Source organism: Paenibacillus sp. GYB004, from assembly GCF_036577605.1.
In the GTDB taxonomy this organism is placed as follows: domain Bacteria; phylum Bacillota; class Bacilli; order Paenibacillales; family NBRC-103111; genus Paenibacillus_AB; species Paenibacillus_AB oceani.
Genome location: NZ_JARBDB010000012.1, coordinates 1 through 115,343 on the forward strand (window position 1 = coordinate 1; position 115,343 = coordinate 115,343).

76 protein-coding genes, 1 pseudogene and 1 riboswitch are annotated in these 115,343 nt (G+C 55.5%); of the genes and pseudogenes, 25 read left to right on the forward strand and 52 right to left on the reverse strand.

The window, feature by feature from the left end; all coding sequences use genetic code 11:
• The 4 genes from PV433_RS07915 to PV433_RS07930 form a co-directional block, all read right to left on the reverse strand.
• A partial coding sequence (locus PV433_RS07915; RefSeq protein WP_442951491.1) for an IS66 family transposase occupies positions 1-334 on the reverse strand: 334 nt, incomplete at its 3' end.
• Between the two features lie 109 nt (positions 335-443).
• On the reverse strand, positions 444-1,481 hold the full coding sequence (locus PV433_RS07920) for a transposase (protein ID WP_332071650.1): 1,038 nt from the start codon (positions 1,479-1,481) through the stop codon (positions 444-446).
• A 145-nt stretch (positions 1,482-1,626) separates the two neighbouring features.
• Positions 1,627-2,082 carry a chemotaxis protein CheX gene (locus PV433_RS07925; RefSeq protein ID WP_190929027.1) on the reverse strand — a complete coding sequence of 152 codons (456 nt, stop codon included), beginning with the start codon at positions 2,080-2,082 and terminating at the stop codon, positions 1,627-1,629.
• A 259-nt stretch (positions 2,083-2,341) separates the two neighbouring features.
• Positions 2,342-2,944 carry a YitT family protein gene (locus PV433_RS07930; RefSeq protein ID WP_332071651.1) on the reverse strand — a complete coding sequence of 201 codons (603 nt, stop codon included), beginning with the start codon at positions 2,942-2,944 and terminating at the stop codon, positions 2,342-2,344.
• A 264-nt stretch (positions 2,945-3,208) separates the two neighbouring features.
• Between PV433_RS07930 and PV433_RS07935 the strand changes: the two genes are divergently transcribed.
• From PV433_RS07935 to PV433_RS07965, 7 genes are all read left to right on the forward strand, one after another.
• Positions 3,209-3,904 carry a response regulator transcription factor gene (locus PV433_RS07935; protein WP_332071652.1) on the forward strand — a complete coding sequence of 232 codons (696 nt, stop codon included), beginning with the start codon at positions 3,209-3,211 and terminating at the stop codon, positions 3,902-3,904.
• Positions 3,894-5,450 (forward strand): sensor histidine kinase, encoded by a 1,557-nt coding sequence (locus tag PV433_RS07940; protein ID WP_332071653.1) that lies wholly within the window; start codon positions 3,894-3,896, stop codon positions 5,448-5,450. The genes PV433_RS07935 and PV433_RS07940 overlap by 11 nt, the downstream gene beginning before the upstream one ends.
• Before the next feature lie 243 nt (positions 5,451-5,693).
• Positions 5,694-6,083, forward strand: a complete 390-nt coding sequence (locus PV433_RS07945) for a VOC family protein (protein ID WP_190929023.1) — start codon at positions 5,694-5,696, stop codon at positions 6,081-6,083.
• Positions 6,084-6,115: 32 nt separating this feature from the next.
• The gene (locus tag PV433_RS07950; RefSeq protein ID WP_332071654.1) at positions 6,116-7,018 is read left to right on the forward strand and encodes a LysR family transcriptional regulator; all 903 of its coding nucleotides are present in this window, start codon (positions 6,116-6,118) and stop codon (positions 7,016-7,018) included.
• Between the two features lie 187 nt (positions 7,019-7,205).
• Positions 7,206-8,012, forward strand: coding sequence for a histidinol-phosphatase (locus tag PV433_RS07955; protein WP_332071655.1), 807 nt, complete (start codon positions 7,206-7,208; stop codon positions 8,010-8,012).
• A 369-nt stretch (positions 8,013-8,381) separates the two neighbouring features.
• A complete protein-coding gene (locus PV433_RS07960) occupies positions 8,382-9,188 on the forward strand; it encodes a metallophosphoesterase family protein (protein WP_332071656.1) in 807 nt (268 codons plus the stop codon).
• Positions 9,189-9,336: 148 nt separating this feature from the next.
• Positions 9,337-11,172 (forward strand): FAD-dependent oxidoreductase, encoded by a 1,836-nt coding sequence (locus tag PV433_RS07965; RefSeq protein ID WP_332071657.1) that lies wholly within the window; start codon positions 9,337-9,339, stop codon positions 11,170-11,172.
• A gap of 147 nt (positions 11,173-11,319) precedes the next feature.
• Here PV433_RS07965 and PV433_RS07970 read toward each other — a convergent pair whose 3' ends face one another.
• Positions 11,320-11,871, reverse strand: coding sequence for a hypothetical protein (locus PV433_RS07970; protein ID WP_332071658.1), 552 nt, complete (start codon positions 11,869-11,871; stop codon positions 11,320-11,322).
• A gap of 190 nt (positions 11,872-12,061) precedes the next feature.
• The gene (locus tag PV433_RS07975; RefSeq protein ID WP_332071659.1) at positions 12,062-13,039 is read right to left on the reverse strand and encodes a carbon-nitrogen hydrolase family protein; all 978 of its coding nucleotides are present in this window, start codon (positions 13,037-13,039) and stop codon (positions 12,062-12,064) included.
• Between the two features lie 262 nt (positions 13,040-13,301).
• On the opposite strand from PV433_RS07975, the gene pdxR reads away from it, so the two are divergent.
• Entirely contained in the window at positions 13,302-14,738 is a 1,437-nt protein-coding gene (pdxR, locus tag PV433_RS07980) for a MocR-like pyridoxine biosynthesis transcription factor PdxR (RefSeq protein WP_332071660.1), read from the forward strand.
• A gap of 91 nt (positions 14,739-14,829) precedes the next feature.
• Here the strand turns inward: pdxR and cyoD are convergent, their stop codons facing one another.
• The 4 genes from cyoD to cyoA all read right to left on the reverse strand — a co-directional run bounded on the left by cyoD (position 14,830) and on the right by cyoA (position 18,766).
• A complete protein-coding gene (gene cyoD, locus PV433_RS07985) occupies positions 14,830-15,168 on the reverse strand; it encodes a cytochrome o ubiquinol oxidase subunit IV (RefSeq protein ID WP_332071661.1) in 339 nt (112 codons plus the stop codon).
• Between the two features lies 1 nt (position 15,169).
• Positions 15,170-15,781, reverse strand: a complete 612-nt coding sequence (gene cyoC, locus PV433_RS07990) for a cytochrome o ubiquinol oxidase subunit III (protein WP_332071762.1) — start codon at positions 15,779-15,781, stop codon at positions 15,170-15,172.
• A gap of 4 nt (positions 15,782-15,785) precedes the next feature.
• Positions 15,786-17,774: a cbb3-type cytochrome c oxidase subunit I gene (locus PV433_RS07995; RefSeq protein ID WP_332071662.1), complete on the reverse strand. Its 1,989-nt coding sequence runs from the start codon at positions 17,772-17,774 to the stop codon at positions 15,786-15,788.
• 65 nt (positions 17,775-17,839) lie between these two features.
• On the reverse strand, positions 17,840-18,766 hold the full coding sequence (gene cyoA / locus PV433_RS08000; RefSeq protein ID WP_442951489.1) for a ubiquinol oxidase subunit II: 927 nt from the start codon (positions 18,764-18,766) through the stop codon (positions 17,840-17,842).
• Positions 18,767-19,074: 308 nt separating this feature from the next.
• On the opposite strand from cyoA, the gene PV433_RS08005 reads away from it, so the two are divergent.
• Positions 19,075-19,401, forward strand: coding sequence for a YnfA family protein (locus tag PV433_RS08005; RefSeq protein ID WP_332071663.1), 327 nt, complete (start codon positions 19,075-19,077; stop codon positions 19,399-19,401).
• Between the two features lie 248 nt (positions 19,402-19,649).
• Here the strand turns inward: PV433_RS08005 and PV433_RS08010 are convergent, their stop codons facing one another.
• The 4 genes from PV433_RS08010 to PV433_RS08025 form a co-directional block, all read right to left on the reverse strand.
• The gene (locus tag PV433_RS08010) at positions 19,650-20,426 is read right to left on the reverse strand and encodes a DUF3891 family protein (RefSeq protein WP_332071664.1); all 777 of its coding nucleotides are present in this window, start codon (positions 20,424-20,426) and stop codon (positions 19,650-19,652) included.
• A gap of 26 nt (positions 20,427-20,452) precedes the next feature.
• On the reverse strand, positions 20,453-21,745 hold the full coding sequence (locus tag PV433_RS08015) for an ABC transporter substrate-binding protein (RefSeq protein ID WP_332071665.1): 1,293 nt from the start codon (positions 21,743-21,745) through the stop codon (positions 20,453-20,455).
• Between the two features lie 262 nt (positions 21,746-22,007).
• Positions 22,008-23,375 carry a hypothetical protein gene (locus tag PV433_RS08020; RefSeq protein ID WP_332071666.1) on the reverse strand — a complete coding sequence of 456 codons (1,368 nt, stop codon included), beginning with the start codon at positions 23,373-23,375 and terminating at the stop codon, positions 22,008-22,010.
• A gap of 352 nt (positions 23,376-23,727) precedes the next feature.
• Positions 23,728-24,720, reverse strand: coding sequence for a zinc-dependent alcohol dehydrogenase (locus PV433_RS08025; protein ID WP_332071667.1), 993 nt, complete (start codon positions 24,718-24,720; stop codon positions 23,728-23,730).
• 266 nt (positions 24,721-24,986) lie between these two features.
• Between PV433_RS08025 and PV433_RS08030 the strand changes: the two genes are divergently transcribed.
• The 4 genes from PV433_RS08030 to PV433_RS08040 all read left to right on the forward strand — a co-directional run bounded on the left by PV433_RS08030 (position 24,987) and on the right by PV433_RS08040 (position 28,706).
• Positions 24,987-26,420: an extracellular solute-binding protein gene (locus tag PV433_RS08030; RefSeq protein ID WP_332071668.1), complete on the forward strand. Its 1,434-nt coding sequence runs from the start codon at positions 24,987-24,989 to the stop codon at positions 26,418-26,420.
• A gap of 154 nt (positions 26,421-26,574) precedes the next feature.
• On the forward strand, positions 26,575-27,618 hold the full coding sequence (locus PV433_RS08035) for a Gfo/Idh/MocA family protein (RefSeq protein ID WP_332071669.1): 1,044 nt from the start codon (positions 26,575-26,577) through the stop codon (positions 27,616-27,618).
• A 213-nt stretch (positions 27,619-27,831) separates the two neighbouring features.
• The gene (locus tag PV433_RS34045) at positions 27,832-28,113 is read left to right on the forward strand and encodes an aminoglycoside 6-adenylyltransferase (protein ID WP_442951490.1); all 282 of its coding nucleotides are present in this window, start codon (positions 27,832-27,834) and stop codon (positions 28,111-28,113) included.
• A 53-nt stretch (positions 28,114-28,166) separates the two neighbouring features.
• A complete protein-coding gene (locus PV433_RS08040; RefSeq protein WP_332071670.1) occupies positions 28,167-28,706 on the forward strand; it encodes an alpha/beta fold hydrolase in 540 nt (179 codons plus the stop codon).
• Positions 28,707-29,224: 518 nt separating this feature from the next.
• Here the strand turns inward: PV433_RS08040 and PV433_RS08045 are convergent.
• From PV433_RS08045 to PV433_RS08055, 3 genes are all read right to left on the reverse strand, one after another.
• On the reverse strand, positions 29,225-30,109 hold the full coding sequence (locus PV433_RS08045) for a carbohydrate ABC transporter permease (RefSeq protein WP_332071671.1): 885 nt from the start codon (positions 30,107-30,109) through the stop codon (positions 29,225-29,227).
• Between the two features lie 29 nt (positions 30,110-30,138).
• On the reverse strand, positions 30,139-30,996 hold the full coding sequence (locus PV433_RS08050) for an ABC transporter permease (RefSeq protein WP_332071764.1): 858 nt from the start codon (positions 30,994-30,996) through the stop codon (positions 30,139-30,141).
• 139 nt (positions 30,997-31,135) lie between these two features.
• Positions 31,136-32,821, reverse strand: coding sequence for an extracellular solute-binding protein (locus PV433_RS08055; protein WP_332071672.1), 1,686 nt, complete (start codon positions 32,819-32,821; stop codon positions 31,136-31,138).
• Between the two features lie 315 nt (positions 32,822-33,136).
• Between PV433_RS08055 and PV433_RS08060 the strand changes: the two genes are divergently transcribed.
• Positions 33,137-35,377: an AraC family transcriptional regulator gene (locus tag PV433_RS08060; protein ID WP_332071673.1), complete on the forward strand. Its 2,241-nt coding sequence runs from the start codon at positions 33,137-33,139 to the stop codon at positions 35,375-35,377.
• 94 nt (positions 35,378-35,471) lie between these two features.
• Here PV433_RS08060 and PV433_RS08065 read toward each other — a convergent pair whose 3' ends face one another.
• From PV433_RS08065 to PV433_RS08110, 10 genes are all read right to left on the reverse strand, one after another.
• Complete coding sequence (locus PV433_RS08065; RefSeq protein WP_332071674.1) at positions 35,472-40,274, reverse strand: fibronectin type III domain-containing protein; 4,803 nt, start codon at positions 40,272-40,274, stop codon at positions 35,472-35,474.
• A 177-nt stretch (positions 40,275-40,451) separates the two neighbouring features.
• Positions 40,452-41,558, reverse strand: coding sequence for a response regulator (locus tag PV433_RS08070; RefSeq protein WP_332071675.1), 1,107 nt, complete (start codon positions 41,556-41,558; stop codon positions 40,452-40,454).
• Positions 41,533-44,682, reverse strand: coding sequence for an ATP-binding protein (locus PV433_RS08075; protein ID WP_332071676.1), 3,150 nt, complete (start codon positions 44,680-44,682; stop codon positions 41,533-41,535). The genes PV433_RS08070 and PV433_RS08075 overlap by 26 nt, the downstream gene beginning before the upstream one ends.
• Before the next feature lie 202 nt (positions 44,683-44,884).
• Positions 44,885-45,721, reverse strand: a complete 837-nt coding sequence (locus PV433_RS08080) for a YitT family protein (protein WP_223836696.1) — start codon at positions 45,719-45,721, stop codon at positions 44,885-44,887.
• Positions 45,722-45,927: 206 nt separating this feature from the next.
• A complete protein-coding gene (locus PV433_RS08085; protein WP_332071677.1) occupies positions 45,928-46,272 on the reverse strand; it encodes a hypothetical protein in 345 nt (114 codons plus the stop codon).
• A 286-nt stretch (positions 46,273-46,558) separates the two neighbouring features.
• Positions 46,559-47,620, reverse strand: a complete 1,062-nt coding sequence (locus PV433_RS08090) for a Gfo/Idh/MocA family protein (protein WP_332071678.1) — start codon at positions 47,618-47,620, stop codon at positions 46,559-46,561.
• A 249-nt stretch (positions 47,621-47,869) separates the two neighbouring features.
• Positions 47,870-48,763: a YitT family protein gene (locus PV433_RS08095; protein ID WP_332071679.1), complete on the reverse strand. Its 894-nt coding sequence runs from the start codon at positions 48,761-48,763 to the stop codon at positions 47,870-47,872.
• A gap of 5 nt (positions 48,764-48,768) precedes the next feature.
• Positions 48,769-50,013, reverse strand: coding sequence for a cation:proton antiporter (locus PV433_RS08100; protein WP_332071680.1), 1,245 nt, complete (start codon positions 50,011-50,013; stop codon positions 48,769-48,771).
• Positions 50,014-50,015: 2 nt separating this feature from the next.
• Positions 50,016-50,513: a cation:proton antiporter regulatory subunit gene (locus PV433_RS08105; protein WP_332071681.1), complete on the reverse strand. Its 498-nt coding sequence runs from the start codon at positions 50,511-50,513 to the stop codon at positions 50,016-50,018.
• A gap of 284 nt (positions 50,514-50,797) precedes the next feature.
• Entirely contained in the window at positions 50,798-51,148 is a 351-nt protein-coding gene (locus PV433_RS08110) for a hypothetical protein (protein ID WP_332071682.1), read from the reverse strand.
• A gap of 463 nt (positions 51,149-51,611) precedes the next feature.
• On the opposite strand from PV433_RS08110, the gene PV433_RS08115 reads away from it, so the two are divergent.
• From PV433_RS08115 to PV433_RS08130, 4 genes are all read left to right on the forward strand, one after another.
• Positions 51,612-52,901, forward strand: coding sequence for an ABC transporter substrate-binding protein (locus tag PV433_RS08115; RefSeq protein WP_332071683.1), 1,290 nt, complete (start codon positions 51,612-51,614; stop codon positions 52,899-52,901).
• A 276-nt stretch (positions 52,902-53,177) separates the two neighbouring features.
• The gene (locus PV433_RS08120) at positions 53,178-53,726 is read left to right on the forward strand and encodes an RNA polymerase sigma factor (RefSeq protein ID WP_317891215.1); all 549 of its coding nucleotides are present in this window, start codon (positions 53,178-53,180) and stop codon (positions 53,724-53,726) included.
• A 24-nt stretch (positions 53,727-53,750) separates the two neighbouring features.
• Positions 53,751-55,262, forward strand: coding sequence for an ABC transporter substrate-binding protein (locus tag PV433_RS08125; RefSeq protein ID WP_332071684.1), 1,512 nt, complete (start codon positions 53,751-53,753; stop codon positions 55,260-55,262).
• A gap of 23 nt (positions 55,263-55,285) precedes the next feature.
• Complete coding sequence (locus tag PV433_RS08130) at positions 55,286-56,692, forward strand: extracellular solute-binding protein (RefSeq protein ID WP_332071685.1); 1,407 nt, start codon at positions 55,286-55,288, stop codon at positions 56,690-56,692.
• A 590-nt stretch (positions 56,693-57,282) separates the two neighbouring features.
• Here PV433_RS08130 and PV433_RS08135 read toward each other — a convergent pair.
• Positions 57,283-60,390: a heparinase II/III domain-containing protein gene (locus tag PV433_RS08135; RefSeq protein ID WP_332071686.1), complete on the reverse strand. Its 3,108-nt coding sequence runs from the start codon at positions 60,388-60,390 to the stop codon at positions 57,283-57,285.
• 221 nt (positions 60,391-60,611) lie between these two features.
• Between PV433_RS08135 and PV433_RS08140 the strand changes: the two genes are divergently transcribed.
• Positions 60,612-61,481 (forward strand): metallophosphoesterase, encoded by an 870-nt coding sequence (locus PV433_RS08140; RefSeq protein WP_332071687.1) that lies wholly within the window; start codon positions 60,612-60,614, stop codon positions 61,479-61,481.
• Positions 61,482-61,582: 101 nt separating this feature from the next.
• Here PV433_RS08140 and PV433_RS08145 read toward each other — a convergent pair whose 3' ends face one another.
• The 11 genes and pseudogenes from PV433_RS08145 to PV433_RS08195 all read right to left on the reverse strand — a co-directional run bounded on the left by PV433_RS08145 (position 61,583) and on the right by PV433_RS08195 (position 93,203).
• Positions 61,583-62,641 (reverse strand): LacI family DNA-binding transcriptional regulator, encoded by a 1,059-nt coding sequence (locus PV433_RS08145; protein ID WP_332071688.1) that lies wholly within the window; start codon positions 62,639-62,641, stop codon positions 61,583-61,585.
• Between the two features lie 67 nt (positions 62,642-62,708).
• A pseudogene (locus PV433_RS08150) lies at positions 62,709-62,876 on the reverse strand (response regulator transcription factor); the annotation flags it as partial.
• A 266-nt stretch (positions 62,877-63,142) separates the two neighbouring features.
• Positions 63,143-63,505: a hypothetical protein gene (locus tag PV433_RS08155; protein ID WP_332071689.1), complete on the reverse strand. Its 363-nt coding sequence runs from the start codon at positions 63,503-63,505 to the stop codon at positions 63,143-63,145.
• A gap of 69 nt (positions 63,506-63,574) precedes the next feature.
• Positions 63,575-65,701, reverse strand: a complete 2,127-nt coding sequence (locus PV433_RS08160) for a hypothetical protein (protein WP_332071690.1) — start codon at positions 65,699-65,701, stop codon at positions 63,575-63,577.
• 247 nt (positions 65,702-65,948) lie between these two features.
• Positions 65,949-66,644: a S1 family peptidase gene (locus PV433_RS08165; RefSeq protein WP_332071691.1), complete on the reverse strand. Its 696-nt coding sequence runs from the start codon at positions 66,642-66,644 to the stop codon at positions 65,949-65,951.
• A gap of 31 nt (positions 66,645-66,675) precedes the next feature.
• Positions 66,676-75,897, reverse strand: a complete 9,222-nt coding sequence (locus PV433_RS08170; RefSeq protein WP_332071692.1) for a chitobiase/beta-hexosaminidase C-terminal domain-containing protein — start codon at positions 75,895-75,897, stop codon at positions 66,676-66,678.
• A gap of 96 nt (positions 75,898-75,993) precedes the next feature.
• The gene (locus tag PV433_RS08175) at positions 75,994-83,682 is read right to left on the reverse strand and encodes an S-layer homology domain-containing protein (protein ID WP_332071693.1); all 7,689 of its coding nucleotides are present in this window, start codon (positions 83,680-83,682) and stop codon (positions 75,994-75,996) included.
• A 47-nt stretch (positions 83,683-83,729) separates the two neighbouring features.
• On the reverse strand, positions 83,730-89,138 hold the full coding sequence (locus PV433_RS08180) for a hypothetical protein (RefSeq protein WP_332071694.1): 5,409 nt from the start codon (positions 89,136-89,138) through the stop codon (positions 83,730-83,732).
• 870 nt (positions 89,139-90,008) lie between these two features.
• The gene (gene sdhB / locus PV433_RS08185) at positions 90,009-90,761 is read right to left on the reverse strand and encodes a succinate dehydrogenase iron-sulfur subunit (RefSeq protein WP_332071695.1); all 753 of its coding nucleotides are present in this window, start codon (positions 90,759-90,761) and stop codon (positions 90,009-90,011) included.
• Positions 90,762-90,763: 2 nt separating this feature from the next.
• Positions 90,764-92,521, reverse strand: coding sequence for a succinate dehydrogenase flavoprotein subunit (gene sdhA, locus PV433_RS08190; protein WP_190928975.1), 1,758 nt, complete (start codon positions 92,519-92,521; stop codon positions 90,764-90,766).
• A gap of 16 nt (positions 92,522-92,537) precedes the next feature.
• The gene (locus tag PV433_RS08195; RefSeq protein WP_332071696.1) at positions 92,538-93,203 is read right to left on the reverse strand and encodes a succinate dehydrogenase cytochrome b558 subunit; all 666 of its coding nucleotides are present in this window, start codon (positions 93,201-93,203) and stop codon (positions 92,538-92,540) included.
• Between the two features lie 493 nt (positions 93,204-93,696).
• On the opposite strand from PV433_RS08195, the gene PV433_RS08200 reads away from it, so the two are divergent.
• The gene (locus PV433_RS08200; RefSeq protein ID WP_332071765.1) at positions 93,697-94,599 is read left to right on the forward strand and encodes a LysR family transcriptional regulator; all 903 of its coding nucleotides are present in this window, start codon (positions 93,697-93,699) and stop codon (positions 94,597-94,599) included.
• Between the two features lie 86 nt (positions 94,600-94,685).
• Here PV433_RS08200 and PV433_RS08205 read toward each other — a convergent pair whose 3' ends face one another.
• Together PV433_RS08205 and PV433_RS08210 are read right to left on the reverse strand one after the other, a co-directional pair.
• Positions 94,686-95,351, reverse strand: a complete 666-nt coding sequence (locus PV433_RS08205; protein WP_332071697.1) for a potassium channel family protein — start codon at positions 95,349-95,351, stop codon at positions 94,686-94,688.
• Between the two features lie 14 nt (positions 95,352-95,365).
• Positions 95,366-96,706, reverse strand: a complete 1,341-nt coding sequence (locus tag PV433_RS08210) for a TrkH family potassium uptake protein (protein WP_332071698.1) — start codon at positions 96,704-96,706, stop codon at positions 95,366-95,368.
• A 90-nt stretch (positions 96,707-96,796) separates the two neighbouring features.
• Positions 96,797-96,991: riboswitch (cyclic di-AMP (ydaO/yuaA leader) on the reverse strand.
• Between the two features lie 329 nt (positions 96,992-97,320).
• On the opposite strand from PV433_RS08210, the gene PV433_RS08215 reads away from it, so the two are divergent.
• On the forward strand, positions 97,321-98,982 hold the full coding sequence (locus PV433_RS08215; RefSeq protein WP_332071699.1) for a CPBP family intramembrane glutamic endopeptidase: 1,662 nt from the start codon (positions 97,321-97,323) through the stop codon (positions 98,980-98,982).
• Positions 98,983-99,102: 120 nt separating this feature from the next.
• On the opposite strand, the gene uvrC is transcribed toward PV433_RS08215, so the two are convergent.
• Both uvrC and trxA read right to left on the reverse strand, forming a co-directional pair.
• Positions 99,103-100,998 carry an excinuclease ABC subunit UvrC gene (gene uvrC, locus PV433_RS08220; protein ID WP_332071700.1) on the reverse strand — a complete coding sequence of 632 codons (1,896 nt, stop codon included), beginning with the start codon at positions 100,996-100,998 and terminating at the stop codon, positions 99,103-99,105.
• 168 nt (positions 100,999-101,166) lie between these two features.
• Positions 101,167-101,484, reverse strand: coding sequence for a thioredoxin (gene trxA, locus PV433_RS08225; RefSeq protein ID WP_190928970.1), 318 nt, complete (start codon positions 101,482-101,484; stop codon positions 101,167-101,169).
• Positions 101,485-101,867: 383 nt separating this feature from the next.
• On the opposite strand from trxA, the gene PV433_RS08230 reads away from it, so the two are divergent.
• Positions 101,868-101,999, forward strand: coding sequence for a YqzM family protein (locus PV433_RS08230; RefSeq protein WP_190928969.1), 132 nt, complete (start codon positions 101,868-101,870; stop codon positions 101,997-101,999).
• Between the two features lie 102 nt (positions 102,000-102,101).
• Here PV433_RS08230 and dnaI read toward each other — a convergent pair whose 3' ends face one another.
• Together dnaI and PV433_RS08240 are read right to left on the reverse strand one after the other, a co-directional pair.
• The gene (gene dnaI / locus PV433_RS08235) at positions 102,102-103,061 is read right to left on the reverse strand and encodes a primosomal protein DnaI (RefSeq protein WP_332071701.1); all 960 of its coding nucleotides are present in this window, start codon (positions 103,059-103,061) and stop codon (positions 102,102-102,104) included.
• A 46-nt stretch (positions 103,062-103,107) separates the two neighbouring features.
• Positions 103,108-104,607 (reverse strand): DnaD domain protein, encoded by a 1,500-nt coding sequence (locus tag PV433_RS08240; protein WP_332071702.1) that lies wholly within the window; start codon positions 104,605-104,607, stop codon positions 103,108-103,110.
• Between the two features lie 150 nt (positions 104,608-104,757).
• On the opposite strand from PV433_RS08240, the gene PV433_RS08245 reads away from it, so the two are divergent.
• Complete coding sequence (locus tag PV433_RS08245) at positions 104,758-104,904, forward strand: hypothetical protein (RefSeq protein ID WP_332071703.1); 147 nt, start codon at positions 104,758-104,760, stop codon at positions 104,902-104,904.
• Positions 104,905-105,106: 202 nt separating this feature from the next.
• Here PV433_RS08245 and PV433_RS08250 read toward each other — a convergent pair whose 3' ends face one another.
• From PV433_RS08250 to PV433_RS08270, 5 genes are all read right to left on the reverse strand, one after another.
• Positions 105,107-105,991, reverse strand: coding sequence for an alpha/beta fold hydrolase (locus tag PV433_RS08250; protein WP_332071704.1), 885 nt, complete (start codon positions 105,989-105,991; stop codon positions 105,107-105,109).
• A 111-nt stretch (positions 105,992-106,102) separates the two neighbouring features.
• The gene (locus PV433_RS08255; protein WP_332071705.1) at positions 106,103-108,055 is read right to left on the reverse strand and encodes an alpha/beta hydrolase family protein; all 1,953 of its coding nucleotides are present in this window, start codon (positions 108,053-108,055) and stop codon (positions 106,103-106,105) included.
• A 72-nt stretch (positions 108,056-108,127) separates the two neighbouring features.
• Positions 108,128-109,474, reverse strand: a complete 1,347-nt coding sequence (locus PV433_RS08260) for an extracellular solute-binding protein (RefSeq protein WP_332071706.1) — start codon at positions 109,472-109,474, stop codon at positions 108,128-108,130.
• Positions 109,475-109,689: 215 nt separating this feature from the next.
• Positions 109,690-110,727: a LacI family DNA-binding transcriptional regulator gene (locus PV433_RS08265; protein WP_332071707.1), complete on the reverse strand. Its 1,038-nt coding sequence runs from the start codon at positions 110,725-110,727 to the stop codon at positions 109,690-109,692.
• A 98-nt stretch (positions 110,728-110,825) separates the two neighbouring features.
• Complete coding sequence (locus PV433_RS08270) at positions 110,826-111,116, reverse strand: YuiB family protein (RefSeq protein WP_190928962.1); 291 nt, start codon at positions 111,114-111,116, stop codon at positions 110,826-110,828.
• Positions 111,117-111,365: 249 nt separating this feature from the next.
• Here PV433_RS08270 and hemQ point away from each other — a divergent pair, with 249 nt between their 5' ends.
• Positions 111,366-112,112 carry a hydrogen peroxide-dependent heme synthase gene (gene hemQ / locus PV433_RS08275; protein WP_332071708.1) on the forward strand — a complete coding sequence of 249 codons (747 nt, stop codon included), beginning with the start codon at positions 111,366-111,368 and terminating at the stop codon, positions 112,110-112,112.
• A 600-nt stretch (positions 112,113-112,712) separates the two neighbouring features.
• On the opposite strand, the gene PV433_RS08280 is transcribed toward hemQ, so the two are convergent.
• Together PV433_RS08280 and PV433_RS08285 are read right to left on the reverse strand one after the other, a co-directional pair.
• Entirely contained in the window at positions 112,713-112,898 is a 186-nt protein-coding gene (locus tag PV433_RS08280; RefSeq protein ID WP_190928960.1) for a sporulation histidine kinase inhibitor Sda, read from the reverse strand.
• Positions 112,895-113,122 carry a hypothetical protein gene (locus tag PV433_RS08285; RefSeq protein WP_332071709.1) on the reverse strand — a complete coding sequence of 76 codons (228 nt, stop codon included), beginning with the start codon at positions 113,120-113,122 and terminating at the stop codon, positions 112,895-112,897. The genes PV433_RS08280 and PV433_RS08285 overlap by 4 nt, the downstream gene beginning before the upstream one ends.
• A 344-nt stretch (positions 113,123-113,466) precedes the next feature.
• Here PV433_RS08285 and PV433_RS08290 point away from each other — a divergent pair, with 344 nt between their 5' ends.
• Positions 113,467-115,305 carry an LTA synthase family protein gene (locus PV433_RS08290; protein ID WP_332071766.1) on the forward strand — a complete coding sequence of 613 codons (1,839 nt, stop codon included), beginning with the start codon at positions 113,467-113,469 and terminating at the stop codon, positions 115,303-115,305.
• Positions 115,306-115,343: the final 38 nt, after the last annotated feature.

A 115,343-nucleotide genomic window follows, 5' to 3' on the forward strand; every position in this document is an offset into this window, starting at 1 on the left:
GAACTCGTTCTTCCCGAAAAGTTTGGTAGCTGACGCTTTGAAGACGTTCTAGGAGGTCTTTCTGACGGAGGGCGTCATCAACGAACACGACAAACTCGCCGGAGCGAATAATGTATTCGTTCCAGCTCCTTAATCCTGTCATTCGTCGGTGACGAGTTTTCGTCTTTCTGAAAAATCGTTCATGATCGTTGTTGGTGCGAGGAAGGTGTGGGTGGTCATAGCAGGTAAAGAGCCCTTTCCAAAAGCCCTTTGTGTAGCTCATGAAGTTTTTCACCATAGGCTGGTCAGACTCTTTGGTGTACGTTTGCTCTACCCAGTTCAAGAGCCATTCCATTTGAAACTGTACGGACTCACTGGTTTGGTCGAGTGCGGGGCTCAAGATGTTCGCCACGTGATGTAAAGGTTGTGACCAGCGCTTGATTTCTTCGTAGAGCTCGCGGAATTCATTCAGTTGGCTGAATATTCTGAATACGTTTTGGAGGAGCGAGGGCCCCTTTTTTATCCAGGCAGGTTTGTAAGGATGCCTGAATGACCTCGGCGGTTTCGTAGATCCGAATACCGGGCAAGTCTAATGGAGGATTACCATCTTCCAGGAGTACAGAACGGATGGCTGCCAAGTAATCCCTCACGACTTCGGACTCTTCAGTAGCGCTCTTGTCGAGTTTTCTTTCGATCTCCCGGATTCCCCGCAGACTCTTCTTTATGCCGGTCTTGAGCTTACGATCTAGATCCACAATAGGTTTAGCGATGTCCTTTAAGTAGTGGTACTGGCAGTATTGATACGGGACTTCGGGAAGTAACGATTCCATGGCCAGACGGATGGACTGCTGGCCATCCGAAACAATTCCGATGATGGGGAAGCCGAGATCGATGACCGGTTGGATGAGCTCTTTGAGTTCTTCTGCACTGCTGCTCTTTACGCTTTTAGCAACTAGAATGATGCCGCTGAAGACCTCACGGACAACATACAGCGTCTCGTTTCCTTTTTCGGGTTGCACACCGTCCATGGAGATCATAATTCCGCCATGCGTAGCTACCACTTGCTTCAGTTCTTCCTTCACATGATCCGTGACGCTAGAACGCAGCAACGTTAAATACCTCTCATACAAACGTTGGGAGTTTCGTTCAGATGTGGCAACACCTCGGTCTGTAAGCTCTTCGGTGATCTCGGCAATGGTCATGTGGTGCTTGAAACGAAGTTGACCAACAAGGACGAGAACGTCAAAACCATAAGAGGTATGTTTCATCGCGAGCGAATCTGCTTCTGCGGACTTGTAATAAGTGTTCTGATATTCGCAACTCGCATTGGAACAAGCATAAGCCATGCTCCAAGCCTGAATCACTCCGTGAAGAGTGGAGATGTTCTTCTTCCAAGCTGTATGACTTCTCTTCAGCTTCGCACCGCAATGGAGGCATTGCTCAAATTCTGGTCTGAAGTAAATTTTATCTTTTGGCATGATACGATTTTTCGGTAGTGGCATAGAGAAAGAACCTCCGTCAAAGTGGGTAGCTAATAACTTCGACAGAGGTTTGCGGAAAACCTTGTTAGTTAATTGGTCAGTCGTAGAAAAAAAAGGATGCCAGCTCGTGGCACCCTCCATTGCTTATGTATACCTATAAGTCCGTTTAAGAAATAAACACCTTAATATCCAACTGCCCGATCTGATCCATCATGAGCGGAATCGTCAACGCCTTGGTCGGCGTAAAATCAAGACCGGCCTCGGTAATCAGCTTCGGCGGAGTAATATCGACGCGCACTCCCTGGTTGTACAAAATCGTGCTCGCGTTGCCGCTGATCATATTGCCGAGTTCGGAAATCGCGCTTTGCGACATCTCGTCCATCTGCGTGACCAGATAACCGCCCATCATCGCCGATACGAGCTTCAAGGCGACTTCCTCGTGCAGGCCGAATACGATATCGCCTTCCATCTGCCCGCTCATGCCGATTTGGATCCAAATATGGTTTTCAACGAATTTAACATCCTTAATCCCGAGTTGTCCGGTCGTCGGACGCACGTTAATCAGTTGCTCCAACACGATTCTCGCTGATTCCAAAAACGGATTAATATACTCGGCCTTCATTACACGGAGTCCCCTTTTCGACAAAATTCTCGGATTTTCTCATCCGCCGGCTGCGCTTACAAAACCGTCCCAACGAACGGCGGCTCGTCCCGGAAACAACCTAAAAGGACTTTTTCCCCATTATACTCCAGTTTTTCGGGCCTGTATATAGCTGGAGACAGATCGCTCAAATCCCAAGTCCAGCAAAGGTTTTTGTAGAAAAAACTCGAAAAGTGGCATCCTTCCATTTCGCCGGCAAACCCTAAAATTCCTTAGCCGCTCATTTGTAAAACAAATGGATACTTCGTCCTAAAGGCTTACGTCCGGAGTACCGGTGCGTCGCAGCGAACACTATGACGATAGTCGCAAACGAAAACAGCGTACGGGTTACCCCAATGACGCTTATGCCCGCCAGCAAAATAACCGCGTCGAGGATGAAAATGAATAAAGCAGCGGGTACTCCGGTACGGTCCGATGCGATTTGCCCCAGCAGGTCGGTTCCTCCCGAATTCGTCCGGTACGCCAGCATCGTCCCGACCCCCGCTCCGATCAGCCACCCTCCGAGGACGGCGTGCACCGGCATGCCCAGCCGAAACCAGTTGCTCGCCGGCGAGAACAAATCGATAAAAAACGAGGACACCAGCAGCCCGTGCACACTGCTCATAAATAAAGCACGATCATAAAAAAACACGCCGACAAATACAGGCGCGCTAACAAGAAGAACGGTGATGCCGGGAAGCAGGCCAAAATGGTAGTTTAAAAGAAGCCCGATTCCGATCATCCCCCCGTCGATGAGCCGATACGGTGCCAAAAAGGCATTCACTCCAAACGCCAAAGCGGCGCTGCCAATCAGAACGGCGGCGATTCTAAGCAGCGGCTGCACGCGTGTTCCTCCTTCCTACATCCTGAACATCCTGTCCTCCTCTAATGTATGGGGTTAAGAATTAATTAAGAACTGGGGGCGATCTTTCTTAAGAAATGGGATTTATAATGAGCTTCATGACGGAATTCAGCGTTTTCCGCCAGTTGTGGTATTCTTGTATCGCAAGGACCGGGCCAGCTTTTCGGACTGCTTAAGGAACAAGCCCGTCTGAGGCCGTATACAAGCGCGCCGCGCGCGACGATATGGAATGGGAGTCGATTGGTTATGGCGCAAGAGACGATACTGCTCGTGGACGACGAGCAAGAGATATTGGACCTGCTCGAAATTTATTTGAAAAACGAAGGCTTCGTGCTGGTAAGGGCATCCAACGGGGAAGAAGCGCTGGAGGTGCTGAAGCAGAAGGAAGTCGATCTGATCATCCTGGATATCATGATGCCTCGGATGGACGGCATTCAAGCCTGCATGAAGATTCGCGAAGAGAAACATATGCCGATCATCATGCTGTCCGCCAAAAGCCAGGACATGGACAAAATCATGGGTCTGAGCACCGGGGCCGACGATTATATGACGAAGCCGTTCAACCCGTTGGAGCTCGTAGCCCGGGTCAAATCCCAGCTCCGCCGCTACAAACGGCTTAATGTCGCCGTCCCGAGGCTGGAGGAGGAGATCGAGATCGACGATCTGATCATCAATACGGCTACGCACGAAGTGAAGGTGGAAGGCCGCGAGGTGAAGCTGACCCCCCGCGAATTCGCCATCCTCGAACTGCTCGCCCGCAACCGCGGCATCGTGTTCAGCATCCAGAAAATTTACGAGTCGGTCTGGAACGAGATGTTCTACGAATCCGACAATACCGTCATGGTGCATATCCGTAAAATACGGGAGAAGCTGGAGACGACGCCGCGCCAGCCGAAGTATATCAAGACGGTATGGGGGGTCGGCTACAAAATTGAAAAATAGGTCGCTGTTTAATCCCATACACTGGTTTTCGGTACTGCTCGGCTTTGTCCGCGACATCTACCTGTTCGTCCGGCGGCACTTTGAATCCAGCATCCGGCTGCAGCTTATTCTAACCTTCGTTTTCTGCCTGCTGGCCGCCCTGCTCGTACGCAGCCTGACCGTGCCGCTGTTCGCCAACGCCAACCAGTACCCGGTAATCGACTATACGAACGGCGTTCATGAGATCGACAACCGGGCGCGGTCGATTCTGGACCGGATCGGCCACGAATACGAGGAGGCCCGGCAAGCAGCCAGCCGCAGTGCCGGTTCTTCTGCCGTCCCCCCAGCGGCTGCTCCCGAGAAGAAGGTTACCGCCATCATTAACGACTACAGCCAGTCCTACCCGAACCTGAAAATACTCGTTCTCGACCTGGACGGCCTCGTCCTGTTCAAATCGCCGAGCGCTACCGAAAACCGGGTCGATCTGCACGGGATTATCCGCAATGCGATGGATGTCCGAATCAATGACCGGCGGTACCAGAATCAGGAATATTCCAGCTTTTATCCGATCGATCTGAATGAAAGAAAAGCGTATCTGGTCGTCTCCGGGATGCCCTCCCCCAATATCGTTTATATGAAGGGCGGAAGCAGCCCGATGCCGAACTTGCTGGCGATCGTCGTGTTTATTTTCCTGTTCTTCTGGATCACAAAACATAAAATGAAATACATCGAGGAGCTGGCAAGGGGATTGCGCGAAATCTCTAAAGGCAACCTGAATTACCGGGTCGCAGCGCGAAGCAGGGACGAGCTCGGATCGCTGGCGACCAGCATCAACCTGATGACGGCCGAACTTCAGCTGACTCTCGAGGAGGAACGGAGAGCGGAGCAAACCAAAACCGAGCTGATCACGAACGTCTCGCATGACCTGCGAACGCCTTTAACGCTCATTATGGGGTATCTGCGGCTGTTAAAGGACAAAAATTACGAATCCGAAGCGCAAGCGGACACGTACCTTAACATTGCTTACAGCAAATCGGAAAAGCTGAAAAGCCTGATCGACGACCTGTTCGAATATACGAAGCTGTCCAGCAAGGGCGATACGCTGAAGCTGGATGCCGTCTACATGAACGAGCTGCTGGAGCAGCTGCTGGAGGAGATGGTCAGCTACGCCGAGGACAACGAGCTCAATCTGGTGCGCGCCTTCCCTCCGGAGAAGCTGAAGGTGAACGTAGACGCCGATAAGATGATCCGGGTGTTCGATAATTTGCTCACGAACGCGGTCAAGTACAGCCGCAAGCCCGGCACAGTCAAAGTGCTGCTGTTCCGCGAGGCGGATCACGTTCTGGTGCGGATCAGCAACAACGGGACGCCGCTGCCCCAGGAAGATTTGGACCGTCTGTTCGACCGGTTCTACCGCGTCGACGCTTCGCGGTCGTCGGAGACGGGCGGCTCCGGACTCGGACTGGCTATCGCCAAAAGCATTATCGATTATCACGGCGGCGACATCTGGGCCGAGAGCGAAGGCGACGAGATCCGTTTCTGGGTCAAGCTGAAGCTGGCCGGTTAACTACGGACATCGGAAAAAGAAAAATACAGCAATCTTGGATCGTCCGGCCAAGCCGGAATTTTCAAAGCGGCGGCTCTCCTGCGGGGAGCCGCTGTTTATTTTGTTTCCTGCTTATTGCGGGCGCCGCCGCGGAAATGTTTTCAAGCGGGACTTTTCCTGCCGCCATGTAAAAGGTACAATGGAAAGGACGAAAATTACGGCATTCATCATTATCGGTCCCCGTCGAACAGGAGGAAATTGAAGATGGCAGTACGGAAAATCGAGCATGTCGGCATTATGGTATCCAGTATGGAGAAATCGATCGCATTTTACAGAGACATTGTCGGCTTCGAGCTGCTGGGCACGCTGGATCACGGCAACGGCACGGTAAAGCTGGCTTTTCTAGCAACCCCGGGCGCTAAGGAAACGGAGCTGGAGCTGGTCGAAGGTTACAACGGGAACTTACCGGCCGAAGGCAAGGTGCACCATATCGCCTTTACCGTCGACGATCTTGAGGCGGAGATCAGCCGGATCGAGAAGCTCGGCGTCACCTTTATCGACCCGGACATTACGACGCTTCCGAACGGAGCGCGCTACCGGTTTTTCTACGGTCCGGACGGCGAATGGCTTGAGCTATTTCAGCCGGCGACCTAACGGATCACGATAACGGGAAAGGAAGGTGAGTCGTGAACATTAACCAGTTGGAGACGCTGGTCGCCATATCCAAGACGATGAGCTTCCGGAAAGCGGGCGAGCTGCTGAATTTGACGCAGCCGGCCGTATCGGCGCAGATCAAAAGTCTGGAAGAGGAATTCCGGACGGTTCTGGTCGATCGCAATCAGCCGGTGACGCTCACGGACAGCGGCCTCATCTTTCTCGAACATGCGGAGCGCATCCTGCAGACGGTCGGCGATCTGAGGCAGCGGCTTGAAGATTTGAACCATACGCCGCAAGGCCATATACATCTGGGTACGACCACATCGTTAGCTATGCAAATATTGCCCAGGGTGCTTTCGTACTTTCAGAACCAGTATCCGCTTATTAAAACGACGATCCACTCGATGACCTCCTCGCAAATTATGACCAGCGTCGAGAACGGAACGATCGATATCGGTATCGGGTATTTGTTCGACAAACCGTCATCTCTGGAAACGTCGGTGCTTTATTACGATACGTTCGAACTTGTCGTATCCCCGAGCCATCCGTTGTCGAAGCTCTCCCATACGACGGTGGATGCGCTGAAAGACATTCCGTTTATTATGCTTTCGCCGGAGACGGCGGGCAGGCGGTTTGTCGATCACGTATTCCAGATGTACAAGATCGAGCCCCCTATCGTGATGGAACTGTCAAGCAGCGAGGAAGTGAAACGGATGGTGGAGCTGAACCTCGGCGCCGCTATCATCTCGAAGCTGTCGATCGCCAACGAGCTGCGGCTCGGTACGCTCAAGATGATCCAGGTGAACGAGCTTGAGCTGACCCATCCGATCGCTGTCATGACGAAGGCGGGCAAATATAAAAACTCCGCGATGCACCAGTTTTTGCTGGATTTGAAAGGAATGCCGGAGACGAACTTCGTCGGCTCGGAATAGACGGGTCGCGCCGGAGTGAACGGCAGCTAGTTTGGACACAATGAGACGGAACGTTTCAGCTAATGCTTACGATGCAGTTTTGCTTACGATGCCAGCTTTGCTTACGATGCAGTTTTGCTCACGCAAAACTCAGCTAATGCTTACGATGCCAGCTTTGCTTATGCAAAGCTTTCAGGAGGACGCTATCATGAAATTCGACCTGCATACCCACCATGACCGATGCGGACATGCGGAAGGCGTCATCCGCAGCTATATCGAGGCGGCGATCGCCGAAGGGCTGCAAGTCATTGGCATCTCCGACCACTCTCCCTACTTCGCGGAGGAAGAGGAGCAGCCATGGCCCGGTATCGCGATGGCGAAGAGCGAATTCGCCCGATATGTAACTGAAGTGCTGACGCTAAAGGAAGAATACCGGGATCGGATCGAGGTGCTGCTTGGCGTGGAATCGGACTTTTTCCCCGAGCATACGGACATCTACCGGCAAATCTACGAGCGGTATCCGTTCGACTACATCATCGGCTCCGTGCACCGCTCCGACGGGGTCAGCATCTTCAACAAGAAACGGTGGGAAGGTCTCGCCAAAGACGAGAAAGTCCGGCAAAAGGAGCTGTATTACGATCTGATCCGCCAATCCGCCGAAAGCGGAATGTTTCAAATTCTCGGCCATATCGACGCGATGAAAGGATATTATCCGGAGTTTTCGGCGATCCAAACCGAAGCCGTCGAGAATACGCTGCGCATCATCGGTGAGAACGGCCTTGCCATCGAGATCAACACGTCCGGCAAGACGAAACATTGCGGCGGCTGGTACCCGTCCGACGAAATTCTGGAGCGCGCCCTCTTCAACGGCGTATCCGTCACATTTGGTTCCGACGCCCATATACCTAGCCGGGTCGGTGACGAATTCGAGCTAGTGAAGCAGCGCCTGAAAGAGATAGGCTTCAAGGAATGGGTGTACTTCCGGCAAAAAGGCCCGGTTGCCGTTAAGCTGTAACCGATAATTTATCGGCCCAGGTTAAACTCCCGGCGGGAGTGGTCCGGGCGTACGTGGTCTGGACGCACATGGTCCGGTCACACGACGCTGCAATCCGGGTACATTTTTCTCTTGTTTTATGTTTTTGTTACACAAATGAAATATTTCTGTCACGTTCTCATCATGTAGACGGGTTATAATAAGTAGCAAGACCCCCTTTTTAATATAAACCTTTTGGTAAGGCCCCTGTCCCGTTGACAAGGGGTCCTTTTTTTTGCGATTTGTCGATTGCTCGTAAGATCTGATTTGGATGATATAATTAGTTTCTGAACATAGGCTTTATCCCAAAATAAGAGTCTCCCCTACCCTACATAAGAAATGAGTGAAACCATGAGATTAGCCGTCTTATCCGACGTCCATGGCAATGCGGTTGCCTTCCAGGCGGTTATTGACGATATGAAACGGATGGCCCCGGATGCAGTCGTATTTCTCGGCGATATCGTCATGCGCGGACCCCAACCTTCCGAATGCGTGGAACTGCTGCGTTCCCTCGAACCGCTTGCAACCGTACGCGGCAATTACGATCATATGTTTACCCGGTATCCCAAAAGCCCGGACTGGAAACCTGAAACTTTCAAAGAAAATATGCAATACCGCGCCTTCCAATACGACCGTGCCCGGTTAACGGCCGAGCAGCAGCATTGGATCGCCCATTGGCCGATGGGACAAGCGTTGACCTTGAACGGAATTCAGACGGAGTTGTATCACGCTTCTGCATCCTCTTTCGTTCAGATCACCTATCCATGGGCGACCTTGGAGCAGTTGGACAGTCTGCATCAATACGAAGAGACGAAGCTCGTCCTGACCGCCCATACGCATCATGCATTCGTAAGACAGGCAATGGGGCGCACCGTCGTAAACGGCGGCAGCGTCGGCATCCCGTTCGACCGCGACAACAGAGCGAGCTACGCCGTAATCGACTTGTCCGGCAACGATATCGCCGTTCAACTGCGGAGGATATCGTATGACATCGACAGGGCCATCGCCATCGCCAAAGACCTCTCGATGCCCGACGTCGACTTGTTCGAATACGGACTGCGCCATGCCTTGTACCCTTACTATGAAGGCGCCGTTCCCGGCTCGTCTCCGGGCAGCTCCCCGGACGTGCCGCAGCCTGCGATGCCGGCAGCTCCCTGACCGGTCCCTTCGTCCGGTAAGCGTTGGCTGGAAGCTTTCCCCGCAGCATATCCGCCATTTTGCGGACCCGTTGCCGGGGAAAGCTTTTTTTCGTACAATAAGGCTGTAAACCAGCAATCGTCGCTAACGTCGGCAAGGAGTGCATGGAGTGAAAAAAACGATTTGGATTGGAACGCTGGTTGTGCTGGTGGCGGCACTCTCCTATCTGGGATACCGGTACAAGACGGGCGGCAAAGCCGATCTCGTCATTATCGGAACCGAGCTGGAAGGCATGTATATGGCCAAGCGGGCTCACGAGCTTGGGCTGCGCGTCACGATCCTGGAGCCGACCGCAGGAGTCGGGGGACAATTGCTCCAAGGGGAAATGTTATACTTGGACGAAACGTTTGACGATAAAGGCAATTCGATCGTGCAAGGCTCGATCAAACAGCTGTTTCAAGATTATTACGCCGGGAATATCCGGAAAAAGGCCGACTTCGAGGCGTACTTCAACGGGCTGATCCGCGGGATTCCGCTCACCAAGGACGCCGTGTTGCGCGAAGCCCGCACCGAGAACGGAACGGTCAAGGCGCTTAAGTACGTTACGTCCGGCGGCCGCGAGAAGACGGTAGAGGCCGATTATTTCGTCGATAATACCGACAACGGCGCGCTCGTCGACCTGCTCGGCGCGCAGCGGCTGCCGGGGCTGGAAGCTTTGTACCAGAGCCCCCAGAAGGAATATATGAGCGCCACTTACATGATGAAATTCAAGGGCGTCGACTGGGAGAAATTTTACAGCCAGTTTTGGAAAATGAACAAGGCGGAGCGGATGACGATGTACGGACCGGAGACGTATGTAGACGCCAATATCGCCTACGGCTTCCCGCCGATCGTAGCCCGATACGAACCGAAAAATCCGGACAAGGTGAACTTGCGCGGATTGAATATCCTCAACCAAAAAGACGGAGATATTATCATTAACGCGCTTCAAGTATACGATGTCGACCCCAGCGATCCGCAAACGGTCAAGCGGGCGATGGACTATGCTAAGGAAGAGATGCCGCGTATCCGCGACCATCTGAAGCAGCATATCACCGGCTTTCAAAATATCGAGCTGAACGGCGAGCCCGGTTATTTGTATATTCGCGAATACAACCATTATCCGACTGAATATACACTTGAGGCTTCCGATCTGCTGAGCGGTCAGATGTACTGGGACAATGTCAGCGTCGGAGGTTATTTCATCGATATCCAAGGGTCACGTTCCAACCGGGAAGGATTCGCGATCGGACGGCCGGACAAGTATGGCATCCCGCTTCGCAGCTATCTGCTGAAAGATGCGGACAACGTCATCCTGACCGGCAAGCTGGTCGGAGCGACTCCCGTCGCTTACGGAAGCGCCCGGATTCAGCCGAACGGCGCGCTGGCAGCGGAGAGTATCGGCATCCTGCTCGCCCGGCTCGAAGGGACGGACATCGGCCTGAAGGCAGTAACGCAGAACATCATGGCCTCTTTCCAACAGGAGATGAAGGACACCTACGGGATCGAACTCCAGCCCGGCCGCGGCAACAGCAAAATTACCGGGTTGTCCGAATCGGACATCGCCGAGCTGAACAAAGGCCATATTACGCTGCTAGGCAATAACCAGGCCCGTACGCTGCCGTTCATCACCGTTTATTTCAACAACAACGAGATTAAATTTACCGCCCACAAACCCGTCATCGTCGACGGCAAGACGTGGACGCCCGTCGAAGAGCTGATGCACGCCTTCGGCGCCCGGCAGATCCGGATCGATCTGGACAAAAACGAGATTCAATACAAGCTGGCAACCGACCCGGAACGGCTGAGGACGATCGCCGCGCCGATTCATATTTTGAACAACCGCATTCTCGTCAACTTGCGGGAGATCAGCGATCTGTTCGGCTACAAGACGTATTGGGACAATCTGAACCGGATCATTACGATCTACAGCGACGAATTGGCTCCTCTGGCGCCGCCAGCCTAACGCGCGTTTCATGATAAAAGCTCTACCGGAAGCCTCTCGGTCCCCGAGTCGGCTTCTTTCTTTTTTTGTCGTATGTTATTTCACTCCGGCCATCGTATATTCGTCCCCATTGGGTCCCGCCCCGTAGGAAGCTTCGTTCCATTTGCCTTACTCGTACTTGTATACAACCTCTCCGCCAGCCGAATAACCGATCATATCCACACCCGGCACGGTGCCGTAATACTCATCCAGGACCAGATACCAGATCCGGTATCCAAGCCCTGTGTCCAGCAGCTCGGCATCGGCATCCGTCCCCCAGCCTTGTCTCTGCTTGATATGCAGCTTGGCGATGTTCTCCTGATTGACGATTCCCCAGTACATATGGTAGCCGCTGCCCGCTTGATTCATTTTATCCAGATTGGTCCATCCGTAAGTGACCGGAGCCTCTGTCAAGCGCTGTACCTCCGAACCGTTCATCCAAGTCCAGCTGCCCTTCTTTTTACGCACCAAACCTGCTCCGACATGAACATCCTTAACGGGTTCCTTCTTCTGGTAGAAGATCAGCACGGCGTCTTGAAGCTCGATTTGTTTCAATATTCCTTTAGTTTGAATCCCCGCTCCGGCCATCGCTTCCTCCGGCGACCGAAACCCCGGATCGCCTGTGCAGCCCGATAGTACGACGGCCGTCAATACGATGCAAATGATAATAATATGTTTCATACGTTCCCCCTTCTGATACAAAGACCGGCAGGAGCGATCTTCATTACCTAACACTGGTATATATTCCCACATGATTATTTTCATTATAATCGATTCCTACTTATAAATCCTCACCTCTTTTCCAGACTGCTTCCCTCCCTGCATAAAACCGGCAAAAAGCCCCCTGCTCCACAGCAAGGGGCCGAACCGGTTACGAGTCGCTGCACGAAGGGGACTTCTCCTCCTGACGGACGATACGCTGTTTTTTCGTGTTCACGGTTAATTGAAAGACGTCGGGGCGGCTGTAATGGCCGACGACATCGAAGTCATACCGGCTTTGCGTGACCAGAGAAAGGTCGAGCGTTGCATACAATAGGCCTTCCTCGTTGTATAAAGGTTCCACGATATATTCCCCGAGCGGGCCGACGATCGTACTGCCGCCTCTGCTCAACACGTCGGGGGCGTCCCGAATGTCGTCATAGCAGGCCAGATCGGCGGGATACGAAGCTTTGGTCGCATATTGGTTGCTGGAAACGACGAAGCACCGGCCTTCGCACGCGATGTGGCGCAAGGTCGCTTGCCACGTATCCCGGGCGTCCGCCGTCGGGGTGATGAAAATATCGATGCCTTGGGCGTACAACGCCGTCCGGGCGAGCGGCATATAATTTTCCCAACAGATCAGCCCTCCAATCCGGCCGTAAGGGGTGTCGATCACCGTCAGCGTGCTGCCGTCCCCTTGTCCCCATAACAGACGCTCGGAGCCTGTCGGCACCAGCTTGCGGTGTTTGCCCTGAACGTTGCCGTCCGGCCCGATGTAGAGGATCGAGTTGTACAACGTTCCGCCGCTATACTCCCGATCCCGCTCCACGACGCCGATTATCAAATAAACGCCCAGCTCTTCGGCCAGCTCGCCGAGAAGATCCGTCTCCTCCCCCGGCACTTCGATCGCGCTGCTCCAGTATCGCTGCCAGTCCTGCCTGCCGCTGGCCTCCCGGCTGCCGACCCGCGTCCCGAAATATAATCCTCTCGGATACCCCGATAGAAATACTTCGGGAAATACGATAAGGTTCGCTCCTTGCGCCGCCGCTTCCTTCGACTTGCTTATGATTTGATCCATGGCGGATTTCTTGTCAAAAAGGACGGGAGCGGCTTGGACTACAGCAACACGGGCGGCGATACGTTCCTTCATTCCATCATCCCCTTGAGCTCCGGATAGGCTTCCGGCTCCGTATTCAATTCCTATCTATTTACTATGATATACGACAGAGCCTAAAAACGAACCATCCAAACCGGCGGGAATCGTACCATCCGCTTCATCCGAAACAGACCCTCCATGTTCAACAGATTGATAGAGATTTTGTCAGGTTTATTATAAAAAAACGGGGCGCAAATGGTATGATAAAAATCACCATATAGTTTCATTCTAAACTTAAGCCCAGGAGGTGCAGACCATGTGGACACCGGATCGTTCGAACGGCCAGCCGATCTACCAGCAAATTGCCGACGATCTCGAACGGAGAATCTCTTACGGGGAATTTCCGCCTGGCAGCCTCCTTCCTTCGGAACGGAAATTGGCGGAGCAATTGGGAGTGAACCGCAGCACCGTCATATTGGCTTACGCCGAGCTCCGGTCGCTTGGCATTATCGAGAGCCGGTCTGGAAGCGGAACGAGAGTAAGCAAATATAAATGGGGAGCGACTCCCAAACATACGCCGAACTGGAGCCGGTATGCCGAAGGCGGGAGCTTTTTGCCCAATGTGCCTTTTCTGCGCCGGATCCGGGAAGCGCTGGGACATAACCCGTCCCTGATCGACTTCGCCAGCGGCGAGCTTGAAGGGGACTTGTCGCCTGTAGAGGAGATCAATTCGCTGTTGAGCGGAAATCACTTTAATTCTTACCTGGGTTACGACAACCCGCATGGCTATACCCCGCTGAGGCAATCGTTAGTATCGTATCTGCACAAATACAGACAGATCCAAACGACGGAATCTTCCATCCTCGTCACTTCGGGCTCCCAGCAGTCTTTGTACCTGATCACCCAGTGCCTGCTGTCTCCCGGCGATGCCGTTGCGATCGAAGACCCTTCCTACTGTTATTCGCTCCCGATGTTCCAGTCGGCCGGCCTCCGGTTGTTCCGTCTGCCAGTCGATTCCAAAGGAATCAAGCCGGAGGACATTCGGGCGCTGTACAAAAAACACCGGATCAAAATGGTGTTTCTTAACCCCAATTTTCAAAACCCGACCGGCGCGGTTCTCGACCCCGAACGCCGTGCGCGGTTGCTGGATCTCGTAAGCGAGCTAGGCCTTCCGATCGTCGAGGATGATCCTTTCAGCCTGACCGCCTACGAGCAAACGCCTCCCCCGCCGATCAAGTCGATCGATACGCTTGGCTCTGTGCTGTATATCGGATCGTTCTCGAAAATGGCGGCGTCCGGCTTGCGCGTCGGCTGGCTGGTCGCGCCTCATTCCGTTGTCGAGCGGCTGGCCGATGCCAGACAGCAGATGGATTTCGGGCTCAGCGTCGTCCCGCAGAAGCTTGCTTCGCAATTTTTAAACTCGGACTATTTTGCGCCTCATCTGGAGCGGCTGCGTTTGCGGCTTCTGTATAAGCGGGATTTGCTGATCGAAGCGATTCGCGCAGAACTGGGAGATCTGGTGAAGTTTACGGTTCCGCGGGGAGGCTTGCATCTCTGGTGCAAAGTGAAGCCGGAGGTCAATGACGGCAAGCTGCTGGAGGAAGCGATCCGCCGGGGCGTCATCTTCGTGCCGGGCAGCGTCTACGGCTCGGATTCCGGTTATGTGCGGTTTACGTATGCGAGAGCAGGAGAACAGCAAATAGGACCGGGGATTATGAAGTTTGCCGCAGCGCTTCGGGCGGTTCTCGGATAAGGGCTGAAGGTGGTAGGAGGAAGCTTCAGCCCGCGATCTTCATTGCAAACAGGTTAGCATCGGCTTCCCCAATGCTAACCTGTTTGTCTTTTTACACGGCAACCGTATTATACATCATAATCCACATCGACCCGGCCACGATCACGAGCAGAATGACCAGACCGAGAAGCAGCGTGATCAGATTGTAACGCGGCTTCCTCTCTTCCCGCAAATGCATGAAGAACAACAGCTGCACAATAAATTGCAGGATCGCAGCCGCCATCAGCGTGAGCGCGTTTGCCGTCCCCTCCAGCCAGCCGTTCAGCACGATTGCAATCGGAATAACGGTCAAAAGGAGCGAGAACAGGAAACCGAGCGTGTACGACCGGAACGAACCGTGTGACTCCGATTCCGCATGATCCGCATGTGTGGCCTGATTCGTCTGCGCCATCTTAGCTCACCCCCATTAAATACACGACCGTAAAAACGAAAATCCAGACCACATCCAGAAAGTGCCAAAACAAGCTGATGATATTCACTTTACGCTTCGTCACCGGCGTAATGCCGCGCCTCGAGATTTGGAGCATAACCCCGGCCATCCAGACGATTCCGATCGTTACGTGAATGCCGTGCGTCCCCACCAGCGTATAAAAAGCCGATAAGAAAGCGCTCGTCCCCATCGTCGCGCCTTCACTCACCATATGAGCGAATTCGCCGATCTCAAGCCCCAGAAACGCGATGCCGAGCAAGGCCGTGACGCCGAGCCAGCCAAGCAGCGCCCGCTTGTTTCCTTTGTTCATCGCAAGCAGCGCCAGACCGCACGTATAGCTGCTGGTCAGCAGGATGAACGTGCTGACGATGACGTCTCCGATCCGGAATAAATCGGCGGGACCCGGACCTCCGTTCGTATTGCCCTGAAGGACGATGTATGTGGCGAAAAACGTTCCGAACAAGATAACGTCTGTCATCAGATAAATCCAAAATCCGAACGTGCGCATTCCTTCCAGATCCAGATGATGCTCGTGAGCCTCCCCCGGCAATCCGGCAGATTGGACGGTATCCATACCTTTACCCACCTGCTTGTCCCCTCCTTGCATGAGCTTCCGTGCGCTCGATTTCGTCGACCTGGATGTAATAATCGGTATTGTAGTTAAACGAATGAGCGATCATACACAGCGCAACGCCGGCCAAACCTGCAACGACAAACCAGGTCCAGTCGAATACGAACCCGAATCCGGCGACGAACCAGCAGAGCGACATCACAAAGGGGGTCCCCGAGTTGCGCGGCATATGGATCGGCTCCAGCTTCGGCGAATCGTGCCGAACCGGTTCTCCCCGTTCGCGGCTCTGCTTCTTCTCCCACCAGTCGTCCTGCTCGGACACTTGCGGGAGCACGGCGAAGTTATAATGGGGTGCCGGCGATGGGATCGACCATTCCAGCGTCCGTCCGTTCCACGGATCTCCCGTCGTATCCAGATTCGCTTTGTACCGTTTGGCGCTATGCATGATCTGCCATACCTGAAACAGGAAAGCGATCCCCATCAAGCCTGCGCCGATCGTGGAGACGAGGTTCATCTCCCACCAGCCCTTGTCCCATCCGTAGGAGGCGACCCGGCGCGTCATGCCCATCAGCCCGACGACATATTGCGGCATAAAGCACAGGTAGAAGCCGATATTCCAAAACCAGAACGCCCATTTGCCGATCCGCTCGTTCAGCTTAAAGCCGAACATCTTCGGCCACCAGTAATACAAGCCGGCAAAATAGCCGAATACGACTCCGCCGATAATGACCTGATGGAAATGAGCGATCAGGAAATAGCTGTTGTGGAACTGAAAATCCGCCGGCGCTACCGACAAGAGCACGCCCGTCATCCCGCCGATCACAAAACAAGGAATAAAACCGACGGTCCACAGCATCGGCGTTTCGAACGTAATTTTGCCGCGGAACATCGTAAACAGCCAGTTGAACACTTTCACGCCGGTCGGAATCGCAATCAGCATCGTGGTTAGAGCGAAGAAGGCGTTGACGTCCGCTCCCGAACCCATCGTGAAGAAGTGATGCGCCCATACGAGAAACGACAGGACGCTGATGATCATCATCGCGTACACCATCGATTTGTAGCCGAACAGCTTTTTCTTCGAAAACGTGGCTACGATCTCCGAGAAAATCCCGAAGGCGGGCAGGACGATAATATACACTTCCGGATGTCCCCACATCCAGATGAGATTGATATACATCATCGGATTGCCGCCGCCGTCCAGCGTGAAGAAGTGCGCCCCGGCATACCGGTCGAGGAACAGCAGCGCCAGCGTGCCGGTCAGGATCGGGAAAGAAAAAATGATCGCGATACAGCTCGACAATACCGACCAGGAAAACATCGGCATCTTCATCAGCTTCATGCCGGGCGTGCGCATTTTCAGGATCGTCACGATAAAGTTGATCCCGGTCATCAGGCTGCCGATCCCGGAAATCTGGATGCCCCAAATGTAGAAGTCTTGCCCGACGCCCGGAGTAAACATCTTCTCCGAATAAGGCGGATAGGCAAGCCAGCCCGCATCCGGCGGCCCGCCGATGACGAAGGACAGATTAAACAGCATCGCCCCCCAGAAAAAAAGCCAGAAGCTCAGCGCGTTCAGAAACGGATAGGCGACGTCTCTCGCCCCGATCTGCAGCGGCACGATGACGTTAAACAAGCCGAACATAAACGGCATGGCCATAAACAAAATCATAATGACGCCATGCGTCGTAAAGATCTGGTTGTAATGCTCCGGCGTCAGGAAGCTCATCTCCGGAGCGGCCAGCTGCGCCCGCATCAGGAGCGCATCCACCCCTCCGCGGAACAGCATCAGGAATGCGGACAAAATGTACATGATGCCGATTTTTTTATGATCGACCGTCGTGAGCCATTCGCGCCACAGCCAGCCCCATTTTTTGTAATACGTTAAGACGAATACGATGGCTGCTACCGTTAGTACGATGCTGACATCCGCACCGTATATTAACGGATCGCCGGTAACGAAGAAATCCGCGGCAAAGCTCTTCACTTTCTCCCACATAGCAACTATCACTCCTTACATAGACTCCGCACGGGATTTGTCGTTCACCCACGACCGAATCTTTTCTATTGATGATGGCCTTTCGACCGATGCTCCTCCGCCGGCTGCTGCTCTTTCGCGGACAAGCCGTGATGGTGCGACGAGGCGTACTTGGTGACCGTCATCTCGAACAATCCTTCCGGAAACGAAGAAAACGTCTTGGCCTCCGATGCGGCCGGCTTCACGAGCTGCTCATAGCCATCCATCGTAAGAGCAGGCGAGGTTGCTTTCACCTGGCTCACCCAATTGTCAAATTCCTCCTGCGTGGTCGCTTCTACGTCAAAATACATTTTGGCAAAATCTTTGCCGGTGAAATTGGCGCCCGATCCCCAGTAGGTCCCCCGCTCGTCGGCTTGCAGGTGGAGCTTCATCGCCATCCCGGACATTGCATACATTTGTCCGCCGAGCTGCGGAATCCAGAATGAGTTCATTGGGGAATCGGCCGTGATCTCGAAACGGACCGGCACATCCTCCGGAATTTTCAACTCATTGATCGTCGCGATGCCCTGCTCCGGATATTGGAACAGCCATTTCCAGTCGAGCGAGGTCACTTGGACGACCATCGTTTCCCGATCCGACGCCAACGGCTTGGACGGCTCCAGGGCATACGTAGCCTTCGCCGTCACAATTCCCAGCGTTAGAATGATCGCGATCGGAATGCTCCACCACGTAACCTCGAGCTTGGTGCTGTGCTCCCAGTTCGGCGTATACTTCGCCGCTCTCCCCTTCTTGTCGCGGTACCGCCAAATAATGACCGCCGTCATGATCAGAACGGGAACGATCACGATGCTGCACAGAATCGTCGAGAAAACCATCAGATCCCGCTGCTGAGCGGCGATCGGTCCTTTCGGGTTCAGCACGATGATGTTTTCGGTGCAGCCGGTGGCCGCGAGCAACAGCAGCGCGAACATCATGAAGGCGCCTGCGCTACGAATCGCTTTGGGTAGTTTCAATGTTTTCAACTCCTGTCGACTTTGAATCCTATCTCACTTTAGCCCGGGATTGTGATTCCCGTCACCAGCCGCTGAAAGCGTCCCCGTACCGGCCAAGTTCAACGAATCGAAACAAATGATCCAAAACATGGGATGATCCAAAAACCGGCAAACGAGTCCGACAGACTATCGATCATTCGTGCACACCCGTTGCAGCACCGGCGGCCGATGCTTCGCTTGCTCTGTCTCCTCATTTCTTCTATACTTTTTCTAAAAAATAAGCCCGGTTTCATTCAAGGAGATTCCATAACGAAAGAGGGGACACCACCGTGTTGACTGCAATATTCATTTTCGTGATCGCGGGGCTTGCCGAGATTGGCGGGGGTTATCTGGTTTGGCTTTGGCTGCGGGAGTCCAGGTCGTACTGGTATGGCGTGGCCGGAAGCCTGATCCTTATCCTGTACGGCATCATTCCGACGCTGCAAAGCTTTCCGTCGTTCGGGAGGGTATACGCGGCTTATGGCGGTGTGTTTGTCGTTCTCGCCGTCTTGTGGGGATGGTTTGTCGATAAAAAAACGCCCGATATGTACGACTGGATCGGGGCTGCGGTTTGTGTCGCCGGGGTATCCATCATGCTGTGGGCGCCTAGAGGCTGACTTCGAGCTGCAGCCGATCTCTGGTAACGCCAAAAACACCCTTTTCCCGCATCGGGGTTCCGCGAAGGCCCCATATGCACCGGAAAAGGGTGATCTTGTTCGGTTTTATATGCTCGTGCGCGTCGGCCCGCCCGCTTCAAGGCGATGTTTTCCAGCACCCGCCATTCCCGTTCTTTTTGCACCGTCCATTTTCACAGATCCGCAACGATTGACGGGAGGGAGCGGTCCAGACAGGCTTCACTTCTTTTTTATCCGTTCCGCCCCGCAAATACAATCTCCCGGACGACTGGCTCCGAATGAGCGTACGCTTCCGCGATCCCGACCTGTTCGATGTGACGTCTATCGATGGTTCTCTGGATGATTTCGGTGCGGAACGTGTGCTCGAACGGATTGGGAGTCAGCTCAATTTCCGTATCGCTTATCCACCCGGCCGTCAGACGGGTGTCCCCCTTGGGACTAAACCGCTCGGAATCGCTAAAGCCCGCTTTATACCACGGATGTTCCTTTTCTTTGGCCACCCCCGGCTCGTTCATGCATACGTACAAGGAGATGCGGTCGCATAATTGAAGCAGTTGGAGCTGCATCAAGAGCTCCTCCCGATTCATTAGTCCAAGCCCGGCACTAATCCGCCGCTGCCTTTCGAGTTCGTGCCGCGTGAAGTCGATACAAGCCTCTACCGCGCTGTCCTGGAATACGCTGAAGGAACAATAGTGCATGCTGCACAGCAGAGCGGCATACGGATTCATGCTCTCTACCTGGTCCAGTCCGAACGTATAGTGAGTGAGCTTCGGCAGCAGCGGATAATCCGTGAAGGAAAACGGAAGCGAGACGCGATCGTTCCATACGGGCGTCTCATCCAGCCGCACCCAGCCGATATCGTGCTGATACACGGCAACCAGCGCATCCTCCAGATAAGGATCGCCTTCCAAAAAAGGGCCGAATGCTCTGGCGATGTCTCCCGACAACCGGGCATGATCGTGCTGCGTGGTCATTACGAGCTGGTGTTCTGTGCAACGTACGATCATCTTGTTCACTTCCTGTTCGCTATCGTCTATTTTTTAACCTGCTTGGCCGTCTCCGCCCGGATCAGCCCGTTCATGGCCGTGTCGATCTGCTGCAATACCGGCTTCGGATCGGGAGCCGTCACCAGCTCCGGGACGGCGCTGTACAGGACTGGCAGCGCCAGCACTTCGTACGGGCTGATCACTCCGATTTGCGGCAGTTTGTTTTTAAAGAAAGCTTGAACGTTTTTGCCTTTTAGCGCCGGTACGTCCGAAGCGTAAGCTTTCATGATTGCGGGATCGCTTAAAACCGTTCCGAACCCTCTGGCGGACATCATTAACTGCGCCTCCGGAGAGACGAGATACGTGATCAGCTCGAACGCTTTATCCTTCTGCTTGGACCCGGCGGTAATCATCGCGTTTAACGTACGGGTGCCGGGACCGACGCCCGGTTTGTCCGGCAAGGTCGGGTAGGTGACGATATCGATACTGCCCTTCATGCCGGACAAGGCGGACGGATCGATGCCGAGCGCCATCGCCACTTTCCCGCTGGCCAGAAAATCGTCCGGCTTGCGCAGCGACTTCGTCTCCGGCCGGTTGCCGGGAATATCGTAAATGCTGCGGAGCAGGCTCACCATGCCCTGCCATCGATCCGTCGAGACGGAAGCTTGATTCGTAGCCGGATCAACCGCATTCAGGGAAAACTGGTCGATCAGGCTGACCAGGCCGAATTCGCTCATCATCGGGTCGAGTCCCCGGTAAGTGATCCCGTCGACCGAGCGCGTCGCCGATTCGGCCAATTTCAAAATTTGCTCCCAGCTCATGCCGTCCGTCGGATACGGGACGTTCAGCTTATCGAACACGTCTTTGTTATAGTATAGGGCGTATAAATACCGGGTTACAGGCAGCGCGTACATTTGATTTTTGTCCCCGTACGCCCGGATATGGTCGATCAGCCCCGGCTCGAACCGGTCGAGCGGAAGATTCGATTTTTTGATATACGGGCTCAAGTCCAGCTGAATCCGGTCCAGGAGATACGGAGGGATGGATATGCGCTCGACATCAAGCAGCAGATCGGGCATGCCGCCGCCGCTCACCCATTGCTCCATCGCCTTCGGATCGATCGAGACGGCTTTGATCGGAATGTCCGGAAATTTCGTTTCCAGCATTTTGACGATGCCGGCATCCGGCTTGCCCAGCATTCCGAGCACCAAGGGCTCCGCGGCAGCCGGAGCGGCGGTCTGAGGCTTCGTCTCCGCAGGTTCGGCTGCTTTGCTGCAAGCGGCGGCCGGCAAAGCGACTGCGAGCGCTGCCAACATTACTTTTCCTATTGTGCGGTTCATTTTGCTCCCCTCCCTGATTTCAAATCCACTGAAATATTGGTTTTCGTCGTGCCTTCCACACACGGCCCAGATGCAGTTATCCAAATAGTAGCAATCACCCTTCAAGATGTAAATACATGTTTTTATGTTAATTTATGCATGTACGGACATTCGAAATCCCCTGCAACAATCAAAAGTAAAGCCTCCCGGCAAATGAAGGGAGGCTGCTCTCGCTTGATAGATAGAACGGGCTGCTAGGCGGAGACGAACAGTTGTCCCGCGTCTACCCCATACGGTGATCGTAGGCGTCTTGGGCGACCGTTTGCAGCAGCACATAAAACGGGTTGTCCTGCGGAATTTTCCATTGATGCATATAAATCAGCATCTGGTTGATGACCGTGTCGAATTCGATGACCGTATTATCCATTCCTTTGGCTACAAGCGCCTCGGCCTTCTCCTTCTCTTCCCTCGTAATTTTCTTACTTTGGAAAAACGAGGAGACGTACTTCAACACGCCGCTGCTGCCGCCTTTGCGCGGATATTCGAGCTTCATTTGCAGCAGGTCGGCCTGCTCCTTGTCAAATCCGCCCACATCCATAGCGGCAATCAATGCATCCAAGTCCCGGTGGCGCTTCTCCACCAAGGCCATAACGTCATCGTCGCTCGTCCCGGGGTCAAATGCAAAGAAAAGCGCGGTATTGCCGAATTGCTCGGAGATCGAGACATGCGTCAATTCGTGCGCGAGCGACCCGAGCCTTTCCGCCGACCCTCCCGGCGCATTCAAGTTATGATTGACGACATACTTCTCCGCAATGCCCGATTGTTTCTCTTTCTCGTTCGTGAACCGGGCCCCCGGCAGCATCGCGTTCATATGAATCTCGTCCAGATTGCCGAGTATTTCCTGAAGCGCCTTCCTCGTAATTTCCGGGGTGTCGCCGTCGTTCATAATTTCTGCGAGCTGATCGAGTTCATGCTGCAGCACTTTCTCGGTTTCGCCGGGCGTACTCCGCAGCTCCTGCAAACTATCGAACAAAATTTGATTGATATCGTATTTATCCAATCTGGGCACGATATCTTTGACGAGGAGCCAAGCGTCGTGGGCTTCATACAGCTTCAAAAACTTGTCGGCCCCTTTCAAATTATCCGCCTCGGTCAAGATGTCCATAACGACAAGCTCTTTACGGGCGTTCTCCAACAGATCCGTTACGCCGGGAACCCGGCCCGGATGGGCTTTCGGATGAGCGAGATACGTATCGCACTCTTGAATAATCGCGCCCAGTCCGGCGCTCCGATTCGCATATTCCCGCTCGCCGAGCGCATTATAGGCGGCAAGCGCCTGGTCGACCTGTTTAATTTTGCTCCGTCTCATGAACGTGACGGCCGTGCTTTTCTTAAAGCTGCTTACATCCGGCATCCGCTGTACGACGGCCCTGCCGGTCCCGCTTCGAGCCTCCGTATCCGTATCCGGGCTCATCGTCTTCGCCACCATCCGCTGCACGGCGCGATTGCCGACCGTCCGATGGGCATTATGCAGCGCAGCAGTCCCGGAGCGGTGAAACAGGTTCATCGCCGCCGTCCCCGTCTGACCGGATCTTGCAATATCGGCTGCTCCTCTCCCGGCCGCCGCCTCCCGCCTTGTACTTTGCTTCATATATAAATTCCCCCTGGGATAAATTCCAACATGTCCTCATTATACCAACTTTCCATAGGCGCGGATATGACTTGTCTGGGAAAAAATGATATTTATCCCTTCGAGTATTACGCAGCTTGCGAGTATGACGGTGCAAGAAAATCGTTCAGACCGAGTCGCTTGCCTTCTCCCCCTAACGTCTCCCGATCCGGAAATCGTCCGGAACTACGCCACTTGCGCTTGCACGCAAAAAGACGCCGTTCCCGCATCTTAAACGGGTAAAGCGGCGTCTCATTAACGATTGGAAACGGTCTGCCGGCACTACTGGAACTGGAAGTTCCGCCCTCGGATCAAACGAGCCGGCGACGTCCGCTCATCCCCCGAAGCGGATCAGCGTTCCCATCGTTTCCGACGGGGCTTGCTTGGCGCGTTCGTAAGCCTCCTCCAGCTGTTCGAGCTTGTAGACGCCGGTTACGAGCGGCTTCAAATTCATCCGGCCCGAAGCGAGCAGCCGCGCAAACTCATCCAGGTTGCGCTGCAGCGTCCAGCGGATATAGCCGTACGGATAGTCGCGGCCTTCCTGCTCGTACTCTTTATCATAACGTCCCGGCCCGCCGGCACGGGAAATCGTGATTTGCGCTTCCTTCGCAAACAGCTTGTTGCGGGTAAATTCCGTATTCGTATCGCCGACGATTACGATTTTGCCTTTGTCGCGAATCCAATCCAAAGCCTGGTCGATCAGCCGGTGCTCCTTCGTATTGGCGCAAATGAGCACGCAATCGGCCCCGTGGCCGCGGGTAGCTTCACGGACCCGCTCCTGCACCTGCTCCGGCGAACGGCATACGTTTTGCAGACCGGCTTGCTCAAGCATCTGACAACGCGTCTCCATCAAATCCATCGCAATGACGCGGTATGCCGCCGCATGAGCGATTTGCGCAGCAAGTTGGCCGACGATGCCGAGCCCGAGCACGACGACCGTTTCTCCGAAACGCAGATCAGCTTGCCGGAGACCTTGCAGCGCGATCGTGGCGATTCCTGCAAAGGCCGCCTCCTGCGGATCTACATGGTCCGGAATCGGAGCGACGTGGTTGCGGCCGGCCAGAAAATAATCGGCATGCGTATGCGCTCCGTAACATACGATCCGGTCTCCCGCCTTCACATGATCGACGTCCTTGCCCGCTTCCCTGACGATCCCTGTCGCGCTGTATCCGAGAAAAGCGGTGCCCCCGTTGCGCAGCACCATCAGCTCGGTACCTGTGCTCACCGCAGAATAGGATGTTTCCACCAGCACCGACGTATCTGTAACAGCCGGCACCGGTATGTCGGTAATCTCCAATAACCCTCCAACGCTTCTTGCCGCTCTCATGGTCGCTCTCCTCCGCTATGGCGGCGTCTCGCCTTGCTGCGACACGCCTGTAGTTTCATATATAAACCTTAAACCTTAATTCATTTTATAATTCATAAGTTGGCAAAGTCAACGGATTTTTCGCATAAACTAGTTCATATATATCACTTTTTTGTCGATTCTAATGCATAACATTAAATACAAGTTATTTATTTAAAGTTCTAGTTGATAACATTAACTAAATAAACTAAGATATCCATTAGGACATCTAACGGGAGAGATTGGTTATGACGAAACGAATAAGCCGCAAATCGTTTGCGGCCCGGCTGGAACGCCTTACGGACGAGCTGCGCAGACGGATTATGGACGGCACTTACGCCGAAGGCGACTTTCTGCCCTCGGAAAGCTCGCTTGCCAAGCAGTTTGAGCTGAGCAACAATTCGGTGCGCAAAGGGCTGGACACGCTGGCCGCCGAAGGGCTGATCGTCAAGCTGGACAAAGTGGGAAGCAGAGTAACCGCCCCGGCCGTCAGGCCGAAAACGACGATTACGATCATCTGCATGCCTTCCATCGAACGGGATCTCGAATTTTCCCGGCTGCTGGAAGACTTCCACAAGCTGCATCCCTCCATTCACGTCAAGCCCGTAGCCTGGAGCATGCTGGATTCTTCGCTGCGTTCTTCGCCGCTCGATACGATTCGCACTTACCTCGAGGACGGAACGGCCGATCTGATTACGATCAATCACAACCATTTCATCCAAATAATCGAGAACGGCTGCGCCGATTTGTTGGAACCGCTCGATTACGCGGAGGGCACGTATCGGTTTCTGACCGACGCTTTCTCCGCAGACGGGAAGCTGTATGCCCAACCGGTCGTCTTCTCCCCCGTCGTGCTTTGCTACAACAAAGACCATTTCGCCGAGGCGGGATTGCCCGAGCCGGATTCCGGCTGGACGTGGGAGCGTCTGATTGACGCCGCCGAGAAACTGACCGTTCCGGGTAGCCGTCACGGCTTTCACTTTTACCAAGTATCGGAAAACCGCTGGCCGCTATTCCTGCTGCAGGGCGGGAAACGCAGGGGGAGCCCGGACGAGCCGGACTGGGAGCGGATGATGGACGGTATCGATTTGTGCGGGGCGATCATTCAGAACCGCCATGCCTTTCCCCCCTATTTATCCGAAAGCGAACCCGAAGCGAGCCAGCTGTTTATTTCCGGCAAAATCTCGATGCAGCTCGCTACGTATAACAGTTTGAACGATATGAAGCATTCTGCGGTCCGGTACGACATCGCTCCTCTCCCTTATATAGACGCGCCTGCGACGCTTCTTATCGCGATCGGCCTGATGGCGAGCCGGCGCTCCAAAGCCAAAGAGGCGGTCAAGCTGTTCGTCGACTACACCGCTTCCGTCAAAGCCCAGCAGTGGATACGCAGCCGTACGCTGACGGTCCCCGCATGCAAGCCGGTCGCCGAAGCGCCGCCGCAGGAGGATACGGGGCTGAACCGCCCGCAACATGACCAGATCTTTCGCGAGATTATGCCGTCCTACCGGTGGCATACGGATCTCGGCGTGCCGATCCGCCTGCTCGGCGCTTTGCACCATCCGCTCAAGCTGTACTGGTCGGAGATGATTGACCGGCAGACGCTTCTGTCCGAGCTTCGCCGGCTGCGTCCGGCGTCCGGCCAAGACGAAGAGGCGAAGGCCGATCGGCCTCTCGCCTGACTATCTAACTGTAACCAATTGGAATCGTTCCTTACCAAGCTCCGGCCAAATTTGCACATTTCAAGCCCGATCCCGCAAAGACTTCGTCTCCGCAGCCCCCTATTATGGAGTAGCAAGACCATAATCTTACCTTTAGAAGAGGGACGGGGATACCATGAATCCAATCCGAATGGGATTAATAGGCTGCGGCGGCATGGGGGGCGGACACGTGCTTGGCGCAGCGTCGCTTTCCGGGCGGCTGAAGGTGACGGCGGTATGCGATATCGAGCAGGAGCGTGCCGACCGGGCTGCGCAATCGATGGGGGCCGCCTCTGCGGTGACCGATTACTGCGATCTGCTGGACGATGTCGACGCGGTGCTGATCGCTCTTCCCCATCATCTTCACTACGAAGTGGGCCTTGCCTGTCTGGAAGCCGGCAAGCATGTGTTGATGGAGAAACCGATGTGCAATACGGAGGAGCAATGCATCGGACTGATCGAGGCCGCAGAGCGGAACGGCAACGTGCTGATGACCGCCTATCCGGTCCGGTTCTGGCCGATCGTCCGGAAAATGAAAGAATTGATCGACAACCGAACCTATGGCGAACCGTTCCATATGTCGATCTATACCGAACAGTTCACCCGCTTCCCGGCCGGTCACTGGACCGAATCGGCGGACAAGCTCGGGGGCGGGCAGCTGTTCAGCCACGGCTGTCATTACATCGACCTGCTGCTCTGGTTTTTGGGCCGTCCGGTTAAAGGATTTCATCTCGGCACGCGGCTCGGTACGCCTTGGATGGAGCGGGAGGGCACGAGCGATCTGGCGATCGAGTTCGAGAGCGGTGCGGTCGGCTACCATTTCGGCACGTGGGGAGCGCGCGGGACGCGGATCGGCTACGCCATCCATATCCATTGCACGGAAGGGATGCTGGAATTCAATCGCGCCGAAGGCAAGCTGTACCTTCATTCGCATATCGTCGAGGAACGGGCCAATCTGGATACGGCGTCGAGAACGAGAGTGCTGATGGAAGACAACGCTCCCGGCAAAAAAACGCAATATGAGCTGGAGCATTTCCTCGACTGCATCGATGCGGGTCAGCAACCCGATACCGACGGCTACGACAGCCTGCAAGGGCTTCGCGTCATCTGGAAACTGTACGAAGCGGAACGCGCCGGTACGATCGCTGACTTGAGGGGGTTGGGGTTGGCTGTGGGTTGACAACTGTAAAGCCTGACTAAACCATTTACATAAACGTTTCCATCCCGCTTATCTAGTGGTTTTGGAGGCGTTTATTTATCATTTGAGACTCGCTGACTTGATGCTCCCATTTAATCCAGCAATTCCCTATGTCTACTTAATCGGTTTTTTTCAGTGGCTTTGCTTGGCTCTTGCTCAGTTAAATGAAATAGTTTCAATTCAAACGCCAACTATATGTTAAAATTTTGCTATATTGCGTATTCTGATGAATGGCTCAAGAATTTTAGAAAGCATCTTCCTGAACCCGAATGGGAGTTGTATAAAAACACATATGCAGACAGCAACTACAACAATATGTGGAATGCTCTTTTTGCTGCCGGTGACTTATTTCGAATTCTCGCTGCCGATCCGGCCCAAAAACTAGCGTACTCGTACCCTTACGATGACGATAGGAAGATGACTGAATATCTGAAGCATGTAAGAGGTATGCCTATCGATGCAGCAGAAATACATTGAGGTGTTTTCTTGTCAAATTTCAAATATCTACGGCTCGTGTTGGGAGCGATAAAATGGATGACATGATCTCAATAATAAACGGTGTATCCCTCTGGCATACGGTTCATGGTCAAGGAATCCCCGTGGTGCTTTTACATGGTGGTCCAGGGGCTTACGACTATATGGAGCCTGTGGCTGACATGTTTAGCAACCGCTACAAAATTATACGTTATGAGCAGCGGGGAAGCTGGAGGTCTGAGCAAAAAGGTCCCTACGATGTACGGACATTTATCGAAGATTTAGAACATCTAAGGGTTCATCTTGGAATCCAAGACTGGGTTGTGTGCGGGCATTCGTGGGGAGCATCATTGGGACTGGCGTATTCCGCCAAGTATACTAGCCGGGTTCGAGCGATGATTTATATATCGGGAACGGGAATAAATCCTGCATGGCATGTCGATTATCGCGCTAATCGGCTTGAGAATATGAGCTCTGACGAAAGAGAGGAATATACTCGCTTGCGTTCGAACGTAAATACAGTGAGCGGCATAGAGAGGGAGCGCATGCGAAATCGAACCCAACTGCTCTTAGGGAGCAAATTGAAGATTTTTTAGCTCGAAACAAATTGAAATAAGTGCAAGAATCCGGATCGACGACCCGCTTACTCAGTAGGTCCGATCTAGCCCTGGAACGGAAACTTCGGGGCTTGTTCTTACTCGCGCCAGCTATGCTTTTTCTGAGTTTCATTCCAGCCAATAAGAGCGATTTGCAGCTCTTAAAAAACAATCTTCGCCCACTTGTTAGGAAATAGAAGCGGTTTGAACCTCTTATTTCAGCCAATCTGCCGGGAAATGTACCTTCCAAGCAAAATAGCAGCTACGAACCGCTCCTATTTTCGCTTCAAACCCGGATTTGGACAAAATAAGTGGTACATACCGCTCTTATCAGCTCGGTTTCCGTACCTTATCGCACCGTACCGCACCTCTTCGCGGCATACGCCCCCTAACATACCACCACTCGGCTCGACACGGCGCCGCCCATCGGGCTGCCTGCAACTGGCGGCCGCCCGCCGCCGTCGTTCGCCGCATCAGATGCGCCTAGCTCCAGAACCCGCCGCTAAACCCAGACCAACTCAGCCCTTCACACTACCCAGCACGATCCCTTTGACAAAAAACTTTTGCAGAAACGGATATACCGCGATGATCGGCAAAGCGCCGAGGAAAATTTGCGCCGCCTTGACGGTCTGGTTGGACAGCTCCTTCATCATCTCGACCTCGTTGTCCGACATCGCGCTCATGTCCTGCTGGATGATGACGGTCTGCAAATAGCTTTGCAGCGGATAATGCGCCGGATCGTTCATATAGATCAGCCCGTCGAACCAGGCGTTCCAGTGCCCGACCATCGTAAACAACAGCACCGTCGCCAGCACCGGCTTGGACAGCGGAATAAATACGCTCCACAGCGTCCGCATATGCCCCGCTCCGTCGATAAAGGCGGCCTCCTCCAGCTCTTTCGGCAGCCCCCGGAAAAAGTTGAGCAGCAATATCACGTTAAACACCGGCACCGCATTCGGCAGCACGAGCGCCCAGATCGTGTCCATCAGCCCGGTATTTTTAACCGTCATATAGGTCGGAATGAGTCCGCCGCCGAACAGGATCGTGACGAAGAAATACCAGACGTACACGGTGCGGAGCTTGAAATCGCGCGTCTCTTTGGACAGCGGATATGCGATCAGCACGCACATGACCATATTGATAACGGTCCCCAGCCCGAGCCGCTGCAGCGAGATGCCGAACGAGCGGACGAACTCCTCCTTGTTCATTACGTATTGGTACGCCTTCGTCGTAAATTCGACCGGCCACAGCCCCACCTTGCCCGCCGCCGCGGCGCCGCTCGAGCTGAACGATACCGCCAGCACGTGGATGAGCGGAAACAGGCACACGAACGCTAGAAAAATCATAAACGTATAGTTCCCGGCAATGAATAATTTACGGCCGAACGATGGATTCTCAACCACGTTGATCCCTCCTCCTGTCTAAGTTGGCATTAGAAAATCCGGTAATTCGCCAGCCGGTAGGCGAGCAGGTACGACACCGAGATCAATACGAGCGACACGATCGACTTCAGCAGGCCGACCGCGGTGGCGAGGCTGTACTGCGCGTCCTCCAGACCCATTCGGTATACCATCGTGTCGATAATATCGCCGCTTTCGTACACGTACGGGCTGTATAGATTAAAAATTTGCTCGAATCCGGCATTTAACACTTGTCCGAGGCTGAGCGTCATAAGCAGTATGATCACCGGCCGGATGCCGGGCAGCGTAATATGCCACGTCTGGCGCCACCGGTTCGCCCCGTCGATGACGGCCGATTCGTAAAGCGCCGGGTCGACGCTGGAGAGTGCGGCCAAGTACACGATCGTGCTGAAGCCGAACTCCTTCCATTCATTGGAGACGACAATCGTATAAGGGAACCAGGTATTGTCACCGAGGAAAAAGATCGGATCGATCCCGATCGAAGCGAGCACTTTATTAACGATCCCCTGCCCTGGCGACAAAATATCGATCAGAATGCCGGCGAGAATCGTCCACGATAAAAAGTGCGGCAAATAAATCAGCGTCTGCACCGTCCGCTTGAACACCGCCTTGCGTATTTCGTTCAGCAGCAGTGCGGTTACGATCGGGACGATGAGTCCTGCGACGATTTTCATCAAGGCGATATAGATGGTGTTCCAGAATACCTCCATCGTGCTCGGAAGGCTGAATACGTACGTAAAGTTGCGCAAGCCGACCCATTCCGAACCCCAGATGCCTTTGATCGGGATGAACTTCTGGAACGCCATCGTCAGGCCGCCCATCGGAATGTAATGATAAATAAACACGATAATGGCGCCAGGCAGTATCATCAAGTGGAGCGGCAGCTCCCTAAGCCTTTTTCCTGTCAGCAGTTTATTAAACACCGCAGCTCCTCCTTCCTATCCGCTTACGTCTTGACGGGCCCGCCCTGCGGCGGAAGCAAAGGGGCGGTAAGCCGCCCCTCTCCCGTTACTTCTTCTGCTTGGCGTACCAGTCGTTCACTTCTTTGGTGATCAGGTCTCCGCCTTGCTTCTTCCAATCGGCTACGAACTTGTCGAACGCGTCGATCGGCAGGTTGCCTGTGACGATTTTGACGAACGTTTCGTTTTTCAGCTTCTTGAGCTGCTCATTCCGCTCCGCCATCGTCGCCGTCGGGGTCGTATAATATTCGTTCGAGACGAACCGGTCTTCCTTAATAATCTGATCGATGATGCCTGCTGAGCCGCCGGGGCCGTTCTGGGCGAATTCGCCCCACAAGTTTTTCTGTCCGCCCTTGTACAGCATGATCCGGTCATACACTTTCTTGCGCTCCGGCGAGAGCTCCTCCGGTTTTATTTTCCCGTCCAGCACGGCGGTAGCCTGGCGGTAGTTCTCGATATTGTTGTCCGGCAAATAAATTTTGACCGGCGAATACGTCCATACCGCCGAAGGGTCCTCCTTGCTCGGAACGATGTACTTGTAGTACACTTCTTCGGATTTGTTGTAATAATAAGTCTGCAGCCAGAAGTCCATCATCTTGAATATCGCTTCCGGATGTTTCGTTCCTTTCTTTACGACCCAGTAGTAGCTGAAAATGTTCAGAGGAAGCTGCGCCTGAAACGGCTTGCCGTCCACCGTCGGCATCGGATACGCCTGCCATTCCTGATTCGGCGTCAGCGTGACGAGCGGGAAGTTGGCCGAGCCGCGGCCGCCGATCATCATCCCGATTTTGTTCGCGCCGATCGTCTCGTATACTTTATTGGCGTCCTTGACGATAAACTCCGGATCGAAGTGTCCGGCCTTGTACATCTCGCTCAGCTTCGTCAGCGCCTGCTTCATCTGCGGCTGAATATCGCCGTTCACCAGGCTTCCCGAGCTGATCTTCACCCAAAATCCGGTGCTCGCGTCGGTATAAGCCCCGTAGCCGTTCATCAGCCCGGCGGCCATGCTGAGCTCCTTCTCCATCGCCAGCCCGAACGTATCGTCCTTGCCGTTGCCGTCCGGATCTTTTTTGGTGAACGCATCCGCAATCGCGAACAGATCGTCGATCGTTTTCGGATCGGGCAGGCTCAGCTTCTCTTTCCAGTCTGTGCGAATCCACAATATCGCAGGTCCTTCCTTGGCAACCCCGGACCACGGAACCGCCATCAGCTTGCCGTCGATCGTCGCCGACTTCAGCACCGTATCTCCCGCTCCCTGCATCACTTTCTTGATCGATTCCGGGGCGTGATCGTTATACACCTTCGTCAAATCCTCGAGCATGCCGGCTTCCTGCAGCTGCTTGAACTGCTGCGGCGTCGCCGCGAAAAAATCGGGAATCTCGCCGGAGGCGATCATCAGGTTCGACTTTTTATCGTATTCGGTCGAGGGGACGTACCACTGGGTTTTCACTTTAATGCCGTATTTCTCCTCCAGCGTCCGCGTCCATATATTATTGTTAATATCTTCGCCGTTAAAAAACTTAGTCGTCGGGAAGCTGTAATTCACCGTCGTCAGCTCGATCGGAGGCTCGTACTTCTCCGGCACCGTCTTCGGCCCGCCCGTCTGCTGCCCCGTCTCTGCAGGCGTTTTCCCGGACGCGTCTCCCGCCGGCTCCGATTTGCCGCAGGCGGCTAGAAGTGGAACCGCTACCAAACTTAGGCTGACCAGCATCTTTACCATTTTGTTTTTTGTCATACTGAACTTTGGCCCCTTTCGTCATCTCGTGATCGATGAATATGGCGAATCGCAAACGGCCGGCCGTTCGCACCGTTCGCCTTTCGTATGCCCATCTTATCCCGGCGCCGCTGTCTGGAACAAGAAACCGTTTCGCATCTCCTATTCCGAATCGAAGCTTTCCCTCCGAAAATGGCCGATTTATACCGTGCGGAATAAGAGTGGCGGAAATGAATAATCCGCATCTGTAGTTGAAACCGATTACATCGATTATACTGAAAGGTGTGATCCGGTTGTACCGGAAACTATCGCTAAGACGATTCGGAGGGAGAACCTGTGGAACGACGACGCATCCGATTCAACGGAAACTCGCTATTCGCCAAACTGCTTCTCGGATTTATGGTCGTCATTCTCATTTCGTTTGCATTCAATTTATTCGCCTATAACTTTTTTTACAATCAGATGCGCGACGAACTGATCCGCTCCAATACGACCGCTCTCGCCAATACGGTCGACGGTTACGAGACGCAGCTGCTCCAGCTGGACGATCTGCTTACCCGGTACTATTTCGACAATTCGGTCGCGGCTCTCAAGAAAGGGAATATCGGCTCCGACTTCCCGATCGTCAACGAGCTGGCCGACGAGTTCCGTACGATCGTCAGCAATTACAATCTCGATCTGGAGAACGTGTTCATCTACTTTAAGGAGCAAGGTTTCGTCATTGACAAAAACGGGTATACGCGGGCTGAAGAAATGTTCGGCAAATATTACGTCAGCCGCGATTACGGGCCGGAGTTTTGGGCCGGGCAGTTTGCCGACGATTTTCACTTCCGCACGTTTCCGTCCGCGGAGTTTACCCGTCACCAAATCGAGCTGATGAATCCAGGATCGTCCCGCTTCGTCCCCGTCATCGTCAAAAGCCAGATCGGCAGCCAGTTCTATGTGGGCGCGCTGATCGATGCGGACCGGATGTTCTCCGCTCAACTGCAGCGGGAAGACAATCCGTTCTATATGACGGGAAGCGCGGGACAGCTGTTCTACAGCGCCGGAGCCGTTCCGGCTGCGATGCCGGCCGCTCCCGGGGAAGCCGGCAAATCGTTCGTGCTGCACGGAAGCGACTATTACTTCTACAAAACCGGCGAGCTGTCCGGACAAACTTACGTCAGCGTCATCCCGTACGAGACGATCGCGAGCCAGATGACCAAGATGAATGTGCTGCTGCTTACGTTGTTCGCCCTGTCGGTACTGATCAGCATCGCGATCTCCGTCCTGCTGAGCGTCCGCTTCAAAAACCCGGTCCAGCGCATCCTGGAGGCGCTTCGCCAGATGAATCCGGTCATCCGGCAGACGAGCACAATCCACGAGTTCAACGTGATCAGCGAAAGCTTGCAGCATATGATCCAATCGGTTCACCGGAAAAACTCGCTGCTGCAAAAATACGGCTACCTGGACAAAATCAAAAGCATCCAGGCGCTCGATACCGAGGTGCAGGCGCTGGCCGATACGGAACAGCCGTTTCACTTCATCATGTTTCATATTCATTATACCCGGGAATACGAGCTGCTGGGCCGCGACCGGCCGCTGAAGACGACTCATTTCCTGGAGTTCATCAACCTGAATATGACCCAGTCGTTCGCCGATTCCGTTACAATGCAGATCGAGAAAGACCGCATCCTGTCGATCGTCTTCACCGACTGCGACGAGTCGGAAGCAATTACCGGTCTGCTGCATTATTTCAAGCAAATCTTCGACCGCGACAGCGCCTATTATCAGCTCGCGATCGCCTGCTGTCCGAAGCTGTGGGAGCCTTCCGAGTTCACATCGGCCTATGAGACGGCCGGCGAGATGCTGCGGCGGCGCATGCTGAGCAGCGAAACGCAAATTATCGGCACTCCCGGTCCGCTCGAACCGGTCATATTCTGGACACCCGAGGAAGAGCGAAGCTTCGCCGCCCATCTGGAGGCGGGCAACGAGCCGCAGTTGACCGCGCTCGTCCATAGCTCAATGCAGCGGTTGGCGCGGCGGCAGGCGACCGCCTGGCATTACCGCCAGTATGCCGGCGATCTGCTCTCCAAGCTGCTAATGACGCTGATGGCGCACCAGATCGATACGAATTCCTTGTATGCGGAATATTCACCTTATGATGAGATGGAGCGGTTCGTCTCCGAGGCGCAGTACATCGAGCTGTTCGAGCGGCTGCTCGGCCAGGCGGCGCTGCTGATCCGCCAGAAGCGGGACGCCCGCGACCCGATCGTCGACTTCGTCGTCGGGTTTATCGAGAAGCATTACGGGGACGACATCTACCAGGATCTGATCGCAGGCAAGCTGAACATCTCGACCGGTTATTTGCGCAACTATTTCAAGGAGAAGACTGGTCAAAACTTAAGCGACTACCTCAACGAGATCCGGATCGGAAAAGCAAAGGAAATGCTGGAGGAAACCGAGGAGAAAATTCAGGATATCGCCGCCAGAGTCGGCTATCAGAACGCCAATTCGTTTACCCGGATGTTCCGGCGCCTGACCGGACTGACGCCCGGCGAGTACCGGAGAGACCGGATCGTCAATCCGCAAAAGTAAAGAGCAGGCCCAAGGCCCGCAAGCTCCACAAAAAAAGGTCCCCCCGAATCGTTACTTCAACGAATCGGGAGGGACCTTTAGACGTTCCTGTCGGTTAAATCAGATCCGAGCGCTGCAACAGCTTCCGAATCATAACGGCAACCTCGGCCCTCGTAATGAAGGCTTCCGGTGCAAGCAGAGAATCGTTCCGTCCGGTGACGATGCCCGCTTGCAGACTATCGGCTACGCCGCTTGCCGCCCATTCCGCCACACGATGGGCATCCGCAAACGCACCCGGCAGCACTCCGTCTGCTTGAGACGGCTGCTTCGCCTTCAGACCGATTATCTTCATCGCATTTGCGATGATTACCATAGCTTGTTCGCGCGTAATCTTGTCTGTCGGACGGAAGTTTCCGTCGTCGAACCCGCTGATCAGTTTGTTCGCGTACGCCGTCAGGATCGCTTCGCTGTACCAATCTTCGGCGTGCACGTCCGGGAACGGCGCAGTTCCTTTCTCGGGCTTCAACCCGAGCCCTTTGATCAGTATCGCGGCAAATTCCGCGCGGGTAATATCCATGTCCGGGTTGAACAGGCTATCGCCGATCCCGCCGACAATCAGACGCGAGCCCATGTCGTTCACCGTGTCCTTGGCCCAATGTCCGGCGACATCTCTGAACTCCAGCGGATTCCAGATGACGGAGTAAGCGCTGTTCGTCAGGCTGTTGATTTTGGCATAGTATTTGCCGTCCACCTTCACAATCTTGGTCGGCACGTGACGGACCGTTCCGTCTGCTTCCGCAACGACGCCTGTAGTGATTTTGCCCGGGTCGACCCCATCCGGGATCGCGATCATTCTTTCCACATACGCGTCAAATCGGGTTACCTCAAACGTTGCATCGCCATAGATCGCTTTGACCGTAAAGTCGAGCGGCGGAACGACAATCGTAAACGACTCTTCTCCCGCAGCGCTCTGCAGCGCCTTTACAGCGTCTGCCAGCGGTACGCCGATTTCGATGCGCACTTTGATATCCGATAGCGCCACATTTTTCCCGAGCTGCTCCGAGATCGACCGGATGTTGATTTGCCGGGCGGGCAGCGTATAGACCGCATGCTCGGTTTTAATTTCCACAACCGCTTGCTTCCGCTCCATGCTTTGTACCATTTGGCCGTTCAATTCGCCAATCGCCACATCCGTATCCGCCAAGACCGGAATAATAATGACCGCATGCTCACCTTCCGCCGCGAGCTTCTCCTCCAGCTTGCCCGGATCGACCGTAACCGTCGTAACCGTCCGTTCATTTACGGTAGCGGTTGTCGCCGCGCCTATATGCTCTGCCTTGCCGTTAATCCAGACATCGACTCCCGTGCCTGACTTATCCGGAGAACCCGGAACGGTCGGCACCGAAGGCGTTCCGCTGCCGTTACCGGCGCCTCCGTCGTCATCAGACGTCGACGGGGTCGGCTGGACCGCATTGGAAGGCGCGGACGGCAGGCTGCCGCCTACCGAGTTAATCGCCTTTACGGTAAACGTATATGTCGTCCCATTCTGTAAGCCCGTAACCCGGATCGGACTGGCGGCCCCGGTCGCCGTCATGTTCCCCGGCGAGGCCGTCACTTCATAGCCGGTTACGGCGCTGCCGCCGTTATCTGCGGGCGGTGTGAACGCAACTGTCGCTTCTCCGTCACCCTCCGTAGCTACGACGTCCGTCGGAGCCGTAGGCACCGTCACCGGGATCGCGCTGACCTGATTGGACGCCGGACTATCTCCGCCCGGACCTGCGGCCTTCACGACAAAATAATACGCGGTTCCGTTGGTCAAGCCCGTAGCCGTGTAACCGTACACCGCACCGTTTACGGTTGCGACTTCGCTTCCATACGTGCCGGAAGTGACGCTTTGGAATACTTTGTACACGGTCGAACCCGGAGCAGGAATCCAGGCCAGCGTGACTTGTCCGTTACCGGCTTCGGTCGCTTGCAGCACCGGCGCCCCCGGTGCGGGGACCTGCGGCACGGCGCTAACTTGATTGGAGGCCAGACTGTCTCCGCCGGCATTAACAGACTTCACGACGTAATAGTACGTTACGCCGTTGGTCAATCCGGTTGCCGTATAGCCGTACACGGCCGCGCCGACGGTCGTTACTTCATTGCCTTCCGTTCCGGCCGCCAAGCTTTGGAATACTTTGTACCCGGTCGCACCCGGAGCAGGAATCCAGGCCAGCGTGACTTGCCCGTCGCCGGACGCTGCCGACTGCAATAGCGGCGCCGGCGCCGGCGGGGTCGTCGGCGTTATGCTCCCTGACGGAGCCGACGGTAAGGAATCGCCTTGCGCATTCGTCGCCACCACCGTGAACGTGTACACTGTGCCAGCCGTCAAGCCGGTTACGACGATTGGGCTTGTCGCTCCGGTTCCCGTCTTCCCGTCGGGACTGGACGTTACCGTATAACCCGTGATCGGACTGCCACCGTCGTTCAGCGGCGGCGTGAAGCTGACAAGAGCAGTGCCGTATAGAGCCACTGCCGTTACGCCGGTCGGCGCACCCGGCTCCCCGATCGGCGTCACGCTCTCCGATGGTGCGGATGTCTGCGAAGAGCCGATAGCGTTCATAGCGACAACCGTGAACGTGTACGCCGTGCCGTTCGTCAGCCCATATACCGAAATCGTGCTCGTCAATCCGGTTCCAATCTTGCCGCCCGGACTGGATATTACCTTATACCCCGTGATCGGTCTTCCTCCGTCGCTTGCCGGCGGCGTAAAGGTGACCGCCGCCTGAGCGTTGCCCGCCGTAGCGGTCACCCCGGTCGGGGCGTCAGGCTCGGCGGCGGGCGTTACGCTTGCCGTCGGTGCGGATGGCATCGAATCCCCTTTCACGTTCGTAGCTACGACTGTGAACGTATAATCCGTCAAATTCGTTAACCCCGTTACTGTGATCGGACTGGCACTTCCCGTCCCCACCAGCCCGTCCGGACTGGACGTTACCGTGTAGCCGGTAATCGGACTACCGCCGTCATCCGCCGGCGGCGTGAAGCTGATCGTCGCTTTCCCGTTGCCGGCAACTGCTGTTGCCCCGGTCGGCGCTCCCGGCTTCTCTATGGTAATGACAAGCTTCTGCACGCGATGATTGTTCATATCCGCCACGTAAAGCACGCCGCTTGTGTCCACCACCGCCACGCCATACGGATTAAAAAACTCGCCCAAGCCGCTTCCCTGCCCGCCGCCGCTCTTGCCCCACGCCTTCCAAGTGTTGGTGGCGGCCGTCAGCTTTAAAATCCGACTTTTGCCCATATCGGCTACGTACAAGTTGCCGCCACTGTCTACCGTCACTTGGCGCGGAGAGTTGAAGGTCCCCAGAGCGCTGCCGCCGTTTTTCCAATCGCTCCATTCGCCTGTAGACTCCGTGAACTTCTGAATCCGGTTGTTATTCGTATCCCCGACATACACGTTCCCGTCGTCATCTACCGCCACGCCTGTCGGCTGATTAAATTCGCCGAGGCCGGTGCCGGATACATTGCCGGTTTTACCCCAGGCGCTCCACGTATTGTTGGACACCTGCAATTTCTGAATCCGATGGTTGCCCGTATCGGCCACATACACATTGCCGTTCTTGTCGACCGCCACGCCTTCAGCGCCTTTAAACTGGCCCAGCGCGGTTCCGGATTGGGAATCGCTTTTTCCCCACGAGGTGAGCAGAGCTCCCGCTGCCGACAGCTTGTACACTTTATGACCGCCGTAATTGTTGCCCATATCGGCGACATACAGATTCCCGGTTTTGTCTACAGCCACTCCAGCCGGGTTCGTATAGGTGACGCCCGTTCCAAAGTTGCTCCATGTGCCGGAATCGGTAAGCTTCTGGATGCGTTTGTTCAGAAGGTCGGCCGCGAACAGATCGCCGCCGCCGTTGACCGCCAAGCTGTACGGTTTATTGAATTCGCCCGACCCGGTGCCCGAAGACGAACCTGTCGCAACCCATTCGCTCCATGTCGTACCAGCGAGCTTCTGCACGCGATGGTTGTTCGAATCGGCGACATACATCGTGCCTTCCTGGTCGACCGTAACGCCCATCGGCGAGTTAAACTCGCCCAGGCCGGCCCCCACTGCTCCGCCGGTTTTTTTCCACTCGCTCCAGCCGCCCCCTGCCTCCAGTTTCTGGATACGATTGTTGCCGGTATCCGCGACATAGACGTTCTTATACTGATCCACCATCACCCCGAACGGAGCGCTGAAATGCCCCATTAAGCTTCCCGACGTAGTGCCGTTCCCCCACTGGCTCCATGTGCTGCCCGACAGCTTCTGGATCCGGTTGTTGCCGCTGTCGGCCACATACAGATTGTCGCTGCCGTCTACCGCCAGCCCGCGCGGATTACTGACTTCACCTAAGCTACTCCCCGATCCGGCCAACTCGCCCCAGACGGTGCCTCCTGCCGCCAGCTTCTGGATCCGGTTGTTGCCGCTATCGGCCACATATACCGTACCGACGCTGTCTACCGCGATCCCGTACGGCTTATTGAAACCGGTCCACGAACTCCATGTATTCGTCGAGGCATCCAGCTTCTGAACGCGATTGCCGTAAAATTCCGACACGTACAGGTTCCCAGCAACGTCCACCGTCACCCCGACAGGTCCGTTAAAGCCCAGATTGCTGCTGACCGACTGCCAGCTGCCGGTTGCCTTATCCAGCTTTTGAACCCGCTGGTTGCTGGAATCGGCTACATATACATTCCCGTAGCTGTCCGTCGTCATCCCGATCGGGAAATTAAACGCCCCCGCATCGGAGCTTGACTTCGGCCCGATCCGGCCGTATTGACTCCACGTCTCCGCCGCATGCGCCGGAATGCCGAACGCGATTGTCCATACGATAAGCAAGGCCAGACCAGCCGCGCCTAGTTTCCCCATCTCATATTTTGCCTTTCTTGACCTCATTGTTGGCATCCTCCCGCATGAATAGTAGCCTACCGGCGATATTCGGCGATATTCGCCGTATTTCGAACTCATTCGACGGCAATCGGGTCTATTATACAAGCCTGCGATAAACGGAAAATAAACAACAAAAAGCCATTGGAATCGGGATCGACTCCAACGGCTCTCAACTGTCCTTGCTTACGGCCCCATTTTCGTTATAAAATGTTTCATCCGCGGATCGGGCTGCGCCCCAAGCTCCTTCTCCAGCATCTCCTCCATCACCCGGTATTGCCGGAACGCCTCGTTTTTTCTTCCCAGCTCCGCGTAAAGGCGGATCGCCTCATGATGGATATCTTCCCTCATCGCGTCCAGCTTTAATATTTCGCTAAAGTAATGCAGCGCCTGCTGCGGTTTGTTGATCCCGATATGGAATCTCGCGCCCGCTTCCAGCAGCTCGATATACTGCCGTTCGAGCGAGCGAGCCAGCTCCGCCGCCCATTCGTAGTCCTTTCCCTGCAGCAATCGTCCCGCATACAGCGCCTCCGCCCGTCTGAACAGATCGGCCTGTTTCTCCGGAGCCTGCCGGACTTGCTTGAGCAAACGCTCGAACTCGTACAGATCGCAGCGAAGGGCGCCCTCCCTGATGCCGATTTCGTGTTTGCCGGCCGCAAGGAACGAATCGGACTCGCCGTTGTCGAACGCTTTGCGAATGTAATACAAGGTCGAGTTCAAATTTTTCAGCGCTTTGTTCTTTTCCAAACCGCTCCATAACGTATCGACGATTTCTTCCCGGCTGACCGTTCCTTTGCATACGAGAAAAGCGAACAGCTCCTCGGTTTTGGGACTTCTCAGCTTCACCTGCACCTGGTCCCGCTCTAGCCGGTATAGTTTCAACCCGTTAAACAGAAGGACCTGAGCGGAGGAGTCGGCTGCAGCCGCGGTCCGATGCCGCTTCCGGATTTTATCCAGTGTCCGGGACAGCCGCTCGGCGGTTACGGGCTTCAGCAAATAATCCAACGCGTTTCGATCGAACGCCTGAACCGCATATTCGTCATGGCCGGTTACAAATACGATATCGATCGAGTCGTCCAAGTCGTGCAGCAGGGTGGAAAGGAGCATACCGTCAATATCCGGCATGGAAATATCGAGAAACGCTACGTCTACCGGATTCGTCTTGGCGAATTCATACGCCTCGGCCGGGTTCAGGAAAGCCGCGCACAATCCGAGCTCTCCGCTCTCCGACAGCAAAATACCCAGCCGCTGCACCGACAGCTCCTCGTCATCCACGATCATCGCCCGCAGCATATCTGATCTCCTCCTTTCGTCCGCTCGGCTGCACCGGAATAACGAAGGAAACCTTCGTCCCGCTCCCCTCCGTGCTTTCGATCCGTATCCCCTCCCCATACATCAGCCGGAGGCGGCGGTCGATATTCCACAGCCCTACTCCCCTCTTGTCCGTATCCATGCTTTGCACGTCTTCCAGCGTTCGTTCGCTCATCCCGCGTCCGTTGTCCTCCACGGTGCAGCGGATGGCCGCGTGCCCTTCCTTCTTGACGGAGAGGCGCACGGTCCCTCCCGACGATCTCGACATAACGCCGTGCCTGATCGCGTTCTCCACAAGCGGCTGCAGGAGCAGAGGCGGCATCCGCATAGCCGCCGGGAATTCGTCCACGTCGTATTCCACTTGCAGCCTGTCGCCGAAGCGCGCCCGCTCGATATGGATATACGCCTTCACCAGCTCCATTTCCCGGTCCAGCGTCGTAACCGACTCCAACTGCTTAAAATCGAAGCTGCCCCGTAAATATTGCGAAAGCTGCAGCGTCAGTTCCTCCGCCTTCCGAGGATCGACCATACACAGCGTAGCGATGGAATTCAGCGCGTTGTACAAAAAATGAGGCTTGATCTGGGAACGCAAAAACGCAATCTCCGCCTCCTTGGCCGTCTTCACGGATGCCTTCAGCCGAGTCAAGCTCCGGACGCGCGCCATAAGCTCCTCCGGTTCATACGGCTTGCCGACAAAATCATTCGCTCCGCTGTCCATCGACCGTTTCGTCTCGGCCGCCCGGTTTTTGGCCGTCAGCATCAGAACCGGCATCTCGAAGGCGGAGTACCGTTCCCGAATTTGGTTCAGCACTTCGTATCCGGACATATCGGGCATCATCATATCGAGCACGACGAGCGCAATATCCGCGGCACGGGACAGCTCGTCCAGCGCCAGCCGGCCGCGATGAACCGCGATGACGGAATACCCCTCCAGCCGCAGCAAATTGATCATCGACTGCAGATTGGCGGGATCGTCGTCCACGACGAGAATGCGCTCTTCTTGTTCCCCCGCGATGTATACCGGGTACTCCCCCGGCATTAGAGACGTCTGCGCATACGGCCGGTTCCCTTCCCATTCCCGGCTGTCGCCCGAAGCCGGCTCCGGCGACACCGGAATCGTAAACGAAAACGCCGACCCTTGTCCCGGGCTCGATTCAACCCGGATCGCTCCCCCTTGCAGCTCCACCAGCTTTTTCGTAATGCTAAGTCCGAGTCCCGTACCGCCGTAAGCTTTCGTCTCGGAGCTGTCCGCCTGCTCGAACGGTTGAAAGATGCGCTCGCGCATGGACGCCTCGATGCCGATCCCCGTATCCTCCACGAGTACCTCGACCTGATCTCCGCCCGCTTTGGCGCTGATTCTCACCCGGCCCGTGTCGGTGAATTTGACTGCGTTGCCGATCAGGTTATGCAGAATCTGAATCAAACGGTTGCTGTCCGCATAAACGACGGGCAAATCCCCGGATACGTCGTTCACGATCTCGATTTCTTTTCCTTCCAGCAGAAACGCATGAATCTGGACGACCGAATCGACGACCGCCTTCAGATCGACGCCGCTCCGATGAAGCGAGATGTCTCCATGTTTCATTTTCGAATAATCGAGCAATTCGTTGACCAGATGAGACAAACGTTTGCCGCTTTCGTATACGATGGCCAGATGGCGCGCCTGCTTGGCGGTTACCGGTCCTTCCACCCCCCGGAGAAGCGTATCGGTTATGCTCACGATGGCGCTTAGCGGCGTTTTCAGCTCGTGGGACGTATTGGACAGGAAGTCGTCCTTGATCTTGTCCAGCTCGAGAAGCCGGCTTCTCATCCCGTCGATCGTATGGTACGCTTCGAAGAAGCGGAGCACTACCAGAACGAGCATCATCAGATTGAACCAGACGATATAAAACTGCCCCAGCCATGCATGCTCCTTCAAGGAAAACGAAAACAGGATCATGTCGACCGAATACAGCAGCGCGCACAGGATCGCCGAAAAGAGCAGCAAAGACTTCAAGCGGTCGCCCTTGCCGCTTCGGACATACAGGACGGCCGTCCTCAGTACGAGCCAGATCGTCAACGATTCATATACTAAAATAATAAACGGTTCGACCTTCGAATAAACAGGGATCGGCAGTACGACCACCAGCGCCGTATAAACACCAAGCACAAGGATGAACAACCGGGCGAACGTAAGCGAGATGATATTCCGCTTTAACCGATAAAATAAGGCAGCCAATACGATGAAGCAGGCCAGCGAGCAAAAGTCTTTGATCTTGAACATAAGCTCAAACGGCAAGTCCGGAGCATACATCAGGAGAACCCGTTCCCCGACCAAGCCGTTGTATATCGCATAAAACAGGCAAAGCAAAGCGTACAGCAGCAGCGAGTAGTCTTTGCTCCGGTACCAGGCCGCCGTTACGAAGCAAATCGCGAAAATGAACGCAAGCGTAGCAAGGATCGCAAACGTCCCCAGCTCGTGCGCCTTGCTCATCTGCTGGGTCTCCAGCATCGCGGTCTGCTCGCCGAAATAAAGGGAAGCGGGAATGCCCGAATTGGCGTAATCGAAATTAGCCACGTGCACGACAATCTCGATATCGCTCCCCTTCCGTGCGGAGAAAAAGCCGATCTGCGGGACGTTGCCGGCCCTGTAGTCTGCCGCCGCGTCGGAGGGATTGCCGTCCTCGAACAGCTTGTGCCCGTTCGCATAGACGGCGCTCGAAAACCGGATGTTCGTCTTCTTCAACGCGACTCCCCCGTCGAACGGCACGTTTTTCAGCACCATCCGGTACGTCGCGTACCCGTGAGCGGGTAGCAGTTGTCCGCCGATCGTTTTGCCGTTCCCGTTCCATACGGAGGGCACCTTGATTAGATCGGGAAGCGACGGGGTGTCCGCTCCCGCCCGCCGGAATTCCTCCGGGGTCAGCAATCGATTCCAATAAAACTCCCATTCGCCGTCCAGCCTGATTCGCTCGTTACGCTGGTAATCCCAACCGGAGAGGTCCATGATACCGCTGCGAACCCTCAACTCCCCCGGCTGGTCGTCACGATTCATTAGGATGGATAACGGTATTAACGAACTGGCCAACAATGCGACAAAGCACACAAGTACAATTCTTCTGAGCAATGGATCGGCTCCTCGCAACCTTTTAGTTATGAAAACTAATTCGACAAAATCCTTCATTTCCCTCCAAAAGCTGAGGTTTGCCGGATGCGGAGCGGTCAGCGCCTGTAAAAAACAAACATCCCGACCGCTCTTTAAGCGGTTCGGGATGTCCGGATAGGCGGCAGCAGCAATGGTGGCTGATCTGCGCCCGGTTATTTTCGAATTAATGTATGTCCTTCTTCTTGAAACGTCCGCCCTTCACGTCGTGAATGTTGCCTACCGCAAGGAATGCGGAGCTGTCCAGCTCTTCCACAATCGACTTCATCTTCGCTTCTTCCAGCCGGGTAATAACGCAGAAAATGACCCGTTTCTCTCCGCCCGTAAAGGCTCCTTCCCCGTGCAGGTACGTAACCCCCCGTCCCAGACGCTGAATAATCGCCTGCCCGATCTCTTCGTGCTTCTCACTTATGATCCAGACCGATTTCGATTCGTCGAACCCTTCCACCGTTACATCGATCATCTTGTAGGCGATAAAGTAAGCGATCAGCGAATACATCGCGCGGTCCCAGCCGAATACGAAACCCGCCCCGGCCAAGATGAAAATATTGAAAAACATCACGATCTCGCCAACCGAAAACGGAGACTTCTTTGTAAATAAAATCGCAACGATCTCCGTTCCGTCGAGCGAGCCGCCGAAGCGGATGACCATGCCCACGCCGACGCCGAGAATAATGCCGCCGAACACCGAAGCAAGCAGCGGATCGTCCGTTAGCGGACTCACCGGGTGAAGAAGCCAGGTGCCGAGGGACATGATTGATACCGCATATAACGTGGACAAGGCAAACGTCTTGCCGATCTGCTTATAGCCCAAATACAAGAAGGGTAAATTAAACAACAATAAAAAGACGCCAAGCGGAACATGAGTCAATGCGGACGTAATGATCGAGATGCCTACGATACCGCCGTCAATTATACTGTTAGGTACAAGAAAAATCTCCAGGCCGACCGAGAATAACGCGGCCCCGAACGTCAGGAAGCATATTCGCTGGAGCAGCTTCATCCGCGTAATATGGGTATGCGATTTGGCTTTGGGCTGCGTTGCATGCAGCTCTACTGTGTCTGTTTTCATCGAGAACCTCCCTGTATCATGGCTTGCAAGAACGCCGGGTTCCCGTGCGTCCCGAACAAATGGTCACAACAAATAACCGCCCTAGATTGTAATCAGGCCAAATAAACGCACTTCAATAAGAGCCTTAACAAAAACGTCTAGACGGATAAGTAATTAGATGTGAATTTGATCGGACGAAGCAGCAGACTCTTCATCAGGAGAGGGATTACAAAGGAAAAGTGGGGCATCCGGACCGATAGGGCCAATCCTAATGCGAGCAGCGTTACGGAAAAGGCCGCATAGGGGACGTCTGATTCCGGCTTATCGTAGTTTTGTCCGAGAACGGCTGCGCCGGTGCAGCCTGGAGCTCCCGAAGATACGGCGGGGATAGCGCTGGAGACAGGAGTGACGACGGTTTCGATCGTGGGCATGAGAAACGACCAGATTAAAAGAAATGCGGAAATCAACTTAACAAAAATCCGCGCGCCTCTGTCCAAAGTCATCGTTTCTCCCCCTTTCCAACCATCTCTCTATAGGCAGAATATCACAAATTCACGCAAATTTCAAAACTTTTTACCCTGGTATTGCCATTTCCCCCCTTTCCCTCCGTTTTTCTTCCGATATCGCATTAATGAAATGAACCGCTTCTTTTTCCTTTATCCATGCGCTGCTTCGCCATTATACCGCTTTATTGCAATCCACTTTTAAAGGACGACAAAACCCGGCATGATCCGCACGAGAGCAACTTCCCCGCCGGATAAATACCGGGTTTTCCGATCCCCTTTACATTTACGCCTTCAACGTTCTCCATTCCTGGTCAAGACCCAATCCGCGCAGATCCGCGACCGTATGGTTTCGTTCCGCCTCGTACAGCTTCCAGATGACGCGCAGTCCTTGGAGGCTGGTCGGCCCGTCCGTAATCGGACGCGTGCCATCACGGATGCAATCGAGAAAATGTTCGAGTTCATGGTTGGTCATTTTGCCCGAAGCTCCGGCTTCGTACAATACTTTCTTCCGCGACTCCGAATCCAGATTCGCCTTCTCTTCCTTGATCGCCGTATGGGCGTACAGCTTGTTCTCGGCAAGGTTGATTTCCAGCATTCCGTTGGTACAGTGCGCGTGGAGACTCCAGCCGAGCCTCGTCCCGCGGGCTCCCCACGTTCCGAAGTGATAACCGAGCGCACCGCTTTCAAACTCGATCGTAACGTTGCTCGTTCCTTCCTTCTCCATCCACGGGGTTCCGAAATTCGTACCCAGATGCGTTCCGCGGACAGGGCGTCCCAGAAACCAGAGCAGCAAATCCACGTAGTGGCAGCCATGGCTGAAAAATTGCCCTCCGCCCAGCCGCTTCGCGGACAGCGCCCAGTGTCCCGGCTGGTAACGCGTATATTGTTCGGTCCAGACCGACATCTGGAAGCATTCGCCGTATTCTTTGGAGTCGATCAGCTCTTTCAGCTTCAGGATGATCGGCCAGAAACGTACCGGATAGGCGGTCATCAGCACTTTGCCGACCCTCTCAGACGTCTCGATCAGATCGAGGCACTCCTCCTCGGTATTGCACATCGGCTTCTCCATCAGCACGTGCTTGCCCGCTTCCAGGCAAGTTTTGCCGACTTCATAGTGAAGGTCATGCGGCAGTACGACCAGTACGGCGTCGACATGGTCCAGCAGATCGCGGTAATCGCTGACGGCCAGCTTCGCTCCTGTCAACTCGGCCGCTTTCTGTGCGCGTTCCAGCTCGATATCGCACGTAGCTGTAATCTCGACCCGTTCTCCCAAATACTGAAAACCTCCCGAGTGCGATCCGGCCATTCCTCCGCAGCCGATAACTCCAAGACGAACTTTGCTCATGATGATCTTCCCTTCCCCCGCTTTGCGGCGCTATTAGGCGCGATCAAAAAAGCATAGTGAACCGTAAGATTGGCCAACATAGGTTAGCCGTTTTTTTGATCGCGCCTTAGGTCTGTTCTCTTTCCTAGCTCCATCATAACGGGATCAGGGCAAGCGATCTTTGTCTTTCCGGTCCGATGTTTTGCACTTTTTTGGGCGGCTGGCTGCAAAGGCCGGTTTGAGGAATCATTTTAATAAGGCATGGACGAATTAGTGCAAATATTTATATTCGGACTGCTCCGGACTGTCGAACGGCATCATATTCACTACTGCGGCAGGATCGATAGCATGCAGCGCTTCCCGGAAACGGCCTTCGTCCTTTTTGGCGATGACCGCCAGGAGATCGCCTCCCGCCTCTCTGGAAGCCGAGGGGGCGGACTTGGCCTGGAGGAACGAAACAGCCGGACCCAGCTGTTCCTTCATATCGGCACAAAGCGCAGCAGCCGATTGGGGACTGTGAATCCGCACCAGTGTGTACTTGTGGTAGCCTCGTATCATATACCGCAGCGAGCGGTACGCCAAGTAATAAGCGATAACCGAGTACAGCGCTTGCTCCCAGCCAAATAAAAAACCGGCGACCGCGAGCACGAGCAGATTAAACAGCATGATCAGCTCGGCTACCGACAACGGAACTTTCCGCTTCACCCAATGGGCGGCTTCATTCACACCGTCCGTATAACCGCCGATGCGAAGGATTAGGCCAGCTCCTCCGCCAAGCGCCAGCCCTCCCAGTACCGAAGCGGCCAGCGGATGCTCGGTCAGTGGCGGGATCGGGTCCAGCAGCAGCGTTACGGCCGCCGTGACGCCGAGGGCGGCCAGCCGCACAACGGCGGAGTTTTGCCCGCGCCGGGGAACGGCCAGAAACAGGAACGGGACGTTGATCAGAAACAAAAACAGTCCCAGCTGCATCTCGGTCATGTGCGACAGCATAATGGAAATGCCTTGGGCGCCGCCCGTCACAAGCCGGTTCGGCTTCAGAAACAGCTCGAGCCCGACTGCGATCAGCACGGCTCCGGCACAAAAGGACAAGACGGCGAGCCAATCGACCCTAATCGGCTGTCGGTGAAACCGGTTCGGACGAGGTCCTTTCATGGCGCCCCTCATCGGTCTCAGCCCTCCCGTTCGGCAGACTGGACACGATCGGCCGGCTGAGCGTTATCTTTTGGCTGCAAACGCTCCTTTCGTCCGTAAATCAGCTTGTAGATCGTTTTCGACTCCTTGGTAAGCAACGGGCCCAAAATGGCAAGGATGAGTACGTACAGCGCCGCAAAAGGCTGCAGCAGCGGCAGCAGCGAGCCCGCTTTGCCCAAATTCGCCATTACGATCGAAAATTCACCGCGCGAAACGATCGTCAGACCGATATTAACCGACGCCTTCTTGGACAGTCCCGCGCTTTTGCCTGCGAGCATCCCTGCTACGAAGTTGCCGATCAGCGTCACCACGACGGCGCCGAGCGACAGCCAGACCGCGCCTCCGAGCGTAGTCGGATCGATCGTAAGACCGAAGCTGAAGAAAAACATCGCCCCGAAGAAGTCGCGGAACGGCAGGATCAGATGCTCGATCCGCTTCATATGCTCGGTTTCGGCCAATACGAGACCGACCAGCAGCGCGCCGATCGCCTCGGCTACGTGGATCGTTTCGGAGAAACCCGCTACGACCATCAGGCCGCCGAAGATGACGAGCAAAAACAGCTCGTTGGACCGGATGTCGAGCACCTTATTCAGCAGCGGGACCGCTTTGCGTCCGATAATAAGAACGGCGAGCATAAAACCTAGCGCGATAAGCGCCGATAGGGCTACCCCAGCGAACGAAGTCGAACCGCTCAGCACAAGACCCGACAAAATGGAAATATATACGGCCAAAAATACGTCCTCAAACATGATGATGCCAAGAATCATCTCCGTCTCGGAGTTGGCCGTTCGTTTGAGATCTACGAGCACCTTCGCCACGATAGCGCTTGAGGATATCGTCGTAATACCCGCAACGACGAGAATTTCTTTAAAGGGCAGGCCGGCGAAGTAGGCGAACAACAGGCCGAGCGTAAAGTTGATGGCGATATAAATCGTGCCGCCGACGGCAATCGATTTGCCCGACTTGATCAGACGCCCGACCGAAAATTCCAGGCCGAGATAAAACAGTAAAAACAAGACGCCAAGTCTGCCCAAAAATTCGATGAACGGGGCGCTTTCTATAAAACGGAAGTCGAAAACGCCGATTTTGGGAGCATGCGGGCCAACCGCCATTCCGATCAAAATATAAAACGGAATGACTGAAAATTTCAGTTTGGCCGACAATATTCCGGCCACGGCAATGAGCACGACAGCGAGACCGATTTCCAGCACGATGTGATCCATAATCAATCACTCCCGTGCAGAAGAAGTTGTTTCAAAGCCTTCAGATGAACCCGCTCGCCCGCCACAATCAGCGTGCTGTCAGCAGTCAAGGCATACTCTGGTCCCGGATTGATATGATGGGTGTGACTCCGTTCAATCGCGGCAATGATGCTCGCCCCCGTCTTCTGACGGATATCGAGCTCTCCGATCGTCTGCCCGACACAGTTCGCATTCGACTCGATCCGGTACCACTCGATAATCAGATCGTTCAGCGCCATCTCGATCGTTTCAAGCGCCTTCGGCTTATAGTTCATCCCGCCCAGGATCGCTGCGGCGGCACGCGCCTCGTCGTCCTCCAGCGTAACCATCGAGACGCTGTCGTCCAGATCCTCGTTATCGAAATGATACATCTCTCTTCTGCCGTCATCATGGACGACAATCACCAATTTGTCTCTGGAGCGCGTCTCCATTTCATACTTGCGGCCGATTCCCGGCAAATCTGATTCTCTTACTGGTTTCATCCATCCGCCTCCGATCTCTATATTCGATCGGCACTTTCCGGATGCGGCATGCCCTTGCTATATAAGTTTTTAGTTGACGTAAGGCCCGCTCCTGTGAACTGCGGCCTGCCGCCACCTGTCAGCCTCTGCATAAATGGCCTTTTCCTAAAGGAAAAAGGGGTCCCGTCCATACGTCAGTCAACTTACATAGAAATGAACGCGATTTTCGGACATGCCAAACAACACTCTGTGCCGAACGTAAAAAAATAACAATTGGCTTGGAGTGATTAGTATGACCGAAAATTTCAAATTACATAATGGGATGTGAATTTCAGGGGACGCAAAAGCAACTGCTTGCGAAGAAGCGGTATGGGGGGCGCAAAACGGTCCAGCCGATAGCGGATACGATTTTCACGAGATACGATGCAGCCGACAAATAATGTCACGACGAGAGCCGGCAAAAACATACGCAGCTTGGTCAGCATATGCGCAGGAGAGCTTAAAGGTGAATGAATCGTTGCGGATGCCGATACGGCGGGAATAGTTTTGGATACGGGAGTAACAACAAGCTCGGCCGTCGGCATAAGAAACGACCATACAAGGGCGAACATAACGAGCAGCTTAATCGTTACCCGGGATTTCTCGCGTATTATCAAGATGTCCTTACCTCCTTTCCGGATAGCATATCCTCATTTTATCATAGAAAAAAGCGATATTTCAAACTTTTTTCATGGTTATCGGTCCTTTCATCGCTTTCCCTTAGGATATCTCGATATATCTCGATATTCCCTTTCGGGGAGAAAAGATGCGTCGCAGGGCTGCAGCCAGCGGACTATCGTTCGACAATCAAGGCGGGTATATCCGACATTTCAATCTAATAAATTACATAATTTTACATAAGCAGCAGCAAAACAAAAGATTGAAAGAGATTCCACAACGATTATCGGGATTTATTGCATAAAAAGAGGAAAAAACCAACCAAACGAACCTTGTTTCCGTTTGCTTTACCGCTATATAATAAGGTAATTTATTGCCGGCCCTTGCTCCCCCGCCGCATGCGATCCAGACGGCCCGGTTTTAAATCGGAACAACCATTCGAACGAACGGAGGTATGATGTAGTGAGAAGAAAAAGGTTCATATTTTTTCTTTCCGCCTTTGTAACCGTTTTCGCTGGGTGCTCTAACAGTCAACAACCAACCGACGTCTCGGTCAAACCGGCGGAAAAGCCGCTCGATCCCGTCAAAATCCGGGTTCACCAGCTGGGGGGATATTTTACGGATCAGGATTTCAACGAACTGATTGCCGAACCGGTCAAGAAAAAGTATCCGCACCTGACCGTGGAGATGGACAAAACGACGGAAGATTTGCCGGAGCTGCTCTCCAAGGGCGAATCGATCGACTTTCTCGTCACTTACCACGGCCGTCTGACCGCTTACAAGGATTTGGGAGTGTATCTCGATTTGCTGCCGCTCGCGAAACAGTACAATTTTGATCTTGGCCGATTCGACCAGGGCGCGCTGGATACGATCATCGCCAACTCGGAGAAAGGCGAACTGTACGCCCTCCCTTACGCCAACAACTTAAACGCCCTCTACTACAACAAAGACATATTCGATAAATTCGGCGTCTCTTACCCGAAGGACGGCATGCTCTGGGAAGACGTTATCGAACTTGCCAAAAAAGTAACCCGCAAGGAAAACGACATTCAGTACCGCGGCATCGAAATCGACGACCTCAACCGCCTCCTCTTCCCCATGTCCCTCAACATCATCGATCAGAAAACCGATAAAGTGCTGGTGAACAGCGACCCGTACAAAAGAGCGTTTGACATCGGCAAACAAATCTACGCCATTCCGGGCAACGAGTTTGTCGGCGGCTCTCCGATCGACCGGTTCCTGAAAGATAAAACCGTTGCAATGATCCCGACGATCAATCTGTTTCTGCGGCTCAGACAAACCCCGGACCTGAACTGGGACGTAGCCCAATTCCCCAGCTACAAAGAGAAGCCGGATACGTACGGCATGTACGACCTGCACTGCATGATTCCGATGGCGATGAGCAAAAACCGGGATGACCAGATGCGCGTGCTCGAGGTGTTGTTCTCCGAGGAAGTGCAGACCGTCATGTCCAGAAAATCGGCCAAACTGTCGGTCATGAAAGATCCGAAGTTCAGGCAAGCGTTTGGCCAAGACCTCCCCGAGCTGCAAGGCAAACATATCGAAGGCGTATTCAAGAGCAAATCTGCGGCCGCACCGCCCAATTCGAATTATTACACGAAAGCGTACAGCCTCCTGACCGCCGAATATACGAACGCCGTCAAAAATGTCAAAGATGTCAATACGGCGCTTCGCGACGCGGAAGAGCAGATCCGGCAGCACATCGTCACCGAGAAAGGCAAAGGCAACTGACGGCTGTCCGCCGCGAATCGAAACGCTCCCAGGCACCGCCCCCCTCCAACAATCCGTTGGAGGGGTTTTGAATGTTACCGCTATACTCACTAGGTCCGCTCAGCTTTTCGCAACGGGAACCCATACTACTCACCGGTAATCTCTTCCGCAGCCGGATTCCCTGGAAGATACACTTCTAATCGCTTGCGCATGGTCCGCGAGAAAGCTTACCATAGGTTCAACTTCTACGGAACCCTTTTAATCAGCGCGTCGTCCAATAATCGAGGTGAACGAAAAGTGGGTTTGGACTATTTGAGCACGCTGTCCGACAGTACGGACAAAAACGTCATTCTGCGCGACCTGATGGAGCGGTACGGCAACGATGTATGGAACTATGCGTTTTTCCTGACGAGCCGTTTCGATCAGGCGGACGACATCTTCCAGGACGTCTTCATCAAGGTGTACCGCAGCATGTTCTCGTTCCGGGGGGAATCGAGCGTCAAAACATGGCTGCTCGCGATTACGCGAAACGTCGCCAAAGATCACCGCAAATCGGCATGGGCCCGCCGGGTGCTTCTGATGGCTACGATCCGCAGGTCGGAAACGGCTTCCTCCACGGAAAAGGAAGTGCTGAGCCGGATGGTAAGCGGCGATGTCTGGAAGGCGGTTATGGATCTGCCCGAAAAGCTGCGGGAAGTGCTGCTCTTATACGCCCACCACCAGTTGACCGTACCCGAAATCGCCTCCATGCTGAATATCTCCCAAGGCACCGTCAAGTCCCGGCTTCACCGGGCGCGGGCGAAGGTGCCGTTATTGCTGAAGGAACAATTGTCCGATTCATACTAACCGGAGAGCAAGGAGGCGACGAAGATGAGACCGAAACGATTCCCAGATTGGGAAAAAGAGCTTAAACATTTTCCTTTAAATCCGAAGGGCGTGCCGCCCAAATTAATGAATAGCGTGGAGGAACGAATCGCCATGGAAGCGACACCGAAACGATCCCGCGGTAAAGTGTGGGTTGCCGCCGCCGCGCTGCTGCTTGCTTCAGCCGTCCTCTTTACCCAGCGGGAACCGATAATGGGCTTGTTCAAGCAAAAGGTCGAAACGCCGCAGTTCGACGTCAAGACGGAAAGGTCGATCAAAGTACAATGGGCCGACGGCATGTCCTTTATGAGCCGTTATGGAAATGCCTTCATTATCCAATATCCGAATATGGACGTGGACGCCGTCAGCTCCCCGCCTTACGATCCGCAGAAAGAGCGGGCGGTCCAGTTCGAGGAATTTATCGAGAAGGAAAAGCCGGATGTCGTGTACGTGCCGATGGAGGTTTATAAGAAGTTAGCGGATAAAGGACTGCTGCTGCCGCTCGACCCGTTCATTCAAAAAGAAAAATACGATCTCGGCGTTTTCCAGGAAAGCGTAGTCGAAACGATTCGCGAAGCCGGCGGGGGCAAGTTATACGGAATGGCTCCCAACTTCTCGACCCAGGCTCTTTATTACAACAAGTCGCTGTTCGATAAATACGGCGTCCCGTATCCGACTGACCAGATGAGCTGGGAGGACGTACTCGCCCTGGCCCAAAGGTTTCCGGCAAACGGGCAGGGTGAAGACCGCGTATACGGATTGATCCCGTATTCGGCGTCCCCTTACGGCACCACCGAGAGCATAGGACGTACGAAGGGAATCGGCCTGACCGATGCCGACGCGAGCAAAATGACGGCGAATACGGACGCCTGGCGCTCCATCTTCCAGTTCGTTGCCGATGGCGTGAAGAAAGGCTGGCTCTATGAATCGAAGCCGCTCACGGGCAGCATATCCGGAGCCGATTTTTACAAACGCAACCCGTTCCTGACCGGCAACGCGGCGATGATGGTTTCGACGAACAGTACGGCAAACGACCTGATCCAGGCCAAGCAGCGGTATAATCTCGCCGATTTCGCCTGGGATATTGTGACTGAGCCGGTCGACCCGGCAAAGCCGAATGTCTCGTCCACGTTCCGGATTGACGAGATTTATGCGATTCCCGCAAATTCGGAGAATGCAAGGGACGGCTGGGAGCTGATCAAGTCGATCCACAGCGAAGCGATGACCAGAAAAGTTGCCTCTTCTTATACCGGCAATTTCGGGTTGTACTCCCGCAAGTTCGAATCGCGGACGCCGATTACGTATAGGCTGGAAGCTTTCACGATGTTAAGGCCCGATGGTCAGCCAAGCAGCCTGGCCATTATGGATCGGCCTTTGTACACCTCGCTGTCGACGATCGTTAACGAGGAATTGAAGTCCGCGGCAGCCGGGACCAAAAATCTGGACGACGCCATCGGCGCCATACAGCAGCGCGGACAAACGGCGATCGAGCAGGCGAAAGCGGAGAAAAAACCGTGATGGGGATGGGGGCAAGAAAACCGATGAAGTGGGATAACGTTGGAAAGAAAAGCCGCCATCCGGCGCCGGTCCGGCGGCTGGCCTGCGGAGCGCTGGCCGCCCTGTTGGCCGGCTCCCTTCTGCTGGCCGGCTGCACGACCAAACCTGCCGACGATCAGACCCGGAAAGTAGTGCGTATACCGTTCGGCAGTGAGGAATCGTTTAATTTGACCTACGGGGACTATTTTGCGTTTAAATTTCCGGACGTCGAGGTAGAGATTATTCCAATCGATCAAATATTTGTGCCCGGAAAAAGCTACTACGATGCGTATGAAAAACTAATCCTGGAACAAAAGCCGGATCTGGTTATCGTACATTCTGAGTTATACACGCGTTGGGCAAATAAAGGGATGCTGCTCGATCTCGAGCCGTTCGCCCGCAAAAGCGGCTTCGATCTGAGCCAGTTCATACCAGCCGCGATCGACCGCCTGAAGGAGAATGATGAAGGCAAGCTGTTCGGGCTGGCGCCTGAAATTACAAGCTCGGGGCTGTATTACAACAAAGACTTGTTCGACAAGTACGGCGTACCGTATCCGAAAAACCAGATGTCATGGGAGGAGACGATGGAGCTGTCCCGGCGTTTTCCGGTCGATCCCGATCCGGAAAAACGGATCTACGGCATTCATCTTAAATATTGGACGACTTTCGATTTCATTCAAACGTTGGCAGCTACAGAGAACGCCTCTTATATAAGCCCGGACATGAAACGCTTGACATTCGAATCCGACATATGGAAGAAATCGTTCAAGCACATTATTGACGGTTTTCGAAGCAAAAACCTGTACTACTACTACAAGGACGGCAAACCGGTTCGTTACGGCCCGGACGAGACGAAGGAGATGGATCTGTTCAGCAGAGGCAAGGCGGCCATGACGATCAGCGGCACCGAACAGCTGTTTCGGATGAAACAGTGGGGCACCCAGGATTTTAACTGGGACGTCGTTACGGTACCCGTCGACCCGGCAAATCCGGAGTACACGAGAAGCTTCGACGTCGGCACGGTTTTCGCCATTTCAGCCAACGGAGAAAACCCGGAGACGGCATGGAAAATCGTCCAATATTTCAACAGCGAGGAAGCGGCTAAGGTCAAGATGAAAATGGACGACGTGTTCTCCAGCCGGACCGCCTTCGCCACAACGAAAGACGGGCAAAGTCTGGAACCCTTTTATATGCTGAAGCGAAAGAAAGAGGAGTTGGATCTTACCGTCACCGTGCCGGATACGTTTTATCCGGTGTTCAGCACTCCGTTCCAGTTGCTCTATATCCACGAAATCGACGAAGCGGTGAACGGCCGCAAAACGATCGAGGAAGCGATCCACACGATTCAGACCGAAGGCCAAAAGCTGCTCGACCAAGCTTGGGCAGGAGGTACGCCGCCGCCGGCCAAGTAACTAAGTAAGAGTAAGTAAGGGGCTCTCTCCAAAGTCATTTAGCGATTTGGCGCGCCCGCATAGAAACGGTTTGCTTCGAGAAAAAGGAACTCAACCTCCACTTTACCGTGGAATTTGAGTTCCTTTCGTTTGGAAATCGGGATTTCCCCATATTATGTGAGCACTTTTGGGAAAGCCCCCCTCGTAACCCCGTAAACCCGCAAGTTCGTAAACCCGTAAGCCCTTAAACCCGCAAACCTGTAAGACCGCAAACCTGTAAGCCTGCAAACCTTATTCTTTCGAGCAACTTGTACTCGGCTATTCGGCTGCTAGGCTCTAGTACCAACAAGAGTCTTTCGAATCCTCTTTTTCCGTATATAGGGATCAGAGAGAGAAATAGGAGCGATTTGCACCCTTTATTTCAGCCGACTGGTGGGGGGCGCACCCTTTTCGCGAATAGTAACGGTCCCAAACCGCTCTTATTTCCCCATCCAAGCGGATTTAACACAAAATAGAAGGTACAAACCGCTCCTATCTGCTTTCCGGTGTCTGGCTGCCCCCGCGCCTCTCCTCTCAGATGCGCTACGCCTGAGGACAGCCTTCCGCTTCGCTTAGCCGTGCCATTCCGTATACAAAGGAATCGTAAACGGGTCGCTCTCCGCGATCGCATACCGGTAGGAAACGGCTTCGCCGGATGTTCCTGTCCCGGTACTAGCCGGTTCCTCCATGTCCTCGATCAGCGTCGTGTACCCGATATCCAGCTCATACTCGTCCGGGCCGCCGGATACGCACCGTTCGATCCGGTATACCGGGTTGCGCCCGCTTCCTCCGACATGGATGTGCTTGCCGGCCAGCAGATCGGCAGCGCTTGGATGGGGCCTCAACCGTATGCGAATCTTGTTGCTCTCGGACGGCTCCCGCGTAAATCCGGTCACGGTTCCCGCCAGGGAACCCACCGCCTCATGAATGCACGGCGCTTCCTCCGGACCGATACAGCTCCCGCCGGCTACGAATGCATAGACGGAGGTGCCGCCGCTTTCCGCGTACAACCCCGCCTTGCCCTGGAACACGATTCGGTTCCCGCAGTCGGTCACGAAGCGCAGCTTCGCCTCAGCGTCCGCCGATTGAATATAATAATCGGTGCGGCCGTCCGTCCGCTCGATTTTCAAAACGACCGCCTCGTCGGCACTGCCGTCTCCCTGCACCTCGACCTCCGTTACCGAGCGGATCAGGCGCTCGCTCCGGTAAGGCTCGATCAGCGATACGAAGCGGCTGGCCCCGCCCGCGGCCCGGCGCTTCACGATGAGCTGGCGAAGCCGCTGCGGATTGCCCGGCCGGTTTTGAGACGGCCGCCCGACGGCGAGCGCCGCCTCGTCCATCTGCCCCAGCATCGTGAGCCGTAGACGGATATCGGCATCCGGCTGATCCAGCACGCCCCATGTATCGTGAACGGCCCATTCCACGGCGAACTGTCCGGGAGGCGCGCTGTCCCTTTCCACGTTCGTCAAGTAATGGAATCCGCTGCCGAAGTAGGCAGTCAGCGGCTCGGACGGATCGGCGTCGAACGGCTCCGCGTAGGCGATGTCCGGTCCGGCGTACGTCCCGGATCGCTGCGGAATCAGCCGCAAACCCTCAGCCGACACTTCCCCTTCGGGGCCGTGGAACATGTAATGGTGCTCGGCGCCTCCTCTCACCCGGAACACGTCGATCGCATAACAGTTCGCCTCGTCCACCCTTACGAGCGCCGTACAGCGGCGGTAAACGTCCGTTTGCGGATACACCTGCTTCGCTTCCGCCTCGATCAGCTGTACCGGCCCTTCCCCGACGAACAGCCGGGTCGTGCCCACAATCGAATTTCGCTGCTTCCCGCTGTCCACCACGACCGTATTATGACAAACCGTATTCCGGTCCCAATGATGCGTTTTTTGATGCGAATTGTCGCATTTCTCCGGGTACCCCATGTCGGGCAGCAGATCGAGACCGAAGGCGAACAACCCGATCGTGAGCGTATCTTTGTGACCGTGCCCGAAGTTGCGGCCGTAATACATCCATAAGCCGCGCCTGGCGTCGCCGCCACCGTCCCTTAAAGCGCTGAAGCCGTATTCGCCCAGATTTACGCTGCTATGCGGAAGCGGACCATGATCGGCCACGGCCTTTTCAATGCCGCCCCGCAAGCCGTCCGGGTCCGGGGAATAAATCCCCCCGCGCAGCCCTTCGAAGGTGCAGCCGTTCAGCGTGTATGCCATCTGCGCGAACAGCGGCTCGCCTGTCTTCTCGAACGCTTCTACAAACGTCTCCAGCCTGCCGACCAGTCCGGGATTGCCTGCCGAGGCGCTGTCCCCGATCGACGGTACGAACCGGTCCAGCATGTACAGGCGGGAATTGGCCCGAAGCATTTGCAGAAACTTCGGGTTGCGGTAAAAGTCTCCCTGCGGGTAGCGGTCGTAACCGTGCAGCATATCCGCGAGCTGCCGGAACGCCTCCACCCACAAATAATTGTAATCCGGCGCCGCTTCGTCCCCGAAGCCGTCGCGGTCTACATCGCGAAGAAGCGAGCGCCTGACGTTGCCGCCGGTCACCCTCCACCCGCCCTGCTCCGTCCGCTCGACCCCGCCGTCCTGAAAAACGAAATCGAGCCACTCCTCGGTCGTCCCTGATTCGTCTAGCACGACGGCGGCAAGCGCCAGCGCGCTTTGGTGCATGCCGTTGTTGCCTTTGATCTGCGCCTTCCGGACCGCACCATAGACCGGCCGCAAGATGCCGTCTTCGATATGGGCCCGGAGCCGCTCCATGCTGCTTTTCTCGTACGGCTGAACCAAGCGGACCGCCTTCTCCTGCAAAAAAAGGACCAGTTCCCGATCCTCGCCCGTCATCTCCGGGTAAAAGGCATCGTACGCGGATATAAACGTCTTGACGATCGCCGTCTCCCAGATGCTGCCTACGATTTTGCCCTGCCCGGTTAAGCCGTGCGAATGGAGGAAGCCGTCCTCCCACAGATAAGCGGCCGCATCCATGTCCGGATACAGGTCGGCCACCCGGTCCAGCAGCACGATCCCGGCACGGGCGTACTTCGGCTCCCCCGTATACAGATAAGCGTCGCGAAGCTGGGCCAGCGCATTGTCGACGATCCCGCCGTGACCCCACGGAGCATCCGTCTTCGGAAACCGGTTGCCGAGCGGATCGATCATCCCGATCCATACTTTCCAATGGTTATAAAAAGCGACGAACGTATACCGGGTCCCGTCATCAGCGACCCAGCCGAGACTGTCGTCTACGCCCCACTTCTCTCCCCGATCCGGGTACAGCTCGTTGCGCAAATACCGGTCGTCCGCAAGCTCGCGGCGGAACAGTCCGTTCTCGTCTTTGCCGCTCTCGTAATAAGCGGCAAAATCGTTGGAAGGAAACACCGAGCGGCAGCCCGGACATTCCAGCTTCCACGGGTTCGCGAGCGGATCGGCCAGCCACGGCCACCGGCCGTAGGCATGATGGCTCTCGCCGCACACGGGACAGCCCGCCTGCTGGTTCACCGCATAGCTCCGCGGCACCGACTGGGGCGTCGGCACGTTCCACAGCCATTCCCAGCCGAGCCGCACATAGACGTCGCCGAGCGCCGCTGCCCGTTCCTTCTCCCGCTTCGCCCATTCGTAAACGTTTGCATTCCGGCGCATTGCCTCGACCTTCCGGGGCGTATAATACGTGCTTCGTTGTTTGGCCGCCATAGACGCTAACCCTTCCCCGCTTCGTTGATATGAACTGCTGGTAACTATCTACATTATGCGGGGTCTTACGGGATTTGACCAGCTAATTCCGTAACCTGTTTCATACCTATATCTACACATTCCGAGAGAGCCGCCGTACAGTGTCTTCATACCGTTCAAGTCGTGGTATACTGGAAGAAAGTTGGAATTGGAACCTCATTTTCTTGAAAGCGAGGCCTGACATGACTTCGGGAAGGAAGAGAAACGGGAGAAAGCTCGGACTGTTGATCGCGGCGGGGCTCGTTTGCCTGACCGGCTTTTTTTATTGGCAGAACAATCACCTTGTGACGACTTCGATCCGCTATGTCCACCCCGGGCTGCCGGATTCCTTTGATGACTTTACCCTCGTGCACGTCTCGGATCTGCATAACAAATCGTTCGGCGCCAATCAAAAACGGCTGGTCCGGGCTACCAGACGGGCCAACCCGGATCTGATCGTCATTACGGGGGACTTGATCGACAGCAAGCGCACCGATATCGGGGCGGCCATGAGCTATATCGAGCAAGCGGTGGCTTTGGCGCCCACCTATTACGTCACAGGCAACCACGAGAAATGGTCCGGCGTATACGCGGAGCTGTCCGAACGGCTGCTGGAGGCCGGCGTTGTCATCATGGACGATCGTCGTGTCGAGCTGGCAAAAGACGGCGATACGATCGAGTTGCTGGGCTTGAAAGACCCGGCCTTCACCCCAGCCATAAGCGATCGCGACCTGGAGCGGAAGCTGGCTGCGCTTCACCCGAGCCAATCGGACTCTCTCACGCTGCTGCTGTCCCACCGGCCGGAGAAGCTCCAGCTGTACGCAAACGCCGGCATCGATCTGGTATTCGCCGGACATGCCCACGGCGGTCAATTCCGGATTCCGTTCGTCGGCGGCCTGATCGCTCCCGATCAAGGGCTGTTTCCCCGGTATACGAGCGGCCTTCACACGGAGGGCGATACTTCGATGATCGTAAGCCGAGGTCTCGGGAACAGCATCATTCCGGTACGAATCTGGAATCGGCCGGAGTTGGTCGTCGTGACGCTTGGAAAAGGGGAGCAAAGCGCCAAGTAGCCGGACAAGCTGATGTGCAGCCTCAGGCTGAGCAGAATGACGAAGAGGCAGATCCCCATCGTATAGGGCCTGCCTCTTATGAGAAAGCTCATATGTCCGATTCAATCCGACCTCGCTGACGATAGCCGCTCGACTAGCGTCAACGGAATCTTCAGCACTCCGCCCGATTGCGGCGGCGGAAAATCCGCCTCGCCATTCGCCGTCAGCTTCGCCTGCTCCCCCAGATGCGTCAGCATCCAGCGGAACGAAATGTCCGCATGCAACTCGTACGGGATGCTGAAGGAAGACAAGCCGGGGTACGAGTGCTCGGCAATAAATTCGTTATTGATGCCAACCACCTTAAACCGCCCGGGCACCGCATAGCCGTGCTCCATCAGCCGGTTCAAACAAACGAACGCCTTCCAGTCGTCAAAGCAGACGACGCCAGCGGGCTCCGCTCCGGCGCTTTGTTCCGCCAGCCATTCGGGAAGCGACTCGGGCGGCAGATCGTCCGCATCGATCATCCCGCTCCGCAGCCCTTCCCCGATTAGGCGCAGCCCGTCGCGGAACCCCATCTTCCGCTGCTCGTTCGTCGCGAACGCCTTGCGGTAGCCGTAATAATAAATCGACCGGCATCCTTGGGCCCGCAAATGAACGACCGCATCGAGAGTCGCCTGATAGACGTTCAGATTAACAGTGCCGATCGCCATATCCTTCGCCTCGTTCCAGCAATTGAAAAAAAGGATCGGCGTCCCGTCGTTAACAATTTTGCCTACCGAATCCGACGACATCGCCAGCCCATGGCTGAACACCCCGTCCACGCGCCGCTCCAGCAGCTTCTCCAGCAGCCTTCGCTCAATGTTCGAATCCATGTCGGTCGAAAATACCGACAGATGGTAGCCGTAGGCGTAAGCCGTCCGTTCCATCTGCTCCGCAAACAAGCCGTAATAGCCGAAGAGGCTCGGCAGCAGCAGGCCGAGCTCGTATGTTTTGCGCTGGCTGAGCGAGGCTGCCATCCCGTTGCGCCGATAGCCGAGCTTGGCCGCCGCTTCCTCGACTTTCCGGATCGTCTCTTCCGAAAGCGGAACGCTGCGGCGGTTCAGCACATTCGACACGGTCGCCGTCGATACGCCTGCCTCTTTAGCTACATCGAACACGGTAGCTTGCCGATGTTCCGTCACACGGTGCACTCCCTTTGCAGTACGTTTAAACGTTTAAACCAAAGTATAGATAACGTCCTTTTCCGTGTCAAGAAAGAGGAGATCGCTTCCTGTAATTAATCGCCAGCTGCGTTCTGTCTCTGACTTGCAGCTTTTCCAATATGACAGACAAAGTGTTCCGAACCGTTCCCTCGCTTATGAACAGCCGCTCGGCAATTTCACGGTTGGAGCAGCCCTGAGCAACGAGCTCGCATATAAAAAACTGAACGCCCATGATCGTCGTGACTGCCGTCCAGTCCAGCCCGGGCACACCCTCTACGCCCGATAGCGCCCCGGACCAGACCACTCCCACTATACTGATGACGACTAGCGGCAGCCCTACGAGCAGCAATAGTCCGATCGGCTCGCGCAGCATCCTCAGCAGCGAATAATAGCTCATTTGAAATAATAGCATCTTAAGCCTCCTCGCGATCGCGCAATTGCTTGCCCGTAAGCGTAAGAAAGACGTCTTCGAGGGTAGGCTTACGCATGAACCGACTTTACTCCGCCGGCGCTTTGAACGATGGAAATCACACGGTCCAGGTTGCCCGCTCCGGGCCTTGAAATGATGATCAGCACCGTTCCTTCGCGCACGACCTTTTTGATCCCGTCCAGCCGCTCGATTTTGGCGATCAGATGTTCCGACCATTCGGCTGCTTCCAGCTTAATCTTTTCTTCGTGCTGGATCCGATTCACAAGCTCATCGATCGTGCCTTGGGCGATAACATGTCCTTGATCCAGGATGACGACGCGGGATGCAAGAGACTGGACCTCCTCCATATAGTGGGTCGTATACAGGATCGTAGTCCCACTCCGTCTCAGCTCGCGAACCGATTCCCCGCTCAAACAAACAAGCCGCCCCGGCCTCATAAAGAGACCAAGCGGCCTGTTTACCTTCCACGGACATCCAGCAGCTCAAGAACTTACGGACGTACTGTCCCCCAGCTCCGCGCGATAATTCGGCAGTTCATTCTCAAGCACCGTCCGCACCTGGGCGATCTTCCAGCGCAGATGTTCCGGATCGGTCATATACTCCATGCTCGGCTCCCAGCCGAGACGCGAATCGGTTTCCACGAGCGGGATCGTTGCCTCCGCGTTGGCAATCTCCTGCAGCGCTACTTGCTCCAGCTGTTCCAGCAATACCGCTGTTTGCGCCTGATCCGTGTTGTTCAGCAACTGATGCCGCAGCTTCCACCACATCTTCGTGTGAATGCCGGTCAAGACAGTGCGGTGAATAAACCGGTTCAAGTTCAGCAGCAGCAATCCTTCCTCCCGCTTCCGCGGCGGAGTTTGCTCCAGCGCCCGTTCGATGCTCGCATTGCCTTGCTCCCACAGCGACGCCATCTTCTGCAAGCTTCGGATCTCCGTATCGACCCGCTTATAGGACTCGAGCTCGTTTCCCTGCCCATAATTCGGAGCGATAATCTGGTTGCCGAAATGAGCATACCAGGCCGCCGGAATTTCTACCTTCTCGCGAAAAACAAGCGGATAGGACGGACCGATCCGGAACGGACCGTACTGGTCGTAATTGCTCGGAATAATATGCCGGATTCCTTCGCTCCAGTGACTCCACGCTTCCAGCACAAGCGGCACCGCCGGTTCGCTGAAGTCGCGCCGGGCCACGGCCGCAAACGTCTCCTCCTGCGAAGGGGACGGGCTCCAGTACGCCCATTTCGTCAGATCGCTGACGAAAGAAGGCCACCAGCCAAAATGGTGCGACTCCATAAGTCCCGCTAATCCCCAATCCCGTCTCGACCGCAGCAAGCCCGCATGTCTGCGCGCCCATTGGTACGGGATCGGCTCATACGGAATAACTCCGATATCCCAGGTCAGCCCTCCGGTATTCGCCATCGTATACAGACGGATTCCCCGGGCATGAGCCGCTTTTGCTTCGCTGGCAAAATATTTGCCCGGCCCTTCGAAGGAAGCCGTATAATCCGCACAGCGGAACGTCACTCCATCTTTTTCATACACTTCGAACATCTCAAACGTAGCCATCAGCGTAATATCCGTCGGCAGCGATTCGATCAGCTTCAACCGCTGCTCCTCGCCGACGTAGCCCCAGTTGTACGTCCAGAACACGATGTCGAGCTCGGGATTGTGCTTGCGGGTAACTTTCTTGATCATCTCCAGCCACTGCGGATAATCGTAACACGGCCACCAGCCCGGGCTCGGCTTCGTCCGCGGCTTGTCTTTCGGCCATTCCAGCCGGAGCATGCCGGTCGTATTCGGGTCCTTGCTCGGAAACTCGCACGATTCGCCGACGAAAATAATGCCTTTGAACCGGGAATATTTCTCCAGAATTCGGCCGTAGGTGCTTTCGTAATAGTCGAGAGCGTCCTCGTCCTCCGGGTGTTTGCGGCTGGCCACATAGCTGTACATATACACGTCAAGTCCGAACAGTTCCGCACGATCGATCGTATGATTGAAGTCCTGATAGCCGAACGGCGTCTCGTCGATCCCTTTCACGAACACGAGGATCGCATCGATGCCGGCATGCGCCATCGCGTTCAGGTGGGCATCCGGGAAATGATCGAGCCCCCATCCCGAATGGATCATCCGCGGGGAAAACAACGGCTCGCGGGTCAGATCCTGGCAGCGTACGAACGGCGCCTCTCGCAGGTTCATCACATCTTCCAGAAAGTAGCTTCCTTGCCCGGTTCCCCGGTCCTCGTTGCCGCAGACGACGATCCGCTCGCGTTCCGCTACGATACGATAACTCCGGGTCTTCGTCAGCGCATGACCGACTCCGGGAAGCTCCGCCTTCGCAGCCAGGACGATCACTTGCTTGCCGGTGGACGCAACCTCTTCGATCCGCTCAACGCGCCGAAGCAACACCGATACGCCCATGCTGGTAAAAAAGTAATCCTGCAAATCTTTTGCCACATGCAGCAACTGCGGACTTGCGGACGAAGGGATGACGATCTGCCAGCTACCGTCAATCTCCAGCTCGTCCTCACCGGGCCTCGCATCCGGATCGCGCCGGTTGGGCTTATGTACCTCTTCCAGTCTTCTGCGGAACTCGTACTGTTTCTCGCTCAAAGAAAACCCCTCCCGAAGGCAATGGTCCATATAATATACACAATACATTATATATAATGACAACGCAATTCTTTTTTGAGACCTTCCGGATATCGGGGGGACTCAATCTCAGGCAGGCTTCACAGCCCCCGCGTGACCTGTCAATTGAATGAAAAAACCGCAAGAGGATTGCTTTCTATGAAAGCATCGCTCTTGCGGGTCGTTGTCCAAGCCTCTGTAGCAGCGGCTGTCTTTCTGCAAAGCTCCGTTATGACGCCTCCAGCGTGATCTTGTGCGCGTCCAGCAACATACGGATGTCGTCCATGCCGATCACAAGGTGAATGTTGTTCATCGTCCGCAGCGACCCGGATATGATTCCTGCGACGCGGCCGTAGCGGTCGATCACAGGCCCGCCCGACATGCCGCTGGCAATCTGGGCGGACGTTAAAATCCGGCTGCGACCGTTCACTTCGGCGCGCGGGCTGTTGACGATCCCCTCGGTAATGATCGGGGTGTTGGCCATCGGATAACCGATCGCAAACACGTTTTCGCCGTATCTCACAGCCGGCTCCCGGACAGGCAAATAAGCGTAGGCGCCCTTCTTCCCGTCGTCCGGAGCGGGCAGCCGAACAATCGCGGCATCCGTCTGCTCGTCATAGGCGAGCACCTCAATCCGGCTGATCACGCGGCCGTCGGGGAGCATACCTTCGATACGCTCCGCCCCCTTAACTACGTGATAAGCAGTTGCGGCCAGTCCGTCCGGCGATAACACAACTCCCGTTCCCGTCGCTTTCAGTGAATCGTCCTCCCGGAGAACCCGGATATACAAGACCGTCTGTCCGCCTTGTTCGAAAATGTCTTCAGCGTTATACGTAACGGGAGCGTCCGCCTCAGCGTTCAGCCAGACCGCCATACCGGACAATAAGCATATGAGCATGCATAACGCTGCAATTTTACGTTTCAATCGTCCATAACCGCCCTTCCCGGTCCCTCTGTTACTTCGACACCGCCATAATATCATGGAACGCCCAATGATCCTCGGTCAGGTCGCTGAATACGGCCGACAGCGCGTCCTGCTTCTTCACGCCGATGATCCGGTTAATGATGACGACCGCCTGCGCCCGCGAAATTTCGAGATCCGGCTGGAATGTTCCGTCCGGGAAACCGTCCACATAACCGGCCTGTGTAAACGCGTTGACATACCGCTCCGACCAATGTCCGGCCAGGTCAGTTAATGCCGTTGTCCCTTGTGCGTCGCTGTCCAGCTTGAGTACGCGGGACATCATCACGACAAATTCGGCGCGGGTCAATCCCCGTTCCCCGCCGAACGTGCCGTCCGGGTAACCTTCGATAATACCGGCTGATGTAAAGAACGCAACATCGGCCTTCGCTTCCTCTTTCACTTCAGCAAGCACGTTGTCCACGCTGACGTCTTCCTTGTCGAGCAGTTGCGTAATTGCCTCGAGCAGTTCATAGCGGGTGATCGCCTCATCCGGCCGGAATTGATTATTCTCACCGCCGGCGATATAGTTCACCTCCGCCGCATCCTTCTTAAGCTCGTACTTGGCATTCTCCACCTCATACTTGATCGTCACGACGCGGTCGTCCTTGTCCGTAATCGCCTTGATTGTCATGCCGCCCGTAATGACAATGCTGCCTTCCTTGTATACTTTGCTGTTTTTGGTCGGCGTACTGCCGTCGGTCGTGTAGTAGATCACTTGGCCCGCTGGCGCTTTCAGCTGAAGGATGCTGTTTCGCGCTACCTTGACCGGCTCGGAACCGTTAGCTGCGACTTTATCGCCGCCGATCGCCGCTTCAATCGCCGGGGGAGCGATGAAGAATCCGCCTCCGCCCATAAAGCCGCTTTGCTTCGTCCACGTCCCCGTCATCACCGGGCTGTCTTCCATGTCCTCCGCGACCGCAACCGCCTTGATCGTCGTTGTCGAGGTTAACGTGATCGGCCCCGTATACAGCTGCGAGCCTGCGTTCGGCTCGCTGCCGTTCAGCGTATAGTAAATACTGGCGGACGGCTCGTCGGTAGTCAGCGTTACCGTGACCTTATCGGTGAAGGTCAGTCCGCTCGAAGCCGCCTTCGGAACCGGTGCCGTCCGAGCATACCGGAGCGACGGCTCCTGAATCCGGATACTGCGGCTCTCTTCGCCCGACCGAACCTGCAAGACGGCAGGGATTGTCTTATTCAGACTTCCCGTCAGCACACCTGCACCGTCCCGGACCAGTCTGACGGACGTGTCCGCTTGCCATTGAACCGCCGGGTCGGAAGTCAGCAGGAAGCTGCTGCCGATTCGGCTCATCAGATCGTTCTCGTTTAAGATGACCGCTGCCGTGCTCACCTTCGAAGCGTTCGATCCGCCGAACGACCGGAGCGCGGGATAATAGCCGTCAGCCGCTTCCCATACCGTTACGTCCAGTCCTTGAGGTAGTCCGTTAAGGGTGAGCTGGCGAGCCGTCAAGCCCACTGCCCCGGCGACGGTTCCATTTACCCGTTTACCATCCGGACCATAATAAGCTGTATCGATTTTCAACGCCTGTTTATTGAAGAAGCTGTCCGCGATCGTTGCCGCCGCCGACTTCTGGCCGGCAATACCGCCATATAACGTCTTGCCGGGCTGGAGAATCCCGCCCACATCGGAGATGACTTCTCCGTAACTCATCGCGCCGCTGATCGTTCCATCGGCTGCATAACCGGCGATCCCGCCTGACTTGGCCGCCGTTTGACCTTGGGCGACAACTCTTCCTGCCGAATACGCATGGCTGATGGAGCCGCCGCTGATGCCGGCAATACCTCCGGCTGAGGACGATTCGCCTTTCGCCGATACATCTGCGTAGGAGAAAGACTGCTCCACCAAGCCGGCCGGTTTCACCTCGCCGGCGATTCCGCCTGCCGTCGCAAGCGTCCCTGCTGTATCGGCCGCAACCGTGCCTGCGGCATACGATTGCCTGATCCGGCCCTCATGTACGCCGGCGATTCCGCCCGTATTGTTCCCCGTTGCGGTTACCGCCGCCTGTACAGCCACGCTTTCGATTAAGCCGCGGTTGATGCCCGCCGCTCCGCCTACGTCGTCCCGCCCTTCGACATGGCCTCCGATCCGAACGTCGCGGATAACGCCTCCGATCTCGTTGACACCGGCGACGATTCCCGACTGCGAACTGGCCGATACGGCCGCATCTTCAAAGTTCACCCGTGTTACGAGGCCGTTGTTGGCCCTCATAAAGCCTTGTCCGTCAGCCGAGCCGGCCGAATGCTTGAAGCCCCGGATCGTAAAGCCTTGCCCGTCAAACTGTCCGCTGAAATCGCCGAACGGCGTCCATTTCTTGCCGGCTAGATCGATATCCGATCCTAAAGCGATTTTCCCGATTAACGGTTTTTCGAGGGCCGTTCTGTGGTACAGGTTGTAGTAGCCGAGCCCCGTATCCGCATTGTACAACCGGACGATGCCGAACAACTGGTTTCCATTCATTACGGCCCAATCTGCCGTGTTGAACCGGTTCAGGAACACCGCATCCAGCTCGAAATTCCAACTGCCGAATTCCGCATACGACTCCGAGGCGTCCGCTTGGGCGTTGCCGGTCGCCGTGCCCAAGCTGTGGCCGATCGGGCTTTGCGCTGCCGTATAAGCGGAAGATAGCACTTTGCCGTCGCGGAAATTGTAGCCGACCAGCGCTCCCTTGTACACGTTCGCCCCGCTGACATTGACAGTCAGAGCTGTCGTCTTGGCAAAGACACCGTCCAGCGTTCCGTCGTTATAGCCCGCGAAGCCGCCCGTATACGAACGGGTCGGATGATTGACTCCCGTCGTGCTTAGGCTGCCTTGCTCCGCATAAGCGTGACGGATTACTGCGCGCCGCTCCACCGCACCGGCGAAGCCGCCGCTGCCCGTATCGTAGCCCGTATTCGCGATCTGGCCGGACGCATAGGCGTCCGTGATCTCATAACGGTCCACCGAGCCGGCAAAGCCGCCTGCATACGAACCCGTAATACCCTTGGCCTCGACAGAGCCGAGGGCGTATACCCGTTCCATCGTACTGCTGCCTGTGCCTGAGTCGCCCAGCAATCCGGCGAAACCGCCCGCATAAATCGTGGTGTCCGGATTGTCGTCGTTTACTTGCACCGGCATCGCCGCATAAGCGTTCGTCACCTTGGTGTTGTCGCCGCGGCCGATCAAGCCGCCGACATGTGCGGCGGGAACCGTCCCCGGCTTCGACACCGCGCGCCCCACCTCGATATGTTGTCCGTCCGGCGAAACCGCAGACGTAAAGTGGATCTGCCCCCCGGTCGCACGTCCGACGACGCCGCCGATATCGTAGACGACACTGGAATCGGCCTTGATGCTTTGCAGCGGCTCGGAGCTGACGATTATGCCGCTGCTTGCTCCGGCGATGCCGCCGACTGCTGCCGTCTTGGCTCCGCGAACGGCCAGATCGACATTCGTCTTGGCGTAATAGACGGAAGCCTGATTCAGCTTGCCGACGATGCCGCCGACGCTCAGATCCGCTCCGTTGCCCACTCCCGCGGCAACCAGAGGTTTTCCGTGTACCTTGGCTTCATAGACGCCCGGATAAAGCGGCGCCCGTCTGCCGAAATCGAACGCCTGATCCGCAGAAGCAGTAGACAGGACGCCGGCGATGCCGCCCAGCGAGCTATCCCCCGCCCCCGCAGCGAACGTAATGTTGGAGACGGCGTCCACTTGGTCGAGAATCGAATCTTCTCCCCTGCCGACGATCCCGCCTGCGGTTACTTGCCCGCCTGCCGCCAGAATGACCGCATCGAAGGAAGCCTGATGCAAGGCTGCGCGCGACAGTTTGCCGGCAACGCCGCCGATCGTCGATTCGGGACTTGCTTCAAGCGAAGCGACCGACAGCTTCTCCGCCTTGACCTGCTCGATGTCGAAACGATTCGTGCCTGCGCCTGTCTTGAAGCCGACGAGACCGCCGATCGTACCGCTGCCCGTCAATTGGCGATCCGTCCGAGAAGCCGTCACAGTTACCCGATTCCAGGCGTTGCCCGCATCCGATACCCCGGTCAAGCCGCCGATGACGGAGCCCGCTCCTTGAGCCATAATCGTACCCGTAGTGTAAGTAAGCGTCACGTCCTCGGTTCGGCCCGAGACGTGTTGTCCGATTAGGCCTCCCGCCACGCTGTCCGCACCGGACAAGTCAATCCAGTAGTCCATGTCCCGGTTAAACGAGCGGACATCGCCCGACTGCTTGGCGATCAAGCCGCCGATTGTCGTTTGCCCGGCCGTTCCGCTAAGCGTCGCGCCTGCCGACCGGAAGTCGAAAAGGCTCGGATCGAGCGCCTGCGCATTGTCGCCGACGAGGCCGCCTGCGACGGAACCCGCTCCGACTGCCTCCAGCGCGCTGCCGCTTTCCAGCGTAACGCTGACTTCCCGAAACGATCCGGTATTTTTCCCGATCAGACTTCCGACCGTGCCGCCGCTGATCTTCATATCTTTGGCTACTTTTATCGTCACGTTCGACACTTGGCCTTTGTTATAACCGGCCAGCACGCCCGTATACCCGGTGCCGGCCACCGAGAGCGGCTCCATGACGACACGGCTTACTTTGGACTTCTCTCCAATCACTCCGAACAATCCGGAATAACCGTAGTCCGGCTGCAGCATCAGGCCGTCGATCAAATAGCCGCCGCCGTCGAACGCTCCCTGGAACGGCGTATTTTCGGCTTTGCCGATTGGAACCCATTGTCTCGACTGAATATGGATCGGATTCGCAATGCGGATCAACCGTCCTTCAAAGTCGAACCGCTCCGCTCCGGTTACCGTGCCGTTCACGATCGCCGCAAGACCGGCAAGCTCGGCTTCCGTCCTGATGTCGTACGTAAATGCGTTTTTGTCGCGCATATACCAGGCGATGTTGGCGTTCACTTCGCCGCCGCCACCTCCACTGCCGCCGTCTCCGCCAGTGTTCGCACTCCGCTGTAGTTCCGGATATTTATACTCCGCATGAACGGACCCGTACTTCCACGTATTCTCGAAGTCCCAGCCGGACAAGCCGGGGAACGCCGTACGGTCCATCAGCGTCGAGGAAAGCAGCGTGCTAAGCCGCGCATGGACTTGCAGCCAGCGGTGGTTGCCGTCCGCGAAATCCGGCAAGTCTTTGTTAATCAACTGTTCCTCGTCTTTAATGTAATACGCCTTGTACAACAGTTCCTTGCTCGCATGGTCGTAGCGTCCTGCGAAACCGCCGGCATAAGCTCCGTTCGTAGCCTGCACCTGTGCGGCCGAATACACCGTCGTCACTTCGCCGCCCGTAATCCGGCCGAGGAAGCCGCCGGAGAACGAGCCTTCAGCCGTTGCGGTAACGACATTGCCCGCATAGGAGTTGGAGATCGCCCCACCCGCCTGTTCGCCGACAAGTCCGCCGACGTTCGTGTAGGCGCCGCTGGCCGTCACTTTGGATACCGAATGCGAAGTATCGATCGCACCCGTATTACGTCCGGCAAGTCCGCCAAGGGATACCGACCCGCCCGGCGTTCCGTGCGCGCCTCCGTTCACGTCGATGTCGACATAGGAGGCGATGATGCTGCCTTTATTATCGCCGACCAGACCGCCGGCAACCGTTCCTTCGCCTTCGATCGTAAGATTCGAGTTGGAGTACGTATAGTATAAAGTACCGGTTCCCGAGTTGACGCCGACCAGACCGCCGACGACGCCGGCTTGTCCTTTGGAGGAGACCGGAATTTTATCCGTGATACTGTTGTTCGCCACAAGACTGCGGTTTTCACCCACCATGCCGCCCGTAACGGACGACGGAGCGGTTACCTGCACCGAGCCGACGTAACGGCTGTTCTGGATCGAGCTGACTCCGGAAGCCGGATTAACGGCCGGATCGTTGTCCTGCTTGTCGTTGACGCCGACAAAACCGCCGATCGTCGCTTGCGCGGCCGTACCGTTCACTTTCAGGTTCAGGCCGTCCATAAACGTGTTCGAGATGAAAGCCGAAGTCGAGCTCCGGTTATAACCGGCCATACCTCCGACAACCGACTGGGTGCTGTTCACGATCAGATTTGCCGATTTGGCCGTGAGTTTGTCCAGCGCCGTTTGATCCGCATAAGCCGCAATGCCGCCCGCATAAGCGGAAACGGAGATCGGGCTTGTCGTAATCAGCAAATTCTCGATATTGGTTAACGTCCGGTCTCCGAGCAATTTGCCCTGCTCGATCCGACCTGCAAGTCCGCCCGCTCCGTTCTGTGCCGCATGAACGGTCAAAGATACGTAATTCGGAGCGACCGCCACTACCTGCGGGTTCACAATTTCCGTCTGCTTCGCCGAACCGACGATACCGCCGATCCAAGAACGTTCCCCGGTAGAGGCAACCAGCGCGGTATCCTCCGCAACGACACGCGGCGCGATCATCTTGGCGACCGCGGGTCCGCCTGCGGCGACGTCCGAACGTCCTGCAACGCCTCCCGCCTCCGCGGCCTCTCCGCTCGTCGCGACGGCCAGACGGGAAACACTGCTTTCCGTCAGAATGCCCCGGTTCGTACCGGCAATTCCCCCCAGGCGGCTATCCGCGCCGGACGACGTAATCGTGATTCCATCGGCCGAAGCTCTCGGCGTATCCCCCAAGTTTTCACCGGTTACACCGCCTACAGACGCTCCGGCGCCCGTCGTTGTAAAGGTGATGTCCGCGGCGGCCAAAGCGAAACCGGCCGCACCTTGCCCGTCGGAAGCTGGAACGGTTCCGACAGCTGCGTCGTGGACGCCGGATATGCCGCCAACCTTCGCCTGCGCGCCTTGGATGGAGAACGTCATCTGCTCAGCCTTGACATGAACGTTACCCGAGCGGTTATACCCGATCGCTCCGCCGATCCGGCTGTTCGCAGCCAGCACCTCCACGTTCGTATGATCCGCCGTAATCGGCGTCCCTGCTTGACCGAGCTGTGCTTCGGCCGTCAAGGAGCCGGCGATAGAGCCGAGCGTATAGCCGCTTCTGCCCGGCTGATTGATCAAGCCGATATTGGCCGCCCGGCTGTTCGTCAGCGAGAAGACGCCCGTATTCGCTCCGACGATGCCGCCTGACGTAACGTTATCCGCGCCGCCCGCAGCGTCTCTTGCGGCCGCTTCGAGCTTCAGGCTGTAACCTGCCGCAAACGCCGCATCTCCGGACGCCGCATCCGTAATCGAGCCCTGTGCCTTGCCGGCAATGCCGCCGGATACGCCGCCCGACGTTTGCAAACGAATCGTCGTATATTTCACATCTGCCGTATTTACGCTTCCATTCAGGAAACCGGCGATCCCGCCGGCATTGCCGTCCGAGGCCAGTACGGCAAAATCGCCGGCCGTCTTGCCTGCACTCGCATTCGTAATCGAGCCGCCGTTCACATAACCGGCAATGCCGCCCGTATACGACTCGTTTCCTCCGCCCGTGGACTGTATCCTGCCGCGGAATACGGCGGAATCGACCGCCGAGCCGCTATCGCTCTGATTGACGTAATAGCCGACGATTCCCCCTGTGCTTACCGTATGATCCGGTGCGGAAGAAGCGGCCGTTACCGTAATTTCGTTCTGGAACGAGGCTCCCGATATCGCCTTATCCGTTCCTTCTCCCGGAACGATGCCGATAAATCCGCCCGTATACAGTTTGCTTTGTCCGTTTACGCGGATGTCCGCCGTACTGAATACGTTATTGCTGGCGGCTCCGCTCGTTCGGGCATAAGCTCGGTTCGCCGCGATCCCGCCCGTGTACAATCCGGTGCCTCCGCTTACGTCGATCACTCCGCTGTTGACATAAGCTTGGGCGGCATCGCTGTCTAGAAGCACCCGCTTTCCTGCATATCCGATGAGACCGCCCGTATACGCTTCGTTCGGTTTCAGCGCCGTCGTGCCGACTGTGACCGCCGCATTGTTTTTGGCGCCGTCTGTGAAGGTGACATCTCCGGTCACTTTCCCGATCAAACCGCCGGTAAAGACCTGATTTGAACCGCTGGCCGTTACGGTTACGCCGTTTATATAAGGCTTGCCCCATACGAACGCGCTGTTGATAGAACCGGCCAGCACGCCCGTATGCGCGCCCGCTCCCCCGTGATTCGTAACGGGTGCGGAGTTCGCGAAGGCGATCGCAAACTGCGGATTCGCTTGCTCCGCATCGATCGATCCGACAAGAGCCGCTGCATAAGAAGATTCCGCCGCCGCCGATTGCACGGTCACCGGCCCGCTGTTCGAGGTCACATCCGAGAAATCGACAGCTGCTCCCGCCCGGCCGGCGATCCCCGCCGCATAGGCGATCTTTGCACCCGTAATCTGCACCGCGCCTGCGTTCGCTATCGGCGTATTCTCATCACCCATACTCAGCCCGCCAGCCGCATAACCGATAATGCCGGCGGCATGAATCGTCCCGCTGCCGTCCGACAGAACTGCCGCCTGGTTGGCCACTTTTTTCATAACCATACCTTGGCTGCCGCCGTGTCCGACGATCCCGCCGCTTTCGATGTTCGGCCCTTTGGCGGTAATCGGCGCGTAGTTGGCGGAGTTGGATATGCTTCCTTCTCCCGATCCTACGATGCCGCCCGCATAGATATGCTTGATAACGAAATCCGCCTGAACCGGAATACGGTTCGTAATATTGTAAACGATACTGCTGTTTACCATCTTGCCGACCGCCGCTCCAACGTAAGCCTCGGTCGTATCCGGCACCGGGACGAGGTTCCATACCGTCCCGTACGTCTGCGAGTACACGGACTGCATCACATATACGATGCCCGTGGCGTTCGAGGACCCGACCTCGATCCGGCCGCCCCCCATAAACTCGAAGCCGCCGACGGTGCCTTGATCCATATAGCCGACCAGACCGGCATGAGTCAGATTGCCCGACAGCTTCATTCCTTTGATTTTAAACGTTCCGTTGTTTTTGGCGATCAATGCGCCGCGAAACGGATTCAAATCGGTTCCGATCGGAACCCACTCGTAAAGAGACAGATCGAGATCCTGATCGACCTCCAGCGTCTTGTTGCGAAGGCCGTCGACGGTCCCGCCGTTTACCAGCTTGGCCGCCCCGGCCAGCTTCTCCGGCGTATCGATTGTAAACGTGACGTAATCTTCGTGGTACCAGGTTATATCCGCATGATCGGACCATTTGTCCGTATCGGCGTTGGCGGTAAATCCGCCGTACATTCCGAGTACGGCTAACAATACGGCAACAAACGCAATCCCCCAGATTGCTTTGCGCTTCCTTCCCATCTGTACACCGCCTTCTTGAATTCAACACAATTGAAAGGCATGCGCCCGCACCGGCTTTGCAGGCTCGGCGCGGGCACGCTTGCCGCTATACAGCTGTCACTGTCTTGCAATCCACCGGTCTAGCCGGATGGCGATCGCCGCCGCCTGCGCCCTGGTTAGCGGCGCTTGCGGATTCACGAGCGAACCGTCACCCTCAATAATGCCGTACTTGACCGTGAGAGCCGTCATCTTGCGCGCCCAATCCGGAATGAGGTGCTGGTCTTCAAAGGCGCCGAGCAGCTGCTCGGCTTCCTCGTCCGGAAGATCGCCGCTTTGTCCGAGCGCAGCGAGCGTCCGGCCGACCATCGTCATCGCTTCGGCGCGCGTAAGCGCGGCGTCCGGAGCGAATTCGCCGTTATCGAGACCGTTTACGATGCCGAGACGGGCTGCGATCGATACGCTGCGATTGTACCAGGCCTCCGGCGGAACGTCGCTGAATTCCGACGACGCGGACCGGTTCATCAGCCCGGCCACCCGTAGCAGCACGGTCGGATATTCGGCCCGGGTAATGTTCGTATCCGGGTCGAATATCCCTTCGCCCTTGCCCTGCATGAACAGCTTGGCTGCTGCCGATTCAATGCTTGCCTTGCCCCAGAAATCGTCCGCTACGTCTGCGAAGTCCGCCGCGGTTCCCAGGAAAGCTACGGTGCCGTCTCCGGTCAGCATGGCGCTCACATACGCAACCCCTTTCACGATGTCGAGCTTCCAGGGAACAGTCGTCCATTCCCCGTTCGGGCCGCGCAAAATAACGGCGTCGATATCCTCCGCTGAAATCGAAGCGGGAACCGGAATCGTAGTTTTCAAATAAACGCTCCGACGATCCTCGGGCAAATTCGTCTCGATCCAGGCGCCTTGACCGTCCGCCAGCAAAGCGCCGCCAATTTCCGCTGCCAGCTGCTGCAGGGCGGTTACGGAGCCGCTTCCGTTCGGGCGTACTGTCACTTCCAGATCCTGCAACATGCCCTGAAGCAGCTCCGGAGGAAGCGATATGCTCGCCTGAGGAAGTTCGATATGAATGGTCCGTTTGTTTGCGTTCGCCTGCTGCACCGCTTCTTTATCGAAGCGCAGTACGAATTCCTTGACAGTCGCGTCGGCCGAGCGGACGACGATGTCTCCCTTGGCGGAATCGGCGCCGCCTTTGGTTGTGACGCGAACCGTCAGGCTGTCGCCCTTGCGCTCCGCCGATACTTTCTGATCGTTAACCGTGACGGAATCCGGAGAAGCCATAGGCGCTCCGCCGCCGCCTCCCATGAAGCCGCCGGACGCGCTCCATACGTTGGCGCTCACGACACCCGAGGAACCGACCGCCGTTTTCTTGGCAGAGGTCCGTTTGGCAACGACCACCGCTTCCCCCGGTTTGGCCGATACGATTCGACTTGACGGCAAGTAGCTCCAGCCGCTTAAGTCGTCTCCGAACTTGGGCAAGGACGCTTGCGCTTCACTTGCGAAAGTGCGGTACACGATCTGATAGCCCGGCTGTTCTCCGGTATTCCCGACAATTACTCTCGTCGCGGAATTGTTATTCGCTATGCTCTCCGTCGATACCGCATACCGCTCCAGTCCGACAGGAGCAGGCACTTTAACGGATGCGACGAGCATGGAGTCCAGCACGACCGGATCGGCTGCCGGCTGCTCCTGCCCTGCAGCTTCTGCGATCGCGTAACGGGCTTGGATCAGACTCGCGCCGGTATCCGGTCCCGCTACGATTTTCAACACTTTTTTGCTTCCGCTGTCCGTCGCAACCTGAACCTCCTCGATCGCCACCGCTTCTCCCATGCCGACCGAATAACGGACGCGCTGCGACTGCTCCGGCGTCATCGGCACTTCGCCGAATACCGCTTTGCCGTCCGCCGTTTTTCCTTGCTGTACTTTCAAATACGGTTCCACGGTTGCCGTCTTGCCCGGCTCCAGTGTATCGATCGGCTTCAGCACAAGCGCCGCAGGCACTTGGAACGCGTCGTTCGTGACGGATACTTTGGCGCGATTTTCGTTGCCGGCCCCGTCTCGCGCTACGAACAGCAGCTCCGCCTCGGGACTGTCTGCGGCAATCGGCACCGAAGCGGCAAATTTGCCGTTATCCCCTACAGGAATTTTCACGCCCGTCGTACCGGAGTTGATATATACGGTCAGCTCCGCGTCTTTGGACGTCGTCCCGGCCACATCGATCGCTCCGCCAACCGAGCGCTCCCCGGTCGCTGGCTTGTCCAAATACAAAATCGGCGCGCTTCTATCGACATTCAAATAAAGAAACGTTACTTTCCGATCGTTCGTCATTTTGTTTCTGGCCTTCAGCTCGATACCGAACGTACCGTCCGTGCCGAACTTGTCGAAGGTAATCTCGCCTTCACTCGCCGAGCCGGTATTTGTCAGATCAACTTTGCCGATCGATACCCCGTCATGAAACGCCTCGACCTCGATATCGCGCTGATCCGCAACGAGGCGGACCGTTTGTACCGGCTGGTTGGTCAGCACCTCCAGATAATCCGGATACTGGCCTGCGGCCGTCCCGAGCTTGGGCTCCGCCGGTATCGGAAGAAGCGTATTCGCGCTGTCAACTCTGCCCGCAAAATGGTAGTTCTCGTTCGGGTCCAGCTCCTTGCCTGGCTTCGCAGCCGCCGAGACGCCCAGGACGTAATGCCGGCCGGTTTCCAGCCCCATATACGTAAATTTCTCGTCCGCATCCGGCTTCGGTCCCGTCAAATCCTGCGTGTTGATTTCGCTGGAGTTTGCGAACCGGGCCCATCCGCCAACCCGGATACCTTCATAACGGCCGGCGTCCGCGCTCCAATAAGGAGCAAGCTCCGCTTCCGTATACAACAACTCGGCAAAATGCGGGTATGCCTCCAGCTTGCCGTCCTGCTGCTGCATCGCAGAGATGGAATAGCTGAACTCCACGTTTTCCATTCCCGGCTTTTTGGACGCAGGCTTGAAGGACAGACTGAAATATCCGTTGCCCGCCGGCTCGATCCGCACGTCCGTCACTTCGCCCGGAGCCAGCGGGTCGACGATCCGGAACGTTTGTGGCGAGGTACCGGTCTTGAACGATCCCGGCGAATTCAAGGCGGCTCTCAAGTAATAGTCACCTTGCTGCAGCAAGCCGCGGAGGTCTTCCGTCTTGCCCATCAGCGGAACCTGGCTGACGTCCATGTCCAGCATACCCGTGGTGATCGCGCCGTTTATGCTTCCCCCATGATCGACCGGCACTTCCTTGGCGATCAGCACTCCCGGCTCGCCGGGGTCCAGCACTTCCGCGCCGCCGACTACGGTTTTATCCGTCGTAACCGGCTCTTTGGTCAAATACAGGTCGACCGTGTCGCCCGACTTGGCATGTTCCACGTTCCAGGAAGCGGTAAACCGATTTGGATCTGCAGAGTTCGTCGTCAAGCCGACGCTTTTCAGATCGGCCGTAGTCGGTACGTTTAACAACCTTGTAGCAACCGGCTTCTCGGTCGTCAGCGTCCATGTTCCGCCTTCCAGCGCTTTGGCTTGCGGAATCAGGATGAACGCCTTGCGTACGTCGGCCTTGGTCACTGACGCGGCGGCCGGAATATATTGTGTGAATGCGTTCGCTTGCGGATTCGTATTCGTATTATCGAACAGCACCGGATGAATCGCTCCGCTGCGGTCCTTCAGCACGAAGGCCGGCACGTCGGCCTGATCATATTCGATCTCGATGATGCCGTTGCCCGAGACGCCGCCCATCGGGATCTCGTGGATGCGTCCGCCTTCCTTGACGTGAATGCCGCCAATCCCGGCTTCCATCGCGCTGTTGTCCATCAGCTTGACGCCTTCGGCGATATCCCGGAATACGATCTCCCGCTGCTCTTTCTCGGTCTCCAGCCAGGAGGTGGCGACTGTGCTCATCCCTTGTCCGATGACCAGCAGCTGCGGGCCTTTCTCCGGGTCTTCGATCAGCAGATGGGCAAAGCCTTCCGGCATGCCATCCTGCGAAGTTCCGAACTCGACGCCGCCGCCCCAGTAATAAGTGATTCCTAGGGAAATAAACAAAATGCCGACGCTGCCCCACAGCTTATCGTTGTTGATTCCGAGAAATACGCTGGCCAGCGGCATCCCGCCGACGACTGGCACACTTTCCGGAATTTGCAGCCGCGCTCCGATGTAACCCTCGAAGTCCGTACGATGCTTCTCCAGATTTTGGCCGACAAAGATGCCGGCTTTCCCCATAACGATTCCCCAGCCTCCAATATCGATCTCGGCTTCGACTCTTACGAACCAGGGGGTTACCCACTGCGCTTCGAGCAGCGCCCGGGTGATCATATTGATTTTCTGGGTTCCTTTCGGGTCGAACGAGTAGTCCAGCTTGCCCAATATCGCCAGTCCGGTCCGTTTGACCGTCAAATCTACGCTGCCAAGCAAGTAGACGGGCGGCACGCCGAAGGTCGCATCGACCCCGGCCTGAATCACGAGCGGAAACGGATCGTCGGCCGTTCCGCCGGCGATCGTATCGGCCAGCTCCCGGACGGCGCCGCGAACGGCGGACAAATAAGTAGCGCCCGTAATCAGCACGCCCGGCTTGTCGACAGACAACCCGAACGCCACTACGTCGGGCAGCACCCTGCCGTCCTTCACCTGCTTGAAGGCCAGCTCCGCCTGCACCTCGAATTTGCTCTTGACATCCGCTTTGAATTTGATGCCGTACTTGTTCGAGACATCCTTCACTTGCTGCACATAGTGGATGACGGTAAGCTCGCCGCTTGCGCTGCTCGTCCCTTCCTTCTTCTTATCCTTATCCTTCGCCTCGAATAATCCGAGGTCCTTGCCCAGATCGAAACGCAGCTGCGCATCCACGCCGACAAAACCTTTGTCGTTGAACACCACGTTGCGCACCTCGCCGTCGATAATTTTCATCGACAGCTTGCCGCCGAACGAGATGCCGCCCGGACGCAAAATAAAATCGTTGAATGTAAAGCCGAAGCCGCCAATCATAAAGCCCGGAGCGGCAAACAGGCTATGCTTGTTGAAATACACGTGCGTCAGCATCAGCTGGCGCATCGGGTTGACCCGGTCTCCCAGCGCGCCCGTCGCCCAACTGAGCGTTCCGTTCAGGCTCGTATCCTCCGGATTGCTGTGATTGTCCGGGAATACCTCGTACTGGTCTTCGTCCTTCAATACGAGATTCGGCGCCAGTTTTTTGTCGAAACCGTTGAAGAAATCAAGCGTCCATTCGCCGGAATGGAAGACGAAGCCGCTGTTTGCAACGCTAAGCGTGCCTTCCCCCTTCACGAACAACGTGTCCAGAAACGGCACTTTTTCGGCCCCCGACACTTTCTTCGGAATATCGAACACGTCCAGCTTGCCGCGGACAAACACCATATCTTTCCCCCGGTAAGCGACCGCTTCGTTGATAAGCGCCGGCTCGGTTTTCGTATCCACGATAACCTGCTTGTCGTCGCCGGTTCCGACCTCCTTGATCATCCCCCGGATCTCAACCAGCTTCTCGCGGACCGGTTTGCCGCCGGCATCCTTTTGCGCAAAAAAGGCGTCATGCTCGCTTTGCGAGTCGAACATCCTGTAGTTGTAGGCAGGCACCTTCTTCAGCGTCTCCCTGTCCGTAAATCCGATCGTATCGAACTTCGGATCGGCCAGCTTGCTGGCTACCGCCACATAACTCTTGATCTCCATAAGAATGTCGACGGCGTCTTTCAGCAGCGCGCCCGACTCGAACTTGCTGCCTGGAAACGCGGCGTTCACTACTTTCAAAAATTCCCCGTCGGTGGCGGAAGTCACTCCGCTTAAATCGACATACTGCTTGTAAACGGCCATCAGGCTTGCTTCACGCACGCGCGCTTCCTGATTGTTCGTCACCATAAACGTTTGTTTCGTCGTGATGTCGTACATGGCCGCGATTTCCTCGTCGCCGCCCGTATCGCCTTTGAAGTCGATCTCCACCTGGTATTCACCGAGCGGCAGCTCCGGACCGGGCCGGGTTTCGATCACGTTGCCCTTGGCGTCCACCCGATCTCCTCCCCGGTACGTAATACGCATATCGCCGGAGAAGCCGTCGTCGGCAGGCTGCAGAATGACGGAATCCTTTACAGAAACCTTGTACCTGCCGCCGCTCACTTTTTCTTTCAGATACAAATCGAAATTCGGAGCCATCAGTTCGTTGCCTGTGTTATATGCCTCGATATTCGTAAGGTTGACGGTCAAATACTTGACGTCGGAGCTGTAAGCCTCCTTCGGCGCAAGCCCGTACACATAAGTCGGAGTCGCTTGACCGACGGGAGGCAGCAGCACGAAGTTCGACTTGACCGATTCGTATTGCGCCTTCAGCCCTTCGTCCTGAACGCCCTCGATTTTTTTGGCCGTCTCGGGGCTCTTAACCGTCAGCATATACTGCCTTGTTGTCGGCCACGGCTTGCCCTTGGCCTGAATCATAAACGAAATCGTTTCCGTATCGCCCGGCTTGTACTTCGGCTCGATTCCGTTCTCCGCTTCGTGCGGCGTCGCTTGCTTCCGGTACACCATCTCTTTGCTGCGGTACGTTTCCGTTACGACCTGGCCCGCCGAATCCCGGACGATGCGGCCCTGGTCGTCCAGCTTGACAAAGCTGAGACCGCTCTCGAGCTCCAGCGATGCCGTTATGTTCGTATGCTCCATATCGAATATCGGCAGATTCTCAATCTCCGCCGTAATCGTAAAGATGCCTTCGTTGGCATAAGCGCTTGCGTCCGCATTCGTAGCCAGCTGCATCGGCGGGTCGATATACCGGACGGAAAACACCTTATCCGGATCGATGATCTCGCCCAATCCGTAAATCGTCTCAAACGTCTGGACGTTCTTGTCCTCAATCGCCTTCGGTTGCCAGTAGAAAGCAACTGCGGAGTCGGCCGACCCGTAATCGTTCGTATCCCGCGTAAAATCCAGATTGCCGTTCGGGGTATACTCCCATTTCGTATTGGCCAGACCGTTCCAGTGGCCGACGATCATCTCGTCGACTATATTGATGTTCGCCTCGGCAATATTATTGAAGCCGTAAGCCATTACGCTGGTCGCGAGAGGGTTGGTCAGATCGAGCTTGTCTCTCATTACCCAGTATGGGGGAAGCTTGTAATAGGCGCGATCCTCCTCCGAGATGTTCGGATCGTTCTCCGGATCGTGCACCAGCTTACGCTCCACGAGCAGCGGAGCTTTATAAATATTGCCGATCTGGAACTCCGGACCGTCGTTGCCGCCGACCTGCGTATCGAGCATAATCCGCGTGCCGAGCTCCACCTTGGCGCCGCTGTTGTTCCGTACCTCGTACCGGATATTGACATTGCCCGCGTTTTGCTTGTCCTGCGTATCGGGGTACAGCATCAGGATTTGCTTGATCGCGACCCCTTTGATCGTCCATACGGTCTCGATCTGCTTCGTGCCGTCGCCGTTCTGAACGATACCCGGCGGAGTGATCTCCGAGAATAAATCCGCCCCAAACTTGTACGGGTTACCGAAGATGTAGTCCGTCCCGTCGATCCGGAAACTCGTAAACGAAGTTTCCGGATTGTCCCCGCCAAACAGCATGTTGACGTTGTTGTCGTTTTTTCGGACCGGCTGGCCGTCCACCGTGCGGATGCCGAATCGGCCCGTGCTGTTATCCACCGTAATTTTAATAAATTTATTTTCAAGCACCGTCGTTTTGGGCTGCGATACGATCGCCGCCAGCGCCGTCGTCGCCTGGGTCAAAGAGCCGAGCAATAGCAGCAGAGCCAGCACGGACACAAGCGTTCTTTTAAACAGCTTCACGTGAGAGCCTCCTTCTGGGCAAAGTCAAACGCTTTTTGATCAATTCCTTACTCCGTCCTACTGATGAAGAAGGTCGCGTACTCCCGTTCCCGCTCCTGATTTCTGACGATAACGGTGTACCAGCCCGATTTCGGGAAGTTCACTTCGAAATTGCCGCTTACCAGCTCCTGATAAGTCAACTTGGTCGCGATCGTTTTCATCTGACCTTCGCGGAACAGACCGGAGTAGTAGTACAAATCGTACGTCCCTTTTTCGTTGATCCGCTTCTGACCCGACACTTCCATTTCGTTGAAGCCTGTTATTTTGAACCGCACCTTGCTCGTATCGAAAATCGCCGTCTCCGCGCTGGCCGCCGAGATGAGCGTGTCGTTGCCGAAGATCAGCATGCCGTCCCCGCCGACCACTACAACTTCCTGGGTGACGCTGGCTGCGTTGCCCACCTGATCGACCGCCGTATACGTGACCGTTTGGCGGCCAAGCTCCGTCAGATCGAGACCGCTGATGGACACTGGAATATGATCCGGCGCCGATACGTTATCCGATACCGTATAACCTCCGAGATCCGTGCGGAAATCAAAATCGGACTTATTCTGCGGAACCCCGATCGTCGCCGCATGCAAGATCAGCTCCGGCGCTTTATTATCAAGTCCTTTCACCGTTACCGGAATCCGGTTCACGTTGCCCAAGGAATCGGATATCGCGATCGTTAGCGTACCTTCCGCCGTAAACAGCCGTGAAGTGATGAAGCTTCCATCGGACGCGCTGATCTGGTTCGGATATTCGTCTATGACAGGGTCCGGCAGGTAAGGCGCAGTGCCAAGGAATACACGGTTCGGAGCCGTCGTCCGGCCGATGATCTCCACGTTCATCCTGCCTTTTGCGTACGCCACTCCGTCTACGTTCACTTTGGCGTCGTCCGGAACCGGATTGCCCTCGTCATCGACCAGCGTGTATCGGACCGTATCGGCTTGCGGGGCAGTGCTTACAATGTTGGCGACTGTTTCCCGGACGACCGTCACATTGTTCTGCGCATCTTGTACTGTAAACTCAGCAACTCCGTTTGACGTCATATACATCGTGGCAGACTTGCCGCCGGAAACGGTAAACTCCTCCGAATTCTCCGACTCCTTCTCCACCGTCAGCCGGACACCTTCGATCCATTCGTCGCCGCCCGTCCCGATCCGCGCGAATTCCGTGCCGTCGGCTTTCGTATAGGAGCGAACGATTTTGACCTTAGGTCCTTCCTTGTCGATTTTGTTTACGGTTGCCACAGCTGTTCCGCTGTTGCCCGCCTCGTCCAAAAACTCGAACGTAAACGTGCCGTTTTCCTTAAACGTATACGTTTGACTTCCATGATTATTGGTAACGCGAATAGGCTCGGACGGCTTCAGCTTAACGGTCACATTGCCGGCCGTCTTATTGCCTGTGGTTACGATCGTCTCGACGACAGCCGTCGGCGGCGTTCCATCGACATTGCTTACGACCGCATACAGCGTCGATTTGCGCTCGGGATTGGCGATGTCCGTCAATTCGAACGAATAATAACCGTTCTGGCTGACATGGAACCGGTTCCCGGTCCGCACCGGTACGGAAGGATTAACCGCCGAAGGCACGATTTTAGTGCCCAGCGGGGCGGATATGTCAATATCCACGCCGGTCGTCGGCGTAACCGGCCGTTCCGTGCTGAGCGTCGCCAGCGCATATACCGGTTCGATAACGGATACGGATGCGGTATTCAGCGGCTTCGCCTCCCCGATGGTCCCTTCGCTGCCGTCGGATTGCGGTCCCGTTTTGTAGCGGACTTGGATTTGGCCGTTCTGAATGTTGGCCGAAGGCACTTGCACGGCAATGAAGTTCGTGTATGAACGCCATCTCAGCCAGCTCTTCCCGTAGTCCGGCGATACGGAATATTCGTATCCGTTTTTGTCTAACACATCGAGTCCAAGCTGCACAATCGCCGTATATCCGTCCACCGCATCGCCGGCTACATAAAGCAGGTCCGATCTGGCATCGGCGGGAGGCTGGATCTCTGGCTTGGATACCCGGAAATATCCTGTGGTAGAAGCGACCGCTTCATTGCCCGCCTGATCCCGGACATAAACATACAGCTTGTAGTCCCTCGTTTCGCCGGGAGCGAGGCCGGCGGCATCGACGGAAGCGGACATATCGTTATTGATCAATTCCTTCCAGGCTGCGGAGCTTGAATCCGGAGCGGCGTCCCCTTGTTTCACCCATTGGTATTTATGAACGGCGACTTCGTTCAGCGCGTCGCTGGACGCGAAGCTGACAGTGTGTTTCGCTCTTGGGTATAAATCTTCCGGCAAGGAGAACTCCACGACAGGAGGCAAGTTATCGAAATAATACGCCTGATTGTAATAGTAATAACGCTCGGCTGCCGTTTCCTTTACCCGAATATGCAAGTAATGAGTACCATTCAGCGCCTTATTCGCCGGGACGATATATTCATAACCGCCTCCGGCGGCCGACGTTCCGTTAAGCATCGTGTACGAGGCGTCGTCTTCCGGGCGGGCAGAGCTGTAGCTGAATGCGTAGCCGACCTCGTACGGGATGACGGCAAACATAGGCATGATGCCGTAAGCGGACGTCGTCACGGACGGGGAATAGACGGAATACGTAACCGCGTTAACCGTCAGCGGCTGCGGCCGGTTCAAGTAAAACACGATGTCCCCGCTTTGCACGTATACGCCGTCCGCGCCTTTGACAAAGTCGCCCCTCACCTGGGCGGTCGAATCGACAGTAGCCGGCTCGCTGACAAAACGCGACTCGTTGCCGAGAATGTCCTTCGCTTTGAGATGAAGCACATATTCTCCGTCCTCGGTCACTTCGTTTCTCGTACCGGTTGTGAATATACCGCCGTTCAGGACGACCGGCTTCCATTGGATATCCTCAGCCGTGCCGCCTTTTCTGACCCATTGATAGGAAGCTTCCTGGAGACCGCTGTGCTCGTCCGTTATCGTTGCCGTCACTTCCACATTGGCGGAACGATCGTTGGTAAGCCCTGTCACTGCAATTGCCGGACCTTTGTTGTCCAGCTGCAGGGCAGCGGTATGATACGTCCAGTTGGAATCGTCATGTTTGAAATCGTCTAGCGTCCAGAGCGTCAGATCGTCATATTGGCCTACCGCAGCCAGCGCCTTGTTGTCCGCATAAAAGATTTTGTCCGCTTCGGAGCCCGAAGCTTCATTTTTCCATGATTCATACTGCTGCGGATATTTCGTTTTGAATGTCTTCATTTTCTCGTACTGCATCAGTTCCCGCGCCGTATCCCACGTCATATCCGCCGTCCAGGCGTGCAGATACCAGGTCCCGCTTCCTTCGGAGGTGAACGCTTCGGCCGGAGGGGCGATCATATTCGTCTTGTTGTTAACGACGTTCAAGTTCAGGCTGCCGATTGCGGGATCGGTCTCATACAAGCTCTCCCTCGGCTGCTTGGCGGCGAGCGAGAACCGCTTTACTGCGGCATAATGGTCGCCTTCCTTGCCGGAGAGCGGGTTCATGGCGCTGCGCGTCCAAGCGTAGTAGACGAGTCCTACGGCCGGCGAAGACGGCCCGGTCATATTCGACGGGCGATAGATGCCCCGGCTAGGCCGCTCGAAGTTCGCAAGCGGATCGAAGTCGGGGTCGATGGCCGGCACCGGCACCGGAGGATCGTTGGCATCGATCGTAATTTTGCCGCGCTGTTTGTAGAGCGAATCGGTCGCTCCGCCGCTTTCATAGTGAAAGCTGATAAGCGGGATGGTATTGTCAACCGAAAATTTGGCCCAGTCGATTTTGGAATTCACATTCGAGCTGTCTCCGTCGACGTGAACCCCTTCATAGTTCGCCGGCTGGATCAACAAATTCCCCGCATAATCCTGGATGACGTCCTTGTCTTTCAGCTCGAATTGGCTGTCTAACGGATAAGCGGCATCTTTACGTTCGTGCGTCAATGCGAGCACTTTCAGCAGAGATGTCTCCACGGTCACGCCATCCGGAATCACCATCCGGAAACGTACGTTTTTCGTACTGTACCCGAGGTTGTCATTGTTTACCTCGTCATAGTAATACGCTCTCATTCCATTGTTGAACAGCAGATACATTTTGTTCGGATCGTATGGATTTCCGTCGCGGTCGTCTCTTGGGACTACTTCTTCGAAGAACTGTACGGTAAAATCCATCACGTCCTGGTCGTTTACTGTCACTCCGGTAACGATCTCCGGCTGAATTCCGTTTCCTGCTTTGGAATATTTCGGAGCGACAGCATCGACGATCACGCGGTAACCGCCGCTGGCAAAGTCAAACGGGTTGATCGGCTTGCCTCGCACTTTCTCCAGACTCGAATTGCTCCCTTGCAGCGGAAGCGAGATCGGTTTGACCCGGTTCCCCGCCGCGTCGATAAAATCCGCGCCCTGAAGCTTTTCCTCCATGCTCGTATCGAGCGGTCCGCGGTTCATCCCCTCCAAGGCGTCGGACGGCTTCATCCGCGGCTTGAGCGGGAGATTGCCGCTATGGTGATATTTCACCGCCGTGTATGTATAGTTGATATCTTTGTGGAGCGGAACATTCAGGAACGATCCGGCAAAGTCCGCTGCGCTGTAAGACGTGTTGATCAAAAATTGCTCCAGTCCTTGTGTTGGCAGCCCGTCCCCGGGCGGGTTCGTGAACAAAGGATGACGGAGAAAATGGTCGTTGTATGCAGAGTTCAGCGCAAAAGGCCGGACCGGCTCGCTAAAGTTGTAGGTGAGCGAAATTTTCTCTCCCTGTTTGGCGTACAGCTCGTTTTGCCCGGCTTTATTGGACCGGGTCACCCCGTCGCCCGTGAACGTATAACCGACCAGTTCCGGACGCACCTTATCCTGGAACTTGATGAACAAACCGGAGATGACGACATCCTTGTCCTCGATCGACACGCCTATGTCGATCACGGAATTCGGTCCGAAGGACGCCGTTTCCTCGGTATAGCCGATCGTGCCGCCGCCGCTATGTCCGGACAGAACGGTGTGGCCGTCGACTTTGAAACTTGCGGAGGTAACCGCAGTCCAAAACAATCCCGAGTCATACTCCAGCTCTTTCCACCCGACTACAATTTGAGCTTCTCCGCTTTGAGCCAGCGCTGCCAGCAGCGGATTGTCTTTCACTTTAATTTGGAAGCTGGCCCCTTCGGAATCGTTGGTCGGAGCGGTCATCGTCCCGTCCGAGTAAATGGAAATGCCCCCCGATTTGTCGGTTACTTTAAATCCCGACGATCCGGCAAAACCGCCACCGCTTAAATTAAAGTTCCGGAACGCGTTGTCTGCAGCTACAGTCACGTTGCCGATCTTCGTGCCGTCCAGCAATATCGTCTCGTCTCCGGCCGCATAAGCCACCTTTACTCCCCATTGGGGCAGCAGCGACAGGATCAGGCATAAGCTCAGAGTGACGGCTGTCCATTTGGATATCCATCTGTTTTGTATCACGAACCAAACTCCCTCCTTTAATGAATCGGCTAGTTCTTTAGACTCATATCCTTTTTCGCGGTTCAACAGTTCACAGTTCAGTAGTTCAACAGTTCATCAGCTTTCTAGCCGGCACTTCTAAGCCCCCTTCGACGCTGTTGTCGTTATGCGTTATATGCATTCCTTCATTATAGAAAATCGATCTAAGCACTTTCTGAGCATTTTGTCGAAACACAGGATGATTTGCATAGAAATTCATCATATTTCATCAATAATGTAAATATGTGGTCTAATAAATGCGCTTTTATTGTGTACTTAGTCCTATTTTCGGTTGAGAATTACTCGTGTGCGGAAATGGCGAGAGGATGTTGGGATATCGTATTAAGGAGAGGGAGCAGAGAGGAAGCGACTGGAGTGCCCGAACGCTCATGCAAGCAAAAAGACACAAGGAATCGTAGCAGCGGGCATAGTTTCCTGTACGGGAAGAAAACGGTACGTTCGCTTTTCTAGCCGCTCATTAATTAGGATTAGCAGTACCCGCCCGGCTTCAGATGAAGTCGGTTTGTCCGAAAGGCCCTCTCTTACGGGGCGCTTCCGTTCGACTTCGTTGATCACGCCGCCCATGCGTGCGGGCTTCAGTACTATAAGAGTCTCTGTCACCCTCTATATTCGGCATATGAGGAGGACAGCGATGAATAGAAGCGGTTTGTGAGGCTGTCGATTCACAACCAACTCCTAGACGGGACACCATGGGGTGCCGCGATAAACGGCCTGCGTCGTACGACACATACGGACGATAAGCAAAAAAAACCTCCAACCACCGCAACAGCGGTGATCAGAGGTTTTCTGCCATGCCCATCTATGAAGGCCGGGCCAGACGGAGCATCCGTCTTACATGCCGAGCCATTTTTTGAACAGCTGTTTCGTCGTGTCGCCGTTAAGCGCTGCGATCGAAGTCGTAAGCGGAATGCCTTTCGGGCAGGAGCGGACGCAGTTTTGCGAGTTGCCGCAGCCTTCGATGCCGCCGGATTCCATCAGTGTGTCGAGACGTTCTTCCTTGTTCATCTCTCCTGTCGGATGAGCGTTGAACAGGCGCACCTGGGACAACGGCGCCGGTCCGATAAAGTCGGAACGGTCGTTGACGTTCGGGCACGCTTCGAGGCAGACGCCGCAGGTCATACATTTGGACAGCTCGTAAGCCCATTGGCGCTTCGATTCCGCCATCCGCGGACCTGGTCCGAGATCGTACGTACCGTCGATCGGAATCCACGCTTTTACGCGCTTGAGCGCATTAAACATCCGCTGGCGGTCGATGACGAGGTCGCGCACGACCGGGAACGTGCTCATCGGAGCAACGCGAACCGGCTGCTCCAGCTTGTCGATCAGCGCCGAGCAAGCCTGGCGGGGCTTGCCGTTAATGACCATCGAGCAGGCGCCGCATACTTCCTCCAGACAGTTGGACTCCCAGCATACCGGCGTCGTTTTGGAACCTCCGGCATTTTTCGGATTCCGCTGAATTTCCATGAGCGCACTGATGACGTTCATGTTCGGACGGTATGGAATTTCGAATTCTTCCATATACGGCTTCGAATCCGGGCCGTCCTGACGGGTGACTTGCAGTCTAATCGTCTTCGTCTCAGCCATGATCAGTGACCACCCTTCTTGTCCGTCGTATAGTCGCGTTTACGCGGAGCGATGAGCGAAACGTCGATGTCTTCGTACGAAATTTGCGGGCCGTCCGGCGTCCATTTCGCCAGCGTCGTCTTCATGAATTTGTCGTCGTCGCGATCCGGGAAATCCGGCTTGTAGTGCGCTCCGCGGCTTTCGTCGCGCATCAGGGCGCCCTTCGTCATCGCTTCGGCAAGCTCGAACATATTCCACAACTGGCGGGTAAACGCGACGCCCTGGTTGTTCCAGCGGGCCGTATCCGTCATGTTGATTTTCTTGTAACGCTGCTTCAGCTCTTTGATTTTGCTGATCGTAGCTTCAAGTCTGTCATTGTAGCGGACGACCGTCATGTTGTCGATCATGATTTCGCCGAGTTCCTTGTGCAGCACATACGCGTTCTCGGTTCCGTCCATTTTGAGCAGACCTTCATACTTGTCGACGTTTTTCTGCTTCTCGCGGTCGAAAGCGCCGCTCGAAACGTCTTCGGAAGACTTGCTCAGACCTTTGATATATTCGATCGCTTTCGGTCCGGCTACCATACCGCCGAAGATCGCGGACAGGAGCGAGTTGGCGCCCAGACGGTTCGCGCCGTGATACTGGTATTCGCACTCGCCGGCTGCGAACAAGCCCGGAATGTTCGTCATCTGGTTGTAGTCGACCCACATGCCGCCCATCGAATAGTGAACCGCAGGGAAAATCTTCATCGGAATTTTCCGCGGGTCGTCGCCCATGAACTTCTCGTAAATCTCGATAATACCGCCGAGCTTGACATCCAGCTCTTTCGGATCTTTATGCGAGAGATCGAGATAAACCATGTTCTCGCCGTTGACGCCGAGCTTCATGTCTACGCAGACGTGGAAAATTTCCCGGGTCGCGATATCGCGCGGAACCAGGTTGCCGTATGCCGGGTATTTTTCTTCGAGGAAGTACCAAGGCTTCCCGTCTTTGTACGTCCAGATCCGTCCACCTTCTCCGCGCGCCGATTCGGACATGAGCCGCAGCTTGTCGTCTCCGGGAATCGCCGTCGGGTGAATTTGGATGAACTCGCCGTTCGCGTAAGTAACGCCTTGCTGATAAACCGCACTGGCAGCCGTACCGGTGTTGATGACCGAGTTGGTCGTCTTGCCGAAAATGATGCCAGGACCACCGGTAGCCAAAATAACGGCATCGGCACGGAACGTCTCCACTTCCATTGAGCGCAGGTTTTGCGCGCAAACTCCGCGGCAAACGCCCTCCTCGTCGATGACGGCAGACAAAAACTCTGAATGCTCATACTTCGTAACGAGACCCGCCGCTTCCCAGCGACGTACTTGCTCGTCCAGCGCGTACAGCAGCTGCTGGCCGGTCGTAGCGCCCGCGAACGCGGTACGGTGATGCTTCGTTCCGCCGAACCGACGGAAATCGAGCAAACCTTCCGGCGTCCGGTTGAACATAACGCCCATCCGGTCCATCAGGTGAATAATGCCCGGCGCCGCTTCGCACATCGCTTTGATCGGCGGCTGGTTGGCAAGGAAGTCCCCGCCGTATACCGTATCGTCGAAGTGCTCCCAAGGGGAGTCGCCTTCGCCCTTTGTATTAACCGCTCCGTTAATGCCGCCTTGCGCGCATACGGAGTGAGAACGTTTAACGGGTACTAATGAGAATAGGTCGACGTGAACACCGGCTTCGGCGGCTTTTACAGTAGCCATAAGACCGGCAAGTCCTCCGCCCACTACGATAACTTTCGATTTCGCCATGTCAGTTCACTCCCCCTTAATGTTTGCTCGCCATATCCAGCACGGAAGTATCCTGGAACGAAGCGTCGGTGAACGCCACCATCGTCAGAACGAACATGATGGACATAATCACGAACACGCCCAGCCATACTACGCTCGATACGCGCTGCGCACGAGGTCCGACGGTAATGCCCCAGCTGACCAGGAACGACCACATGCCGTTGCTGAAGTGGAACGTCGCGGCCAGAACGCCGATCAGGTACAACGTGAAGAAAACGGGGTTCGTGAAAATTTCATGCATAACTACGCCCAAACCTTCGTGCGTTTCATTGCCGAGCGTAACCTGGAAGCGCGTCTGGAAAAAGTGCCACCCGATGAAAATCAGCGTCACGACGCCGGTTACCCGCTGCAGCGTAAACATCAGGTTGCGGAAATATCCGTAACGGGATGCGTTGTTGCGCGACTGGAACGCCACGTACAAGCCATAGACGCCATGGTACAGGATCGGGATCCAGATGCCGAACAGCTCCAGGAAGAAGATGAGCGGCAAGTTGTTCAACCACATCACGGAATCGATGAACGCCTGATGCCCGCCGTTAAACGCTTCATAGTTCGTTATCAGATGCTCGACCAGAAAGAAGCCGACGGGTATGACACCCAGCAACGAGTGAAGCTTGCGGTAGTAATACGAATTACCGGTCATGGAAACGAGTTCCCCCTTACTGAAATATGACAACGTGTGCAAAACAAACCATCTCTCATTGTACTCCCGAGTTCGACAAGCGTCAACAAAATGTCACCTTTTCGCCAATCGCTCCGCCCAACGGTTCATTGCCCCGTCACGTACGCCGAAACGGCTTGGGCGCACACCTTACATATGCCTATTTTGCCATTGTAAGGCCCGTTTAAACCCGGGATCGCGGAATAATCGTGTCGCCTCGAACGCGTTCCGCGATTTCTCAAGAGTCTGATCTACGATTAAAATCACAATGGGACTCCTAAAAATTTGAACAATGTTTGACAACTTTCATGTTACTCCCAAAGAGCTTATAATGGAAGTGCCGTTTTTTTATTAAACGTTATGCGTTTTAGTTATATCGAAGCAGACATCGAGTCGTACCCTGCCACTTCTACACATCTATTTCCGCAGGAATGACGATGTCCCCTGATTATGAAAGGAGCCGGACTGCCACATGCTGCCGAATTTGGACGCTTTCGCCGCCGTCGTCGAACATAAAAGCCTGAACCGGGCCGCCCAGACCCTGAACATCTCCCAGCCCGCGCTATCGCGCAAAGTCGCCCAGCTGGAGGAGGAGCTCGGCGTGCTTCTGTTCGACCGGAAAGGCAAAAAGCTCGAGCTGACGAGGCTCGGGCAGATTTGTTACGAATACGCCCTGGAAGTCGCCGAGATGGAGCGCAAGCTGCTGCAGCGCTTCGCCGAATACCGCTCGTCCGGCAAAAGCATCACGATCGGAGCAAGCCTGACTACACTGCAATCCACGCTGCCTGATCTGATCGGCCTGTACACGCGCGATTTTCCGGAAACCGACATTAAAGCGATCACGGGCAAAACGCATGAAATCGTCACGCTCGTCAAAGAAAAAAAAGTCGATCTCGGGCTCGTAGCCTCCAAAATCGACAATCCGGAGCTGACCTGCGTTCCGCTGTTCGACGACCATCTCTGTCTTGTCCTGCCGTCGAGCCATAAGTGGACGGACAAACCATCCATAGATATTAACGAGCTGCAGGAGCTGCCGATGATCTTATTTTCCAAAGGAACGTGGTACCGCATATTAATGGATGAATTATTTCACCGGTATACCGTCTATCCCGACGTTAAAATGGAGATCGATTCGTTCGAAGCGATCCTGCGGCTCGTCTCCACATGCAATGCGGCTACGCTGCTGCCGAAATCGTATTTGCGCCAGACCGTGCTGAACAACAACGACCTCGTACTCCGCAGCATCCCCGAGCTGGAGGAGACGACCCGAACGACCTCGCTGCTGTTCGGCCGGGAATCGATGCAGAGTGCTTCCACGCTCCGCTGGGTCGAAAAGGCGAAGGAATATTACGCCGCAGTCAAAGGCGAGCTCGGCTGAAGCCGCTCGCGAGGCAGCGTCCCGCAGCAATCGCAGCATCCCCGCGGCCGATCCGGCGGTCCCAATCGAACCGAACCGGCCCGGCCTTATGAGCCAACCAGCTCCTCCTCGAACGACTCGATCTGCTTGTTCGTCCCGATTATAACCATGACATCCCGTTCATTAATAACGTCGGTGGCAGTCGGCGCTATAATGACGCCGTCCTTCTTGTTGATCGCCACCACACTGCAGCCGTATTTGGCCCGCGGGTTCAGCTCCTCGAGCGTCTTGCCGTTCAAACATTTGGGCGCCGATATCTCTGCGATCGTGTAGTCTTTGGACAGCTCGATGTAGTCGAGCAGATTCGGGTTCACGAGCTGGTGCGCAACCCGGATGCCCATATCGCGCTCGGGATAGATGATCCGGTCCACGCCCAGCCGCTCCAGCACTTTGCCGTGCAGCACGGACAGCGCCTTCGCCACGACCATCTCGACACCGAGATCCTTCAGCAGTATCGCCGTCATGATGCTTGCCTGAATATCATCTCCGATCGCAACGATGACGCAATCGAAGTTGCGGATTCCGATCGAACGCAGCGTCTCTTCGTCCGTCGAGTCCGCGACGATCGCGTGGGTCAGCACCTCAGACATTTCGCTGACAGCCTCTTCGTCCCTGTCGACGCCGAGCACCTCAAATCCGTTGTTGGTCAGCTCCCGGGCGAGACTGGAGCCGAACCTCCCCAGACCGATCACTGCAAATTGTTTCATTTTCATAGTAAAAACTACTCCTATCCGATAATAATTTTACCTTCCGGATGTCTATATAGTTCTCTCTCCGTTTTAGGCTGCAATGCATAAGCAAGCGTGATCGGTCCGAGCCGGCCCGCAAACATCGTGATCATAATAATAATTTTGCCGAAAGCCGTCAGCTCCGGAGTCAGGCCCATCGATAAGCCGACGGTACCGAAAGCCGACGTCACTTCGAACAAGATCATTAGGAAGGAATGGTCCTCCGTCGTAGAGAGCAGCATCGTCATAAATACGACCAGGAACAAGGCGAGGATCGTAAGCGTAATCGCTTTGTAAATCCGGTCTTTGGCCAGCCGGTAACGAAACAGGACGATATCTTCCTTGCCCCGGATCATCGCGATGACGGCGCCGATCAGCGTCGTAAAGGTGGTCGTCTTGATTCCCCCGCCGGTCGAACCCGGGGACGCGCCGATAAACATCAATATAATGATAAAAAATTGTGTCGCTTGCCGGAGTCCTGCGATGTCGAGCGTATTGGCCCCCGCGGTGCGTGGCGTCACCGACTGAAAAAAGGAGGCGAGCACTTTGCCCGTGCCGTTCAAAGCCCCAAGCGTCTTCGGATTCGTATATTCGAATAAAAAGATGACGATCGCTCCGAATACGATCAGAAACCCGGTCATGCTAAGCACGACTTTGGCGTGAAGCGACAGCTTGCGTTTTTTTCCATATTCCATCAGATCCGAGATTACGATAAAGCCGATGCCCCCCAAAATAATAAGCGACATAGCGACGATATTAATCAGCGGGTCGTCCGCATAAGGCATCAGACTCCGAAAATGGCCGAAAAGATCGAATCCGGCGTTATTAAACATCGATACCGCGTGGAACACTCCCATATAAATAGCGCGGCCGGCGCTATAGTCGAACGACCAGCGAATCGCGAACAGTGCAGCGGCTGCAAGCTCAATCGTCAAGGAATACAGCAACACTTTGCGGATCAGCCGCACGATCCCTTCCATCGAAACCTGATTCATCGCTTCCTGCAGAATCAGCCGTTCCCTTAACGAGATCCGCTTGCGCAGGACAAGCGCGATCAGCGTCGACATCGTCATAAAACCGAGTCCCCCGACCTGAATAAGCGCCATAATGACGACTTGGCCGAATACGGAAAAATAAGTTCCCGTGTCCACGACAACCAGCCCGGTTACGCATGTAGCCGAGGTCGCTGTAAATAGGGCATCCACCAAAGGCAAACCTTCCCCGTTCGTAGTGGACACGGGCAAAGACAGCAGCAGTCCGCCCGATACTATAATCAATGCGAAGCCCAGAACAAGAAATTGCGGCGGCGTAAGCCTTCTGAACCCTATAAGTGGTTTCAAGCAGGGTCACCTCTCCGATCGGCAAGACGGATCGTAGTTTGCAGGAACAACAAAAAAAGACATTGGAATCCCAATGCCGTTTGTCCGGTGTGGTTTCCAAACTGAAGCCTACGAGGTTAGCTGACGGATTCGGGTTGTAAGGCACCCTATTCGCTTGCCGCTGCTGGGAACGGTGCTGCGAAATTCACCCCATGAGCAAAACTTGCGGTTTTCTCGGACACCGCAAAACTGCTCCTACTTGAATGGTTCCCCCGTTTTCATTAAGAAATTCGGCTTGATATGAGAGTCCGCTGCGATGCGCGCACCTTAAACGGCTCGTATTGTAGAGTTTCTTATTCCGCTTTTCAGATTAGAGTCCGGTCTTCGCGTAATGGTGCGCTGGCAGTAGCGGCTCTGAAGCAGAAGCGAATAACACTTGACGAACTCGATTATAATCCCGCTGCACCCGCTTGCACAAAGCCGGCATTCGCTTAAAAACATGGAGGAATCGGCGGCTTCCGGCCGAATAACAAGCGTGCCTGCCTCTTTTCATTGTCCCTACCTCCGTTGCTTCCGTTTAAGTGGCATTTCGAAAAAAAGTATGTTACGTTAGAAAAAAAGTTCGGGAGGGATCCATGAAACGCCCGTTTTCATCCATGCTGGGAACTTTTGCTGTTATCGGCATCCTCTTATTCGTCATCACCAACTGGTGGTCTTTTTTTACGGGAAACAAAGAGCCCGACATCTTATCCGAGACGATGCCGACCGTATCCAAGCAAGCGGCAGCGGACGCCGCAAAGGCGCATATCGCAGAGTTGACCGGTTATCCGGCTTCCAGCACGTTCGTCGTCTACCAGTCCGACAAGCTGCTGAGCGGCTATATCCAGAAGGAGAAGCGGGTCGCGGATTACAAAGCCCGGTTTCAGGAACGGGCTCCGATCGATTATTATCGCATCGATCTGACGGACGGGCGCGGAGCCGAATATGTCGTCGATGTACATATGACAAGCGGCGCCGTCATCGGGTGGAGGAAGAGCAGCCGGGAGAACGCCCCGTCGGTCGAGGTAGGCCGCCGGATTGCCGAAGAGGTGCTGCGGAAGGACGGACTCTCCCTCTCTGACTACAGCTCGCTCAGGCCGAACGCCGCTACGCCCCACCGGTTCGTATTCGAGCATCGCGCAGGTACGATCGGCGGCGCCAAGCTGCTGAAGGTAGTGGAGGTCCGGGGCGGGCAGGTAACCGCCTATTATAACGAGTTCCGGATTCCGCAAAGCCATCTCGACTGGGTCAAACGGCAGGACCAGGCGGCCTCGGCGATGACGCAGTGGAATTTGATCCTGTCATCGGTCATGGGGCTGGCCGCCATCGCCATTGCGATCGCTTCCCGGAAACAGATCTCGTTCGTCCGGGGGATCGGCTTAACGGCCACCTTTCTTGTGTTGTACTGGATCAACAATATCAATATGATTCCCGCCTTCAAAACACTCGAAGCCGAAGGCATGGACCCCTTCTTCTCAACTGAAGCCGCCGTCGTCACCATGATTCTGATGACGGTCGTCGTGACGATCATGGCGATCATCTGTTACTTCTCGTTCGCCGCCGGCGATCCGCTGTGGCGGGAACAAGGAAGACGGCTGTGGCCGCGATGGAGAGAGCCGGGCTTCGGGGCTCATACGCTGTCCAGCATGAAACGGGGCTACCTGCTCGCCTTCGGTTTGCTAGGAGTGCAGTCGCTGCTGTTTTTCACCGCTGAACACCGGTTCGATATGTGGGCGGTGAACGATCCGTCCGGATCGCCACTTAACATGCTGCTGCCGGGGATCTTTCCGCTTATGGCCTGGACGGCGGCGATTTCCGAGGAAGCGATTTACCGTTTTTTCGGCATCGCCCTGTTTAAGAAGCTGCTTCGCAATACGTTTCTGGCCGTCGTTATACCGAGCGTCATCTGGGCGTTCAGCCATACGCAGTATCCGATCTACCCGGTGTACACCCGGTTCGTGGAAGTAACGATTCTCGGCATCTTGTTCGGCTACGCTTTCCTGAAGTACGGGTTTGCGACCGCGTTGTTCGCCCACGCCATCGTGGACAGCATCCTGATGAGCTTTTCGCTGATGGGTATGGGAGGAGCGGGATATGTCGGTCTCGGCGCGTTTTATATCGCGCTGCCTGCCCTCGTCGCCATTGTGATCAAGTGGCTGCACGGCAAAACGGCCGCAAGGCGAGCCGGGGCCGGGGTGGACGATCCGCCGCCTAATTCCGGAGACGGCTTCCGGCCGTCGAAGCCGGACCCCGTCTAGACTGCTGCCCTGGAACAAAAAACCAACCTTCGAGAAGCTGCACTGCAGCGGCATTCGGAGGTTGGTTTGTTTTGCAGAAGTAAAAATGTTAATAGAGCTATTGCTGTTCAGCCGTGCGCATTAAGCGTCCGAATCGGCGGTCTCGCCAGGTCCGTGCAGGGCGGCGAGGATGTCGCGCGCCAGCTTGTCGCCGATGCCGAGCGGGCGAAAATCGTCGACAGCCGCTTCTTTAATCTTCTTAAGCGAGCCGAAATGTTTCAGCAGCGCCTTGCGCCGCTTCTCCCCGATCCCGGGAATCGAATCCAACTGGGAGGCGACCATCGACTTGGCCCGGGTCTCCCGGTGGAACGTAATCGCAAATCGGTGCACTTCCTCCTGGATGCGCTGGAGCAAGTAAAACTCCTGGCTGTCGCGCCGGATCGGCACGATGTCCGGCGGATCGCCCATCATCAGCTGCGCGGTCTTATGCTTCGCGTCCTTGACGAGACCGCACACCGGGATGTACAAGCCTAGCTCGTTTTCCAGCACGTCGATCGCCGCCGATATTTGTCCCTTGCCTCCGTCGACTACGACCAGATCCGGCATCGGCAGCTGCTCTTTCAGCACCCGCTCGTACCGGCGGCGGATTACTTCGCGCATCGTCTCGTAGTCGTCCGGTCCTTGCACGGTCCGAATTTTGTACTTGCGGTATTCTTTGCGGTCCGGCTTGCCGTCCACGAACACGACCATCGCGGATACCGGGTCGCTCCCTTGAATGTTCGAGTTGTCGAACGCCTCGATCCGGCGGATCGTTCCGGTCCCGATCCATTCGCCCAGACTCTCTACCGCTTTGACCGTCCGCTCCTCGTCGCGTTCGATCAACCGGAACTTCTCCTCCAGCGCGACACGAGCGTTGTCGGCAGCCATTCCGAGCAGCTTCTTTTTCTGTCCGCGCTGCGGCTGATGCACTTTGACCCGCAGCCACGACTCCAGCAGCTCGGCCACTTCGCGTTCGGTATGCTGCTCGCCCGTATCCGGTGCAGATGCCGATTCGTCTTCTTCTTTTTCCTCCGCCGAGGGCAAAAAGATTTCTTTCGGCAGCGCCGGGTTGTCGCTGTAATACTGCGTCACGAACGAGATGAAATCCTCGTACGCGTCGCCGTAATACGGGAACAGCGTCACATGCCGCTCGATCATTTTGCCTTGGCGCATATACAAGATTTGGACGCACATCCACCCTTTGTCGACGGCGTAACCGAACACGTCGCGGTCGACCGCGTCGGTCATCGTGATCGTCTGCTTCTCCATCACCGCATCGATGCTGACGATCTGATCGCGCAGCTCCTTGGCCCGCTCGAAGTTCAAGTCCTCGGCGGCCTGATGCATTTTCCGGGTCAGCTCTTCCTTAATCGCAACATGGCCGCCGTTCAGAAACTTGCTGATCTCCTGCACCATCCGCTCGTACTCGCCGGCCGGCACCTCATATTCGCAAGGGGCGATGCATTGTCCCAAATGGTAGTACAGGCATACCCGGTCCGGGATCGTCTTGCATTTGCGGAGCGGATACAGACGGTCCAGCAGCTTCTTCGTCTGCTGCGCCGCGAACGCATTCGGATAAGGGCCGAAATATTTCGCTTTGTCCTTATACACTTTGCGGGTCACTTCGAGCCGCGGATGCGCTTCTTGCGTAATTTTGATATAGGGAAACGTCTTGTCGTCCTTCAACAAAACGTTATATCTCGGATGGTATTGCTTGATCAGATTGCATTCCAGAATGAGCGCTTCCATATTGCTCGCCGTGACGATATATTCGAAGTCGCTTATTTCCGTAACAAGACGCTGCGTCTTGCCGTCATGACTGCCCGAGAAGTACGAGCGGACGCGGTTTTTGAGCACTTTCGCTTTACCGACGTAAATGATCGTGCCTTCCGCGTTTTTCATCAAATAACAGCCCGGCTTGTCCGGCAGCAGCGCCAGCTTGCTTTTGATCGAATCCGATAGGTGATCGCGCCTTCCCCCGGCACGCTGTTCGGACATGCTTCGTTCCTCCTTGAAATCGGCTTCCCTCATGCCTCCATGGCCCGGAACCAAAAAAAGTCCCGTTTCGCATCTGCGAAAAAGAACTCTTCTGCCGTTCCCTATAAATATCATACGACGGCCGGGCCGTTTGCACAACCCGCCGCCGCATATTGGATCCGGGGCAACTTACAGGTGACGTCCAACGACGCTTTTCAGAGCGTCTTTAGGCTGGAAGCCGACCACTTTATCGACAGGCTGGCCGTCTTTGAATACGATCAGCGTTGGGATGCTCATTACGCCGAAACGGGAAGCGGACTCCGGATTGTCATCCACGTTCACTTTGGCAATTTTAACTTGCTCGCCCATTTCTTTATCCAAGTCTTCAAGCACAGGCGCGATCATTTTGCAAGGTCCGCACCATGGAGCCCAGAAGTCGACAAGAACCGTGCCTCCTCCTTCGACTTCGCTTTTGAACGATTGGTCGGATACGTTTACGATAGCCACAGGATTTCCTCCTTATACTAACAAAAAGTGTGTACCTATAGATTTTAACGATTTTCCTACGACATGTAAAGTATACCACAACTCGTACCAATTTCATAACTGAAAACATGTTCCGTCCGCTTTTGGCGTATACTAGGGGCGACGCCGCTGCCGGCCAGCCCGGGCATTCCGGGTGCAGGCCCGGATCTTTGGACGAAGCGGTCTTCTCTAATTGTTTCGCCGCTCTGCCTAACCTATGCATGGACAAGCTGCCGCAGCGAAAGAACGGCTGAATTTTGTTGAAGAATTGTCACTTCTTCCGCTTTACAAGCCGCCGAACGTTTCGTTATACTAGACATAGCCAATTTTGCTAAGGGAACGATTTACTCGGGAGGAATCCAATTATGACTGACCCAAGAGTGCATGCCAACGAGGAGCCGAGAAACGACTTTCTCGATGTTGCCATCGGATTCGGCGTCACATTCGGCGCTTTCTTTCTGATCGCGATCGTGGCCACCATCATTACGCTGTTCTAATTTGCGGATCACACAAGCGCGTCCGTGCAACCAAAGAAAAGCCCGCTCCTTCTGATTCGGAGCCGGGCTTTTTTCGATCCGTTTTATTGGTAAGCGAAGGCTTTACGCCCCCGCTTTCCCTCGCTTATTCGTACCGTTCACGACAACCACCTCGACAAAAGGGGTAATCCGGTCCATAATCCGCTGCCCTTTGTACTCCTCGTCCCCGTCCTTGCTCGTAAAGCTGAAATGTTTCTCCAGCTCGTCCGGCTCATGGTTGGACGTAAAAAAGGTCGGCTTCCGGTTCATCCGGTAGTTCAGAATCGTCCCCATCACATGATCGCGCGCCCACGGATTCAGATTCTCCGCCCCGATATCGTCGAAGACGAGCAGATCGGTCTCCTTCAGCAGCTCGACCGTCTCTTTCAACCGCTGCGGCTCTGCGATCATCGACTTCAAATCCTCGACGAAATCCGGCATATACACAATCACGCCGGAAAGGCCCTTCTTGGCGAGCTGATTCAGCATGTAGCACATCAAAAACGTTTTGCCCGTTCCGAAAGGGCCGACCAGGTACAACCCTTCCTTCTGCAGCCCTTCCTCGTTCGTCTTGTGGATGTAATCGACGATACGCTCGACGGCCAGCACCCGCTCCGGATCGATATCGACGATCTCCGCGGTCGAGTATCCTTGCTGGAGCGCACGGTCGTCGATGTAAAAGCTGCGAATCCGGTTGCGGACGGCGTCTTGCGACTGTTTGGCGATCAGCTTTTTGCAAGCTACCTTCTGATCGTGAATATAAGTTTGCTCATTGATCGTCTCGACGGTCAGCTTCGTGTAGTACCCTTCGAAGTCGTTCGGGCACCGGTCGAGTCCGGGACAGTTCGTGCATTGCTTGTATTCCTTCACATACTGGTAGATCCGGTTCATATTGATTTTGAGCGTACGGTCGTCGATTTCCGGATATTTGGCGCGAAGCTTCGCCACGAGCGGATCACTGAGCAGCAGCTTCGTTTTTTCTTCCGCTCTTCTGGCGAACGACATATTCCGGAAGTCGCCTAATATGTCCGATAAAGGTTCCATGCGTCCGATCCGCCTCCTCTCCTGAAAAGTCAGACTGCTGCGCCGGTTACGTAATTTTGCCGTCGAGCTTCATTGCTTTTTTGCGAATTTCCGCAAGCTTCTCGTCGCTGACCGGCTTTTGCGCCGGGATGTCGGTAATGATCGCGATTTTCGGCTTCTGCTGGTGCCCTCTCCGCCCTTTCCCGGGAAACGGGGCGAGCGAGCCGCCGTCGGCCTTGGACGACCGCTTGGTGCGCTTGATCGTTTGCTCGCGTATGTAAGCTACCGCTTGCTCGTAAGTACTGACTCCTTTGGCCATCATATTGGAGGCGACGGAGTCGATATAACTTTTCGTCCAAGACGATTCCTTGTATACGTGCAGATGATGAATCATCACGTTGATCACTTCGTCCGGCATTTTGTAGATCACATCGATCTTCTCAAAAATGTCGGATACGGGCTTCGGCACGGCGCCTTTCTGGAAAAACCGCTCCAGCACTCTCGTGTGCGGCTCGTTGCGCATGATCAGGTTGTACTGATGCTGGTTGCACTGCCCGACGAACAGCGGCGGCACTTCCAAATAATATTGCATCTCCACCGGCTTCTCCTCGAGTGCGCTGACCGATTCGGGCTTCGCTACGCCGGCTATTTTGTGGAACAGCCGCTCCCGCTCCTGCTCGCGTTCCTTGTCCTGACGGAAATACAAATTCGCTTTGTACTGCAGCATATCGTTCTGCAGCTCGCCGTCCTCGGTAAACATCCCGTCCTCGTCCAGCAGCCTGCACGTTTCTCGAAGCGACAAGTCGTACTTGCGGGCGACTTTGTTAATCTCGAACATCTGATCCGGTTTGTTGCGCAGATTTTCTACGAACGGGCGGTTCCTCGACGTGCCGCGCGGGAAACGCTGAAGAATCTCGCTGTAATGGAACGCCTTCGTCGTAACGTCAAGCTTGCGCTCGGTCTCCCGCGACGGGGCCGTCTCCTGCAGCGCCTGCTCGAGCTCGTAATCAATCGCTTGGGTGTTGAGCCGGAACAAATCGTAGAACGGAACCGACAAATCCTCCGATACCAGCTCCGGATGCTGAAGCTCCTCGGGCTCCGGCGAATAATACTGCTCGCGCAGCGACAATACGGCGTATTTGCCGACCTTATCGTGCAGCAGCATAACCAGATGCTGATTTTTGAAAAACTCCTGCGGCGTCAGCGGCTGTACGAGCACGTATTCGTACATGTAATCGTCCGCGGAAGGGGAATACTTCCGGTTCGTCTGCAGCAGCCCGATCGCCTCCAGCTTCGAGGTCAGCTCGGCCAGCAGTTTCCGTCCCCGCTCCCCCGGCTCCAGATCGAGCGCCAAAAACAGCTTCCGCTGCTGCTCCAGCTCCGAGTATCCCGTCTTATCTCCGGGCACTTGCTGATACATCGTCTGGAAGACGCTGATCGCAAATGCTCCGATCATAGGCTGATAAATGCCGGACAGCATCCGGTAATCCAGCCCGCTAAGCGAAAAATCCCGGTATACGCAAAACCGGTGATTTTCCGTAAAATGTAGCATGTTCGTAATACGCATCAATGTATCTCCAATCTCGTTCGGGCGGCAAAGCCAATCGGTCTATCAAATCCGTTTCTCTATTCTATCACAAAAAACGACAAGCAGGGAGTTTTATAAGAGGTAACATTAGGTTGGTTTCGGAGTTCCGTTGATAGAGAAGGAACCCCGGTGCGCATCAGGAAAAATCGTCCGGTCAAGAAGCCCGAACGGTCCTTTGACGTGCAAACCCATACGCCAGAGCGTGGGAAGGAATGGCTGTCTTCGCTCCAGCCGCTCGTCGATGAGGTTGTGCGGGAACAACCCGACTCCGAATAAAAAGCTGCTAACCGCTCTTATTCGCCCCCTACCCTAGCTAGTAGCAGAGCAGAGTGCCAGAGAGCCGAACAGCCATGATAGGCAACTTGCGACAATAGCTGACTCGACAAGCAAGCAGTTCCTTTCCCCGCTATAGTACATTAAACGTATGTATCGAAAAAACCTTGCCCGAACCGGGCAAGGTTATACAATAGCCGCCGTTTTACGCTTCCGGCTGCTGCTCCGCCGGCTCTTCGGGGAGGGCCGCATAAGGGGGTGTGCCGATCCCGGCTTCCGGCTCAGCCGGCTGCCGGGTAACGGCTTTCTCCCGCGGGCGCTGCAGCCCCCGAATCCATTTGCCGATCACATCGTTCATTTCGGAGGCCGCTTTTGTCGGAATTTGATGCTTCTCGTTATCCAGGATGTGCAGATCGTAATGAGGCAGCATGCTTTGAATTTTTTTGCGGTATTGGGTAAAGCCCCCGTCCTTATTCCCGTACAACAGCAGCACCGGCGCCCGCAGGCCGGCCAATCGCTTCGTACAGCTGTAGGTCAGGCTGAACCGGTAATATTGGTGAATATTCGCCGGATTCCCCCGCCGGGCGTCGCGCAGCAAATTACGGAACGTTTGTCTCCCGTCGGCGTTTCCCCATGTGATGCCCCACATCAGCACCCGGATCAGCGGCTTCCATCTGGACATCCCTACCGCTACGCGAATCCGGTTGCGCAGCACAAAGTCGCTCACTTCCGACATCGCGCTGACCAGAATGCCGCCGGTGAACCGGTCCGGGTGAGTCAACAACGCTTCGAGCGCAATCGAGCCTCCGGTCGAGTATCCGCAGACGAAAGCTTCCGGTAGCTTCAAATGATCGAGCAGCCGCAGCATATCTTCCACGATCAGCTCGTAGGTGACCGGCGCCTCCGACGCCCCGCTCCGCCCGTGTCCGCGAATGTCGAACGTGATCACCGTAAATTGCCCGGCCAGCTGCACCTGCTGGTAGCGGAAGTTCACGCTGGTGAGCAGCGGAGGGTGTATGAAAATAATCGGAAACCCGTCTCCCCGTTTCTCATAGTACAAGTCGGTTCCGTTTATATAGGCTGTTGGCATCGTGCTTACCTCCCGGAAAAAAATAACCGTTCTACCTGGATAAGTTGAATGAAATGAACGCAATTTCATTCGTTCAACTTACTTGGTTACGTTTCCCGGGACAGCCGAAATTTATAATCGGACCTCGTCCGCCGGCCAGCCGTTCGTATCGGTACGGTACATGATACGTCCCGGGCCGCCGAGCCGGGCGTACAGACGCTCGGCATACTCGTAGCCTTGCCAGCGTTTCCCCGTCACGATAAGCTTCGCCGGCCATAACAACGCCGCCAGCTGCGGCAGATCAGCGATGCGAAGCGCATTGATGACCTCGAACCCTTCCCCGAGTCGAGCGGGATCGTCGTCGGCTTGCAGAAACGAGGACGGCATATCCTCCAGCACCAGCGTGCCGACCTCTCCGTCGAGCAAAGCCGCGAGCAGAGCGACGACCGCCATCTCTCCTTTACCGGCAAGCAATACCCGGGCAGGGTCAACCTCCGGTCTCGCCCGGATCGCTTCCAGACCGCGCAGCGTGTCCCACACCCGCATCGAGGTGACCGTATGACCGATCAGAGCCGAGGAACGCCGGACATGCCAATTCAATTCCGGCCCCCAGGTCGAATCGCCCGTCCCGCGCGGATCGATACGCGCCTTGATCCATCCGGCGCCCAGCCCCTTCAGGATGTCGAACGGTTCGTCTTCCTTCCGGTGAACCGACCGTCTCAGGGCAACCGCGGCCGGGCGCGGTGAATCGCCTTCGATTCCGCGAAGCTCCCCCTCCAGTCTCCAATACGAATCGGACGAGAACGAAAATTTGCGCGAGCAGCTGCCGTCCATCAAGTCGTACTCGTGCTCGCGTTCGGCCGCAAGCGGAATCGGCTCCTGCGGGAAGGCGGCGAAGCTTTCCTTGCGCAGCGCGGCTATGACGCGTGTCCGCTCTGTGGCGAGCTGCTCCATCGTCTCGATATCCGCGGGCACGGGGAGCCGGACGAACCCGCCTTCCACTGTCGTCGAACGGTCGTCCGCCGGCGGCTTGCCCCCGAATACGAGCAACTGCTCGACCGGAAGCTTCACGCCGTCGAAATCGGTTGCTTGCTCAGGTGTGACCGGGCGTCCCGCCAGATGGGTCAAAAACCAGCTGAACACGTGCTTGCGCGACTCCGGCGTATACATATGGGGCGCTTGAAATTCGAACAGGCCGAGCCGTCCCTCCGCTCCGATGTTCCGGTACAACGCCTGGAGCTTGTCATGTACGTAACGAACGGAATCGATGCGGAATACCCGGTCCCGGGCGGGAGCGACGATCAGCACGGGCCGCGGCGCGGCGAGCGCATAAGCTTCGGTCAGCGACCAGCCGTCCGGGTTGTTCGGGAAGTTGCAGTCGCAATGGTAGTCGAGCGTCCGGTCGCGGATATGGGAAGTGAGATGGCCTGTCCCCGACGACGAAGCCATCGCCTTGATCCGGTCGTCGGCACACATCGCCCACCAGCTGATCGATCCGCCTCCGGAATGTCCGGTGATGCCCAGGCGGGCGGCGTCCACCTCTGTAAGTTCGCTTAATACGTCAAGCCCGCGGATCGCGTTCCACACTTCCGCAGCCGACGGCGAATACCCCCGGCTCACCCAATCGAACATGCCGCGCGAATACGTGCCGTGATGGATGCCTTGCACTTCTCCATGCTGGATCGTATCTACGACCAGCGTCACGAAGCCTTCCTGGGCGAAGCGGCGGGAGTGCTCTTGATACTGGATTTTTTGCGTCGCGCTATGGCCGCACACATATAAGATGCCGGGAGCGGGCTCCTTCAGCCCGGCAGGCACATACAGATTGGCCGCGACGTACAGGCCGGGCAAGCTTTGGTAATGCAGCTTGTCGATCCGGTGCGTCCCGCAGTCGACAGACCCGGTCACGGTGACGCGCAGCGGCGTCCGTTCCTCGGCCAGGTAACCGTCGATGCCGAGCATTTCGTGAAAGCGCTTTTGTCTTTGCCGCCGCCACACCTCGAATTCGTCCGCCGATCCGAAGGACGGCAGCGCTTTTTCGTCCGCCTTCCACGCCATTTGGTGCAGGTACTCTTTGATATGCATGTTCGCTTCTCTCCTTTTCGGCTGCCCGTAGTGCCGTTTTGGCAACCCGTATTCATTCCTATTTCTGCCGCTTTATTTTTTTGCCTGCTTCGCCTGCTCGATTTTACGGTCCGCGCTCTCCGCCGCTTGGCGAAGCGCCGTATTCATATCCGTTCCACCCGTAACAACGCTTGTTAATGCCGCATTTAATTCGGTATTGGCAATGCTCACATATTCCGAGAAAAACGTCGGGGTGACGTACCGGTTCGGCTCGGCAAACACTTTCAGATTTTTCGCTCGGATAAACGCCGGCGCCTCCTGACCGAACGCCGCCCGGATCGAGTCGTTGTTCAACGAAGCGAACCCGCCGCGTCTGGACTTGGCCAGTTGGACTTCCTCGGATGTCATGTAGGCGATTACGTCAAAGGCGTCTTCCTTGTGAGGGCTTGTAGCCGACAATGCGTAAATATTCGGGTACGTCTGCACGCCTCCCGGCGCGTCGCTCATCGAAGGGAACCGGGTAAAATCGAAGTTCACGTCTTCTAGGCCGAAGGCCAAGGTAATGTCGTTGCTGACGATCGGCGAGTACATCGCGGCCGTTTTGTCTTTACGGAACAGATTAAGCGCCCCGGAAGTTCCGAGCTGCTGGGCGTCCTTTTCGTTCCCGGGTATCCGGTACAGGTCGGCGATCCGGTTCAGGAAACGGGACCACCCCGGATCTTGAAAGCTCGCTTTGCCGGTGGCGGCGTCGATATGGTTCAGCCCGTACGGATTGCGGATCAGGTAATTGACCGGAGGCAGCGCAGCGCCGTGATATTTTACGCCTCCGTCCGTCCGGCTCAGCTTTTTCGCCAGATCTTCAAATTGCTCCCACGTCATGGAATCGCTCGGATAGGACACTCCGAACTTGTCGAACAAATCTTTGTTGTAGATCAGCCACGTGCCTCCGGCATCAACGGGCAGTCCGTACAGCTTGCCTCCCCCCAGCTGCTTGACCAGGTTCAGCGAGGAAGCGTCCAGCCGGTTTACGTCGTATTTCGTTTGGGCGATATAGCCGGAGATATCGGTATGCAGGGAATTGGCGACGAATGCGGATTGGAAGGTGGCTTGGGAAGTAATGACGATATCCATCCGATCTTTGTTGACCAGCACCTGGTCGAGAGGGCGGGTAGCGTTGCTGAAGTAATGAATGCTCTCGATATGCGGAAACTTTTGTTGAATGAGCCGGCCGTACATGTCTGTAAACTCTTCTGCGGTCGGACTGCCGGAGTAAATATTTTGGATGTAAAGCGCGATCGGCTGCTTCGGCTTGCTTTCAGGGCCGCCGTCCCCTTTTGGCTGCGAATCGCCCGGCTCCGCGCCAGTTCCCGTCTGAGCACCGCAGGCGGCCGCCCCGAGCATCATCACGGATAAAGCGGCCAGACACCATCGTCGTTTCATAGAATTACCTCCTGTTTTCATATATTTCACTCGGTTGAAATTACGATTTCATTATATCCCCGGCGTTTTCCGCCTGTCAATTCCATTTTGGGGCCGCTTACATTCCGTTGTACGTTCGATCCAGCGTTTAGTAAGGCTCATCGTCCGTTAAACAACAAAAAATGCCGAATCGCTCGGCATTCCTCGTATTTGTCCGTATATTCAGATCCCATTCGTTAACTGCGGGGGTAAGGAGCGGTAGAGCCTCTCACGATTATCTCGTAATCGAGCATTACTTGGAAAGCCGTCTGGGTAGCAGCGGAGATCCGCTCGACGAGCAGCCCGGCCAGCGCTTCTCCCGCCCGGTCCATTGGCATGCGCATTGACGTCAGTTGGGGAATGCCGAGCGTCGCGTTCAAATCGTCGAAACCCGCCACCGACATGTCGCCGGGGACGGCGATCCGTTTATCCTTCAAGGCATGCAGGATACCGAGGGCAAAATTGTCGTTGACCCCGATCCATCCGGTCGGCATGTCCGTCTGGTCCCACGCTTGATGCAGCCGTTCGTACGCGATCCGCACTTCGTCCCCGGCCCGATGGGAGACCGGATTGTCTTCGGCGATAACTCGGGGAGACAGCCCCGCGCCGCGCATCGCTTCCATGTACCCTTTCAACCGGCCTTGGGGCGTGCCGCTGATGTCCCGATACGTCATAAATGCGATGTTCCGGTGCCCGAGGTCAATGAAATGATTCGTCAAATCGTAACCCGCCCGGACATGGTTAAACGCAACGCAATCCGCATCGCGCTCGACGAAGCTCCGCTCCAGCGTATTTACCGCCAAGCCGTTCTCGGCAAAGTCAGTCAAATATTTCGTCAGCGTCGCCGGCGCCGCGGCGGAAATAAACGTGGCGCCGGACACCCGCTGCTGCTTGAGCAGTTCGACCGCATTGGCCAGTTCTTCCTCGCTCCGGTTCAAATAAAACAGGATCGTGCTGTAGTGAAGCCCAAGCGCCGTTCTTTGAAAGCTCTCCACGAGCGGGGCATAAATGCCCCGGGTCATGTCGGCGAGCAGCAGACCGAGCACCGCATTTTTACCGGTATTAAAACCGCTTGCAAAAATGTCTTTCCGGTAGCCGAGCTGTTCCGCAGTCTGCCTCACCTTCTCGATCGTTTTCGGCGAAACTCCGGGCGCCCCGGCCAAAGCTTTCGAAATCGTCGTACGATCCACGCCCAAATAATCGGCGATATCTTTCATCGTTATATTTTTTTTCATGCCGCTTATCCTCTCCATGCCTGTCCCGGCCGATCTCCGAGTCGAGCCGCCGCTTGTCATTAACGAGAAAAAAAGCCTCTCCCGACGGAGAAGCCCGATCAAAACATTTTATATCCCCGCAGCCGCAAAAATTGGATCGTCTTGCCGCTCAAAATCGCGCCGAGCAGCCCGCAAATAAACAACAAGTATTCGCCCCTTAATTCGGCCAGATGCGAAAGCAGCGAACCGGAGTGCCACGCCCAATAAACGAGCATGCCGATGACCGCCAGCGTGTACAGGTAGATGGGGAAATGCGTAGTTTTCAGCAGCATGTTAAAGATGAAGCCGATGCCGTACATAAGCACGAACACAAGCACCATAGCGATAACGAGCTGAATGATATCGATCATGCGAAGTACCTCCCGGGCTCGATTCCCGTTTTTCACGTCAATTGTAGTTGAAATGAGCGGCGAAGTAAAGGCTTAACCGCCAACTGTGCGAAATCCGTCACGGGAACCGGCTGTTGACAGACCGCCCTGTTCAGCCGGTCCTGAACGGTTTGTGTCAACTCTGTGAAGCGTTTGCCCTTTGGGCTCCGTTTCGCTACAATTATGGCGTAAACCGATAATCCGAACGGATTAACGAAAGGAGCTGCACCTATGAGCGAAGCGGTACAAACGCTGGAAGGCTGGTATGCGCTGCACGATTTCCGCGCGATCGACTGGAACGCCTGGAAACGGCTGTCCCCCGAAGAACGCGCCAAAGCGGAGGACGAGCTGCATACGCTGCTTGCCCAGTGGAACGAAGTCGAACAGCAGAAGACAGGCAGCACGGCATTTTATACGATAGTAGGCCAAAAAGCGGACATCGTCTTCATGCATCTGCGGGAAACGCTCGACGAGCTAAACGAGCTTGAGACGGCGTTCAACAAGACGACTTTCGCCCAATATACGATTCCCGTTTATTCGTACGTCTCCGTCGTTGAGCTTAGCAGCTATATGGCGAAGCCGGGCACCGATCCGATGCAGGACCCGGAAATTATGGCTCGTCTGAAGCCGATTTTGCCGAAAGCGAAACATATTTGCTTCTATCCGATGAACAAGCGCCGCTCCGGCGACGACAACTGGTATATGCTCAGCATGGAAGAACGCCGCGGCTTTATGCGCAGCCATGGCATGATCGGCCGCAGCTATGCGGGACGGGTCAAGCAGATCATCACCGGCTCCGTAGGTCTGGACGACTGGGAGTGGGGCGTGACGCTGTTCTCCGACGATCCGCTTACGTTCAAAAAGCTCGTATACGAGATGCGCTTCGACGAAGCAAGCGCCCGTTTCGGCGAATTCGGCGCGTTTTACGTCGGCAACCTTCTCGATTCGGACAAATGCCGCAGCTTGCTCCGCGTATAAGTGAAACGTGGTTTGAACCGGTTCAAACCGGATTTATGAAAAGCACCGTCAGAGGTAAGTCACCTGACGGTTTTTTGACGTATAGAGCCTCGCGAATGTGTGGGAGGAAATGGGCGCCTTGGCTTGGCTCCGGCCGTTCGTTCGTGGATGAGGTTATGAGGGTAACACCGTTCGACTTAAAGGTAATCAGAGAGACTGTCGATTCATTATGAACAACCGAGTGGAAAGTGAAGGATTGCCTTCTGGCGAGTTTTGTCTGGAATCCCAAACCTTAAATTCCATCAAAATAAAGGGATTCCGGACAACCTGTCTGAGCAGAAGAAGGCAACTTTTCACTTGGAACGGCCAGATAACACTTCTTCACATTTAATCGACAGTCTCATCAGAAGATATTAGTGGGCGGGTTGTGTTCGCCTTCGCCATAACATATGCACACGGGAACGCACAAACACGCCGGCTCTGACAAAGACGAGTCTTTGGTTCCTTCTACGGAGCCCCTGCTCTGCTGTTGTATTTCGTTCAAAAAAAGCCCGAGTCCGTTGCGGACCGGGCTTTGCTATGGAAAACCATGTTTCACTTTGCTGCAGTTTAACAAAATCGCTACGACGATTGCAGCCGGCTGTACCCTGAAGCTGCCGGAACCGCCAGCACAGAGCTGCAGTCGGGCACCTTCAGATTGCGCTTCTCCATCTCCTGGCGCAAGATATCGATGAAGTCCTGCTCAAGCTGCCACTCCACCGACTTGACGTAACAGTCGACCAGAATGTCATCCCGCAGTCTCTTCACACGACTCCCTCCCTGTAAAAGCCGTCGTGATCCAACTCGCGAACCGCCGTTTCGGTAATCCGCTTGAATGCTTGTGCTCTATGTAAAATCTCGTCGGACATTTCGCGGAGAAAGGAATCGCATTCCCCAGTATCGGTCAGTAAATAGAGGCGGTGCTTGTTGCTGTGAAGCACGGTTTGAATCGCCAAAGCAAAGAAACGTTCGTCTCCTTGATTCACCTTCATCTCTCGTCCCCTCCCAGGATGTAAGTCCGCGGCGAGTATCGACACCGACGACACTTCCATATTTATACACTTTCTATGTTATCCGGAATCGGCCCGGGATTCAGCGCAAATTTGTTGCATTTGAATGCAAATCGATTTGCACTCGGACGCAAGGCGGCTTGTTTCCGCTTTCCGGAAGCCGTTTCACCGATTGTTATACCGGGATATTGTCGAATTTAAGCCGTTGGGTTTTCCTTTTCGTTCCAGTTTTTGACTTCCTCGCTCCGCCGTTGCATAATAATATTTTTAACGAGATTTATAGGAATCGGACTAAAGCACGGGAGGCTGGAAAGTTGACGAAGCGGATGAAGCCCTTTCTCTTTTTCTCCTTAATTATGCTGCTCAAAAGCGGTCTCACCTGGCTGGTCATCTCCGAGGGCAGCTGGTCGTGGGCGCCGCTGCTGACCGAAATCCCGTTCGTCTGGATGCTGTTCGGTTTAATCGAGATGTTGGCGACCAAGCGGAAGCTCGCCTGGTATATGACCGTAAATGTTACGCTTACAGCCGTCTTTTTTGCCGTTATCATGTACTACAAGTATTACGGTGTCATCGTCACCTATCATGCCTTGAAAATGCTAGGCCAAGTGACGGCCGTCAAAAGCAGCGTGTTCTCGCTGATGCATCCTTACTATTTGTTTATTTTTCTCGACATCATCGTCATCAGCATGCTGCTGATCCGCAGCAAAAAACGGAACCCGCACTTGCAGCTGTTCGCGCTCGTCCATAACCGCAAAGCGGCTACGTTTTTGTTCGCCTTATCGCTGGCAATCTGTTTATTCAATATCATGCCGAACCGGGCAAGCATGAGCGAATTCAAACAAGCCGAAGAAATGGGCATTCTCGGCTACGAAGCTTACACGCTGCTCACGAAACAAGAGCGGCAGGCCGCCTCGGGCCCCCCTGTCGTACAAGCCGATATCGACGCCCTCAAGCGGACTCTAGTCCCGGAGGCGCCGGAATATGCCGGAGCCGCTTCGCAACGGAACGTCATCGTAATTCAGCTCGAGTCGTTCCAGAACTTTCTGATCGGACTGCAGGTCGGCGGCACGGAGGTTACGCCTGTCCTGAACGGGCTGGCCCGGGAGCATCTCTATTTCTCCAACTTTTATCAGCAGGTAGGTCCCGGCAATACGTCCGACGCCGAATTCGTCGTGAATACGTCCCTTTACATCCCGCCTCAGGAGGCTGCGACACAGCGGTATGCCGGCAAAGAGCTGCCGAGCTTGCCGAAGCTGATGAAGCAGCATGGGTACAGCTCGCTGACGTTCCATACGAACGACGCCAGCTTTTGGAACCGACGCGAACTATACCGTTCTCTCGGGTTCGACCGTTATTACGACAGAGCTTTTTTCGGAGAAGACGATCCGGTTTTCTTCGGTTCCTCCGACGATGTGTTGTATGACAAAACAGCCCAGGAGCTTGCACGGATTCAGGAAGAGGAGGATAAGCCGTTTTACGCCCAGGTTATCTCGATGACCGCCCATCATCCGTATACGATCCCTCCGGACAAGCGCAAGTTCCCTCTTCCCGACGTCTACAAGGACACGTTCGTGGGCAACTACATTTTGGCGCAGCATTATGCGGATGCGGCGCTCGGCCGTTTTATCGACAAGTTGCAGTCGAGCGGCATCTGGGAGAACAGTCTGATCGTCGTATACGGGGACCATCTCGGACTGCCGGTGTACATGCTGACGCGAGGGGAAAAAGAGCTGATGAACGGCCTGCTCGGACGCGAATATACGTATCCGGATATGCTAAACATCCCGCTCGTCGTCGCCGCTCCGGGAATCACCCAGCCGGCTGTGCTCGATAAGCTCGGGGGACAAGTCGACCTGCTGCCGACGATCGCGAGCTTGACGGGCATTCCTCTGCAGGACCAGATTTACTTCGGCCAGGATCTGCTGAATCAAACCGGCAATCTGCTGCCGCAGCGGTATTATTTGCCCTCCGGTTCGTTTATGAACGAAGAGACGATCTTTATTCCGGGAAGCGGTTATGACGACGGCAGCCTGTATCCGTTCGCGAAGATCGGCTTGCCGGACCCTTCCGCGACGGAGGACGAATACGAGCGGGCGCTGATGCTGCTCCGGCTGTCGGATCACTACGTGATGCAACTGCCCGACCTGGACGGCGAGTCTGAATAAGAATGGGGGTTGCCGGTAAACGGCGGAAGTTAGCAGAG

Excerpts from the sequence above, each read along its gene's own strand:
- PV433_RS07975 (WP_332071659.1), bottom strand. The coding sequence starts at position 13,039 with ATGAAGGAACGTATCGCCGCCCGTGTTGCTGTAGTCCAAGCCGCTCCC.
- PV433_RS08260 (WP_332071706.1), bottom strand. The coding sequence starts at position 109,474 with ATGAAACGACGATGGTGTCTGGCCGCTTTATCCGTGATGATGCTCGGG.
- dnaI (WP_332071701.1), bottom strand. The coding sequence starts at position 103,061 with ATGGAACCTTTATCGGACATATTAGGCGACTTCCGGAATATGTCGTTC.
- PV433_RS08080 (WP_223836696.1), bottom strand. The coding sequence starts at position 45,721 with ATGAAGCTGCTCCAGCGAATATGCTTCCTGACGTTCGGGGCCGCGTTA.
- PV433_RS08025 (WP_332071667.1), bottom strand. The coding sequence starts at position 24,720 with ATGAGAGCGGCAAGAAGCGTTGGAGGGTTATTGGAGATTACCGACATA.
- PV433_RS08095 (WP_332071679.1), bottom strand. The coding sequence starts at position 48,763 with ATGAGGGGCGCCATGAAAGGACCTCGTCCGAACCGGTTTCACCGACAG.
- PV433_RS08215 (WP_332071699.1), top strand. The coding sequence starts at position 97,321 with ATGAAACGCCCGTTTTCATCCATGCTGGGAACTTTTGCTGTTATCGGC.
- PV433_RS08055 (WP_332071672.1), bottom strand. The coding sequence starts at position 32,821 with ATGACAAAAAACAAAATGGTAAAGATGCTGGTCAGCCTAAGTTTGGTA.
- PV433_RS08240 (WP_332071702.1), bottom strand. The coding sequence starts at position 104,607 with ATGCGTATTACGAACATGCTACATTTTACGGAAAATCACCGGTTTTGC.
- PV433_RS08010 (WP_332071664.1), bottom strand. The coding sequence starts at position 20,426 with ATGATCGTACGTTGCACAGAACACCAGCTCGTAATGACCACGCAGCAC.
- PV433_RS34045 (WP_442951490.1), top strand. The coding sequence starts at position 27,832 with ATGTTAAAATTTTGCTATATTGCGTATTCTGATGAATGGCTCAAGAAT.
- PV433_RS08255 (WP_332071705.1), bottom strand. The coding sequence starts at position 108,055 with ATGCATATCAAAGAGTACCTGCACCAAATGGCGTGGAAGGCGGACGAA.
- PV433_RS07960 (WP_332071656.1), top strand. The coding sequence starts at position 8,382 with ATGAGATTAGCCGTCTTATCCGACGTCCATGGCAATGCGGTTGCCTTC.
- cyoD (WP_332071661.1), bottom strand. The coding sequence starts at position 15,168 with ATGGCGCAGACGAATCAGGCCACACATGCGGATCATGCGGAATCGGAG.
- PV433_RS08090 (WP_332071678.1), bottom strand. The coding sequence starts at position 47,620 with ATGAGCAAAGTTCGTCTTGGAGTTATCGGCTGCGGAGGAATGGCCGGA.
- PV433_RS08085 (WP_332071677.1), bottom strand. The coding sequence starts at position 46,272 with ATGACTTTGGACAGAGGCGCGCGGATTTTTGTTAAGTTGATTTCCGCA.
- uvrC (WP_332071700.1), bottom strand. The coding sequence starts at position 100,998 with ATGTCCGAACAGCGTGCCGGGGGAAGGCGCGATCACCTATCGGATTCG.
- PV433_RS08290 (WP_332071766.1), top strand. The coding sequence starts at position 113,467 with ATGAAGCCCTTTCTCTTTTTCTCCTTAATTATGCTGCTCAAAAGCGGT.
- PV433_RS07920 (WP_332071650.1), bottom strand. The coding sequence starts at position 1,481 with ATGCCACTACCGAAAAATCGTATCATGCCAAAAGATAAAATTTACTTC.
- PV433_RS08035 (WP_332071669.1), top strand. The coding sequence starts at position 26,575 with ATGAATCCAATCCGAATGGGATTAATAGGCTGCGGCGGCATGGGGGGC.
- PV433_RS07935 (WP_332071652.1), top strand. The coding sequence starts at position 3,209 with ATGGCGCAAGAGACGATACTGCTCGTGGACGACGAGCAAGAGATATTG.
- PV433_RS08050 (WP_332071764.1), bottom strand. The coding sequence starts at position 30,996 with ATGATACTGCCTGGCGCCATTATCGTGTTTATTTATCATTACATTCCG.
- PV433_RS08195 (WP_332071696.1), bottom strand. The coding sequence starts at position 93,203 with ATGACCGGTAATTCGTATTACTACCGCAAGCTTCACTCGTTGCTGGGT.
- PV433_RS08135 (WP_332071686.1), bottom strand. The coding sequence starts at position 60,390 with ATGGCGGCCAAACAACGAAGCACGTATTATACGCCCCGGAAGGTCGAG.
- PV433_RS08230 (WP_190928969.1), top strand. The coding sequence starts at position 101,868 with ATGACTGACCCAAGAGTGCATGCCAACGAGGAGCCGAGAAACGACTTT.
- PV433_RS08140 (WP_332071687.1), top strand. The coding sequence starts at position 60,612 with ATGACTTCGGGAAGGAAGAGAAACGGGAGAAAGCTCGGACTGTTGATC.
- PV433_RS08040 (WP_332071670.1), top strand. The coding sequence starts at position 28,167 with ATGGATGACATGATCTCAATAATAAACGGTGTATCCCTCTGGCATACG.
- sdhB (WP_332071695.1), bottom strand. The coding sequence starts at position 90,761 with ATGGCTGAGACGAAGACGATTAGACTGCAAGTCACCCGTCAGGACGGC.
- PV433_RS08100 (WP_332071680.1), bottom strand. The coding sequence starts at position 50,013 with ATGGATCACATCGTGCTGGAAATCGGTCTCGCTGTCGTGCTCATTGCC.
- sdhA (WP_190928975.1), bottom strand. The coding sequence starts at position 92,521 with ATGGCGAAATCGAAAGTTATCGTAGTGGGCGGAGGACTTGCCGGTCTT.
- PV433_RS08250 (WP_332071704.1), bottom strand. The coding sequence starts at position 105,991 with ATGCCAACAGCCTATATAAACGGAACCGACTTGTACTATGAGAAACGG.
- PV433_RS07925 (WP_190929027.1), bottom strand. The coding sequence starts at position 2,082 with ATGAAGGCCGAGTATATTAATCCGTTTTTGGAATCAGCGAGAATCGTG.
- PV433_RS07955 (WP_332071655.1), top strand. The coding sequence starts at position 7,206 with ATGAAATTCGACCTGCATACCCACCATGACCGATGCGGACATGCGGAA.
- PV433_RS08130 (WP_332071685.1), top strand. The coding sequence starts at position 55,286 with ATGAAGTGGGATAACGTTGGAAAGAAAAGCCGCCATCCGGCGCCGGTC.
- PV433_RS08265 (WP_332071707.1), bottom strand. The coding sequence starts at position 110,727 with ATGAAAAAAAATATAACGATGAAAGATATCGCCGATTATTTGGGCGTG.
- PV433_RS07945 (WP_190929023.1), top strand. The coding sequence starts at position 5,694 with ATGGCAGTACGGAAAATCGAGCATGTCGGCATTATGGTATCCAGTATG.
- PV433_RS08070 (WP_332071675.1), bottom strand. The coding sequence starts at position 41,558 with ATGCTGCGGGCGATGATCGTGGATGACGAGGAGCTGTCGGTGCAGCGG.
- cyoC (WP_332071762.1), bottom strand. The coding sequence starts at position 15,781 with ATGGATACCGTCCAATCTGCCGGATTGCCGGGGGAGGCTCACGAGCAT.
- PV433_RS08125 (WP_332071684.1), top strand. The coding sequence starts at position 53,751 with ATGAGACCGAAACGATTCCCAGATTGGGAAAAAGAGCTTAAACATTTT.
- PV433_RS08105 (WP_332071681.1), bottom strand. The coding sequence starts at position 50,513 with ATGAAACCAGTAAGAGAATCAGATTTGCCGGGAATCGGCCGCAAGTAT.
- PV433_RS08205 (WP_332071697.1), bottom strand. The coding sequence starts at position 95,351 with ATGAAAATGAAACAATTTGCAGTGATCGGTCTGGGGAGGTTCGGCTCC.
- PV433_RS07995 (WP_332071662.1), bottom strand. The coding sequence starts at position 17,774 with ATGTGGGAGAAAGTGAAGAGCTTTGCCGCGGATTTCTTCGTTACCGGC.
- PV433_RS08270 (WP_190928962.1), bottom strand. The coding sequence starts at position 111,116 with ATGATCGATATCATTCAGCTCGTTATCGCTATGGTGCTTGTGTTCGTG.
- PV433_RS08030 (WP_332071668.1), top strand. The coding sequence starts at position 24,987 with ATGACGAAACGAATAAGCCGCAAATCGTTTGCGGCCCGGCTGGAACGC.
- PV433_RS07970 (WP_332071658.1), bottom strand. The coding sequence starts at position 11,871 with ATGAAACATATTATTATCATTTGCATCGTATTGACGGCCGTCGTACTA.
- PV433_RS08015 (WP_332071665.1), bottom strand. The coding sequence starts at position 21,745 with ATGAACCGCACAATAGGAAAAGTAATGTTGGCAGCGCTCGCAGTCGCT.
- PV433_RS08020 (WP_332071666.1), bottom strand. The coding sequence starts at position 23,375 with ATGAAGCAAAGTACAAGGCGGGAGGCGGCGGCCGGGAGAGGAGCAGCC.
- pdxR (WP_332071660.1), top strand. The coding sequence starts at position 13,302 with ATGTGGACACCGGATCGTTCGAACGGCCAGCCGATCTACCAGCAAATT.
- PV433_RS08170 (WP_332071692.1), bottom strand. The coding sequence starts at position 75,897 with ATGGGAAGGAAGCGCAAAGCAATCTGGGGGATTGCGTTTGTTGCCGTA.
- hemQ (WP_332071708.1), top strand. The coding sequence starts at position 111,366 with ATGAGCGAAGCGGTACAAACGCTGGAAGGCTGGTATGCGCTGCACGAT.
- PV433_RS08285 (WP_332071709.1), bottom strand. The coding sequence starts at position 113,122 with ATGAAGGTGAATCAAGGAGACGAACGTTTCTTTGCTTTGGCGATTCAA.
- PV433_RS08065 (WP_332071674.1), bottom strand. The coding sequence starts at position 40,274 with ATGAGGTCAAGAAAGGCAAAATATGAGATGGGGAAACTAGGCGCGGCT.